The organism is Tsukamurella tyrosinosolvens, assembly GCF_900104775.1.
Classification (GTDB): Bacteria; Actinomycetota; Actinomycetes; order Mycobacteriales; family Mycobacteriaceae; genus Tsukamurella; species Tsukamurella tyrosinosolvens.
Genome location: NZ_FNSA01000003.1, coordinates 4,422,692 through 4,535,715, shown reverse-complemented (window position 1 = coordinate 4,535,715; position 113,024 = coordinate 4,422,692). Strand labels below are relative to the sequence as shown.

General features: G+C 72.3%; 102 protein-coding genes and 2 riboswitches (2 of these 104 running past the window's edge). Of the genes, 56 read left to right on the top strand and 46 right to left on the bottom strand.

The window, feature by feature from the left end:
- On the top strand, positions 1–83 hold the 3' end of the coding sequence (locus tag BLW32_RS24520; RefSeq protein ID WP_068522946.1) for an ABC transporter ATP-binding protein. 745 nt of this gene lie to the left of the window's left edge; the window shows 83 of its 828 coding nt (coding positions 746–828); its start codon lies beyond the left edge, outside the window; its stop codon occupies positions 81–83.
- Positions 84–179: 96 nt separating this feature from the next.
- Positions 180–2,048 (top strand): multicopper oxidase family protein, encoded by a 1,869-nt coding sequence (locus BLW32_RS24515; RefSeq protein ID WP_068741380.1) that lies wholly within the window; start codon positions 180–182, stop codon positions 2,046–2,048.
- 24 nt (positions 2,049–2,072) lie between these two features.
- Here the strand turns inward: BLW32_RS24515 and BLW32_RS24510 are convergent, their stop codons facing one another.
- Genes BLW32_RS24510 through BLW32_RS24500 form a run of 3 tightly spaced genes read right to left on the bottom strand, consistent with a single transcriptional unit; the run spans position 2,073 to position 6,730 of the window.
- Positions 2,073–4,406: a serine/threonine-protein kinase gene (locus tag BLW32_RS24510; protein ID WP_068522944.1), complete on the bottom strand. Its 2,334-nt coding sequence runs from the start codon at positions 4,404–4,406 to the stop codon at positions 2,073–2,075.
- A 6-nt stretch (positions 4,407–4,412) separates the two neighbouring features.
- The gene (locus BLW32_RS24505) at positions 4,413–5,393 is read right to left on the bottom strand and encodes a glutamate ABC transporter substrate-binding protein (RefSeq protein WP_068741381.1); all 981 of its coding nucleotides are present in this window, start codon (positions 5,391–5,393) and stop codon (positions 4,413–4,415) included.
- Positions 5,393–6,730, bottom strand: a complete 1,338-nt coding sequence (locus BLW32_RS24500; protein WP_068741382.1) for a GlnX family signal transduction membrane protein — start codon at positions 6,728–6,730, stop codon at positions 5,393–5,395. The genes BLW32_RS24505 and BLW32_RS24500 overlap by 1 nt, the downstream gene beginning before the upstream one ends.
- Before the next feature lie 152 nt (positions 6,731–6,882).
- Between BLW32_RS24500 and BLW32_RS24495 the strand changes: the two genes are divergently transcribed.
- Positions 6,883–7,353, top strand: coding sequence for an NUDIX hydrolase (locus BLW32_RS24495; RefSeq protein WP_068523302.1), 471 nt, complete (start codon positions 6,883–6,885; stop codon positions 7,351–7,353).
- A 128-nt stretch (positions 7,354–7,481) separates the two neighbouring features.
- Here BLW32_RS24495 and thiE read toward each other — a convergent pair whose 3' ends face one another.
- Positions 7,482–8,153 (bottom strand): thiamine phosphate synthase, encoded by a 672-nt coding sequence (thiE, locus tag BLW32_RS24490; protein WP_068522941.1) that lies wholly within the window; start codon positions 8,151–8,153, stop codon positions 7,482–7,484.
- 33 nt (positions 8,154–8,186) lie between these two features.
- A riboswitch (TPP riboswitch) is annotated at positions 8,187–8,298 on the top strand.
- On the opposite strand from thiE, the gene thiO reads away from it, so the two are divergent.
- The 5 genes from thiO to BLW32_RS24465 all read left to right on the top strand — a co-directional run bounded on the left by thiO (position 8,294) and on the right by BLW32_RS24465 (position 13,075).
- The gene (gene thiO / locus BLW32_RS24485; RefSeq protein ID WP_068741383.1) at positions 8,294–9,331 is read left to right on the top strand and encodes a glycine oxidase ThiO; all 1,038 of its coding nucleotides are present in this window, start codon (positions 8,294–8,296) and stop codon (positions 9,329–9,331) included. Its footprint overlaps the riboswitch before it by 5 nt.
- Positions 9,322–9,519 carry a sulfur carrier protein ThiS gene (thiS, locus tag BLW32_RS24480; protein ID WP_068522939.1) on the top strand — a complete coding sequence of 66 codons (198 nt, stop codon included), beginning with the start codon at positions 9,322–9,324 and terminating at the stop codon, positions 9,517–9,519. The genes thiO and thiS overlap by 10 nt, the downstream gene beginning before the upstream one ends.
- Positions 9,512–10,312, top strand: a complete 801-nt coding sequence (locus tag BLW32_RS24475; protein ID WP_068741384.1) for a thiazole synthase — start codon at positions 9,512–9,514, stop codon at positions 10,310–10,312. The genes thiS and BLW32_RS24475 overlap by 8 nt, the downstream gene beginning before the upstream one ends.
- A complete protein-coding gene (locus tag BLW32_RS24470) occupies positions 10,299–11,714 on the top strand; it encodes an ABC1 kinase family protein (protein ID WP_068741385.1) in 1,416 nt (471 codons plus the stop codon). Before BLW32_RS24475 ends, BLW32_RS24470 begins: the two co-directional genes overlap by 14 nt.
- A gap of 11 nt (positions 11,715–11,725) precedes the next feature.
- A complete protein-coding gene (locus BLW32_RS24465) occupies positions 11,726–13,075 on the top strand; it encodes a TetR/AcrR family transcriptional regulator (RefSeq protein WP_074850826.1) in 1,350 nt (449 codons plus the stop codon).
- A 4-nt stretch (positions 13,076–13,079) separates the two neighbouring features.
- On the opposite strand, the gene BLW32_RS24460 is transcribed toward BLW32_RS24465, so the two are convergent.
- The 4 genes from BLW32_RS24460 to BLW32_RS24445 form a co-directional block, all read right to left on the bottom strand.
- Positions 13,080–14,429, bottom strand: coding sequence for an MFS transporter (locus BLW32_RS24460; protein ID WP_231857372.1), 1,350 nt, complete (start codon positions 14,427–14,429; stop codon positions 13,080–13,082).
- A gap of 177 nt (positions 14,430–14,606) precedes the next feature.
- Positions 14,607–15,452 carry a LuxR C-terminal-related transcriptional regulator gene (locus BLW32_RS24455; RefSeq protein WP_068741387.1) on the bottom strand — a complete coding sequence of 282 codons (846 nt, stop codon included), beginning with the start codon at positions 15,450–15,452 and terminating at the stop codon, positions 14,607–14,609.
- 82 nt (positions 15,453–15,534) lie between these two features.
- A complete protein-coding gene (locus BLW32_RS24450) occupies positions 15,535–16,440 on the bottom strand; it encodes a serine hydrolase (RefSeq protein ID WP_068741388.1) in 906 nt (301 codons plus the stop codon).
- Positions 16,418–17,935 (bottom strand): serine/threonine-protein kinase, encoded by a 1,518-nt coding sequence (locus tag BLW32_RS24445; protein WP_068741389.1) that lies wholly within the window; start codon positions 17,933–17,935, stop codon positions 16,418–16,420. Before BLW32_RS24445 ends, BLW32_RS24450 begins: the two co-directional genes overlap by 23 nt.
- 92 nt (positions 17,936–18,027) lie before the next feature.
- On the opposite strand from BLW32_RS24445, the gene BLW32_RS24440 reads away from it, so the two are divergent.
- The 3 genes from BLW32_RS24440 (at position 18,028) to BLW32_RS24430 (ending at position 21,010) form a co-directional block, all read left to right on the top strand.
- Positions 18,028–18,966 (top strand): ABC transporter ATP-binding protein, encoded by a 939-nt coding sequence (locus tag BLW32_RS24440; RefSeq protein ID WP_068522932.1) that lies wholly within the window; start codon positions 18,028–18,030, stop codon positions 18,964–18,966.
- Entirely contained in the window at positions 18,963–19,721 is a 759-nt protein-coding gene (locus BLW32_RS24435; protein WP_068741390.1) for an ABC transporter permease, read from the top strand. Before BLW32_RS24440 ends, BLW32_RS24435 begins: the two co-directional genes overlap by 4 nt.
- A 107-nt stretch (positions 19,722–19,828) precedes the next feature.
- Positions 19,829–21,010: an AbrB family transcriptional regulator gene (locus BLW32_RS24430; RefSeq protein ID WP_225535621.1), complete on the top strand. Its 1,182-nt coding sequence runs from the start codon at positions 19,829–19,831 to the stop codon at positions 21,008–21,010.
- Here BLW32_RS24430 and thiD (BLW32_RS24425) read toward each other — a convergent pair.
- Complete coding sequence (gene thiD, locus BLW32_RS24425; RefSeq protein ID WP_068741391.1) at positions 20,976–21,818, bottom strand: bifunctional hydroxymethylpyrimidine kinase/phosphomethylpyrimidine kinase; 843 nt, start codon at positions 21,816–21,818, stop codon at positions 20,976–20,978. The two genes, BLW32_RS24430 and thiD (BLW32_RS24425), sit on opposite strands and share 35 nt — an antisense overlap.
- 130 nt (positions 21,819–21,948) lie before the next feature.
- On the opposite strand from thiD (BLW32_RS24425), the gene BLW32_RS24420 reads away from it, so the two are divergent.
- Positions 21,949–22,413 (top strand): HNH endonuclease, encoded by a 465-nt coding sequence (locus BLW32_RS24420; RefSeq protein ID WP_068522928.1) that lies wholly within the window; start codon positions 21,949–21,951, stop codon positions 22,411–22,413.
- 66 nt (positions 22,414–22,479) lie between these two features.
- Here the strand turns inward: BLW32_RS24420 and thiD (BLW32_RS24415) are convergent, their stop codons facing one another.
- The 4 genes from thiD (BLW32_RS24415) to BLW32_RS24400 form a co-directional block, all read right to left on the bottom strand.
- On the bottom strand, positions 22,480–23,373 hold the full coding sequence (gene thiD, locus BLW32_RS24415; protein WP_068741392.1) for a bifunctional hydroxymethylpyrimidine kinase/phosphomethylpyrimidine kinase: 894 nt from the start codon (positions 23,371–23,373) through the stop codon (positions 22,480–22,482).
- On the bottom strand, positions 23,370–25,052 hold the full coding sequence (thiC, locus tag BLW32_RS24410; RefSeq protein ID WP_068741393.1) for a phosphomethylpyrimidine synthase ThiC: 1,683 nt from the start codon (positions 25,050–25,052) through the stop codon (positions 23,370–23,372). The genes thiD (BLW32_RS24415) and thiC overlap by 4 nt, the downstream gene beginning before the upstream one ends.
- Positions 25,048–25,160, bottom strand: a riboswitch (TPP riboswitch). It overlaps the preceding gene by 5 nt.
- A 31-nt stretch (positions 25,161–25,191) precedes the next feature.
- Positions 25,192–26,322: an ABC transporter permease gene (locus BLW32_RS24405; protein WP_068741394.1), complete on the bottom strand. Its 1,131-nt coding sequence runs from the start codon at positions 26,320–26,322 to the stop codon at positions 25,192–25,194.
- Positions 26,319–27,158: an ABC transporter ATP-binding protein gene (locus tag BLW32_RS24400; RefSeq protein ID WP_068741395.1), complete on the bottom strand. Its 840-nt coding sequence runs from the start codon at positions 27,156–27,158 to the stop codon at positions 26,319–26,321. Before BLW32_RS24400 ends, BLW32_RS24405 begins: the two co-directional genes overlap by 4 nt.
- A 132-nt stretch (positions 27,159–27,290) precedes the next feature.
- Here BLW32_RS24400 and BLW32_RS24395 point away from each other — a divergent pair, with 132 nt between their 5' ends.
- Positions 27,291–27,632 carry a GNAT family N-acetyltransferase gene (locus BLW32_RS24395; protein WP_068741652.1) on the top strand — a complete coding sequence of 114 codons (342 nt, stop codon included), beginning with the start codon at positions 27,291–27,293 and terminating at the stop codon, positions 27,630–27,632.
- Here BLW32_RS24395 and BLW32_RS24390 read toward each other — a convergent pair.
- From BLW32_RS24390 to BLW32_RS24380, 3 genes are read right to left on the bottom strand one after another with little or no spacing between them, the layout of a single operon-like run.
- Positions 27,629–27,934 (bottom strand): DUF1990 family protein, encoded by a 306-nt coding sequence (locus BLW32_RS24390; RefSeq protein WP_068741396.1) that lies wholly within the window; start codon positions 27,932–27,934, stop codon positions 27,629–27,631. The two genes, BLW32_RS24395 and BLW32_RS24390, sit on opposite strands and share 4 nt — an antisense overlap.
- Entirely contained in the window at positions 27,931–28,821 is an 891-nt protein-coding gene (locus BLW32_RS24385) for a GNAT family N-acetyltransferase (protein WP_068741397.1), read from the bottom strand. The genes BLW32_RS24390 and BLW32_RS24385 overlap by 4 nt, the downstream gene beginning before the upstream one ends.
- A 1-nt stretch (position 28,822) precedes the next feature.
- Positions 28,823–29,413, bottom strand: coding sequence for a peptide deformylase (locus tag BLW32_RS24380; RefSeq protein WP_068522922.1), 591 nt, complete (start codon positions 29,411–29,413; stop codon positions 28,823–28,825).
- A gap of 170 nt (positions 29,414–29,583) precedes the next feature.
- Between BLW32_RS24380 and napA the strand changes: the two genes are divergently transcribed.
- The 11 genes from napA (at position 29,584) to BLW32_RS24325 (ending at position 39,229) form a co-directional block, all read left to right on the top strand.
- Positions 29,584–29,910, top strand: coding sequence for a nucleoid-associated protein NapA (gene napA / locus BLW32_RS24375; RefSeq protein ID WP_068522921.1), 327 nt, complete (start codon positions 29,584–29,586; stop codon positions 29,908–29,910).
- Between the two features lie 19 nt (positions 29,911–29,929).
- Positions 29,930–30,397, top strand: coding sequence for a LytR C-terminal domain-containing protein (locus BLW32_RS24370; protein ID WP_068741398.1), 468 nt, complete (start codon positions 29,930–29,932; stop codon positions 30,395–30,397).
- A 118-nt stretch (positions 30,398–30,515) separates the two neighbouring features.
- Complete coding sequence (gene sodC, locus BLW32_RS24365) at positions 30,516–31,250, top strand: superoxide dismutase[Cu-Zn] (RefSeq protein WP_068522919.1); 735 nt, start codon at positions 30,516–30,518, stop codon at positions 31,248–31,250.
- Positions 31,251–31,252: 2 nt separating this feature from the next.
- A complete protein-coding gene (locus BLW32_RS24360; RefSeq protein WP_068741653.1) occupies positions 31,253–32,389 on the top strand; it encodes a glutamate--cysteine ligase in 1,137 nt (378 codons plus the stop codon).
- 73 nt (positions 32,390–32,462) lie between these two features.
- Positions 32,463–33,530 (top strand): FecCD family ABC transporter permease, encoded by a 1,068-nt coding sequence (locus BLW32_RS24355; RefSeq protein ID WP_068522917.1) that lies wholly within the window; start codon positions 32,463–32,465, stop codon positions 33,528–33,530.
- Positions 33,527–34,276, top strand: a complete 750-nt coding sequence (locus BLW32_RS24350) for an ABC transporter ATP-binding protein (protein WP_068522916.1) — start codon at positions 33,527–33,529, stop codon at positions 34,274–34,276. Before BLW32_RS24355 ends, BLW32_RS24350 begins: the two co-directional genes overlap by 4 nt.
- 28 nt (positions 34,277–34,304) lie before the next feature.
- Complete coding sequence (locus tag BLW32_RS24345) at positions 34,305–35,306, top strand: ABC transporter substrate-binding protein (RefSeq protein WP_068741399.1); 1,002 nt, start codon at positions 34,305–34,307, stop codon at positions 35,304–35,306.
- Positions 35,303–36,109 carry a Rossmann-like domain-containing protein gene (locus tag BLW32_RS24340; protein ID WP_068741400.1) on the top strand — a complete coding sequence of 269 codons (807 nt, stop codon included), beginning with the start codon at positions 35,303–35,305 and terminating at the stop codon, positions 36,107–36,109. The genes BLW32_RS24345 and BLW32_RS24340 overlap by 4 nt, the downstream gene beginning before the upstream one ends.
- A 20-nt stretch (positions 36,110–36,129) precedes the next feature.
- Positions 36,130–37,311: an MFS transporter gene (locus BLW32_RS24335; protein WP_231857360.1), complete on the top strand. Its 1,182-nt coding sequence runs from the start codon at positions 36,130–36,132 to the stop codon at positions 37,309–37,311.
- Positions 37,308–38,228: a GHMP family kinase ATP-binding protein gene (locus tag BLW32_RS24330; RefSeq protein ID WP_068522913.1), complete on the top strand. Its 921-nt coding sequence runs from the start codon at positions 37,308–37,310 to the stop codon at positions 38,226–38,228. The genes BLW32_RS24335 and BLW32_RS24330 overlap by 4 nt, the downstream gene beginning before the upstream one ends.
- Positions 38,225–39,229, top strand: a complete 1,005-nt coding sequence (locus BLW32_RS24325; RefSeq protein ID WP_068741403.1) for a pyridoxal-phosphate dependent enzyme — start codon at positions 38,225–38,227, stop codon at positions 39,227–39,229. Before BLW32_RS24330 ends, BLW32_RS24325 begins: the two co-directional genes overlap by 4 nt.
- Before the next feature lie 19 nt (positions 39,230–39,248).
- On the opposite strand, the gene mnhG is transcribed toward BLW32_RS24325, so the two are convergent.
- Genes mnhG through BLW32_RS24295 form a run of 6 tightly spaced genes read right to left on the bottom strand, consistent with a single transcriptional unit; the run spans position 39,249 to position 45,740 of the window.
- Positions 39,249–39,581 (bottom strand): monovalent cation/H(+) antiporter subunit G, encoded by a 333-nt coding sequence (gene mnhG / locus BLW32_RS24320; protein WP_068522911.1) that lies wholly within the window; start codon positions 39,579–39,581, stop codon positions 39,249–39,251.
- Positions 39,578–39,901 (bottom strand): monovalent cation/H+ antiporter complex subunit F, encoded by a 324-nt coding sequence (locus BLW32_RS24315; RefSeq protein WP_068522910.1) that lies wholly within the window; start codon positions 39,899–39,901, stop codon positions 39,578–39,580. The genes mnhG and BLW32_RS24315 overlap by 4 nt, the downstream gene beginning before the upstream one ends.
- Positions 39,898–40,596: a Na+/H+ antiporter subunit E gene (locus tag BLW32_RS24310; protein ID WP_068741404.1), complete on the bottom strand. Its 699-nt coding sequence runs from the start codon at positions 40,594–40,596 to the stop codon at positions 39,898–39,900. Before BLW32_RS24310 ends, BLW32_RS24315 begins: the two co-directional genes overlap by 4 nt.
- Complete coding sequence (locus BLW32_RS24305) at positions 40,589–42,259, bottom strand: Na+/H+ antiporter subunit D (protein WP_068741405.1); 1,671 nt, start codon at positions 42,257–42,259, stop codon at positions 40,589–40,591. The genes BLW32_RS24310 and BLW32_RS24305 overlap by 8 nt, the downstream gene beginning before the upstream one ends.
- Entirely contained in the window at positions 42,256–42,846 is a 591-nt protein-coding gene (locus BLW32_RS24300; protein ID WP_068522907.1) for a Na(+)/H(+) antiporter subunit C, read from the bottom strand. Before BLW32_RS24300 ends, BLW32_RS24305 begins: the two co-directional genes overlap by 4 nt.
- Positions 42,843–45,740 (bottom strand): Na+/H+ antiporter subunit A, encoded by a 2,898-nt coding sequence (locus BLW32_RS24295; protein ID WP_068741654.1) that lies wholly within the window; start codon positions 45,738–45,740, stop codon positions 42,843–42,845. Before BLW32_RS24295 ends, BLW32_RS24300 begins: the two co-directional genes overlap by 4 nt.
- Before the next feature lie 70 nt (positions 45,741–45,810).
- Between BLW32_RS24295 and BLW32_RS24290 the strand changes: the two genes are divergently transcribed.
- Together BLW32_RS24290 and BLW32_RS24285 are read left to right on the top strand one after the other, a co-directional pair.
- Positions 45,811–46,269 carry a hypothetical protein gene (locus tag BLW32_RS24290; protein ID WP_083379603.1) on the top strand — a complete coding sequence of 153 codons (459 nt, stop codon included), beginning with the start codon at positions 45,811–45,813 and terminating at the stop codon, positions 46,267–46,269.
- A 173-nt stretch (positions 46,270–46,442) separates the two neighbouring features.
- Positions 46,443–47,306 (top strand): type IV toxin-antitoxin system AbiEi family antitoxin domain-containing protein, encoded by an 864-nt coding sequence (locus BLW32_RS24285; RefSeq protein ID WP_068741407.1) that lies wholly within the window; start codon positions 46,443–46,445, stop codon positions 47,304–47,306.
- Between the two features lie 71 nt (positions 47,307–47,377).
- Here the strand turns inward: BLW32_RS24285 and BLW32_RS24280 are convergent, their stop codons facing one another.
- From BLW32_RS24280 to BLW32_RS24255, 6 genes are read right to left on the bottom strand one after another with little or no spacing between them, the layout of a single operon-like run.
- Positions 47,378–49,627 (bottom strand): AAA family ATPase, encoded by a 2,250-nt coding sequence (locus tag BLW32_RS24280; protein WP_068741655.1) that lies wholly within the window; start codon positions 49,625–49,627, stop codon positions 47,378–47,380.
- A 49-nt stretch (positions 49,628–49,676) separates the two neighbouring features.
- Positions 49,677–50,531 (bottom strand): CDP-alcohol phosphatidyltransferase family protein, encoded by an 855-nt coding sequence (locus BLW32_RS24275; RefSeq protein ID WP_068523298.1) that lies wholly within the window; start codon positions 50,529–50,531, stop codon positions 49,677–49,679.
- A gap of 38 nt (positions 50,532–50,569) precedes the next feature.
- Positions 50,570–51,292, bottom strand: coding sequence for a phosphatidylserine decarboxylase (locus BLW32_RS24270; protein WP_068522903.1), 723 nt, complete (start codon positions 51,290–51,292; stop codon positions 50,570–50,572).
- Between the two features lie 58 nt (positions 51,293–51,350).
- Positions 51,351–51,656 (bottom strand): GlsB/YeaQ/YmgE family stress response membrane protein, encoded by a 306-nt coding sequence (locus BLW32_RS24265; RefSeq protein WP_082791358.1) that lies wholly within the window; start codon positions 51,654–51,656, stop codon positions 51,351–51,353.
- Between the two features lie 13 nt (positions 51,657–51,669).
- Positions 51,670–52,875, bottom strand: coding sequence for a molybdopterin molybdotransferase MoeA (moeA, locus tag BLW32_RS24260; RefSeq protein WP_068741408.1), 1,206 nt, complete (start codon positions 52,873–52,875; stop codon positions 51,670–51,672).
- Positions 52,872–54,245, bottom strand: a complete 1,374-nt coding sequence (locus tag BLW32_RS24255) for a M20/M25/M40 family metallo-hydrolase (RefSeq protein ID WP_068741409.1) — start codon at positions 54,243–54,245, stop codon at positions 52,872–52,874. The genes moeA and BLW32_RS24255 overlap by 4 nt, the downstream gene beginning before the upstream one ends.
- A gap of 77 nt (positions 54,246–54,322) precedes the next feature.
- Here BLW32_RS24255 and BLW32_RS24250 point away from each other — a divergent pair, with 77 nt between their 5' ends.
- Together BLW32_RS24250 and BLW32_RS24245 are read left to right on the top strand one after the other, a co-directional pair.
- A complete protein-coding gene (locus tag BLW32_RS24250; protein WP_139286308.1) occupies positions 54,323–55,486 on the top strand; it encodes a DUF7373 family lipoprotein in 1,164 nt (387 codons plus the stop codon).
- Between the two features lie 7 nt (positions 55,487–55,493).
- Entirely contained in the window at positions 55,494–56,678 is a 1,185-nt protein-coding gene (locus tag BLW32_RS24245; protein ID WP_139286307.1) for a DUF7373 family lipoprotein, read from the top strand.
- A 61-nt stretch (positions 56,679–56,739) separates the two neighbouring features.
- Here the strand turns inward: BLW32_RS24245 and BLW32_RS24240 are convergent, their stop codons facing one another.
- Positions 56,740–57,201 (bottom strand): SRPBCC family protein, encoded by a 462-nt coding sequence (locus BLW32_RS24240; protein WP_068522898.1) that lies wholly within the window; start codon positions 57,199–57,201, stop codon positions 56,740–56,742.
- A gap of 253 nt (positions 57,202–57,454) precedes the next feature.
- Between BLW32_RS24240 and groL the strand changes: the two genes are divergently transcribed.
- On the top strand, positions 57,455–59,077 hold the full coding sequence (gene groL, locus BLW32_RS24235) for a chaperonin GroEL (protein ID WP_068522897.1): 1,623 nt from the start codon (positions 57,455–57,457) through the stop codon (positions 59,075–59,077).
- A 149-nt stretch (positions 59,078–59,226) separates the two neighbouring features.
- Here the strand turns inward: groL and BLW32_RS24230 are convergent, their stop codons facing one another.
- A complete protein-coding gene (locus BLW32_RS24230) occupies positions 59,227–60,048 on the bottom strand; it encodes a helix-turn-helix transcriptional regulator (RefSeq protein ID WP_082791359.1) in 822 nt (273 codons plus the stop codon).
- A 102-nt stretch (positions 60,049–60,150) separates the two neighbouring features.
- Between BLW32_RS24230 and BLW32_RS24225 the strand changes: the two genes are divergently transcribed.
- The 3 genes from BLW32_RS24225 (at position 60,151) to BLW32_RS24215 (ending at position 63,456) form a co-directional block, all read left to right on the top strand.
- Positions 60,151–60,888 carry an SDR family oxidoreductase gene (locus BLW32_RS24225; RefSeq protein WP_068522895.1) on the top strand — a complete coding sequence of 246 codons (738 nt, stop codon included), beginning with the start codon at positions 60,151–60,153 and terminating at the stop codon, positions 60,886–60,888.
- A 74-nt stretch (positions 60,889–60,962) separates the two neighbouring features.
- On the top strand, positions 60,963–62,888 hold the full coding sequence (gene htpG / locus BLW32_RS24220; RefSeq protein WP_074850824.1) for a molecular chaperone HtpG: 1,926 nt from the start codon (positions 60,963–60,965) through the stop codon (positions 62,886–62,888).
- A 55-nt stretch (positions 62,889–62,943) separates the two neighbouring features.
- Positions 62,944–63,456, top strand: a complete 513-nt coding sequence (locus tag BLW32_RS24215; RefSeq protein ID WP_068741412.1) for a mycothiol transferase — start codon at positions 62,944–62,946, stop codon at positions 63,454–63,456.
- On the opposite strand, the gene BLW32_RS24210 is transcribed toward BLW32_RS24215, so the two are convergent.
- On the bottom strand, positions 63,434–64,657 hold the full coding sequence (locus BLW32_RS24210; RefSeq protein WP_068741413.1) for a PucR family transcriptional regulator: 1,224 nt from the start codon (positions 64,655–64,657) through the stop codon (positions 63,434–63,436). The two genes, BLW32_RS24215 and BLW32_RS24210, sit on opposite strands and share 23 nt — an antisense overlap.
- A gap of 126 nt (positions 64,658–64,783) precedes the next feature.
- Here BLW32_RS24210 and BLW32_RS24205 point away from each other — a divergent pair, with 126 nt between their 5' ends.
- Together BLW32_RS24205 and BLW32_RS24200 are read left to right on the top strand one after the other, a co-directional pair.
- Positions 64,784–66,205 (top strand): aldehyde dehydrogenase family protein, encoded by a 1,422-nt coding sequence (locus tag BLW32_RS24205; RefSeq protein ID WP_068741414.1) that lies wholly within the window; start codon positions 64,784–64,786, stop codon positions 66,203–66,205.
- A 44-nt stretch (positions 66,206–66,249) separates the two neighbouring features.
- On the top strand, positions 66,250–68,205 hold the full coding sequence (locus BLW32_RS24200) for a GMC family oxidoreductase N-terminal domain-containing protein (RefSeq protein WP_068741415.1): 1,956 nt from the start codon (positions 66,250–66,252) through the stop codon (positions 68,203–68,205).
- 89 nt (positions 68,206–68,294) lie between these two features.
- Here the strand turns inward: BLW32_RS24200 and BLW32_RS24195 are convergent, their stop codons facing one another.
- Together BLW32_RS24195 and BLW32_RS24190 are read right to left on the bottom strand one after the other, a co-directional pair.
- Positions 68,295–69,221, bottom strand: a complete 927-nt coding sequence (locus BLW32_RS24195; RefSeq protein WP_068741416.1) for an LLM class F420-dependent oxidoreductase — start codon at positions 69,219–69,221, stop codon at positions 68,295–68,297.
- A gap of 17 nt (positions 69,222–69,238) precedes the next feature.
- The gene (locus BLW32_RS24190; RefSeq protein WP_068741417.1) at positions 69,239–70,522 is read right to left on the bottom strand and encodes a hypothetical protein; all 1,284 of its coding nucleotides are present in this window, start codon (positions 70,520–70,522) and stop codon (positions 69,239–69,241) included.
- A 122-nt stretch (positions 70,523–70,644) separates the two neighbouring features.
- On the opposite strand from BLW32_RS24190, the gene BLW32_RS24185 reads away from it, so the two are divergent.
- A complete protein-coding gene (locus BLW32_RS24185) occupies positions 70,645–71,631 on the top strand; it encodes a Fe2+-enterobactin ABC transporter substrate-binding protein (RefSeq protein WP_068522888.1) in 987 nt (328 codons plus the stop codon).
- Between the two features lie 73 nt (positions 71,632–71,704).
- Here the strand turns inward: BLW32_RS24185 and BLW32_RS24180 are convergent, their stop codons facing one another.
- The 3 genes from BLW32_RS24180 to BLW32_RS24170 are packed head-to-tail and all read right to left on the bottom strand — an operon-like array spanning position 71,705 to position 80,724.
- Entirely contained in the window at positions 71,705–80,263 is an 8,559-nt protein-coding gene (locus BLW32_RS24180; RefSeq protein ID WP_068741418.1) for a non-ribosomal peptide synthetase, read from the bottom strand.
- A gap of 27 nt (positions 80,264–80,290) precedes the next feature.
- Positions 80,291–80,491 (bottom strand): MbtH family protein, encoded by a 201-nt coding sequence (locus tag BLW32_RS24175; RefSeq protein ID WP_068741419.1) that lies wholly within the window; start codon positions 80,489–80,491, stop codon positions 80,291–80,293.
- Entirely contained in the window at positions 80,488–80,724 is a 237-nt protein-coding gene (locus tag BLW32_RS24170) for a phosphopantetheine-binding protein (protein WP_068522885.1), read from the bottom strand. The genes BLW32_RS24175 and BLW32_RS24170 overlap by 4 nt, the downstream gene beginning before the upstream one ends.
- Positions 80,725–80,880: 156 nt before the next feature.
- Between BLW32_RS24170 and BLW32_RS24165 the strand changes: the two genes are divergently transcribed.
- On the top strand, positions 80,881–81,777 hold the full coding sequence (locus tag BLW32_RS24165; RefSeq protein WP_068522884.1) for a siderophore-interacting protein: 897 nt from the start codon (positions 80,881–80,883) through the stop codon (positions 81,775–81,777).
- A gap of 46 nt (positions 81,778–81,823) precedes the next feature.
- On the opposite strand, the gene BLW32_RS24160 is transcribed toward BLW32_RS24165, so the two are convergent.
- On the bottom strand, positions 81,824–82,855 hold the full coding sequence (locus tag BLW32_RS24160) for an iron-siderophore ABC transporter substrate-binding protein (protein WP_068741420.1): 1,032 nt from the start codon (positions 82,853–82,855) through the stop codon (positions 81,824–81,826).
- Between the two features lie 117 nt (positions 82,856–82,972).
- On the opposite strand from BLW32_RS24160, the gene BLW32_RS24155 reads away from it, so the two are divergent.
- The 8 genes from BLW32_RS24155 to BLW32_RS24120 are packed head-to-tail and all read left to right on the top strand — an operon-like array spanning position 82,973 to position 92,792.
- Positions 82,973–84,274, top strand: coding sequence for a lysine N(6)-hydroxylase/L-ornithine N(5)-oxygenase family protein (locus tag BLW32_RS24155; RefSeq protein WP_068522882.1), 1,302 nt, complete (start codon positions 82,973–82,975; stop codon positions 84,272–84,274).
- A complete protein-coding gene (locus tag BLW32_RS24150; protein WP_068741657.1) occupies positions 84,274–85,209 on the top strand; it encodes a methionyl-tRNA formyltransferase in 936 nt (311 codons plus the stop codon). The genes BLW32_RS24155 and BLW32_RS24150 overlap by 1 nt, the downstream gene beginning before the upstream one ends.
- 16 nt (positions 85,210–85,225) lie before the next feature.
- On the top strand, positions 85,226–85,975 hold the full coding sequence (locus tag BLW32_RS24145) for an SDR family oxidoreductase (protein ID WP_068741421.1): 750 nt from the start codon (positions 85,226–85,228) through the stop codon (positions 85,973–85,975).
- Positions 85,972–87,600: a (2,3-dihydroxybenzoyl)adenylate synthase gene (locus BLW32_RS24140; protein ID WP_068741422.1), complete on the top strand. Its 1,629-nt coding sequence runs from the start codon at positions 85,972–85,974 to the stop codon at positions 87,598–87,600. Before BLW32_RS24145 ends, BLW32_RS24140 begins: the two co-directional genes overlap by 4 nt.
- Positions 87,597–88,220, top strand: coding sequence for an isochorismatase family protein (locus BLW32_RS24135; RefSeq protein ID WP_068741423.1), 624 nt, complete (start codon positions 87,597–87,599; stop codon positions 88,218–88,220). The genes BLW32_RS24140 and BLW32_RS24135 overlap by 4 nt, the downstream gene beginning before the upstream one ends.
- Entirely contained in the window at positions 88,217–89,305 is a 1,089-nt protein-coding gene (locus BLW32_RS24130; RefSeq protein WP_068626468.1) for an isochorismate synthase, read from the top strand. Before BLW32_RS24135 ends, BLW32_RS24130 begins: the two co-directional genes overlap by 4 nt.
- A gap of 2 nt (positions 89,306–89,307) precedes the next feature.
- Positions 89,308–91,017 carry an ABC transporter transmembrane domain-containing protein gene (locus tag BLW32_RS24125; protein ID WP_068741424.1) on the top strand — a complete coding sequence of 570 codons (1,710 nt, stop codon included), beginning with the start codon at positions 89,308–89,310 and terminating at the stop codon, positions 91,015–91,017.
- Positions 91,014–92,792: an ABC transporter ATP-binding protein gene (locus BLW32_RS24120; RefSeq protein ID WP_068741425.1), complete on the top strand. Its 1,779-nt coding sequence runs from the start codon at positions 91,014–91,016 to the stop codon at positions 92,790–92,792. Before BLW32_RS24125 ends, BLW32_RS24120 begins: the two co-directional genes overlap by 4 nt.
- Positions 92,793–92,840: 48 nt before the next feature.
- Here BLW32_RS24120 and BLW32_RS24115 read toward each other — a convergent pair whose 3' ends face one another.
- A complete protein-coding gene (locus tag BLW32_RS24115; RefSeq protein ID WP_068522875.1) occupies positions 92,841–93,491 on the bottom strand; it encodes a TetR/AcrR family transcriptional regulator in 651 nt (216 codons plus the stop codon).
- A gap of 87 nt (positions 93,492–93,578) precedes the next feature.
- Between BLW32_RS24115 and ppk2 the strand changes: the two genes are divergently transcribed.
- The 3 genes from ppk2 to BLW32_RS24100 all read left to right on the top strand — a co-directional run bounded on the left by ppk2 (position 93,579) and on the right by BLW32_RS24100 (position 96,284).
- Positions 93,579–94,517 (top strand): polyphosphate kinase 2, encoded by a 939-nt coding sequence (gene ppk2, locus BLW32_RS24110; RefSeq protein ID WP_068522874.1) that lies wholly within the window; start codon positions 93,579–93,581, stop codon positions 94,515–94,517.
- A gap of 73 nt (positions 94,518–94,590) precedes the next feature.
- The gene (locus BLW32_RS24105; protein ID WP_068522873.1) at positions 94,591–95,457 is read left to right on the top strand and encodes a hypothetical protein; all 867 of its coding nucleotides are present in this window, start codon (positions 94,591–94,593) and stop codon (positions 95,455–95,457) included.
- Positions 95,454–96,284 (top strand): alpha/beta fold hydrolase, encoded by an 831-nt coding sequence (locus tag BLW32_RS24100; RefSeq protein ID WP_068741426.1) that lies wholly within the window; start codon positions 95,454–95,456, stop codon positions 96,282–96,284. Before BLW32_RS24105 ends, BLW32_RS24100 begins: the two co-directional genes overlap by 4 nt.
- A 233-nt stretch (positions 96,285–96,517) precedes the next feature.
- Here the strand turns inward: BLW32_RS24100 and BLW32_RS24095 are convergent, their stop codons facing one another.
- Together BLW32_RS24095 and BLW32_RS24090 are read right to left on the bottom strand one after the other, a co-directional pair.
- Positions 96,518–97,210, bottom strand: a complete 693-nt coding sequence (locus BLW32_RS24095) for a L,D-transpeptidase family protein (protein ID WP_231857361.1) — start codon at positions 97,208–97,210, stop codon at positions 96,518–96,520.
- 28 nt (positions 97,211–97,238) lie between these two features.
- Positions 97,239–98,078 (bottom strand): helix-turn-helix transcriptional regulator, encoded by an 840-nt coding sequence (locus BLW32_RS24090; protein WP_068741427.1) that lies wholly within the window; start codon positions 98,076–98,078, stop codon positions 97,239–97,241.
- A 123-nt stretch (positions 98,079–98,201) separates the two neighbouring features.
- Between BLW32_RS24090 and BLW32_RS24085 the strand changes: the two genes are divergently transcribed.
- Entirely contained in the window at positions 98,202–99,596 is a 1,395-nt protein-coding gene (locus BLW32_RS24085) for an MFS transporter (RefSeq protein WP_139286306.1), read from the top strand.
- A 58-nt stretch (positions 99,597–99,654) separates the two neighbouring features.
- Positions 99,655–100,092: a DoxX family protein gene (locus tag BLW32_RS24080; protein ID WP_139286305.1), complete on the top strand. Its 438-nt coding sequence runs from the start codon at positions 99,655–99,657 to the stop codon at positions 100,090–100,092.
- On the opposite strand, the gene BLW32_RS24075 is transcribed toward BLW32_RS24080, so the two are convergent.
- Entirely contained in the window at positions 100,080–100,382 is a 303-nt protein-coding gene (locus BLW32_RS24075; protein ID WP_068741430.1) for a thiamine-binding protein, read from the bottom strand. The two genes, BLW32_RS24080 and BLW32_RS24075, sit on opposite strands and share 13 nt — an antisense overlap.
- A gap of 8 nt (positions 100,383–100,390) precedes the next feature.
- Positions 100,391–102,475, bottom strand: coding sequence for a prolyl oligopeptidase family serine peptidase (locus tag BLW32_RS24070; protein ID WP_074850820.1), 2,085 nt, complete (start codon positions 102,473–102,475; stop codon positions 100,391–100,393).
- Here BLW32_RS24070 and lpdA point away from each other — a divergent pair.
- Together lpdA and thpD are read left to right on the top strand one after the other, a co-directional pair.
- Positions 102,464–103,846 carry a dihydrolipoyl dehydrogenase gene (gene lpdA, locus BLW32_RS24065; RefSeq protein WP_068522865.1) on the top strand — a complete coding sequence of 461 codons (1,383 nt, stop codon included), beginning with the start codon at positions 102,464–102,466 and terminating at the stop codon, positions 103,844–103,846. The two genes, BLW32_RS24070 and lpdA, sit on opposite strands and share 12 nt — an antisense overlap.
- A 213-nt stretch (positions 103,847–104,059) precedes the next feature.
- On the top strand, positions 104,060–104,932 hold the full coding sequence (gene thpD, locus BLW32_RS24060) for an ectoine hydroxylase (protein ID WP_068522864.1): 873 nt from the start codon (positions 104,060–104,062) through the stop codon (positions 104,930–104,932).
- 80 nt (positions 104,933–105,012) lie between these two features.
- On the opposite strand, the gene BLW32_RS24055 is transcribed toward thpD, so the two are convergent.
- From BLW32_RS24055 to ramB, 3 genes are read right to left on the bottom strand one after another with little or no spacing between them, the layout of a single operon-like run.
- Positions 105,013–105,366, bottom strand: coding sequence for a VOC family protein (locus BLW32_RS24055; RefSeq protein ID WP_068522863.1), 354 nt, complete (start codon positions 105,364–105,366; stop codon positions 105,013–105,015).
- A gap of 2 nt (positions 105,367–105,368) precedes the next feature.
- Positions 105,369–105,893, bottom strand: a complete 525-nt coding sequence (locus BLW32_RS24050; protein ID WP_068522862.1) for a carboxymuconolactone decarboxylase family protein — start codon at positions 105,891–105,893, stop codon at positions 105,369–105,371.
- Positions 105,894–105,921: 28 nt separating this feature from the next.
- On the bottom strand, positions 105,922–107,322 hold the full coding sequence (gene ramB, locus BLW32_RS24045) for an acetate metabolism transcriptional regulator RamB (RefSeq protein WP_068522861.1): 1,401 nt from the start codon (positions 107,320–107,322) through the stop codon (positions 105,922–105,924).
- A 402-nt stretch (positions 107,323–107,724) separates the two neighbouring features.
- Here ramB and aceA point away from each other — a divergent pair, with 402 nt between their 5' ends.
- The 4 genes from aceA (at position 107,725) to BLW32_RS24025 (ending at position 111,961) form a co-directional block, all read left to right on the top strand.
- Positions 107,725–109,017, top strand: coding sequence for an isocitrate lyase (gene aceA, locus BLW32_RS24040; RefSeq protein WP_068522860.1), 1,293 nt, complete (start codon positions 107,725–107,727; stop codon positions 109,015–109,017).
- Between the two features lie 157 nt (positions 109,018–109,174).
- The gene (locus BLW32_RS24035; protein WP_068522859.1) at positions 109,175–110,044 is read left to right on the top strand and encodes a 3-hydroxybutyryl-CoA dehydrogenase; all 870 of its coding nucleotides are present in this window, start codon (positions 109,175–109,177) and stop codon (positions 110,042–110,044) included.
- A 78-nt stretch (positions 110,045–110,122) separates the two neighbouring features.
- Positions 110,123–111,082 (top strand): NAD(P)/FAD-dependent oxidoreductase, encoded by a 960-nt coding sequence (locus BLW32_RS24030; protein ID WP_082791362.1) that lies wholly within the window; start codon positions 110,123–110,125, stop codon positions 111,080–111,082.
- Positions 111,083–111,208: 126 nt separating this feature from the next.
- Entirely contained in the window at positions 111,209–111,961 is a 753-nt protein-coding gene (locus BLW32_RS24025; protein ID WP_068741432.1) for a class I SAM-dependent methyltransferase, read from the top strand.
- Between the two features lie 13 nt (positions 111,962–111,974).
- Here the strand turns inward: BLW32_RS24025 and BLW32_RS24020 are convergent, their stop codons facing one another.
- Positions 111,975–112,859 carry a LysR family transcriptional regulator gene (locus BLW32_RS24020; protein ID WP_068741433.1) on the bottom strand — a complete coding sequence of 295 codons (885 nt, stop codon included), beginning with the start codon at positions 112,857–112,859 and terminating at the stop codon, positions 111,975–111,977.
- Between the two features lie 123 nt (positions 112,860–112,982).
- Between BLW32_RS24020 and BLW32_RS24015 the strand changes: the two genes are divergently transcribed.
- Positions 112,983–113,024, top strand: partial view of an SDR family oxidoreductase gene (locus BLW32_RS24015; protein WP_068626462.1) — the start only. Its footprint extends 708 nt past the window's final position; 42 of the gene's 750 nt are visible here — the first part of the coding sequence; the start codon lies at positions 112,983–112,985; its stop codon lies beyond the right edge, outside the window.

Genomic DNA, 113,024 nt, shown 5'->3' with positions numbered 1-113,024 from the left:
ATTCCACAGTGATCGACGACCCGGTCGCGCCCGGCCGGCCGTGCATCATCCCGATCGGCGCCCGCCGCACCGGTGGGGCGTGAGGGCGCCGCCGCACCGATCGACGAGCTTGCGATCGCAAGCATCTCCCGTCTAGTCTTCGCGTGATCGAGGTCCGATTCGACGCGTGAGGACGGTGCATGGGGTCCACGAGCTTCTCCCGGCGGACCGCACTGCGCGCCGCGATGATCGCCGCACTCGGCGCCGGCACGGCGCGGACCGCGGGGTCCGCCGGGGCCGACCCGATCACCATTCCGCTGCCACCCTTCCCCGGCGGCCTGGGGCCGATCCCGCAGCCGCCGTCGAACTCGCCGCTGGTCACGTCATCGCCACCGCTGCGGCCCTACGTCGACGATCTGTGGGTGCCTCCCGCCCACCGGTCGGGCGCCGAGCTGACCGCGCGCGCCGTGCGGCACCGCTACCACGCGGATCTGCCGCCGACCCGCGCGTTCGGCTACGGCGATCACATCCTGGGGCCGACGATCACCGCCCACTCCGGCGAGGAGCTCGCCCTCTCCTTCGGCAACCGGCTCGGCGAGCACCCGCTCGCGGAGTACGTCGACGAGTCGATGATGGCGACCACCGGCGCGGACCGGACGGATCCCCGCACCACCGTGCACCTGCACGGCGCTCCGACCGCGCCCGCATCGGACGGCTTCCCGACGATCTGCTGGCGCCGGAACGGTATGCAGCACAACCGGTACGGGAACCGCCAGGAGGCCGCGACCCTCTGGTACCACGACCACGCCGTCGGCATCACCCGACTCAACGTGCAGGCCGGCCTCGCGGGCGTGTACCTGGTGCGCGACGCCCACGACACGGGTGAGGCGGACAACCCGCTGGGCCTGCCGGCGGGCGAGCGGGAACTGCCGCTGGTACTGCAGGACCGCACGTTCAAGACCGACGGCTCCCTGGAGGCGCGGCAGTTCAACTTCCTTCCGCACGACATGAACCAGGCGGGCCAGCTCGGCGACGTGGCGGTGGTGAACGGCGTCGCCTGGCCGCGGCACCGAGTGGCGCGCGGGCTGTACCGGCTGCGCGTCGTGCTCGGCGCGAACAGTCGCGTGTTCCGGCTGCAGTTCTCGAACTCGATGCGATTCTGGGTGATCGGTGGCGATCAGGGCCTGCTCGACGCGCCGCAGGCGGTGCGGTCGATCACGATGTCGCCGGGCGAGCGCGCCGATCTCCTCGTCGACTTCGGCTCCGCCGACGGCGGCGCGGTGGACCTCATGAACACCGCCGAGAACTCGATCGGCAACGCGCTGTTCATGGTGCCCACGCTGCGCAGGATCATGCGCTTCCACCTGTCCGGGCCCCGCGAGCGCGCGCGAGTCCCAGAAACGCTGCGCGGCGGTCCCCGGCGGCCGCCCCGCCTGCCCGCGCCGGTGCGGCCGGCTCGGCGCCGTACCGTGACCCTCGGCTGGGACCTCGCCACGGCGACCTCGTCGATCGTGCCGCTGCGCGCGCTCATGCTCATCAACAATCTCGACTTCATGTCCGACGACGTCGACGTCGCGCGGGCCGGCACCGTGGAGCGCTGGGACATCGTGAACAGCCTTCCCATCGAGCACCCGATCCACCTGCACCTGGCCGTGTTCCGCGTCATCGAGCGGCACCGTCTCGACTCCGCGCGGTACTTCCTCAGCGCGCCGCCCCCGGCGCACGTGGGCACCCGGTGGTCGCCGGCACCGTCGCGCGACATGCTGAGCCGACGGACCGGCCCCGAGCCGTGGGAGCTGGGCTGGAAGGACACCGTCCTCTGTCCGGAGGACAGCGTCACCAGCATCCTGGTGTACTGGCCGACGGTGGAGCAGTTGGGGTTCGACCCCGACGCGCCGATCCCCGTCCCGCACGACGCCGAGGTCGCCGGCGCCCACCACGGCGCCGCCGCGCACAGCGGACACGGTGGTGGTGCGCGACCCGAGGTGCGCGGTTACGTATGGCACTGCCACAACCTCGACCACGAGGATCACGACATGATGCAGCGGATCCGGTTGCAGCACCACTGATCCCGGCTCTCGTGGCGGGCGGCCTCAGAAGAGCGTGCGGGGGCGGATCGCGTTCGCCAGGTCCACCAGCGCGTGCCGCTGCCGCTTGCGTTCGGCGAGCGCGGCGATGTCGCGCAACGACTTCTCCGTCGCCTTGCGCAGGCCCCGCTCGGTGAGTGCGTGATCGAGCAGCGTGCGGGTGCCGTCGAGGCGCCCGTGCTGGTTGCGGTGCTGCACCCAGCCGAGCGCCACCCCGAGCACCAGGGCGCGCAGTTGCAGCCGCCGGAACTCGGATTTGGGCAGGGTGCGCACGCGCCGCGCCGCCTCGTGCAACTGCGCCTCCGTGACGTCCGCCAGATCGCGGCCGTGCACCAGCGCGACCACGGACGAGCACAGCGCGTTGTGGTAGTGCCGGCTCGTCGACGGCACCTGGTCGAGGATCTCCACGGTGCCCACGACGTCGCCGGCCGCGCGGCGCATCCGGGCGGCGCCGAACGCCGCGGAGATGATGCCGCGGTCGGTGCGCCACACGTTCTCGTACCGGCACCGCGCCCGGTCCAGCCATCCGTCGGGATCGGATTCGCCGGAGACGTAGCAGAACTCGGCGGCGACGGCGGCGGCCAGCTTCGGTGCGGCCTCGCCGGGCGCCTGGTCGGTCACCGTCTCGAAGTAGTCGTAGGCGGCGGCGTAGTCGCCCTGCATGAGGGCCGTCTCCGCGCGGTACCAGGTGACCTGCCAGCGGTGCGGCTCGCGGGAAGCCAGCGAATCGAGCAGCGTCGTGGCCGCATCCACCTCGCCCAGCTCCAGGTGCGCGCGGGCCTCCGCGAGATCGATCTCGACCGTGCCCGCCATCGCCTCGCGCAGCTCGGCGAGCGAGTCGAGGATCTGGGTGGGGTCGCTGCGCATCGTCAGCGCGAGGACGCCCGCTGCGGGGTCGGACGGGTTGGCGATCGGGATCGGCAGCGCCGCCAGCACTTCCGGTGCACGCAGCCGGTCGTCGTGCACCTCGGGGTCGGGGTCCACGGCCCGCAGCATCAGCTCGACGCCGAAGGTGGAACGCTGCGGCGTGAAGACCACCGACAGCCCGGGGCGGGGCTCGCCGGACTTGGTGGACAAGCATTCCCGGAGTACGCCGAGCAACTGGTCGGTGAGCTCCGCGGCCGAGCCGAAGCGCTCGTCCGGGTCCTCCGCCGTGGCCTTCACCAGCAGCCGGTACAGCGAGTTGTACTTCGCGAGGGTGTCGTCGTCGGTGGGGGAGGGTAGACCGTCGACGTACCGGCCCCCTTCCATCGGCACGTTCGCGACCAGGACCGCGAGCGTGCGGCCCACCGTGTACACGTCCGAGGCCACCGACGGCCCGGTCTTCGCGATCTCCGGAGCCTGGAATCCCGGTGTGCCGTAGATGTACCCGTAGCCGCCGAGCGGGGCGACGGCGCCCAGGTCGATGAGCTTGACGTCCTCCTCGCTGATCATGATGTTGTCGGGCTTGAGGTCGTTGTACGCCAGCCCCAGGCTGTGCAGGTAGCCGAGGGCGGGGAGCACCTCGAGGATGTAGGCGATCGCCTGCTCGACCTCCACCTTGGCGCCCGCGTCGCCCGCCGCGGCGGCCTCGGTCAGGATGTCCTTGACCGTCTTGCCCGGCACGTACTCCATGACGATGTAGCCGATCTGAGTGCCGTCCGGATCGGGGTGCTCGACGAAGTTGTAGATCTTGACGATCGACGGGTGCGTCATCTCGGCCAGGAACCGTCGTTCCGAGACCGCGACGGCCTGCGCCTGGGCGTCGCCCGAGTTGAGCAGGCCCTTGAGCACGACGGGCCGGTCGACCACGTTGAGGTCGGTGGCCAGGTAGATCCAGCCCATGCCGCCGTGCGCGATCGCGCCCTTGATCTCGTACTGGTCGGCGACTATGTCGCCGGGTTTGAGCGCGGGCTCGAAGGAGAACCGGGCGCCGCAGTGCGGGCACGAGCCGATGAGCTGGCCGGGCTCGCCGTCGTGCGCGCGGCCGACGGGCTTGCGGCAGTTCCAGCAGTACCGCTTGCCCTCCGCGATGATCGGGTTGGTGCGGATCGCCTCCGACGGGTCGACCTCGGTGATCCGCGGGATCTCGACGAGGCCGCCGCCGACGCGGCGCCGCGCCGCGACACGGGTGGTGCTCGCGGTGCGAACGGGGCCGTTGCCGAACCGCGGCGTGGCCTCGGTCGCCACCGCCGGGGCGGGCGGCGGCACCGTCGTCACCTGGGTCCCGACCGGCGGGGGCTCGGTGTCGTCGAACAGGTCGACCATCGGCGAACCGACGGTGCCCTGCTCCTCGTCGTCGTCCTCGAAGGCGACCACCTGGGCCTGTGTGTGCTCGGATTCGTCGACGTCGTCAGTCATCGTGCATCACCCCTCGTACCTCGCCGCCGGCGCCGACCAGACCTGGCCGAGCGACGGTGCGAACCACTGGTTGTACAGGCGCATCCACGTCCCGTCGAAGGCCATCCGTAGAAGCACCCCATTGATGAAACGCACGAGGTCGGTCCGGTTCTTCCCGACGCCGACCGCGTAGTACTCGAGCCCCATCGACGGCCCGGTGATGGTGAGGTTCGGATCCTGGTCCTCGAGCCCGGCGAGGATGGCGTCGTCGGTGGAGATCGCGTCGACCTGCGACTGCTGCAGCATCACCAGGCAGTCGGACCACGAGTCCGAGGCCACGACGGTGGCGCTCGGCACCAGTCGCCGCACGCGGTCGAGCGACGTGGTGCCGCGGACCTCGCACACCCGCCGACTGGAGAGGTCGCCGACGGTGTTGATCGGCGCGCCCCGCGGCGCGAGGATGCGCTGCTGCGCGATGAAGTAGGTGGCCGAGAAGGCCACCGACTTCGCCCGGTCGCAGGTCGCCGACATGGTCTTGACGACGACGTCGACGGTGCCCTCCTCCAGGGCCTTCTGGCGGTCCGCGGTGGAGAGGATCCGGAAGTGGATGCGGTCGGGGTCGCCGAAGATCGCGGCGGCGATCTGGTGGGCGATGTCGGCGTCGAAGCCCTTGATCTCGCCCGTGATGGGGTCGCGGAACGAGAGCAGGTTGGAGCCGATGTCGATGCCCACCACCAGGCGGCCGCGGTCCTGGATGTCGGCCATCGTCGTGCCCGGCACCATCTGCCCAGGCGCCGGCAGGCCCGACGGGGACGGCGTGGTCGTGCACATCGACACCTCGGGCGGGATCGGGGCGTCGGTGGGGACCACGGCGCCCGAGCCGGGGACCGGCTGCACGACCGCGGTGACCGCGTCGCCGGGTGCCTCGGGTGCGGAGACCACGCAGCCCGTCGACGCCAGCGCGACGGTCAGCGCGAGGGCGATTCCACTGAGTGTGCGGCGGCGCATCATCGGTACTCCCTGACCCGGGGGTAGAAGCCCGCAGCGACCCCGGCGGCGGCGAGCACGCAGAGGATGAACGCGCCCGGGCCGGAGAAGGCGATCGCGAAGCGGGCGGTGTTGACGTTGTCGCGGTAGAGCGTGCGCGCCCGGTCGATCGCCGCGGTGAGGTGCCCGTCGAGCGAGCGGTAGGCGACCGCCGCGGAGCCGGGGTCGGTGCCGATGGCGACGCGCGTCGCGCCGAGGTAGTCGCCGGTCGCCTCGCGCGCGGCGATCTGCTGGTGCGCGGTGACCCAGCGCTGCGCGTCGGCGCGCGCCGCCTCGACCGCGGCCGCGATCTGCGGATCGGAGTCGCCGACCGACTTCAAGTCCTCCTCCGCGGCCTGCAGGGTCTCGGCGAAGGCCGACGCCGGAACGCCGCGCCCGGCGCCGCGCTGCACGAGGCCCATCGTCTCCATGGAGCGGGCCTTCTGCGTGAGGGTGCGGGCCTGGGAGAGCGCGTCGACCGCCGCCGTGCCGCGCTGTTCGGCGCGGAGCGAATACGTCGACGACGTCAGGCCCGCGACCACCACCCAGGTCATCGCGATGGCGAGCGCGGCGGCCGCCACGACGAGGCCGCGGTTGACCCGTCGCTGCGTGCGCCGCGCGAGGTACTGATGGGTGAGCAGGACCGAGGCGAGCGCGATGCCCAGCACGCCGTAGATCGCCCACGGCGGCGAGGCGAACTGGTCGTGCGTCCGGCGCAGGTTCTCCGTCTCCTCGCGGTAGAAGCTCTCCGCCGCGGGGAGCAGGGTGTCCTGCATGAGGGTGGACGCGGTCGCGAGGTAGGCGGCCGCGACCGAGTTGTCGAGCCGGTTGTTCGTGCGCGCGGTCTCGACCAGTCCCGTGTACACGGGCAGGTTCATCGCGAGGGTGTCGAGGTTGTCGTGGGCGCGGCCGTCGTCGGCGGGCAGGCTCGTCGCGGAGGTGATGAGCGCCTTCCCCGCGGTGGCGAGGGCGATGCTGTAGCTGCTCTGGATCTCGTCCGACGGGAGGCCGCCCGCGACGAAGGCGGCGTTGGCGGACTCGTTGGCCGCCGAGAGGGAGCTGTAGAGCACCTGCGCCGCGTGTGCTCGGGGCTCGTAGTCGGCGAGGTTCTGCTGGAGCACCTCCGTGCGGGAGAGCTGCGCCGCGGACGTGAACCAGCCGGCGAACAGACACATCGTGATGAGCACGAGGGCCATCGAGACCAGCTTGCCGGGGCTCGAGGTGAAGAACTCCCGCAGCTCGGCGAAAACCGAGGATTCCGGGAAGGATCGGAGGCGCAGGGACGACAGCTGCCGATTCTTCGACGCCTGGGCTGTCACCGTCTGCTCCTTCCCTCAGTTGCACCCTTCGGCCGGGGTCGGGCCACTGCGGACTTCGTGCCTCCGACCCTATCGCGCGGGGCCCTCCCGCAGACGAGATGACGCGCAGAGTCGTCGCCCCGAGTGGCCCTCGTTCGGCTACGGTGGGTGTCGTGTTGGGTGACGGGAACGGCTGGGTCCGCGACCCGGACGGTTCCCGGTTCTGGGGCCGGTTCGGCGCCGCGGGTCTGTTGGCTCTGTCGCCGGACGAGAGCCGGGTGTTACTCCAGCACCGCGCGTGGTGGAGCCACCAGGGCGGCACCTGGGCGCTGCCCGGTGGGGCGCGGGACTCGCACGAGTCCGCCGCCGACGCCGCGCTCCGCGAGGCCTTCGAGGAGACGGGCCTCCCGCCCACCTCGCTCGAGGTGCTCTCCGAGGTGGTCACCGCCCGCTCGCAGGTCGGCTGGACCTACACGACGGTGCTCGCCCGCCTCGTCGAGCCGCGAGATCTCGTGCCCAACGAGGAGTCCACGGCGCTGGAGTGGGTCGCGCTCGGCTCAGTCACCGACCGCAAGCTGCACCCCGCGTTCGCCGCAGCCTGGCCGGATCTCCAGGTCCAGGTCCGTGCCCTCGCGGACGACTAGCTCGGCCGCTCGGTCTCCCGCTCCGCTCCCCGCGCTCCCTAGCGGGGCGGCCACCTCCCCATGTCCATGGACACGGGGAATGCACGACACGCGAGGGTGCTGAACGTCCCGCTAGGGAGGGCCACGGCTCAGCCGGCGGTGAGGGCGGCCGTGAGGGCGCGGGCGGCGGCTTCGGGGTCGTCGGCGGCGGTGATGGCGCGGACCACCACGATGGCGTCGGCACCCGCGGCCGTCACCTCGGGCACGCGGGGCAGGTCGATGCCGCCGATCGCGAACCACTTCCGCGCGGGCGCGGCCGCGGCGGTCTCGCGGACGAGCGGCAGGCCCGGGGCGGTGCGGCCCGGCTTCGTCGGCGTCGGCCAGCACGGGCCGGTACAGAAGTAGTCGACGCCCTCCTCCGCTGCGGCCGCGCGCGCCTGGGCACCGTCGTGCGTGGACCGGCCGATCACCACGTCCGGCCCGACGATCTGCCGGGCCACCGGCACGGGTAGGTCGTCCTGCCCGAGGTGCAGCACGTCCGCCCGGGCCGCGAATGCGACGTCGGCGCGGTCGTTCACCGCGACCAGCGCGCCGTGGTCGTGTGCGATCTCCCGCAGCTGCGCGACGATGTCGATCTCCTGCGCCGCCTCGAGCGCCCCGAACTCGCGCTCGCCCGCCGACCCCTTGTCCCGCAGCTGCACGATGTCGACGCCGCCGCGCAGCGCCGCGGCGACGAACTCGGCCAGGTCGCCACGCTCGCGGCGGGCGTCGGTGCACAGGTACAGGGAGGCGGAGGCGAGGCGCTCGCGGGGGGAGATCATGGCCCCAGCGTAGGCCCGGCGGAGTAGGCTGGACGACGTACACACGGGAGCTCCCGCCGCGGGGCTGAGAGTGGGGCACGTCGCGCCCCTGACCGTCAGACCTGATCCGGGTAATGCCGGCGAAGGAAGGATCTGTTCGCGTGAAGAAGACTGTGACCGTTGTGGGCGGGGGCACCGTCGGCCTCACCGTCGCCTGGACCCTGGCGCGGCACGGGAGCACCGTCACCGTCGTCGATCCCCAGCCGGGGTCGGGGGCCTCCTGGGTGGCCGGGGGCATGATCGCCCCGTACTCCGAGGCGTGGCCCGGCGAGGAGGGGCTGTTCCGGCTCGGCGTCGAATCCCTGGGCCTGTGGGAGGGTTTCGCGCGCGACCTCCAGCCCTTCGCCGACGGTCCGCTGGTCACGTCGCGCGGCGCCGTGCACCTCGCCGTCGACGACGGGGACGCCGCCGACCTGGAGACCATCGCCACGGCCGTCGGCGACCCCGCGCTGTTCGGGCCGCTGCGCCCGTCGGCCGCGGCGCGCGCGGTTCCCGGTGCGGCGCCGCGGATCCGGGCCGCCGCGACGGCGCCGGAGGAGATCTCCGTCGACAACCGCCTCGTACACCGGGCACTCCGCGCTGCGTGCACGACCGAGGGCGTGACCTTCCGGGCCGAGTCGGTGGACGGCGCCGCCGCCCTCGACGACCTGCCCGGCGACGCCGTGATCGTCTGCGCCGGATCCGATTCCGCCGCGCTCGCCCCCGAGCTCGGGGTGCGGCCCGTGAAGGGCGAGGTGGTGCGGCTGCGGCGCGGACCGACGTGCCTGCCACCCCCGGAAGTGACGGTGCGCGCCCGGGTCCGCGGCCGGCAGGTGTACGTCGTCCCCCGGGCGGACGGCGTGGTCGTGGGCGCCACGCAGTACGAGAACGACCACGATCTCGGCGTGCGCATCGGGCCCGTGGTGGAGCTGCTGGACGACGCCTTCACCGTGCTGCCCTTCCTCCGCGAATACGAGTTCGTGGAGGTCACCGCTGGCCTGCGGCCCACGACGGCGGGCAACGTGCCCGTGATCGCGCCGCTCGGCGGCCGCGTCTTCGCGGCGACGGGGCACGGCCGCAACGGGCTGCTCCTCGCACCCGTGACGGGGCTGCGGGCGGCGGATATGGTTCTGAAGCAGGAGGTGCAGGCATGGAGCTGACGGTGAACGGCGACGACCGGCAGGTGCTCGACGGGACGTCGGCGCACACGCTGCTCGACCAACTGGGGCTGCCGGACAAGGGCGTGGCGATCGCGGTGAACGGCGCGGTGCACCCGCGGTCACGGTGGGACGAGGCGTTGCCCGCGTACGCCGACGTCGAGGTGCTGACGGCGGTCCAGGGTGGCTGATCGCGATCCGCTGGTCATCGCGGGGCGGGAGTTCGGCTCGCGGCTCATCACGGGCACCGGCGGTAGCGCCAACCTCGAGCACCTGCGGGCCGCGCTCGTGGCGTCCGGCACCGAGCTGACCACCGTCTCGCTGCGCCGCACGAGCCTGGCGGAGGGCGGCGGCGTCCTCGGGACCATTCGGGAGTTGGGCATCATGCCGCTGCCCAACACCGCCGGCTGCCTGGGCGCCGCGGAGGCGGTGCTCACGGCGCAGCTCGCCCGCGAAGCGCTGCACACGGATTGGGTCAAGCTCGAGGTGATCGGCGACGAGCGGACCCTGCTGCCCGACGCGGTGGCCCTCGTGGAGGCTGCGGAGGAACTGGTGGCCGACGGCTTCACCGTGCTGCCGTACACGAACGACGACCCGATCCTCGCCCGGCGCCTCGCCGACGTGGGCTGCGCCGCGGTCATGCCCGCGGGCTCCCCGATCGGTACCGGCCTCGGGATCCTCAACCCGCACAACATCGAGATGATCGTGGCCCAGAGCCCCGTGCCGGTGATCCTGGACGCCGGGATCGGGACCGCGAGCGACGCGGCGCTCGCGATGGAACTCGGTTGCGACGCCGTGCTTCTCGCCTCTGCCGTGACCCGCGCCGCCGACCCGGAGGCGATGGCCACCGCGATGCGGCTCGCCGTCGAGGCAGGCAGGCTCGCCCGCGGGGCGGGCCGGATCCCGCAGCGCCGCTGGGCGGTTCCCTCCTCCCCGATGGACGGCCGCATGGCCGGCGCGACGGGCTCCCGTGGCCGGGCGTGATCCGGCCCGACAGCCGGACGGGGCGTCGGCGGCACCGTCGGGACGGATCCGCCGCAGCGCGCAGATCGGCGGCGTCGCGGTGCGGCACGCCGCCCGGACCGCGGGCACCCTGGCCGCCTCGCGGTTCCGCGACGAGCAGGCCGACCGCGACGCCCGGGACGCGACGATCCTCGCCCTCGCCGACGATCTGGTGACGGTGCTCGGCGGCATGCGGGGCGCCGCGATGAAACTCGGTCAGCTGCTGGCGGTCATCGACATCGGCATCACGGAGCCGTCGGCGCGGGAGGCCTTCGCGGACCGGCTCAAGCCGCTGTTCCAGGCGGCCCCGCGGTGGACCGACGCCGCCATGATGAAGGTCCTGGACCAGGAACTGGGGGACCGGCGCGGGCGGATCGCCCGGCTCGAGGGCCCGATCGCCTCCGCGTCGATCGGGCAGGTCTACCGCGGAGTCCTGGACGACGGCCGGGACGTGGCCGTGAAGATCCAGTACCCGCGGGTCGACGCGATGGTCCGGGCGGACCTGAAGAACATGCGGTTGCTGCTCAAGGTGTTGGGCAGGTACATCCCGGCGTCGAACGCCGCAGCGCTGTCCGAGGAGATCGCGCGGCAGGTGCTCGCCGAACTGGATTTCGCGGCCGAGCTCCGACACCACCGGTACTTCGCCGACCTCTTCGCGGGCCATCCGGGCATCGCGGTGCCGCAGCCCGTGGACGAGCTGTGCAGCGACCGGGTCCTGGTGACCGAGTTCCTCGTCGGCGAACCCTTCGCGGCGGCCGCGGCACTGGACCAGGACAGGCGTAATCGGATCGGCGAGGCGGTCTACCGCTTCTACTGCGGGGAGATGTACCGCACCGGGCGGTTCTGCGCGGACCCGCACCCGGGCAACGTGCTCGTGCTGCCGGACGGTCGAGCCGGATTCGTGGACTTCGGGATGACGGTGCACCTGACCGACGAGGAGCACGCCTTCGAGCGGGACCTGTTCACCTCGCTGCTCCGCGGCGACACCGCGCGGGTGCACACCCTCGCCGTGCAGGCGGGATTCATCGGCCGGCCGGACCTCATGGACGCCGGCGACCTCGCCGAGTACATCGACCACGTCGTCGGATGGCACTTGCACGACGGCGAGGTGACCATCACGCCCGAGACCGCGCGGGACGCCGTGATCGCGGCGACGCTCCCCGCCGGAGGCTTCTTCGACAAGTTCGAGGGCCAGATGCTGCAGGCCGAGCACGCCCTCGGCCGCCGCACTGACATGTCGACGGTGGCGCTGCTCGGCGAACTCCGCGCGACGGGGCCGTGGCGGGCGATCGCCTGCGAGGTCCTGGGACTGGACGGCCCGGCGACACCGATGGGCGTTGCCATCGCAGAGTGGCGCGACCTGCGCGGAACGGATGCGGGATAGAATCTTCAACCATGTCGGTATCGGAGTCGGGCGTCGAGGAGGCCCCCAGGCCTCGTCGCGGCCGTCCGCCGTCCGTGGGGCTCGCCGAGCGTCGCCGCGAGCAGCTGACGGACGCCGCCTTCACCGTCTTCGCGGAGCAGGGTTACGAGCAGGCCTCGGTCGCCGACATCGCCAAGCGCGCGGGAATGGGGCAGGGCACGCTGTACCGCTACGTCGAGGGCAAGCGCGAGCTGCTCGACCTCGTCTTCGACCGCTGCGTCGACGAGTTGATGACCGCCATCGCGCCGGACCGCGTGGTCGAGGTGTCCGCGGGCGGAGACCTCGAGGCCACCGAGCGGATGGTCGAAGACGTCGCCGCGCGGCTGTTCGACCTCGTCGACTCGCGGCCCGACATCCTCAAGGTGGTCATGGTGCAGTCCGGCACCGTCGACGAGGAGCTCCGCTTCCGGATCCAGGGCCTGTACCAGACTTTCGATGGGATGATGGGCCGCGCGCTCGGCCACGCCCGCGAGCGCGGATGGATCGTGACCCGCACCGAGGACCCGGAGGCAGAGACCGTCCAACTGGGCCGGCTCCTCCCCGCGCTCGGTGTGCCCGGCCTCGTCATGGCGCTGACCGGCGCCGACAGCGCCGAGCGGCGGCAGGCCTACGTGCGATCCGCCGTCCGGATGTCGGCCAGCGGCATCCTGGCCGACGATGCCCGGTCGACGTTGCCGGTTCTGGCACCGTCGGGCGAGGGCGATTCCGCGCCGGAGGCCCCGCAGGACACGGTCGCCGGCCGCTCCGCCGAACTGCTCGACGCCGCGATCGCCGAGTTCGTGGAGAAGGGCTACGCGGCGGTCGGGGTCCGCGAGATCACCGAACGCGCCGGCGTCAGTCACGGGACTTTCTACAACTATTTCGACAGCAAGCGGCACATGCTCACGGTGCTGGTCGAGCGGAGCCGGGAGGGTGTCCTGGGCCGGCTCGACGCCGTCGTGGCGGATCCGCCCGCGGGCACGGTGGAGGCCCTCCAGGCCGCGGTGTTCGAGCTGAATCGCGATGTGCTCCAGGATGTCGCGGCGCGCCTGGACGAGTTCCGCTTCCTCGCGCTCGAGGTGCCCGGCGTGGACGTCGAGGCCTTCGACACCTACCTGGCGCTGTACCGCGAGGCGACGTCGCGGTTCGTGGCGATCCTCAGTGGCGCGTCCGCGGCGGGCCTGGTGCACGAGAGTCTCGACGTCGGCGACATCGCGGAGGTCTGGCTGGGTTACATGCTCGGCGCCGCCGCGGCCATGGTCAGCGATGTCGACGTGACGAGCCCCGCCGAGAGCGCTCGCGTGGTCACGAATCTGCTTCTCGGCGGCGCCCGTACGGAGTGAGCGGCTAGACGGTGGCGAGGTCCTCGCCGGGCTGCGCGTCGTCGCGGTCCGCGCTCGCGGTCTCGACGATGTCGTGGTCCTTGGTCTCGACCATCAGGTAGCAGCACAGCACGCTCACCCCGGACAGCCCGGCCAGCATGAAGCCGACCCACAGCTGGTTGCCGTCGGCGACCCACTTCGCCGCGATCAGCGGCGGGATCGCGCCGCCGAGGATGCCGGCGAGGTTGTAGCCCAGGCCGGCGCCGGTGTAGCGGTAGCGCTCGTGGAACATCTCGGGCAGCGCGGCGCCGGCGGGGCCGTAGGCGATGCCGAAGATGATCAGCGTGCCGATCAGGCCGACGGCGTACATCGGCAGGCTCTTGGTGTCCAGGATCGGGAACAGCACGAGCGACCACACCACGGCGAGGGCGCACGAGGTCATGATGACCTTGCGGCGGCCGATCTTGTCGGAGTAGACGGCCGACGCGGCGATCGCGAGGCCGAAGAAGACGGCGCCGGCCATGCCCATCGCCAGCACCGTGGTGCGCGGGAAGCCGAGGTTCTTGGTCGCGTAGTTCGTGAGGAACGCGGTGCCCATGTAGAACAGCGAGAACAGCGAGGCCAGCGCCCCGGCGGCGATGAGGATCTCCTTCCACTGGAAGCGGATCGCATCCAGGAAGGGCAGCTTGGTGCGGTTGATCTCGCTCATCGCGCGCTTGCGGACCTCGGTGAAGACGGGGGTCTCCTCGACGGTCAGTCGCACCCACAGGCCGACGAGCACGAGCAGGGCCGACATCAGGAAGGGGATGCGCCAGCCGATGGTCATGAAGGCGCTCTCGGCGTTCTTCGTATCGCCGGCGGTCAGCGTGAACAGCAGGAACGTGCCGCTGGAGAGGAAGAACGCGAACGACGGGCCCAGCTGCGGGAACATCGCGTACAGGCCGCGCTTGCCCTTCGGTGCGTACTCGGCGGTGAGCAGCGTGGCGCCGGCCCACTCGCCGCCCACGGCGAAGCCCTGAAGGAAGCGCATCACCACGAGCAGCACCGGCGCGAGCGTGCCGATGCCGTTCGGGAACAGCCCGAAGACGCCGGTCTCGCTGCCGGGGAGCAGGCCGATCATCACCGTCGCTGCGCCCATGATCAGCAGCGTCCACACCAGGGTGCGCTTGCGGCCGATCCGATCGCCGAAGTGGCCGAACAGGATCGCGCCCACCGGGCGGGCGAAGAACGCCACCGCGAAGGTCGCGAACGAGGCCAGCGTCGCGACGCCGGGGCTCATGTTCGAGAAGAAGATGGTGGGGAACACCAGGGCGGCGGCGGTGCCGTAGATGAAGAAGTCGTAGAACTCGATCGTGGTTCCGATCGAGCTCGCCATCGCCACCCGGCGGAGCCGGGCTTTCGGGACGACGGGGAGGTCGGGTGCGCTCACAGGGGCTCCTCGGGGTCGGTGGACCCCACGAACGGTAGTGATGGCGGTCACATCGGCGGTACCCCCGAAAGGGGGTAGTCGGTCCGACGGTGCGCGGTCGCCCGTCCGGCGGTGCTCCCGGCGCTACGGCAGGAGGCCGAGGCTCCGGGCGCGGGTGACCGCCTCGAACCGGGTGCGGGTCCCCAGCTTCTGCCCGGCGCTGCGCAGGTAGGCTTTGACGGTCTCGGCGCTGATCGAGAGGCGTTGTGCCACCTCGGCGTTCGTGCAGCCGAGCGCCACGTGGGCGAGCGCGTCCAGCTCGCGCGCGGTGAGCGGGCGCTCGGGGCGGGCGGCATCGTCGGCCGGGCGGCCGAGGTCGGTGATGCGGCCGCACGCCGATTCCAGGCGCGAGCGGACGGCACCGTCGGTGATCTCCCCGGCGAGCGCGCGGAGCTCGGAGAAGACCTCGCGCAGGAGCTCCCGGTCGACGCCGCCGAGGGCGGACCGTTCCGCCGCAGCGGCCTCGGCGAACTGCATCCGCCGCGCGACCTCGTCGCGCACGCGCAGCTCGTAGGCGAGGTCGCGGACGGTGTGCGCGACGGCGCCGAGGATGGTGTCGCCGAACGTGGACTGCCGGCGGTCGGCGGCGTAGAAGACCGCGCGCACGATGCCGTTCACCGCGAGCGGTACCGCGACCATGGAACGCAGCCCCTCGGCCTGCACGTGCGCCTGGTAGTGCTGGGTGATGCCGGCGGTGCCGTAGTCGGCCACGGCGGTGGGGCGCCCGGTGCGCAGGACGTGCCCGCCCAAGCCCGCGCCGCGCGCGACCGGAAGGCCGTTGAGGGCCGGGGTGCGCAGGCCGACGCCGCCGTCCAGGATCACGTGGTCGTCATCGACCAGGCCGACGAAGGCCACGGGAAGTTCTGTGCGCGTACGAATGGTTCGGAGGGCGGACCTGGTCGCGTCGGCGTCGATCGTGCTGGCGGTCATCGGTCTCTCCGGGCGGTCGCAGCGGGTGATTCATCATCGCATGACCGGTTCGTCCGTGTGACGGGAACCACAGCCGGACGGGTCAGCAGGGCGCCGCCGGCAGGGCCCCGAGCTGCGCGCGGAGCGTCTCCGCGAGGCGGGTGAGGGCCGCCCTGCCCGACGCGAACCCGCCGTCCGCGGGGCGCGCGGAGAGCATCACGCCGGTGTAGCCGCGGGCGGTCTGCACGACGGCGAGCTGCCGCACGACGTAGGCCCCGTCGGTGCCGGGGCCCCAGCCGCCCTTGACGCCGACCGACTGCGCGCCGCGCAGGCCGAACGCGCCCCACTGCTGGTTCGCGTCGACCTCGCGCATGAGCGCGGCGGTCGACCGGCCCGAGGACGAGCAGGGGAGCCGGGCCGCGAAGGTGGCGGCGGGCCCGTCGTTCCACAGGGTCTGGCCGAACGCGGAGTACTCGGGGCGCACCTTGGCGGCCTGCACCACGGTCTCGGTGTCGCCGCCCGCCCGCAGCACCTGCTGTACCGCGAGGCCCGCCTTCGCGGGCGCGCCGAGGGACGACCAGATCGCCTCGGCCGCCTCGTTGTCGGAGCTGGTGATCGCGGCGCGCATGTCGGCCGTGACCGCGGATTCCGGCGTCCCCGCGCGCTCGAGCGCGGCCATGACCAGCGGCACCTTGGACGTCGACCAGGCGGGGAATCCCGTCACGGTCCCCGCGGACACCACGCGCCCGCCGCCCGCGACGGCGACGCTCGCCCGCCCGGGGATCGCGGCCACCGCGCGGTCCAGCGCCGCTCGGAGCGGGTCGGCGGGGCCGGCCGAGGCGCGGGCCGACGGTGAGCCGGTGGACGAGCCGGCGACCGCGGTCGCCGGGCTCTGCGCGGGCGCCGAGGACGAGGGCGCGGCCGACCCCGCGTCGCCGATGGTGCAGGCGGTGGCGCTCAGCGCTGCGGCGAGGACCGCGGCCGCCCTAGTAGAGGTAGACGATCGCATTGTTCCCTCCCCGGCAGGTCACGATGTTCGTCGTGCCGATGCACGACATGGCGATCGCGCCGAGGTCCGGGGCGCGCGGGCTGACCGCGGACACGGGCCCGGACTGCGGTGCGGTGTGGGCCGCGCGGTAGGCAGCGGCGATCGCCGTGGCGAACTCGCAGGAGGTGTACGGCTCGCCGGGCACGCCGCTGCCCCGGTCGGCGGCGACGGTGCCGAAGACCTGGCCGGTGTCACCCGGGCACACCTCGGTGTTGGCCGGCTGGGCGGCTTTGGTCACCGTCGGGGTGGTCGACGGTGCGGCACTCGTGGCGGTGGCCGCGGACGCGGGCGGCGCGGTGGTCGTGGTCGCCGCTACGGGAGCCGACGATCCACCGCCGAGGAGGAGCACGACGGCGGCGGCGACCGCGGCGACGAGCAGGACCGCGACGAGCGCGAGCACGGGGACCAGCGTTCGATTGCGCGGCGGCGGGGCGGCCGCGCCGACACCGGCGATGGGCGGGTAGGCGGCGGGCGGCGCGTAGCTCGGGGTGACGTACTGCGGCCCGCCGCTGGACGAGGGCGCGCCGTGCGGGTACGAGATCTGCGTGGGCAGCGGCGCGGAGGGAGGCCCCGCCGGGCCCGGCGCCGACGGCACCGTCGTCGTGGTGCCCCAGCTCTGCGGCGTGCCGCGGAGGGCGGCGGTGGCTGCCCGGGCGAGCGAGCCGCAGGTCGCGTAGCGCTCCTCCGGGCGCTTCGCCATGCCCTTGGCGATCACGGCGTCGAGCGCGGCGGGGACGGGCGCGACCGCCGATGCTCGCGGCGGCGCCGAGAGCAGGTGGTGGCGCATCATCTCGGAGATCGAGTTCGCGGCGAACGGGGGCCGGCCGGCGAGCAGCTCGTAGAGGACGCAGGCCAGCGAGTAGACGTCGCCCGCGGGGGTGGCGCCGCCACCGTCGAAGCGCTCCGGCGCGGCGTACGCCTGCGAGCCGACGAACAGTCCGGCGGAGGTGAGCCGGTCCGCGGCACCGTCCACGACGAGGCCGAAGTCGAGCAGGTAGGCGAAGCCCGACGGGGTCACCTGGATGTTGGCGGGCTTGACGTCGCGGTGCACGAGGCCCTGCAGGTGCGCGGAATCGAGGGCGGAGGCGACCTGGGCGACGAGGTCGACGGCCCGCTCGGGCGGCAGCGGGCCGGCGGCGACGAGCTCGGCGAGATTGTTGCCGTCGACGAGCCGCATGTCGAGGTACAGGGTGCCGTCGATCTCGCCGTAGTCGTGGATCGGGATGACGTGCGGGTCCGAGAGCCGGGCCGCGGTCTGCGATTCGTGCGTGAAGCGCCCGCGGAATCCGGGATCCTGCGCGACGCCGGCGTGCAGCAGCTTGAGCGCGACGTCGCGGCCCTTCACCGTGTCGTGGGCGAGGTAGACCTCGCCCATGCCCCCGCGGCCCAGCAGCCGCACCAATCGGTACGGGCCGAAGATCGTTCCCGCCCGGTCGTTCACCGAGTCCCCGTTCATCGCCAGCCCCCTCCGCCGAGTCCGGTCGGGGCCGAGTCTATGGCGGGAAGCGGGTCACGGCGGCGCGGCCGAAGAATTGTTAGCGTGAATCCATGATCGAAGTCGCGGGCTTGACCAAGACCTACGGGGCCGTCCAGGCGGTGAACGACCTGTCCTTCGCGGTGCGGCCCGGTCGCGTCACCGGCTTCCTGGGGCCGAACGGAGCGGGCAAGTCCACGACGATGCGGTGCATCCTCGGACTGGACCGTCCCACCGCCGGCCGCGCGACGATCGGAGGCAGCGACTACCGCGCCATCGACCGGCCGATGACGAAGGTGGGCGCGCTGCTCGACGCGAAGTGGGTGCACCCCAATCGGACTGCGCGCGACCATCTGCGCTGGCTCGCGGTGGCGAGCGGCATCCCCGTCGGGCGCGCCGACGAGTGCCTGGCGGCCGTGGGGCTGTCGGACGCGGCGCGGAAGAAGGCGGGCGGATTCTCCCTCGGCATGGCGCAGCGCCTCGGCATCGCGGGTGCGCTGCTGGGCGACCCGGGCGTGCTGCTCTTCGACGAGCCGGTCAACGGGCTCGACCCCGAGGGCATCGTCTGGGTGCGCACCTTCATGAAATCGCTCGCCGCGCAGGGCCGCACGGTCTTCGTCTCCAGCCACCTGCTGGCCGAGATGGCGCTCACCGCGGACGACGTGGTGATCGTCGGCCGCGGCCACCTGGTGTGGAACGGCACCATGGCCGACTTCATCGAGCAGAACTCCGAGCGCACCGTGCGCGTGCGCAGCCCGCGCGACAGGGAGCTCGCCAAGGCCCTCACCTCGCGCGGGCTGGCGGTGGATGCGGCGGCGGAGGCCGCTCCGGGCGGGGGCGGTCGCACCGTGCTGACCGTCCGGGGCGCCACGAGCGACGCGGTCGGCGAGATCGCCGCCGCCGAAGGGCTGCCGCTCGCCGAGCTGGCCCCGCAGAGCAGTTCGCTGGAACAGGTGTTCATGCGCCTCACGGGCGGAGCGGTGGAGTACCGCGGAACGGGAGGCATCGGATGATCGTGCGCGCTGTCCAGGCCGAATTCGTCAAGCTCGCGACGGTCCGCGCCACCAAGTGGTTGTTGATCGGATCGTCGGCGGCGGCGCTGGCGATCACCGTGATCGTGGCGCTGGTGATCCGCAACGTCGGGGAGACCGTGGACGACATCGGAGTGGTGGCCCTCGCGCCGCTCTCGGGCTTCGCCGCCCTCCCCGGTATCGCGATCACCTTCGCCGGCGTCATCGGCGTGCTGTCGGTGACCACCGAGGTCCGCTACAGCACGCTGCGGGCCACCTTCCTCGCCGTGCCCAACCGGTGGATCGCCCTGCTGGCCAAGACCTTCGTGGTGGCCGTGGTGTGCGCCGTGACCTACGCGGTGGCGATGGTCGTGGCGGTGCTGCTCTTCGGAGTGATCGTGGACGGCTCGCCGGGCGAGGTGCTGCGCTCGGGCGCGGCCTCGTTCCTCGCCTTCCCCGTCGGGACGGCCTTCGCGGCGGTCCTGGGCGTGGCGGTGGGCTGCGCGCTGCGCAACGGTGCCGGCGCCATCACCCTGCTCCTGGGCTACCTGTTCGTGGTCGACAACGTGATCACGACGATCCCGCAGACCCGCGAGGCGGGGCCCTACCTGCCGCTGTCGAACCTGCAGAACTTCATGGGCGTCCTCTTCGACGACACCTTCCCGTGGGGCGCGCCGGTGTCCTTCGTCTACCTCCTCGTCGTGATCGGCGCGCTGTGGGCCGGGGGCGTCGCACTCGTCGCGCGGCGTGACGCGTGACTCACTCGTCGCGCTCATCGATGCAGGTCACACCGCGGATGTAAGCATCGCGTGAACGTTCGTCGACGCCCCTTTCCGGCGATCGTTCGCAGTGCTACATAGGAAGGGTGACCGTCGAGAGCGCCGCCCCGCCGACCGCCCCGGACGCGCCCGTGCGGGACCCCGCGCCGGGGCTCGTGCGGCGCACCGTCGGGCGACGGGGTGTGCGGTACCTCGCGGTCCTCGTCGGGGCCTGGCTGCTGGCCGAGGCGTTGGGGCTGTTCGGGGTCCCCGCGCCCGCGCTCCTCGCGGCGCTCGTGCTGGGTGCGGTGCTCCGCATGGCGATCGGACGGGAGGTCACCGTCCCCGCCGAGGTGAGCAGGTGGACGCAGGCGTTCATCGGCGTCATGCTGGGCGGCTACCTGAATCTGGAGGCGATGCGGGCCGTCGGTCCCGTGCTCGCGCCCTTCCTCGCGATCTCCGTGCTGACCGTGCTGCTCTCGCTCGTCACCGCGTGGGCGCTGAGCCGGTGGGCCTCGGGACTCGACCAGCGCACGGCGACGCTCGGCCTCATGGCCGGAGGCTCCTCGGCGGTGGTCACCCTCTGCGACGAGCTCGGAGCGCGCAAGGACGTCGTCGGCGTGATGCAGTACTCGCGCGTGCTGCTGGTGAGCCTCACCGCCCCGTTCGTCATGGTGGGCCTGGCCGGCGGCGCCACGGCGTCGTCGCAGTCCTGGCTGCTCGACCTGCAGATCGTGGGCCGCGGGGACCAGGTGGCGGGCCTGTCCACCGCTTTCGTCTTCGCGATGGCGGGCATGTGGCTCGGCCGCAGGCTCCACCTGCCGGGCGGCGGGCTGATCGGGCCGATGTTGCTGGCCGCGGTGATCGGCGGCGCCGAGCTCACCCGCGGCTTCGCGCCGCAGGGCGCGTTCAAGGAGCTGTTGCTCATCGTCGTCGGGCTGGAGGTGGGGCTGATGTTCGACCGCCGCCTGCTGCGCCGGCTGGCGCACCTGCTGCCCGCTATCGCGGCCGGCATCGTCGTGCTGTGCGGACTGGTCGCGCTCCTCGCCGCCGCCGCGGCGTACCTGACCGGCGTGCCGCTCTCCGATGCCTACCTCGCCACCACCCCCGGCGGGATCAACGCCGTCGTCGCCAGCGCCGCCGGCAGCGCGGAGGCCGACATGGCGCTCATCGCGACCGTCCAGAGCCTGCGGCTCATCATCGTCGTGCTGGCGTTGCCGCTGGTGGTGGCCGCGATGAACCGCTGGTCGGGGCTCAGGGCTGCTCGCGGAGCCGCCACGACGCATTGACGGGGCCGTGGCCCGCGCCGACGGGGTACGCGGCCGCGAGGGACCGGGTGACCCACTCCTTGCCGAAGGCTACGGCGTCGGGGACGTCGAAGCCGTGCGCCATCGCGCACACCGTCGCCGCGCCGAGCGTGTCGCCCGCGCCGTGATCGTGCCGGGTGTCCAGGCGCGGCGCCTCGAACTCGAGGAACTCGGCACCGTCGTACAGCACGTCCGTGCTGGTGGACGCCGTGCGCAGATGGCCGCCCTTGACCAGCGCCCAGCGCGGGCCGAGGGCGTGCAGCGCGCGTGCGGCGTCGCGCTGCGTCGGCTCGTCGACGACGTCGATGCCGGTGATGAGGCGCACCTCGTCGAGGTTGGGGGTGACCAGGTGCGCGAGCGGGAACAGGCGGCGCAGCAGGGTCTCCAGTGCCTCCGGGGTGAGCAGGGGGTCGCCGTGCTGCGAGGCGCAGACGGGGTCGACGAGGAACGGGATGCGCGCGCCGATCCCGAGTTCCTCGGCGGTGTCGGCGATCGCGTCGATGATCCCCGCGGTCGCCAGCATGCCGGTCTTGGCGGCCCCGATTCCGATGTCCTGCACCACCGCGCGGATCTGGCCCGCGACGGTCTCGGGCGGGATCGGGTGGAAACCGGTGACGCCGAGGCTGTTCTGCACCGTGACCGCCGTGACGGCGCTCGTGCCGTGCACGCCGGCGAGCGCGAAGGTCCGCAGGTCCGATTGGAGCCCCGCGGCACCGCCGGAATCGGACCCCGCGATCGTCATCACCCGTACCGGGGTCTCGCCGTTCGCGGGCAGGGGGAGGAACTGCATGGGCCGAGGATACCGCCGCGAACGGCCAGGTCGGCGGGTGCGTCCGGCGGGAAAAGGCGTTGCGGCCGCAATCCGCGACTCCTATCGTCGACCTGCTCGCCACGCTCGGACGACCGGAAGGAGGTGCGGGATGAGCACGTTCGTCTCCGCGCCGCCGGTGCGGGTGTTCAACGCTGACTACAGCCCGCTCGACGCGGTGCACTGGCAGGACGCCGTCGGCATGATGCTCCGCGAGGTGGCCCTCGTCCTGGAGCCGCACGACCCGCCGCGGGTGCTGCGCTCCCCGAGCACCGTGATCGAGGTGCCGAAGTCGATGCTGCTCGTGCGGTACGCCGCGGTGCCGTACCGCCGCACCGCGGATCACGCGAGCCGGTCCGAGATCCTGCGCCGCGACGATTCCACCTGCCAGTACGCGGGCTGCGGCGCGCGGGCCACGACGATCGACCACGTCTTCCCGCGCTCCCGCGGCGGCGGCAACACGTGGACGAACCTCGTCGCGTGCTGCGCGGAGTGCAACCACCGCAAGGCGGATCGCACGCCCGCAGAGGCGGGCATGCGCCTCGTGCGCGAGCCCTTCCGCCCGGCGGCGGTCTGACCCCCGCCCCGATTGAACACCGTTTCTGTTCACTCCGACCCGCGGTTTCCCTGTCGTGAACGGTGTTCAATCGGGGGTGGCGACCGCCCAGAGGGGGTTGACGGGGCCGTGGCCGGCGCCGAGGGGGTAGGCCCAGCGCAGGCCCTCGGTGACCCACGCCTTGCCGAACTCGACGGCGGCGGGCACCGTCGCGCCATGGGCGAGGGCCGCGGTGGTCGCCGCGGCCAGGGTGTCACCGGCGCCGTGGTCGTGCCCCGTCGGGACGCGCGGCGCGGTGAACTCGACGGACTCGGCGCCGTCGGTGAGCAGGTCGGGGCTCTCGGGCGAATCGCGCAGGTGACCGCCCTTCACCAGCGCCCACTGCGCGCCGAGCGTCAACAGGGCGTCGGCCGCCGCGGCCTGCGTGGCGGCGTCCACCACCTCGATCCCCGTGATCAGCCGGACCTCGTCCAGGTTGGGGGTGACCAGCGTGGCGCGGGGGAGGAGAACGGTGCGCAGCGCGTCGAGCGCCTCGGTCGCGAGCAGCGGATCGCCGTGCATCGACGCGGCCACCGGGTCGACGACGAGCGGCACCGGACGGCCGTTGCCGATGCCCTCGGCGTCCGCGGCGGCGGCCACGGACTCGATGATCGCCGTGGACGCCAGCATCCCGGTCTTCGCGGCCTCGACGCCGATGTCCCCGGCGACGGAACGGATCTGGGCCCCGACGATCGCGGGGTCGACGCCTCGGAAGTCCTGCACGCCCACGCTGTTCTGCACCGTGACGGCGGTGATCGCGACGCAGGCGTGCAGGCCGAGCACGGCGAAGGTGCGCATGTCGGCCTGGATGCCCGCGCCGCCACCGGAATCCGAGCCGGCGATGGTCAGGACGCGGCGGGGCGCCGTGCCCTGCGGGGCGGTCGGCAGGCGCGACGGTGCGCCGACCGCCACCGTCGCCCGCCCGGTGACGCCGCCCGTCATGCCCGGGACGGCTCCAGCGGGATGTACACGCGCCCACCGGCGTCGGCGAACTCCTGCGACTTCGCCGCCATGTCGGCCGCCAGCTTGGCGTCGATGTCCTCCTGCGTCACGAGGTTGTGCTCCTCGGCGTAGGCGCGCACGTCGGCGCTGATCCGCATCGAGCAGAACTTCGGGCCGCACATGGAGCAGAAGTGCGCGGTCTTGGCCGGCTCGGCGGGCAGCGTCTCGTCGTGGAACTCGCGCGCGGTGTCCGGATCCAACGAGAGGTTGAACTGGTCCACCCAGCGGAACTCGAAGCGCGCCTTCGACAGTTCGTCGTCGCGGGACTGCGCGCCGGGATGTCCCTTGGCGAGATCGGCGGCGTGCGCCGCGATCTTGTACGTGATGACGCCGGTCTTCACGTCGTCGCGGTTGGGCAGGCCGAGGTGCTCCTTCGGCGTCACGTAGCAGAGCATCGCCGTGCCCGCCTGGGCGATGATCGCAGCGCCGATCGCGGAGGTGATGTGGTCGTACGCCGGCGCGATGTCGGTGGCGAGCGGGCCGAGCGTGTAGAACGGCGCCTCCTCGCACAGCTCCTCCTCGAGCCGCACGTTCTCCACGATCTTGTGCATCGGGACGTGGCCCGGGCCCTCGATCATCACCTGCACGCCATAGGACTTCGCGATCTTCGTCAGCTCGCCCAGGGTGCGGAGCTCGGCGAACTGGGCCTCGTCGTTGGCGTCCGCGATGGAGCCGGGGCGGAGGCCGTCGCCGAGGGAGAAGGTCACGTCGTACTCGCGGAGGATCTCGCACAGCTCGCGGAAGTGCGTGTACAGGAAGGACTCCTCGTGGTGCGCGAGGCACCACGCCGCCATGATCGAGCCGCCGCGGCTGACGATGCCGGTGACCCGGTTCGCGGCGAGCGGCACGTAGCGCAGCAGCACGCCGGCGTGCACGGTCATGTAGTCGACGCCCTGCTCGCACTGCTCGATCACGGTGTCCCGGAAGATCTCCCAGGTCAGCTTGGTCGGGTCGCCCTTGACCTTCTCCAGCGCCTGGTAGATCGGGACGGTGCCCACGGGGACCGGCGCGTTGCGCATGATCCACTCGCGGGTCTCGTGGATGTCCTTGCCGGTCGAGAGGTCCATGATGGTGTCGCCGCCCCAGCGCGTGGCCCAGACCATCTTCTCGACCTCCTCGGCGATGGAGCTCGTGACCGCCGAGTTGCCGATGTTCGCGTTGATCTTCACGGCGAAGGCCTTGCCGATGATGGCGGGCTCCAGCTCGGGGTGCTTGCGATTGGCGGGGATCACCGCGCGGCCGGCGGCGACCTCCTCGCGGACCTTCTCCGGATCGAAGCCCTCCCGGGCGGCGACGAAGCGCATCTCATCGGTGATGATTCCCGCACGGGCCCAGGCGAGTTGGGTGCTCGCGCCGTCGACGGCGGCGGGCTTGTTCCAGGCGTCGCGGGTCTTGGGCAGGCCCTCGGCGAGGTCGTGCAGCTGGTCCTCGGCGACGTACTGCGTGTACGGGCCGGAGGTGTCGTAGACGTCGTGGTGATCGCCGTTGGTGAGGGCGATGCGCCGGAACGGGACGTGCAGGTCACCGTCGGTGCCGGGCACGGTGAGGTACTGCTTCTGCGAGCCCTCGATCGGGCCGACGGTGACGGTGGAGACGGGGGTGGATGACGAAACAGGCATGCGGGACTCCTCTTCCCTACGCCGGCATTACCCGGACAGGTTCGTACGGTCGACGCCCGCGATAGACGTCCTCTCAGCTCACTGCGGTGAGCTCCCGTGTGGTGTGCGTTACCGAGGGTAGCGCAATCCCCGAGGAGTCTCAGGCGATCCGCACGCCCCGGGGCAGGTTCGCAGCGGGAACCCGCAGGCGGCGGGCCGCGAACGCGAGCCCGATCCCACCGAGCGCCAGGTTCGCCAGCAGGCCCCAGTACCAGGTGTGGCCTACCGCGGAGACGTCCTCGTCGTAGTAGTAGTCGACGTAGTACTCGGACGAGCGGCTCGGAGAATCGGACGCGCAGCGGCGCTCCCGCGGCGCTCCCTCTCCGGCCCGGAATATCGCCGCGCCGTCGGCGAGAGCGCCGAGGCCGGTCTCATCGGGGCGCGGTGCTTCGTCGGAGGTGTCCCCTGCGGACGATGCGTACGGGGTTCGATCGCGCCCGGGGTCCGATGCGCTGGCGGCGTCGGCGAAGACGACGGCGGGATTGGGGGCGATGATCCACCAGATCCTATTGGTGTGTGCAATCTCCCGTGTCGATCTGTATTCGCGGCACGTCGATTGGCCGGTGGTTCGGTCGTAGTCCCAGTCCGTCGTGGTGTAAGCGACGCGCTCCGTCGTGGTGGGGACGAGAGCCGCAGCCACGACGGGAAGGCCGATCAGCAGGAAGAGCATCGTGAGCTGAGTGACGGCCGCCGACCCGATCGGCCGTGAGAAGAACGCAGACATTCCTAGCCCGATTCCGCAGTAGGCCAGGAAGAGCAGAGCGACCACAGCGATGCCCAGCACTGACCGGCTGGCCGGATACGGCGCCTCGATGATCGCCCACACGAGATACGGCGCGGACACGACGAGGAGAGCGCACGAGGCGACCCATGCGCCGAGGAGCTTTCCCGTGGCGAGTTGCAGGCCGCTGGCGGGTGTCGCCTGGACGACGGCCAGCGTGGCGTCCTTGCGGTCGCCGTTGATCGACGTCGCCGTCATCGTCGGAGCGATGACCAGGCCGAGGAAGCCGACGAAGCCCAGGACGAAGAAGTAGAGATTCGGGCCCCACTCGTCGCCCGGGGTGCCGTGATTGCCCTGTGCGCTGAACCACCGGGACCCGAAGACCACGAGGCTCACGAACGCGAAGAACACGCCCAACAGGACGCGCCAGCGGGTGGCACGGGTGCGTTGGCGAAGTTCCAACCCGGTGAGCACGCCGACGGTGCGCCACCATCCGGTGAAGCCGTTCATGTGCGATCAGCCTCCAGTGCGAAGTACGAGTCCTCGAGGGCATTGGTGGCGCGGGCGAACTCGACGACCCCGGCACCGTCGGCGATCCGCTGCGCGAGGTGTGCGGCGGCGTCGGCCTCGGAGTCGAAGGTGAGATACGTTCCCCCGCTCGGTGGCTCGCCGAGCAGTCGGATCCGCCACCGGGTCACGGCGGATTCCGGTGGTGCCTCGGTGCGGCCGCGGGCCATCATGACGACGTCGTCCACCATCTCTCCGAGCTCCGAGAGGATGTGCGAGGAGACGAGCACGGCGACGCCGCTGTCGGCGAGGGCGCGGAGCGAGTCGCGCAGCTCGAACCGGGACCGCGGGTCCATGCCGGAGGCCGGTTCGTCGAGCAGGAGGATCGGCGGGTGGTGGACCATCGCGCGGGCGAAGCCGAGCCGTTGCTTCTGCCCGCGGGAGAGCACCTGCGCCGGCCGGTCCGCGAACTCCGTCAGGTGCACGCGTGCCAGCAGGTCCGTCGCGCGGGTGCGGGCCTCGCCCGACGGGATGCCGTACAGCTTCGCGAAGGTGGTGAGGATCTCGGTGGGGGTCAGCGAATCCCACGTGCCGAAGACGTCGGGCATCCATCCGACGCGGGAGCGCAGCGCCTCGGGGGCGACGGGCGCACCGTCGAGCTCGATGGTGCCGGACGACGGCCGGAGCAGGCCCGCGAGCATGAGCAGCAGGGTCGTCTTGCCCGCACCGTTCGGACCGACCAGGCCGACGATGCGGCCGGGCGGCAGCGTGAGGGTCGCGTCGGCGACCGCGACGTGCTGTCTGAAGGTGCGCGTGAGTCCGCGGGCGACCAGCGTCATGGCCTCACAGTAGCGGCGTTTCGATATTCACGATCGAGAAATGTGACAGATGTGAAAACACCCGTCGCGAGTGCGCCGACTTGTCGGGGTTCCAGCGTACGGTGGAGTGATCCGCATCACATGGAGGTGTTCATGGCTGACAAGGTCGAGGTTCCCCCGCCCACGCTGGAACTGGGGGAGCCGTTGCGTCTCTTCGACAATCCGGTGCGCGACCGGTACGAACTCTGGTCGGGCGACGAGCTCATCGGGGTGGAGGGGTACGAGGTCACCGAGCACGGTGACGTGATCCTCCTGCACACGGTGGTCATGGAGAAGTTCGGCAAGCAGGGCTTCGCGCGCGCCCTCGTCTCGGGGGTCCTGGACGACCTGCGCTCCCGCGGCCGGAGGGTGATCCCGGTGTGCACCTACGTGCGCTCGTTCCTCGCGCGGTTCCCGCAGTACCAGGACGTCGTCGACTCGGCGGCGCACACCTAGTAGCCGGGCAGCGCGCGGTACGAGAAGCCGACCCGGTCGCGGGCGTCCGTCACCTCGACGACCTCGACGGGCTCCCGGATCGTGATCCCGGCGACCCGTGCTGTCACCGTCAGCCGCTGACCGGGTTCGGCGGGGCCGTCGGTCGACACGGCGAAACCGCTCCGTGTCTTCACCGCCCACCGCAGCACGTCGTGCGCGGCGCGGGCGAAGTCGTCGTCGCCGTGACCGATCACCGCGGTGACCTGCGCACGACGGTGGTCGTCCGGGCTCGGGCCCCACGCCGGCTCGGCGGGCGCCGTCATCGCGCCTCGGCCCAGTAGTGGTAGCCGTGATGGTGCGTGAAGCCGGTCGCGCGGTAGAGGTCCCGCGCGACGGCGTTCTCGAGGGTGACCTCGAGGAAGACGCGCGGCGCGCCCGCGTCCGCCGCCCGCGCGCGCAGCGCGCCGAGCAGCCGAGTCGCGAGCCCCCGTCGGCGCTGCTCGGGCGCGACGGCCATCGAGCCGATCCCGCCCCACGTCGTCCCGGCCGCGTCGGTGGTGAGGGCGAGCCGTCCGGCCGCGGCGGGCGCACCGTCGGCCCCGGCGATCGACGCGAACAGCGCGACCCCGTCGACCGAGGTCACGAGCGGTGCGGCGGTCCCGGTGAGGGAGAGCCACGCGGCGTCGGGCGCATCGGCGAACCGGACCTGCGGATCCGCTCCGCCGGCGGTGGCCGGCGCGGTGAGCACCTCGGTCGGCTGCACCACGGGCGCGAGGCCGGACGCCCCCGGCAGGACGCGATCGGAGAGCGTCAGGCGCAGCGGCAGGTCACGGGCGGCGTACCAGGCGCGCACCCCGTCGAGCCGGTCGAGCGCGGCATCCGGGTGCAGCGGCGCGGCGGCGTTCGCGCGGTGTCCGGGCAGGCCCGGGGCGGCGCGGCACAGCCACCCGTCGATCCACTCCCGCTCGACCGACCACCACGACCTGGCCCGGGCGAGGTCGAGCGACCGGATCTCGCTCGCCCGGACGGGGCGGGGCGGCACCGTCTTCGCCCGGACGATCTCGGCGCGGGGGATCGCGTGCTCGGCGCCGTCGCGATCGGCGCGGACGATCAGCGGGTCACCGTCGGACAGCAGGGTGCCGAGGACGTCCGAGGCCTGCCCGGACGGCAGCAGCCGCCGGATCACCACCCGGTCGCCGGGCGCGGGCACGTCAGTGGCCGAAGGGGTCTTCGACGGTGCCCGGCACCCAGGTCAGGCCCGGCACGTTCCAGCCCTGCTTCTTGATGAACTTCTTCGCCTGCCGGGCGTACCGGCCGGTGAGGACGTCGGTGTAGAGGAAGCCGTCGAGGTGGCCGGTCTCGTGCTGCAGCATCCGGGCGAAGAAGCCGGTGCCCTCGATCTCGACCGTGTCGCCGTTGCGGTCGGTGCCGACGACCTTCGCCCAGTCGGCGCGGCCCGTCGGGAAGGACTCGCCGGGGACGGAGAGGCAGCCCTCCCAGTCGTCGTCGGGGTCCGGCATCGTCTCGGGGATCTCCGACGTGGTGAGGACGGGGTTGATCACCTCGCCGCGGCGGCGCTCGCGGGTCTCCTCGTCGGGGCAGTCGTAGACGAACAGCCGCAGGTCGCGGCCCACCTGGTTGCCGGCGAGGCCGACGCCGTTGGCGACGTCCATGGTCTCGTACATGTCGTCGAGCAGCGCCACGATCTCGGCCGACGGCTTGCCGTCCGCGTCCAGCTCGACGGGCCTCGTGGGGGAGTGCAGCACCGGGTCGCCGACGATGACGATGGGGAGAACGGACATGGCTACACGGTAGTCGGGGGTGGTGCGGGTCGCACCGGCGCACCGGGCGTGGTGGGCCCCGGCGGCGCGGGAGCTGTGCGACACGCGCCCGTAGCCCCCTGGCGCCGCCGCCCGTCGTGGTTAGATTGACGCGAACTACAGAAGTGTCATTTCGAATGCGAGGGGAACGCATGGAGGGCGCCGGTGCGGCCGCGCAGAAGACGGTCCGAACTGACGCGCAGCCCGTCGACGAGCGCGGCGAGGACGGCCTGACCAGGCGCGAGCACGACATCCTGGCCTTCGAGCGCCAGTGGTGGAAGTACGCCGGGGCCAAGGAGGACGCGATCAAGGAGCTCTTCGGGCTCTCCGCGACCCGGTACTACCAGGTGCTCAACGCCCTGGTCGACACGCCCGAGGCGCTGGCCGCCGACCCCATGCTCGTCAAGCGCCTGCGGCGCGTCCGGGCCAGCCGGCAGAAGGCCCGCGCCGCCCGCAAGCTCGGCTTCGAGATCACGTGATCCGATACAGTCGGGTGTCGTGAGCACTCAGAACACCCGCGCCGTCCCGATCCGGACCATCATCATGATCCTGATCTCGGCTGCGATCATCCTCGCAGCTGTCGGGGTCCATGGGCTCGTGACCCGCGACGACGATCCCCAGGCCGCGCTCAACGCGCAGGAGGCCAAGATCAAGGCCGCCGCGACCGAGACGGCGCAGCCCGCCGCCGACAAGCCGCCGGTGTGCCTGATCTCCGTCGCCAGGGCGCCGGTCGCCGACGCGCGGGACAAGCTCACGAAGGCCGGATACACCGTGCAGGGTGAGGCCGCTGCCGCCTGGCCGAACCGGCCCGCCGCGCCGCGCGCCACCACCGTCTACTTCGAGGACGGCGGCGAGGACGCCGCCAAGACGGTCTCCACGGCGCTCCCCGGCTCCGCGACCGCCGCGCGGCCCGCGGGGCTCGAGGTGTGCGAGGGCGCGCTGGCCGTCGCCGTCGTCAAAAAGTAGCCGGCGACGGGCGGAGCGGGGACCTGTCCCTCGCCGCGAGAGCGGCCCCGATATGATTTCGGGCAACACCAGCCCCAGGGCGGCCCGGCCCCGGTAGCCGTCGCATAAGGAGTCATCGATGACGAAGCGTCAGTTCCTCGCCCCGATCGCGATCCTTCCGGTGGCGGCTATCGCCCTGGCCGGCTGTACGACGAACGAGAAGCCCTCGGACACGCCCGGAACGAACCCCGCGGTCGTCACCGGCGCGACGGTGCCCGGTCAGGGCCCGGTCCGGAGCCTGGACCCGAACGCCGCCCACGGCGAGGAGAAGCCGGGCGAGAGCGCACCGTCGGCCGGTGCCGCGGAGGCCTCGCTCGTCAAGCCCGACGGCAGCAGCGCCGGCAAGGCCACCTTCTCCGAGAAGGACGGCGTCGTGGTGATCGACGTCCGCGTGACCGGCCTGCCCGCGGGCTTCCACGGCATGCACATCCACGAGGTGGGCAAGTGCGAGCCGAACTCGGTCGCCAAGAACGGCGCCCCGGGATCGGCCACCAACTTCGGCTCCGCGGGCGGCCACTGGCAGAAGCCCGGCGCCTCCGGCCACCCCATGACGGGCGACCTGGTCTCGGTCTACGTCAACGCCAACGGCACGGGCCAGACCGTCACCAGCACCGGCGCCTTCACCCTCGCCGACATCAAGAAGAACACCGACGGCAACGCGCTCATGATCCACGCGGGCCCCGACAACTTCGGCAACATCCCGTCGGCGCGCTACACCAATGTCGTTCCGGGCCAGCCCGTGCCCGACGAGACCACCCTCAACACCGGCGACGCCGGCGGCCGCATCGCGTGCGGCGTGATCAAGGTCGGTTAGCCATCGAGACCGTCGCCTTCGAGGCGTCGCCGCGGCCGACGATCGGCGTCGAGTGGGAATTCGCTCTCGTCGACCGGGAGACCGCGGACCTGGTCAGTAGGGCCGGGGAATTGTTCGACGGGATCCGTGCGGCGCACCCGGACATCGCGCCGCAGGTGCATTCCGAAATGCTGCGCAACACCGTCGAGGTGGTGACCGGCGTCTGCGAGAACACCGCGGAGGCGATGGCCGACCTGGCCCGCATCATCGCGGCGGTGCGGGAGACGTCCGACCCGATGGGCGTCGACCTGTTCGGCGCGGGCACCCACCCGTTCGCGCAGTGGAACGCGCAGCAGCTCACCGACAATCCGCGCTACGACGAGCTGATCGCCCGCACCCAGTGGTGGGGCCGGCAGATGCTCATCTGGGGCGTGCACGTGCACGTCGGCGTGAACCACCGCGACAAGGTGCTGCCGATCATCTCGGCGCTGCTCAACCACTACCCACACCTCCTGGCGCTGTCGGCGAGCTCCCCCATGTGGGGCGGCCACGACACCGGCTACGCCAGCACCCGCGCCATGATGTTCCAGCAGCTGCCCACCGCGGGTCTGCCCTTCCAGTTCGAGCGGTGGAGCGAGTTCGAGCGCTTCGTGCACGATCAGAAGACCACCGGGATCATCGACCACCTCAACGAGATCCGCTGGGACATCCGCCCCGCGTGCCACCTCGGGACCATCGAGGTGCGGATCTGCGACGGCATGTCGTCGTTCGCGGAGCTCGAGGCGGTCGTCGCCCTCATCCACTGCCTCGTCGTGTGGTTGGACGCACGGCTGGACGCGGGGGAGACCCTGCCGACGTTGCCGCCGTGGCACGTCCAGGAGAACAAGTGGCGCGCCGCGCGGTACGGCCTCGACGCGATCATCATCCAGGACGCGGACAACAACGAGCGCCTGGTCACGGAAGACCTCGAGGACCTGCTCGAGCAGCTCGCGCCCATCGCCGAGCGCCTCGGCTGCTCCCGTGAGCTGGCGGCCGTGGCGGACATCGCGCGCCGCGGCGCCTCCTATCAGCGGCAGCGTGCCGTCGCGGGCGGTGTCTGCAACGTGGACACCTATCGCGACGTGGTGCGGTCGGTGACGAGCGAGCTCGTGCTGCCGTAGCCGCTCTCCGGCGGTGTGACGCATAGACGCATGCGTCTTTGTTAACGAAAATGATTGTCGTTAACTTTGTCGCGTGCCCTCCACCCCGCTCGGCCGCCGCGCCGGCGCCTCGCCGCTCCTCCTCGCCGGAGCCCTCACTGCGGCCCTCGTCCTGTCGATGGCCGTCGCGGTGTCGCAGGGCGCGGCGACGGTGCCGCTCGACGACGTCCGCCGCCTGCTCTGGGCCGCGCTGACCGGCGGTGCCCTCGCCCGCGAGGACGCCTCGACCTACTCGATCCTCTGGGACCTGCGCGTGCCGCGCGTCCTGCTCGCCGCCCTCGTCGGCGCCGGCCTCGCGATCGCCGGCGTCGCCTGCCAGGCGCTCGTGCGCAATCCGCTCGCCGATCCCTTCATCCTCGGGATCTCCAGCGGTGCCTCCGTGGGCGCGAGCTTCGTCGTCACCACCGGGCTGGTCGCGGGCCTCGGTATCGCCGGCACCGCCGGGGCCGCCTTCGCGACGGCGGTGCTCGCCTCGCTCCTCGTCTACCTGCTCAGCCGCACGTCCGACGGTGCCCTCAGCCCCGTCCGGCTGGTGCTCACGGGGGTGGTGCTCGCCTTCGCCTTCCAGGGCCTCGCCGGCGCGATCGTCTTCTTCGACCCCGTCGGCGACGCCGCGCGGTCCGTGATGTTCTGGCTGCTGGGCGGGCTCGGGGGAGCGCAGTGGTCCGTGCTCCCGCTCGTCGCGGCGACGGTGGCGGTCTGCGCCGCGATCACCGGGCGCCTCGCGGGCGTGCTCGACGTCCTGGCCCAGGGCGACGAGGCCGCCGCCGCCCTCGGCCTCGATCCGCACCGCGCCCGGCGGATGCTGTTCGTCGTCATCGTGGTCATGACCTCGGTCCTCGTCGCGGTCGCGGGCACCGTCGGCTTCGTCGGCCTCGTGGTCCCGCACGCCGTCCGGATGATCGTCGGCCCGGCCCACCGGGCGGTGCTCCTGCTCGCCCCGCTCGTCGGCGCGCTGCTGCTGGTGTGGGTGGACCTGCTGAGCCGGTTGGTGGTGGCGCCGCGCGAGCTGCCGCTGGGCATCGTCACCGCGCTCGTCGGCGTCCCCGTCTTCGTCGTCCTCCTCCGGCGCCGCGGCGGGCTCCTGGGCGGCGCGGCATGAGGATCGAACTGGATCGGATCACCGTCGACCTGGGCGCAAGCCGGGTGCTCCACGACGTCTCCCTCGACATCGCCGCGGGCGCGCACGTCGGGCTGATCGGGCCCAACGGCAGCGGCAAGTCGACCCTGCTGCGCTGCCTGTACCGCGCGATCACCCCGGCCTCCGGCTCCGTGCGGATCGGGGGCACGGAGCTCGGCGCGCTGCGCCGCCGCGACGGCGCCCGCCGCGTCGCCGCGGTCACCCAGAGCGAGACCGGCCACCTCGGCTTCACGGCGGGTGAGACCGTCATGCTCGGCCGGTTCGCGCACGGCGACGCCGGCAGCGCCGTCGCGGCGCGGGCCTGCGAAGCCGCGCTCGCCGCGGTCGGCGCCACCCACCTGCGGCACCGCAGCGTGCTGGGGCTGTCCGGCGGCGAGCGGCAACGCATCCTCATCGCGCGCGCCCTCGCGCAGGACACGCCCGTCCTCCTGCTCGACGAGCCGCTCAACCACCTCGACGTCCGGCACCAGCTGGACCTGCTGCGCCTCCTGCGGGCGACCACCAAGACGACCGTCACCGCCATCCACGACATCGACCTCGCCGCGCAGAGCTGCGACCGCCTCGTGCTCCTCGACGGCGGGCGCGTCGCCGCCACCGGTACCCCGGCCGAGGTCCTCACGGCCGACCGGATCGCCGAGGTCTACGGCGTGCGGCCGGTGGTCGCCGCGGGGTCGTCCGGCCCGCCGCGCATCCGCTTCGAACTGTAGAACCCCGACCGATCGAAAGGATCGACCGATGCAACCCCGTTCCCTGCTCGCCGCGGCCGTCGCGGCGAGCACGCTGCTCACCGGCACCGCCTGCGGCGCGCGCCCCGCCGAACCCACGACGGACCTCGTCGACGTGACCAACTGCGGTGTGCGGCAGCAGTACCGGTCGCCGACCGCTGCGGTGCCCTACGACGTCTCGGCGATCGAGAAGATGTTCGCGCTCGGGCTCACCGACCGCATCAAGGGCATCGTCCTGCCGAAGACGGTGCACGGCGTGATCGCGAAGTCCCCGTACCGCGATGAGTACGCCAAGGTCCCGATCCTCAGCGACGGCGTCCTCACCCAGGAGCCGCTCGTGGCCGCCAAGGCGGACTGGGTGTTCGCGGGCTGGCAGGCGGGGTTCAGCCCCGCCCGAGGCGTCACCCCGGAGTCTCTCGGAAAGCTGCGGATCGACAGCTACATGCAGGAGGAGACCTGCTACAACTACGGTGACAAGCCCGCCGCGCGGGCGGCGAACCCGTTGGCCGACACGTACACCGACCTCACCAACCTCGGCGCGATCTTCCGCGTGCCGGACCGCGCGGCGAAGCTGGTCGACGACCTGCGGGCCCGCGAGCGCGCGCTGCAGGAACGCGCCGACCGGAAGAGCGTGAAACCGTCGGTGTTCGTCTACGACTCGGGGACGGCGGAGCCCTACACCGCGGGCCGCCGCGCCGCCGCCGACCAGGTGGTCTCCCTGGCCGGTGGGCGCTCCGTGACGCACGACGTGGACGGCCGCTGGACCTCGGTCGGCTGGGAGTCGGTGGTGCAGGCCCAGCCGGAGGTGATCGTCATCGTCGACTACGACAAGCAGCCCGCGCAGCAGAAGATCGACTACCTGCGACAGTCGTCGCCGATCAAGGACTCGCCCGCGGTGCGGGAGAACCGCATCCGGGTGGTGGACTACGCCGAGCTGGTCGCCGGCCCGCGCAACCTCGACGCCGCCGCGGCGCTCGCGGACTACCTGGAGCAGAGTGGGGCGGCCCGATGACCGCACCCGGCTCCGCACCCGAATCCGTCGCCGACGTCCTGGATCTCGCGCGCGAGGTCGCGGACGACGCGGTCGCTCGCAGTGTCTTCTTCGTCGCGCACGGGACCCGCCTCGCCGGCAGCGACCAGCGGTACCGCAACCGCTACGTCCTCGTCCGCGTCGGAGACTCCTTCGGCGCCTGCGCCTTCGAGGAGGGCGAGCTCGACCCGGACGTCGCGGACCTGTCCGGCGAGCCCCTGGCCGCACTGCTCGACCACGCCGCGCAGCCCCTGCGGATCGCCGCCGCCGACGCCGCGCTCGGCGCCGCGGCGCCGCACCGGGACGACCCGCGCGCCGAGCTCCGGACGCTGCCCACCGGCACCCCCGACGTCCGGGCCGTCGCCCGTGACGCCGCGGTCGCCGAGCTGCTCGCCGTCGCCCCCGGGACGCGCGTCGCGCTGATCGGCGTGGTGAATCCCCTGGTGGCCGCCATCCGCGAGCGCGGAGCGGAACCGCTGCTCGCGGACCGGAACCTGGAGCGGACCCACTGGGGCGACCCCGTCGCGGACGACCACCGCGCGGTGCTCGCCGGGGCCGACGCGGTGCTCGCGACCGGGATGACCCTGGGCAACGGCAGCTTCGACGAGATCCTGGCGGCCTGTCGGGAGCGGGACGTGCCGCTCGCGGTGTACGCGCAGAGCGGCGCCGCCGTCGCCCGCGCGTTCCTCGGTGCGGGTCTCACCGCCCTCTCGGCCGAGCACTTCCCCTTCTCGCAGTTCTCCGCGGACGCCTCGCCGATGTACCTGTACCGGAGTGCCCCGTGAGTGCGGCCGCGGATCGGCCGTTGCCCGATCGGGTACTCGTCCGCGCGATCTGGCCGATGCTCGCCGCCGCCGCACTGGGGCTCGTGCCGTTCACCGTGATGGCGAACTTCCTCGTCGCCATCGCCGCCGACGCGCACGCGGGCGTCGACCTGATCGGCGGCCTGCGGGGCCTCGGCGGGGTCGCGGCCCTGCTGGTCGGCGTCGCGGCCGCGCCCCTGCTCGACCGGCTCTCGCGCTCGTCGGTGGCGGCGCTCGCGCTGCTCGTCCTCGCGCTGGGCTGCGGGCTCGCGCTCCAGGGCAGCACCGTCGCCTGGATCGCCTTCTGCCTGCTGATCGGTGCCGGCACGGCCGTCCTCAACCCGGCGGTGTCCGCGATGGCCGCCGACCGGTTCGATTCCCCGGCGGCCTCCGCCCGGGCCGCGACCCTGGTCTCGTCGACCATGACGCTGACCGCGGTCCTCGCCGCGCCGGTGCTCGCGCTGCCCGCCGTGCTGTGGGGGTGGCGCGCCGACATGGCCGCCACGGCAGTGGTGCTGCTCGTGGTCGCGGTCCTGGTGGCGCGGCGCCGCGACCCCCGCGGCGGGCAGACGTCGGTGAGCTACCTCCAGGCCTTCCGCACCGTCCGGTCGATCCCCGGCGGCCTGGACACCCTGGCCGTCTCGCTCCTGCGCACCCTCGCCTTCATGGGGTCTCTGGCGTACATCGCCGCCGCCTTCGGTGAGCGCTTCGGGATCGGGACGGGCTGGTTCTCCCTCGTGTGGGCCACCTCCGGCCTCGCCTTCTTCCTCGGGAACTTCCTGGGCGGCAGGGTGATGCAGGACCGCGGGGCGGACCGCCTGCTCGGCACGGTACTCGCCGCGATCCTCGTCGCCGCCGTCGCGATGGTCGCCCTCTACACCGCGCCCCACGTCGCCGTCGCATGGCCGATGGTCGCCCTGGTCTCGGCCTCGCACGCCGTCATCGCCGCCGCGGTGACCACCACCCTCGTGCGGGGCGCGGGGCCGGTGCGGGGCACCGTCCTCTCGCTCAACGGGGCCGCGCAGAGCGTCGGCGTCTTCGCGGGCGCCTCCCTCGCCGGCGGCGCCCTCGCGCTCGGCGGCTGGACGGGCGTCGGCCTCGTCCTGGGCGGCGCCACGGCGCTGGCCGCCGTCTTCGCCCGGCGCGCGCTGCGCGGCGCCCGCACCGCGGAGGCCGTCGGATGAGCATCCCGCGCACCGGTTCCCGCGGACGTGGCGTGGGCCGGAGCACGGGCCACCACGGCGAGCTCCTGCAGGGCCGGTTCCGCTGCCGCGTCCAGGGCGAGTGCCCGGGGCTCGTGACGGTGCCGATCGGCACCGTCGGATCCGTGGCGGTCTTCGCCCCGGACGCCTCCGGCGCCGTGCGGGCACGGACCACCGTCGGCGAACGCGACCTGGACAAGGCGCGCAGGGCGGCCGAGGCCACGCTGGCCCACTTGCGGGAGCACGACGCGCTCCGATGTACCGGCGGCGAGCTCCGCATCGCGCGGACGACGGCCGTCGGACTGGGACTGGGGTCCTCGACCGCCGACGTCCTCGCGGCGGTCCGCGCCGTCGCCGACTGCGCGGACGTGGAGCTCGACGCCGACACCGTCGCGCGGCTCGCCGTCGCCGCGGAGGGGGCCTCCGACCCGCTGTGGGCGGACCGGCCGATCCTGTTCGCGCACCGGCACGGTCACGTCATCGAGGACCTCGGGGCCGCGCTGCCCCCGATGCTGCTGGTGCGGTGCGTGCTCGGCGGCCCCGTCGACACCCTGACGCTGCGGACGGCCGGCGACGGCGACGTGGGGGAGTACGAGGACCTGCGCGCCCGCCTGCGTCGGGCGGTCGCCGCCGGGGACGCCGCCGCCGTGGCCGCCGTCGCGACCCGCAGCGCGCTGCTCAACCAGACCCGCCACTACAAGCCCGGCCTCGAGCGCTTGATCGCCGCCGCCGAGCGCGGCGACGCGCTCGGCGTCCAGGTGGCGCACTCCGGGAACGTCGCCGGCCTGCTCTTCGAGCGCGAGCACCCGCGGGAGCGCCTGCGGCGCACCTGCACCCGCGTGCGCGCCGTGGGCTTCCGCGTGGACGACGCCCCGATCGCGATCGGCGGTGCCGCGTGAGGATCCACGGCCACATCGCCGAGGCGCTGAGCCGTCCGGCCCTCCTCCGCGGCGCGCACGACCGGTACCTCCTGCGGTTCGAGTCGATGAAGGTCGCCTCCGCGCGAGCCGCGCTGCGCGCCGCCCTCGACGCGGGCCGGGTCCGGCCGGGCGGCACTGTCATCGACTCCTCGTCGGGCATCTACGCGTACGCGCTCGCGCTGGCCTGCCACGAGGCCGGCGTGCGGTGCCGCATCGTCGGATCGACCACGATCGACGAGGGCCTGCGCGTCCAATTGCTCGCCCTGGGAGTCGAACTCGAGCAGATGCCGCCGTCGGCCTCGCTCAAGCTCGACCAGGACCGCCGCGTCCGTCGCATCACCGAACTCCTCGCGCAGGACCCGTCGCTGCACTGGATGCGGCAGTACCACGACCCGGTGCACTACCTCGGCTACCGGGACATCGCCCGCGCAGCGGCGGCCCAGCTCGCCGCGGAGGGCGTCGCCTCCGTGCGGCTCGTCGCGCCCGTCGGCTCGGGCGTGTCCAGTGGCGCGCTGCGGCTCGGCCTCGAAGAGGCGGGGCTGGCCGTGCAGCTCGTCGGGGTGCAGCCCTTCGGCAGTGTCACCTTCGGCGCCGAGCACGTGGAGGACCCCGCCATGCTCATCGCCGGCATCGGCTCGTCGATCCCGTTCGACAACGTGCGGCACGGGCTCTACGACGTGATCCACTGGGTGTCCTTCGAGGTGGCCCGCGCCGGCACCCACCGGCTGCTCCGCGAACACGCCCTCTTCGCCGGGCTCTCCTCCGGCGCCGGGCACGTCGTCGCGGGGTACGAGCAGGGCCACGGCGACCCGGTCGACGCCACCGTGCAGGTGCTCCCGGACACCGGGCACCGCTACCTGCGCGCCCTGGCCGAGCACACCGAACCGGCGGAACCGGTGCGGCCGCGACTCGTGGACGACCCGTCCGGCATCGCGCTGCCGTGGTCGCGGATGCGCTGGTCGGGGCGCGACCGGGCGTGACCCGGGGGACCGGCGGCCGTCAGTCGCGGCTGCCGGTCTCCATCTGGTCCGGATCGATGGTGCTGTCGCGCAGCCGCTGCTCCTGGTAGGCGACCCGGCCCACGCGATGCGCGACCGCGGGCGCGGTGATCATGGTGAACAGCCCGGCCAACACCAGCATCCAGACGTCGACCGAATCGGTCATCCGCACGATCGCGCCGGCGAGCAGCAGCAGCATGCCGAGGGTCTGCGGCTTCGTCGCCGCGTGCATGCGGGTCAGCGTGTCCGGGAACCGGATGATGCCGATCGCGGCGGTCACCGCGAAGACGGCGCCCGTGAGGAACAGGATCGAGGAGACGACGTCGACGATCATCGCAGGCCCCCGTTCCGCGGCGCGATGTCCGGCGTCTCGTCGGGCGGCGACGGCGCGGTCCCCGCATCGTCGGGCACGCGGAACCGCACCACGGAGACCGAGCCGACGAAGCCGATCAGCGAGAGCGCCACGATGCCGGGGATGACCGACGAGTTGCGGCTGTACGCCGCCCACACCGCGAGCCCGCCGACGGCGATCGCGACGAGCGCGTCCACCGCGACGACGCGGTCGAGCGTGTTCGGGCCGCGCAGCAGCCGGTAGGCGGTGAGGAAGGCGGCGGCCATGAGGATCACGCCGGTGATCACGAAGACGACGGTCACGGCTTCTCCTCTCCCTCGGTGGTCTGCGCCTTGCGGTAGGCGATCTCCGGCGCCGCCATGCGGCGCGCATCGCCCGCCAGGCCGCGGGCGCCGGGCGTGACGTGGTGGAAATCGTCGTCGTCGATGCCGTGCATCGGGCTGGCGTGCCACTCGTTGTCGCGCTCGAAGGCGTTGATGAAGAGCCGCTCGAGGCGGGCGGTGCTGCGGTAGAACTGCCGCACCGCCTTCTCGCTGCTCACGTCGACGACGTGCACGTACAGCAGGCGCCGCTTGGTGTCGATCTCCAGCACCATCGTGCCCGGGATCAGGTTCATCATGTCGACCAGCAGCGTGAGCACCAGGTCGGACTTGATCGAGACCTTCGCCCGCAACACGGCGCTCAGCGGCATCGACCCGGGCCGGATCGCGAGCCAGGCCACCTCGATCGAGGACCGGAACATCTCCACGAGGAAGACGCCGATCAGCTTGAGCAGCGAGCCCAGGTGCACGCGGCCCTCGACGGGCACGGGCGGCAGGGGGAGCAGCAGCAGGATCGCGAGGCCCACGAGGAGGCCGCCCGCGATGTTGCCCCAGGTCACGCTGCCCCACAGCATGACCCACACCGCGTCGAGCCACAGCAGCTGCGCGACCTTGACCCCGACGGCGCGGCCGTCGCGCAGGTCGGGCAGGATCCGCGTCACGAGTCGCCTAGCCATGCGCGCCTCCCTGCGGTCCGACGGTGACGGGCGCACCGTCGGGCGTCTTGAGCTTCTCCAGAGCCTCCGGGCCGAGCACGGCCTCGATGTAGTCCTCCCGGCCGATGAGCTGGGTGGCGGCGCGGTCGGTGACGTCGAACATCGGGCCGGCGAAGATCGCGAGGATCAGGCCCACGGCGAGGAGGCCCGCGGTGGGCGCGACCATGCTCATCGGCATGCGGCCCGGGTCCTCGCGGTCGGCGAACTCGATGACGTCGGCGTCGTCGAGCAGCGCCTCCGGGTGCGCGACGGCCAGCTGCCCTTCGGGGGCATCGGAGCGGGGGCGCCAGAAGGCCTTCGTCCACACGCGGATCACCGCGTACAGGGTCAGCAGGCTGGTGATCACGCTGCCCGCGACCAGCACCCACGCCAGCACCGAGCCCTCGCGCACACCCGCCTCGATGAGGCCGACCTTGCCGACGAAGCCCGAGAACGGCGGGATGCCGCCGAGGTTCAGCGCCGGCAGGAAGAACAGGATCGCGAGCACCGGGCTGGCCGCGGCGAGGCCGCCGAGGCGGCGTAGCGAGGCCGCGCCCGCCTGGCGTTCGATGAGGCCCACCACGAGGAACAGCGTCGTCTGCACGAGGATGTGGTGCACCACGTAGTAGATCGTCGAGCTCAGGCCCAACGGCGTCGACAGCGCGATGCCGAAGATCATGTAGCCGATGTGGCTGACGAGCGTGAACGACAGCAGCCGCTTGATGTCGGTCTGCGCGATCGCGCCGAGGATGCCCACGATCATCGTGAGCAGGCCGGCGATCATGAGGACGTCGTCGAGCGCGCCGCCCGGGAACATGAGCGTGTGCGCGCGGATGATCGCGTACACGCCGACCTTGGTCAGCAAGCCGGCGAAGACCGCGGTGACCGGCGCGGGTGCCGTCGGGTACGAGTCCGGCAGCCAGGTCGACAGCGGGAACACCGCCGCCTTGATCCCGAACGCCACGAGCAGAACCGCGAACAGCGTGGTCGTGGTGCCCGACGGCAGGTCCTGCAGCTTGATCGCCATGTCCGCGAGGTTCAGCGTGCCCGTCGCGAAGTAGGCGTAGGCGATGCCCAGCAGGAAGATCACCGAGGAGACCATCGAGACCATGACGTACGAGACGCCGGCCCGGATGCGGTCGGCGCTGCCGCCCACCGTCAGGAGCACGAAGGATGCGGCGAGCAGCATCTCGAAGGAGACGAACAGGTTGAACAGGTCGCCCGCGAGGAAGGCGTTGCACACGCCCGCCGCGAGGATCAGGTAGGTGGGGTAGAAGATCGAGACGGGCTGGTGCTCGTCGCCGTCGCGGATACCCTGGCCCACCGAGTACACGAGGACGCCCAGCAGCACGATCGCCGAGACCAGCACCATGAGCGCGGCGAGCTGGTCCGCGACGAGGGTGATGCCGAGCGGCCCGCCCCCGCCGTCCCGGTCGCCCCAGCCGCCCACGTGCAGCGCGACGGTGCCGTGCCGGTCCGTGTAGTAGAGCATCAGCGCCGCGACGGCGACGATCGCGATGAGGGAGACCAGCGAGATCAGCCGCTGCAGCCGCGGGTGCCGGCCCATCACCATGGTGATGGCGGCCGCGACGATCGGCAGCACCGTCGGCAACGGGATGAGGGCGAGCATCGTCGATTCGGTCATCGCCCGCCCCCCTTCTCGTCCTGCTCGCCCGGCGGGAGCTGCTTCTCCCGCGGCACGCTGGGCAGCGGCAGCGCCCCGGTGTCGACGACGTCGACGCGGGCCTGCTTGAGCTCCTCGGGGGAGAGCAGTTCGCCGTCGGGGCCGTAGGCGTCGCCCAGGGCCGACGGTGCGCCCGTGATCGGGTCGTCCGAGGCGTCGTAGTCCGGATCGTCGGCCGCGACGTCGACGTCGCGCTCGAGGACCTTCGTGTCCTCGGGGTCGTCGTCGACCTCGTCGTCGGTGTTGATCGTGAAGGAGCGGTAGGCCAGCGCGAGGATGAACGCCGCCATGCCCATCGTGATGACGATGGCGGTGAGGATCATCGCCTGCGCCAACGGATCCGCCTCCGTGAGCCGCCCCTCCGAGAAGTACCCGACGATGGGCGGGTTGCCGGGCGGGGAGGACAGCGCGAGCAGGAGCAGGTTGACCGCGTTGCCGAACAGGATGATGCCCATCAGCATGCGGGTGAGGCTGCGGTCCAGGAGCAGGTACACGCCGGTGGCGACCATGACGGCGATCGCGGCGAAGAGACCGATGTCGACGATCATCGCGCGCCACCCCCCGACTGGACGGGCAGGGGCGAGGTCATGTCGGCGGGGGATCCCTCCAGGTCGAGTCGTGCTCCCAGGCTGCGCAGGACGTCGAGCACCAGGCCCACGACGATGAGGTACACGCCGGCGTCGAAGATCAGCGCAGTCACCACCTTGACGTCACCGAAGACCGGCAGGGTGAACTCGAAGGCGACCGACGACATGGCCGGCGCGCCCGCGAGCAGCGAGACGATGGTGCCGCCCGCCGCGAGGAGCAGGCCCGTGCCGAGGATCCGGCCGGCGTCGAGCGGGAGGGCCTCGCCGATCTCGTACCGGCCGCCCGCCAAGTAGCGCAGCACCAGCGCGAGGCCGGCGGTCAGGCCGCCCGCGAAGCCGCCGCCCGGCGCGTTGTGGCCGGCGAAGAAGAAGTAGACCGAGACCACCATGATCGTGGGGAACGCCATGCGCGAGGTGATCTCCAGGACCAGCGAGCGGTGCCGCGGATCGCGGAGCGCGCTGCCCCGCAGCCAGGTGGTGCCGGGCGCCGCGGCGGCCGCGGCGGCGGCCTCCGCGCTCACCCGCGGCGCCGAGCCGAAGCGGCGGTTGCGGAAGACCAGCGAGGCGACGCCCGTCGCCGCGACCAGCAGCACCGAGATCTCGCCGAAGGTGTCCCACGCGCGGATGTCGACCAGGATCACGTTCACCGTGTTGTGGCCGTAGCCGAACTTGTAGGCCTGCTCGGGCAGCCGGTCCGCGACGGGCGCGGCGACCCGTGCCGCGCGCGCCGCGATCGCCACCACGACGACCATCGCCGCCACCGCGATGCCGAGCAGCGCACGGGCCACCCGCGACGGGCGGCTGCCGGTGATCGGCGCCTCGGCGGGCAGCTTGCGGAGCACCAGCACGAAGACCACCAGGGTCAGCGTCTCGACGAGGAACTGCGTGAGGGCCAGGTCGGGGGCGCCGTAGATCGCGAAGATCACGCCCGTGCCGTAGCCGGTGGCGCCGACGACGAGCACCGTCGCCAGGCGGTTCCGCAGCAGGACGGCGGTGAGCGCGGCCGCACACATCAGCAGCGAGATCGCCAGGAACAGCGGCGAGGCCTCGACCCGCAGGTCGGGCCGCGCGCGGGTGCCGAACGCGAGGACCAGCAGCGGCAGCAGCACCAGCGTCAGCAGGATCGTGCCCTGGGTGAGCGGCAGCGAACCGCGCTGCGTGCTCTGCGTCATGCGCAGCGACAGCACGTCGGCGCCGCGCAGGGTGGCGTCGTAGAGCCGGTCCGCGTTGCCGAGCAGCACGCTGTTGCGCTGGCGCAGCCGCGAGAAGGGGCTGTGCGGCTGCACGATGACGATGCCCGTCGCGATGATGAGCGTGGTCAGCAGGAGCGGCAGCGTGAACCCGTGCCACAGCGCGAGGTGGTACGGGTCCTCGGCGGGCGGGAACGAGGTGTCGGGGTACTCGGCGAGCACGTGATCGATCCAGGGCGAGAAGATCCCGTCGATCAGGCTGAGCACGGCGAGCAGCGCGGGGCCGGCCAGGAAGAGCGGGCTGATCGCGTGCATGTTCTCGACGGCGCTCGTCGGCTTCGCCTGGCCTTTGCGGCCGAACGCGCCCCACAGGAAGCGGATGCTGTAGGCCACCGTCAGCGCGGAGCCGGCGCACATGCCCACCAGCAGGATCACGGGGAGCGGCGACGGCAGCGAGGCGTGCAGCATCGTCTCGAGCGCGGCCTCCTTGCCGACGAAGCCGTACAGCGGCGGGATGCCGGCCATCGACGCCGCGGCCAGCGCCGCGATCACGGCCAGCACCTTCTGCCGGTCGCCGAGGCGGGCCAGGCGCCGGATGTCGCGCGTACCGGTGGCGTGGTCGATGATGCCGACCACCATGAACAGCGTCGCCTTGAAGAGGGCGTGCGCGGTGAGCATCGTCATGCCCGCGAGCGCCACGTTCCGCTCGCCCGTGCCGACCAGCACCATGAGCATGCCGAGCTGGCTGACGGTGCCGAAGGCCAGGATCAGCTTGAGGTCGAACTCCCGCAGCGCGCGCCAGCCGGCCAGGATCATCGTGAGGATGCCGAGGCCCAGCACGATCACCCGCCACGAGGTGAGGTGCGCGAAGGCGGGCGCGAGCAGTGCGACGAGGAAGACGCCGGCCTTCACCATCGCCGCGGCGTGCAGGTAGCCGGAGACGGGCGTCGGCGCGGCCATGGCGCCGGGGAGCCAGAAGTGGAAGGGCACGATCGCGGACTTGCTGATCGCGCCGACGAGGATGAGCACGACGCCCACCTCGACGCCGATGGAGATCGTCGACGGGTCGCCCACCGCCCGGGAGATGACCTCGGAGAACAGGTAGGTGCCGTAGTGCTCGCCCAGCTCGATGATGCCGACCAGCATCGCGAGGCCGCCGAGGGTGGTGACGAGCAGCGCCTGCGTGGCGGCACGACGGCTGGTGGCGCGCTCGGCGTAATAGCCGACGAGCAGGAAGCTCAGCACCGAGGTGAGCTCCCAGAAGACGTACATGACCAGCATGTTGTCGCTGACCACGAGGCCGAACATGACGGCCATGAAGGCGACCAGCTCGGCCGCGAAGGTGGGCAGCTTGCGGGTGTTCGAGACGCCGGTGAAGTAGCCGGCGCAGTACACCAGGATGACCGCGCCGATGCCCAGCACGAGGACGGACATGACCGCGGCGAGCGGCGTGAGCCGCAGGTCGACGTTCATGTTCAGCGCCGGAACCCACTGCAGGGACTCGGTGCGGTCGGGTTCGCCGGAGACGGGCCAGACGGTGATGATCCAGACCAGCGCCGCGGCGGGGGCCAGGGCGAGCGAAAGGAATCCGCGCGCGCCGAAGCGGCCGACCACGATCGGTGCGGCTAAGGTCGCCAGTGACAAACAGACAAGGATGACAAGCAAGGGCACTCCGTCCTTTGTGAGCGGGGTGTCGTTCTTTTCGAATTCTACCGGTAGGGATGTCGGGAGCTGCATGGACCAGTTGACGGATCGTCCGACGACTTCGACGGGGCGCGGTTCGCGCCTCGCGCGCGGGGTGCTCAGCGCCCTCGCGGCGGGGGCGCTGCTCCTCGGCGCGGCGGGTTGCGGCGACGAGGCCAAGGACACCCCGGCGGCCACCGTCACCCTGCCCGCGTCCTTCCCGAAGGCCGACGTGCCCATCGTCGACGGCAATCTCATCGACGCGGGGGAGCGGCAGCAGGGAGGCGTCACCGTCTACAACGCGACGGTGCAGGCGGGCGACGGCGGCTTCGACGCGGCGAAGAAGAAACTCACCGACGCCGGCTACATCGCGCTCGGCGCCGGCGCCGGCGCTCCCGACAACGCCACCCAGTCCGCGCAGTTCTCCGGCAAGGGCTACGTCGTCACCGTGAGCTCCGTCCAGGCCGGCGCCGTCCCGAACGCCGTCTTCTACTCGGTCAGCAAGGTCTAGCGCCTTCACAAACCCGCTCGAAACTCGATCGCGGCGAAGTATTTTCGTCCTGACCTCGCTGAACGACGGTTTCGGACGATACTCCTCCACAGATGTGGGTACCTAACGTGTTCTGTCCACAGGGAGGCTTCGGGGCGGACGGATCAGGGCGGGACCACCGGCACGATCGGCCCATGAGCAGTCACGACCGGATCGCCGCGCTCGCCGCGGTCAATGGCGGCGTCGTCTCCCGCAGGCAGCTGGTCAGGGCGGGCGTGGACGCCGCGGACGTGGACGAACTCCGACGGCGCACGGCGCTCGGGGTGATCCGCCGCGGCTGGTACGAGACCCCCGGTGCGGACGCGGCAGTGGTCGCAGCGGTGCGGGCCGGCGCGACCGTCGCGTGCGTCTCGGCGCTCAAACATCGGCCGGGGGTCTGGATCCCGCCGCACCAGAATCGGCTCCACACCCGATGGTCCCGCTATCGGGGCAGACCGAGGTTCGATCATCAGTGCCGCGCCCACCGCACGCTGGCGACACCGATCACCGCGGTCGACGCCTTGCCCGAGGCGCTGATCTGCGCGGCCAACTGCCTCGACCCGGACATGTTCGTCGCCGTCGCGGATTCCGTGCTCCGGCTGACCCCGACCGTCGACCTCGCCGACATCCGGCAGTGGTTCGACGGCGCACCGGTTCGGACGCTTCGACTGCTCGACCACCTGGATCCGGCGGCCGAGTCGGGCACGGAATCGGTCGTGCGGTATCGGCTGCGCCGCGCGCACATCGGGGTGCGGACCCAGGTCGTGATACCCGGCGTGGGCAGGGTGGACCTGCTTGTCGGAGACAGGCTCATCATCGAGTGCGACAGCGACGGTCATCACAACGGAGCGCGGCGGAAGGCGGACTGCAGGCGCGACCGCACCTCGACGGTCGGCAATTACCGCGTGCTCCGGATCGACTACGACGAGGTGATGGACGATCAGGAATGGGCGGCGTTCCTCCAGGAAGTCCTCGCCCTGGTTCGCAAGGGACGACATCGTGGCACTACCGACTTCTGAAACCGGGCTCGATTTCGGTCGCGATCGGAATGCTTCGCCCAGGCCGCTCAGGAACGCGGTTCCGGAACGGTCTACGTCGCCCGACGGTCCGCGTACGCCTGCAGGTCCGCGACCTGCGCGGGGTCCAGCGACGGGCGGACCGCCTGCCGCGCGGCCTCCACGTCCGCCGCGCTGACCGTCGCCGCGTCCAGGTCGCGCCGCATCGCGGTGAGCGCGGCCTCGCGCAGCAGGGCGCTGCAGTCGGCGGCGGAGTAGCCGTCCAGCTGCTCGGCCAGCGCCGGCAGGTCCACGTCGTCGGCCAGCGGGATCGACCGCGAGCTGGTCTTCAGGATCTCCGCGCGGGCCTCGGCGTCCGGCGGCGGCACGAAGATCAGCCGCTCCAACCGGCCGGGTCGCAGCAGCGCGGGATCCACGAGGTCGGGGCGGTTCGTCGCGCCCAGGACGACCACGTCGCGCAGGGGCTCGGCGCCGTCGAGCTCGGTGAGCAGCGCGGCGACGACCTTGTCGCCGACGCCCGAGTCCGACGACTGGCCGCGCCGCGGCGCGAGCGCGTCGACCTCGTCGAGGAAGATCAGCGACGGTGCGCTGCCCCGCGCCCGCGCGAACAGATCGCGGACGGCCTTCTCCGACTCGCCGACCCACTTGTTCATCAGCTCCGCGCCCTTGACCGCGTGCACCGACAGCTGCCCCGACGCCGCGAGCGCGCGGACCACGAAGGTCTTGCCGCAGCCGGGCGGGCCGTAGAGCAGCACGCCCCGCGGCGGCTCCACGCCGAGCCGCGCGAACGTGTCCGGGTGGCGCAGCGGCCACAGCACGGTCTCGGTGAGGGCCTGCTTGGTCTCGACCATGTCGCCGACGTCGTCGAGCGTGATCGACCCGACCGAGACCTCCTCCGTCGCCGACCGCGACACCGGCCGGATCACGCCGAGCGCCCCGAGCAGGTCGGGCTGGGTGATGGCGATCCGCTCGTCGGTACCGACCACCCGCGCCGCGGCACGCAGCGCACCCTCCCGGCACAGGGCCGCCAGGTCGGCGGCCACGAAGCCGGGCGCCCGCAGCGCGACCTCGTGCAGGTCCAGGTCGACGGTAGGTGCGTCGCGCAGCAGCAGGTCGAGCAGCTGCTCGCGCTGCTTCGCGTCCGGGAGGTCGACGGTCACCGTCCGCTCCGCCAGGTCGGGCTCGCGCAGCCGCGAGTCGAGTTCGCCCGGCGCCGAGGTGGTCGCGAGCAGGGCGACGCGGGGCGTCGCGACGGCCCGCCGCAGCTCGTCGAGGATCATCGTCGAGACGGGCTCGCGGGTCGCGGGCAGCAGCGCCTCGACGTCGCGGACCAGCAGGGCGGCGCCGGAACCCGTCTGGTCCGTGTCGCCGGCGCCGCCGGCGGCCGCCTCCCGCACGCGGGTGACCGCGCTCCGCACCCGCTCCAGCCGCGCCTGCGGTTCGAGCGCGCCGGTCAGCGCACCGTCGAGTTCGACGAGCGGCCGCGGCGACACGACGGACCGCGCCACCGTGGCCTTGCCGCCGCCCGTGGGGCCGGTGATGAGCACGCCGAGGCGGGCGGGCGCGCCCAGCTTCTCCAGCAGCTCGGGCTCGTCGAGCGCGAGGGACAGCCACTCGGTGAGGCGGCGGACCGCGCCGTCGGCGCCGACCAGGTCGGCGACGGGCCGCACCGCCGGCGTCTCGACGTCGGGCACCTCCTCGGTGAACGTCGGGACCTCGGCGACGCCGGACGACGCGGCGGCCGGAGCGGCGGGCACGGCGGCTCCGTCGTCGTCCGCCCACAGCACCGCGGAGTTCGGCTGCACGGAGACCGGCCCCGGCGACGGGTCGACCGCGACCACCGTGAGCAGCTCGTTCGTCCACGTGATCCCGACGAGGCGCGACAGTTGCTGCACCGCGTCCGCGGTCGACGTCCCGGGCCCGAGGTCGCGGGGGAGGAGCGAGACGCTGTCGCCGGGCATCATCACCTTCCCGAGCAGCGCCTGCCGCAGGGCGGCACCGTCGAGCGCGTTGCGGGTCAGCGCGCTGCCGCGCAGCAGCACCCGCTTCGCGCCGTAGACGGTGGCGGGCGTGATCACGACGGTCGCGTCCTCGCGGAGGCCGCAGTTGGTGATGGTCAGCTCGTCGAGGAGGGCGACCCCCGGAGCGGAACCCGCGGGCGCCGCGGCGACGACCGCGGCCGTGCGCCGTGCGCCGAGCAGCTCGATCCCGTCCCACTCGCGCAGGCCGAGCGCCGCGAGGGCCTCGGGATGGATCCGGACGATGCCCCGTCGCGCCTCGAGGGCAGAGGTCTGCAGGCGGACGGTGAGCGAGAGGTTCGACACCCGCTCCACACTAGTTCGCCCCGCCGCGCGGCGACGGGTTCAGCGGCCCTCAGTCCTCGCGGGTCGGGCGGCGCAGGCCCAGGCGGGCGGCGGTCCGCCGGCCACCCCGGCCGGCCGTCGCGGCGCGGCGGTGCGGCCGCACCGGGCGGCGCTGCTCGCGGCGCATCGCGCGACGTTCCGCGGGCTTGCGGTCCCAGGCCTCGGGCCGGGCGGTGACCCACCGCTTGGACCGCCACGCGAACGGGATGTGCAGCAGGTAGAGCGCGATCACCAGCAGCAGCGCGATGTACGGGTAGGTGAGGATCAGCGCCGCCAGGCCCGCGACCGCGACGAGCACGCCGGCGGCCTTCGCGGGCTGCACCGTCATGGTCTTGAAGCTGGACGTGGGGATCCGGGAGACGGTCAGCGCGGCGACGAACAGCGTCCACGCCGCGACCATCGGGGTGCTGACCCACCAGCCGTCGCCCCACTCCTGCTGCGCGGCCAGCGGGGCCAGGACCAGCAGCGCGCCGGCGGGCGCGGGCACGCCGACGAAGAAGTCCTTGGTGTACGCCGGCGCGGTCGGGTCGGCGGCGAGAGTGTTGAACCGGGCCAGCCGCAGCACCATCGCGACGACGTACAGCAGCGCGACGATCCACCCGGCGGGCGAGCCGGGGAAGCACACGAAGTACAGGATCAGCGCGGGGGTGACGCCGAAGTTGATGGCGTCCGCCAGGGAGTCCAGCTCGGCGCCGATCCGGGTGGAGGCGCCCAGGAGCCGCGCGACGCGGCCGTCGAGGCCGTCGAGGATCGCGGCGATGACGACCAGCATGATCGCCAGGTCGACCTTGCCGTCCGCCGCGAACCGCACGCCCGTCAGGCCCGCGCAGAGCGCGGCCACCGTCAGCATCGACGGCAGGATCATGACGCCGACGGGGCGGTGCGGCGCGGTGGACGAGTCGGTCACGGCAGGCGCGCGATCACGGTCTCGGCGGCCACCGCGCGCTGGCCGCTGTAGACGGTCAGCTCGGTGCCGGCGGGGAAGTACGTGTCGACGCGGGAACCGAACCGGATGATGCCGTAGGTCTCGCCCAGCTCGAGGGTGTCGCCGGGCGCGCAGTCGGTGCGGATCCGCCGCGCCACGAGGCCGGCGATCTGGACGACGCCGACGGGCCCGTGCTCGGTGGCGAGGCGCACCGAGTTCCGCTCGTTCCGGTCGCTGGCCTCGGGGAGGTCGGCGGGGAGGAACTTGCCGTCGGTGTGCACCACGGAGTCGACGACGCCGGCGAGCGGCGCGCGCTGGACGTGCGCGTCGAACACCGACAGGAAGATCGACACCCGGGGCAGCGGCGCGTCGCCGAGGCCCAGCTCGCGCGGCGGGACGTGCTCGTCGACGAGCGTCACCTCGCCGTCGGCCGGTGCCACCGCGACGCCCTCGGCGGTGGGCGTCACGCGGGCGGGATGCCGGAAGAAGCCGGCGCACGCGGCCGCGGTGATCAGGGCGGGAACCCGGATCCAGCTCTTGCGGTAGCCCACCGCGGCGACCCCGAGGGATCCCGCGATGAACGGGGTCCCCGCGGGGTGCAGCGGCGGGACGGTGTGCCGGATGAGCTCGGTGATGTGCTCGATGCCGGAGGTGTGCTCGGTCAGATGCCCGTCGACCGGCGTGCGTGGGCGGCGCGCCACCTGACGTCCTCTCTGTTCGCGTTCATGTCGGGGGACATTCTGTCACCCGACGGTGCGATCACTTGCGCCCGGTGACCAGCTTCACTGCTCCGATCACCACGCACGCGCCGACGAGTGCGGTGACGAAGGTGAGGAACCAGCCGAACGCGCCGGTCTGCACGTCGAACAGGCGCAGCACGTAGCCGCCCAGCCAGCCGCCGATGACGCCGGCCAGGACGTTCTTGATGATGCCCATGTCCTTGTCGGTGCCCATGATCTTGCTGGCGATCCAGCCGGCGATGCCGCCGATGATGATCCAGGCGAACCAGCCGGGGCTGAAGTTGGCCGATGCGAGCATGACGGTGTCTGCGTTCTGCGCGACCATGAATGTCTCCTCGTTAGTCGTTCAGGAGAATCAGTTCCACCGGGGTCCCCGCGGCCAGATGCTCGACCTCGGCGGGGACGTCCAGCAGGCAATCCGCCTGTGAAAGCCATCGTAGGTAGTGCGAACCCGGCCCGCCGAGAACCGAGACCGAATCGGTACCGTCGGCGTTCCTCGTCAGGAGTCCCCGCAGGTACTGGCGTTTTGCCGGGATCGAGTCCACGGGCTCGGCGAGCCGCGCGACGCGTCGGGGGCGGTCGGGCAGGCCCATCGCCGCGCGCAGGGCGGGCCGCAGGAAGACCTCGAAGGAGACCAACGCGCTCACCGGGTTGCCGGGGAAGGTCACGAACGGGACCTGCACTCCCCCCAGGTCGACGGTGCCGCAGCCCTGCGGCATGCCGGGCTGCATCGCGACCTTGACGAAGTCGACGCCCCGCGACGCGAGCGCGTCCTTGACCACCTCGAAGGCCCCGGCGCTGACGCCGCCGCTGGTGACGACCAGGTCGACGCCGCCCGCGGAGATCCGCTCGGCGAGCCGGGCGAGGAAGGCATCGGCGTCGTCCGCCACGAACCGCACGACCTCCGCGGTGGCGCCGGCCTCACGGATGGCGCTCGCCAGCATGGGTGCGTTGGACTCGTAGATCTGCCCGGGCCGCAGCGGCGTGCCCGGTTCCACCAGCTCGGAGCCGGTGGACAGGACGGCGACGTGCGGCGGCGCGAGCACGGGCACCGTCGTGAGGCCGAGGGCGGCCGCGAAACCGACGACGGCGGGCCCGACGGTCTCGCCACCGCGCAGCGCGACGTCGCCGGCCCCGATGTCGCTACCCGCAGCGCGGAAGAACCGGCCCGGCTCGGGCGCCTCGTCGATGCGGACCCGCTCGATGCCGCCGTCGGTCCGCTCGACGGGGACGATGGCGTCGGCACCGTCGGGCACGGGGGCGCCGGTCATTATGCGGCACGCGGCCCCGACGGGGAGCGCGGGCACATCGGTGCGGCCGGCGGGCACGTCGAAGGCGACGGGCAGCACCTCGCCCGCGACGGCGTCGGCGGCGCGGACTGCGTACCCGTCCATCGCGGAGTTCGTGAACGGCGGCAGTGAGAGCGGCGCGGGCACGTCGCGGGCGAGGACCCGGCCGAGGGCGTCCGCGACCGGCACGTCGACGGTCCGTGGCGCGGGAACCAGCGCGGCGACCGCGGCCCGGTGCTCGTCGACGGGCCTCACGCGCCGGCCAGCCGGGTGAGCAGCAGCGCCTCGGCCAACGCGGTGCGGCGCAGCTCGGCGGGGTCGACGGACTCGTTCGGAGCGTGGATGCGGCACTGCGGCTCCTCGACGCCGAGCAGCGCGATCTCGGCCTGCGGCGCGGCTTTGCGCAGCTGCGTGCACAGCGGGATCGAGCCGCCCTGGCCGCTGAAGGCGACCTCGGCACCGTCGTACGCCTCGACGAGGGCCTCCTGCAGCACCCGGTAGGCGGGGCCGGTGGTCTCGGCGGCGAAGGGCTCGCCCACGGACTCGACGGTGGCGTCCACGTGCGCGCCCCACGGGGCGTGGTGGGTCAGGTGCGCGACGAGGAGCTCGCCGGCGTGGCGCGGATCGGTGCCCGGCGGCACCCGCAGGTTCAGCAGGGCCGCGGCGCGGGGCTGGATGGCCGCGGCGGCGGTGGCCGTCGCGGGGGCGTCGATTCCGATGACGGTGACCGCGGGCCGCGCCCACAGCTGGTCGGCGATGGCACCGGAGCCGAGGATCGCGGCATCGTCGTAGATCGCGGCGTCGGCGGCGAACTGCGCCGCGTCGTAGGGCTCCCCGGCCCAGCGCGCGGAGCTGTCGAGCCCGTCGATCGTGGTGTTGCCGAAGCCGTCCCGCAGCGTCGCGAGCAGCGCGATGAGGGCGGCGATCGCGTCGGGGGCGGCTCCGCCGAAGGCGCCGGAGTGCAGGTCGGAGGTGCCGGTGCTGAGCTCGACCCGCACGCTCGCGACGCCGCGCAGCGAGGTGGTCAGCGTCGGCCGGCCGACGGCGACGTTGCCGGTGTCGCCGATGACGATGAGGTCGGCCTGCGCCAGCTCGGGGCGCTCGGCGACGAGGTCCTCGAGACCCGCGCCGCCGCCCTCCTCGGAGCCCTCGATGATGATCCGCACGCCCACGGGGAAGGTGCCGTCGTCGCCGCGGACGGCCCGCAGCGCGGTCAGGTGCGCGACCAGGTTGCCCTTGCAGTCGGCGGCCCCGCGGCCGTACCAGCGGTCCGCGCCGTCGGGGCCGGGGCGCGTGGTGAGGGTGAACGGGTCGGATTCCCAGGCGTCGCGCGGGCCGGGCGGCTGCACGTCGTGGTGGCTGTAGAGCAGCACCGTCGGGGCGCCCTCGGGCGCGGGCGCGTGCCCGACGATCGCGATCGACCCGTCGGACGTGGTGACCTGCTCGACGCTGCCGATGCCGGCCTCGGTGAGGGCCTTCGCCACCCACGCCGCCGACGCCGCGTTCGGCTCGGCCCCGAACTCGGGGGAGTCGTGCACGGACGGGTGCGCGACCAGCTCCGCCAGGTCCGACCTGGCCCTGTCCATCAGCTTCTCGACGGTGTCCCGCAGGTTGCGCTCGGTCATCGGCTCACCTTAGCGCGGCTTAAGTACGCGGCAGGCCGGTCGTGGTTCACTTGTGTGAACTCTTGGAGGAGGAATCCATGCTGCGTAGGTCGCTGTGCGCACTGGGGGCAGCGCTGCTGCTCGGGGGCTGTTCGACGACGGTGCCCGGTTCGCCCGTCGCCGACCCGTCGGGAGTGCCCAAGCCGGACACGGGGTCGTACGCGACAGCGCCGCGCCAACTCGCCGCCATGACGGAGAAGATGTACATCGCGGCGGAGGCGTTCCGCATGGTCGAGATCATCCCGATGGCGACTGAGGTCGACCCCGCACTTCGGTACGGCGGGCGTCCGTCGGTGGGACGGATCGGGACGACTGTGAAGTCGGCGTTCGGGGACGGCGTGGGCGTCGCCGTGGCCGATATGGAGGTCGGTGCCTACATCTCGGCGGACGATAAGGCGCCGGGCTCCGACGCGAAGACGTCGAGGAGTCTGGTCACCGGGGTGTTCCGGTTCAAGGATGAGGCCTCAGCGCGCGCGGCGGTGACGAACCCGGCGGTCCTCGCGCCTGACAAGGGATTCGCGTCCGACACGCAGACGCCGAAGAAGCCGGAGACGATCCCGGGCTACTCGGAGGCGACTGCGTACTCGAAGACGATCGGGGACTCGAGCTCCCGGGCCGGGCTCCTCGCGAGCGGGCGATATGTGATCGCCGCGTGGACCAACAGCTCCGTCGACCTGATCAAGAAGTACTTCGACCTGCAGGTCAAGTCTCTCGTCGGCTTCGTGCCGACGCCGGCCGACAAGTTCTCGACGCTCACTCGCAAGGACGAGGACCTGCTCCGGTACACCCTCGTGGAGCAGTCGCCGACGGTGTACGAGACCACGTTCTCGCCGCGGGGCTACGCCCGGTTCGCCTCGGACACGACGGGTGCGACGGGAGATTTCGACGCCACGGGGGTCGACCGGATCGCGAACGCCGGCAACGTCGTCTACCGGGCGCGCGATGCCGCAGGTGCATCGCAGCTCGCCGTCAAGTTCATCGCTGAGAACACGCGCTTCTACCCCGGAGGCGAGTCCTCCACGGTGCGGGGCGTTCCGGGCGGCCGATGCCGCGCGTTCCCGCAGTACACGGGCTCGAAGGACAAACGGACGTACTGCGTCGTGCCGGTGGGGCGGTACCTCGCGGAGGTCAGCGACATGCAGGAGGCGAGGGCGAAGCAAGCCATCGGCGCCTCGTATCTGATTCTGCAGCAGGCGAAGTGAGGTGGCTATGAAGAAGTCTCTGGCGGTGCTCGCCGCATCGGCAATGCTCCTGGCGGGGTGCTCGTCGACGGTGGCGGGAACCCCCGTCCCCGATCCGTCCGGTGTGCCGAAGCCGGAGACCGGCTCGTTCGCGACCACGTCCCGGACCATCGGCTCGACGACGCAGGCCGACGGGGAGGCGCTCGAGGGATACCGGATGGCGGAGACCGTGCCGTTCATCCACGAGATCGATGCGGCGATGCATTTCCGCGGCAGCGTGCGCGCGACGTCCCGGTCGGCCATCCAGGGGATGGTCAAGGGAGTCTTCGGTCAAGCGGCGGGAGATGTGCTCGGCGCCAAGGCCGAGGTCGCGACTTCGGTGGGCGCCAGTGACACGCAGCAGGGCACCAAGTACGACTCGAAGAAGAAGGAACGCGGCGAGACCGTCGTCCTGGTCCGCATGGCGAGCCCGGCGGACGCTTCGTCCGCCGTCGGCCAGGCGCTGCGGGCCCGCGAGAAGGACTCCTCCGGCGACGATCTGCCGGCGAAGGTGGAGACCAGGGTTCCCGGCTACGACGCAGCCATCGCGTACACGCAGACGTACGGCGCCTCCGTCGGCACCGCGACGGTGGCCTTCCTCGCGTACAAGCAGTACGTGATCGGTGCCTTCGGTGACCTCTCCGTGGACCAGCTGCGCACCTTCTTCGACCGGCAGACCAAGGCACTCGACGGCTTCCAGCCGACGCCGCTCGACAAGGTGAGCACCCTGCAGCTCGACCCCGAGGGCGTCGCGAAGCTGACCCTCGCACCGTCGAAGGGCGACGGCGGCTACGCGCTCCCCGCGAGGTCCGCGGTACTGCGGCAGACCGACGTGTCCCGGTCGGTGAAGACCTTCGCCGACGCGGGCGTCGACGTCGTCGGAACCGGCGGCAGCACCGTCTACCGGGCGAAGGACGCGACGGGCGCGCAGCACGTCGTGGACGAGTTCACCGACGAGAACCGGAAGACCTTCACGAAGGTCGAGGAGGAGAAGGTCAAGGGCGTGCCCGGCGGGCGCTGCCTGACCTTCCCCACCTACGAGGGGGCGACCTCGAAGATGACCTGGTGCTCGGTCGCCGTGGGGCGGTACGTGGCGGAGTTCAATTCGTCCCAGCGGCAGCAGGCGCTCCAGGGGATCGGCGCGGCCTACCTGGTCCTGAAGAACGCCACCTAGGCGTCATGACGACGAAGGGGCGCACCCGGCCGGGTGCGCCCCTTCGTGGGTCTCGGGGAGGCTACTTCGCCTCGGACTCGGTCTTGATGTGCGAGAGGGTCTGCTTCATGCCGACCAGGAGGCCGCGCTCGAAGTCCTCGTTGCCGCCGAGGAGCGCGGCGATCAGTCCGCTGCTCAGCGCGGTGGTCTTGCCGTCCTTGGCCTCGCGGCGCTCGACGACGGTCGTCTTGTCGCCGTCGGGCACCAGGGTGAAGCTCCAGGTGGTGTGGTTCTCGGCCACGCGGAACGCGACGCGCTCGTTGGCCGTGAACTCGGTGACCTGGGTGTTGGTGGGCCAGACCTTCCAGCCCTGCCGGTTGATGTTCAGCATGCGGGTGCCCACCTTGATCGGGCCGCCGAACACGAACACCTTCTTGCACTGCGGGCTGCGACGGCCCATCGCCTCGAGGTCGGACACGACCGACCAGACCTTCTCCACGGGCGCGTCGATCACGACGCTCGACTCCAGAACGGGGGTTGCCATGACCGGATCCTACCCAGGAGTAGGAAGGGTCCGTCCAGCCCACGGCGAACGACCTTGCACTCGACCCTGCCGAGTGCTAGAAACGACTTAGCACTCGGATTACGTGAGTGCTAGGTCGAAGAGGTGAGACCGGGCCCTGTGCGCAACCCGCGCAGGTGACACGCCGGGTCGTCCGTCGCGGGCATCGAATCGACCTAGAAGACGTGTCCAAAGTAGGGCCGAACCGGCCCCTATCTGGAGGAATCACTTCGCAATGGCCAAGATCATCGCGTTCGACGAAGAGGCCCGCCGCGGTCTCGAGCGGGGCCTGAACGCCCTCGCCGACGCCGTCAAGGTGACGCTCGGCCCCAAGGGCCGCAACGTCGTGCTGGAGAAGAAGTGGGGCGCCCCCACGATCACCAACGACGGTGTTTCCATCGCCAAGGAGATCGAGCTCGAGGATCCCTACGAGAAGATCGGCGCCGAGCTCGTCAAGGAGGTCGCCAAGAAGACCGACGACGTCGCGGGCGACGGCACCACCACCGCCACCGTTCTGGCCCAGGCGCTCGTGCGCGAGGGCCTGCGCAACGTGGCCGCGGGCGCGAACCCGCTGGGCCTCAAGCGGGGCATCGAGAAGGCCGTCGAGGCCGTCTCCGAGCACCTGCTGAAGGCCGCCAAGGAGGTCGAGACCAAGGAGCAGATCGCTGCTACCGCGGGCATCTCGGCCGGCGACCCCGCCATCGGTGAGCTCATCGCCGAGGCCATGGACAAGGTCGGCAAGGAAGGCGTCATCACCGTCGAGGAGAGCAACACCTTCGGCCTCCAGCTGGAGCTCACCGAGGGCATGCGCTTCGACAAGGGCTTCATCTCGGGCTACTTCGCCACCGACGCCGAGCGTCAGGAGGCCGTGCTCGAGGACGCCTACGTGCTGCTCGTCGCCGGCAAGATCTCGACCGTCAAGGACCTGCTGCCGCTGCTGGAGAAGGTCATCCAGTCGGGCAAGCCGCTCGCGATCATCGCCGAGGACGTCGAGGGCGAGGCCCTGTCGACGCTCATCGTCAACAAGATCCGCGGCACCTTCAAGTCGGTCGCCATCAAGGCCCCCGGCTTCGGCGATCGTCGCAAGGCGATGCTGCAGGACATGGCGATCCTCACCGGTGGCCAGGTCATCTCCGAGGAGATCGGCCTGTCGCTCGACACCGCCGGCCTCGAGGTCCTGGGCCAGGCGCGCCAGGTCGTCGTAACCAAGGACGAGACCACCATCGTCGACGGTGCCGGCTCCAAGGAGCAGATCGAGGGCCGCGTCTCGCAGATCCGTGCCGAGATCGAGAACAGCGACTCGGACTACGACCGCGAGAAGCTGCAGGAGCGCCTCGCGAAGCTGGCCGGCGGCGTCGCCGTCATCAAGGCCGGTGCCGCGACCGAGGTCGAGCTCAAGGAGCGCAAGCACCGCATCGAGGACGCCGTGCGCAACGCCAAGGCCGCCGTCGAGGAGGGCATCGTCGCCGGTGGTGGCGCTGCTCTCGCGCAGTCGGGCTCCGTCTTCGACAGCCTCGCGCTCGAGGGTGACGAGGCGACCGGCGCGAACATCGTCAAGGTCGCGCTCGACGCCCCCGTCAAGCAGATCGCCGTCAACGCCGGCCTCGAGCCCGGCGTCGTCGCCGAGAAGGTCCGCAACTCGCCCGCCGGCACCGGCCTCAACGCCGCTACCGGCGTCTACGAGGACCTGCTCGCCGCTGGCATCAACGACCCGGTTAAGGTCACCCGCTCGGCGCTGCAGAACGCAGCCTCGATCGCGGCGCTGTTCCTCACCACCGAGGCCGTCGTCGCCGACAAGCCGGAGAAGGCCGGTGCCCCGGTCGATCCGACCGGCGGCATGGGCGGCATGGACTTCTAAGTCCTGCCACTCGGCTAAGGATTCGGGCCCGGCATCGTCTCGACGATGGTGCCGGGCCCTTCCTGTTTCCGAAAGTCGAGTCTTACGAGCCACCGCGGCGATATTCGGCGGCCGCGCCCGCAGAACTCGAGTTTCGGAAGGCACCGGGGCTATGACGAGCGGGCGACGTGGGCGACGAGCTCCGCCAGGGTTCGCTCCGACGCCGTGCCCTCCAGTGCCTGGTAGGCGACGACCAGCTGCCCCGGCGCCGCCGCCACCTCCAAGGTCGACCACTCCAGCTCGACCACACCCAGCTCCGGGTGCGCGATCACCTTGCTGCCGTTCGTCTTCGCCTGCACTTCGCCGACACCCCACAGCCGAGCGAAGTGCTCGCTCCGCACCGAGAGTTCGCCCACCAGTGCCATCAGCCGCGGGTTCGAGGGATTCGGGCCCGACAGCGCCCGGAGATTGCCGACCGACTCCCGCGCGACCGTGTCGTAGTCGAGGAAGACCTCCCGCGACCGCGGGTCGAGGAACAGCGACCGCACCATGTTGTCGCCCACGCGGAGGCCGATGCCGCGGTGCAGCTCCTCACCTGCCGCGTTGGTGCCGATGAGGTCGAGCAGCGAGTTGGTCACGATTGTCGGGTTCGGCCACGAGTCGAGCAGGCGGCGCACGACGCCGGACATCTCGTCGACCACCTCGCCGCCCCGGCCGTCGGGGAGCTCCGCCAGCTGCGCGAGGTGGGCGGCGCCGTCGGCGTCGAGCTGCAGTACCTCGGCGAGCGCGGCGACCACCGCGGGCGACGGCCTGCGGTCCCTGCCCCGTTCGAGACGCACGAGGTACTCGACGCTGATCCCTGCCTGCGCCGCTACCTCTTCCCGTCGCAGGCCCGGCGTGCGGCGCACGCCCATGGTGCGCAGCCCCAGTGTCGCGGGATCGACGCGTTCGCGCCGTGCGCGCAGAAACTCGCCGAGCAGATTCCCGTCCACCCGCCCCACGCTACCCATCAGCCCAGGTCCAGCCAGGTAGCGCGGCTACCCCGCAGTGGCACGGCCTGTCGCGCTCGGTTCGGGCCGGGCAGCGTCGTGGGCATGACCTCCTTGACTGATCGCACAGCCCTCATCACCGGCGCCGGAAGCGGCATCGGCGCGGCCACCGCCACTGCTCTCGCGGCAGCGGGCGCGCGGACGGCACTCGTCGGCAGACGCGCCGACCGCCTCACCGAAGTGGCCGCTGCGACGGGAGCCGGCCACGCCGCCGCCGACGTGACGGATCGCGCGGCGCTCACCGCCGCCGTGGCCGGGCTCCGCGACCGGGTCGGACGGTTCGACCTCGTGGTCGCGAACGCGGGCGCCATGCTGCCCGCGGCGTTCGACACCGCCGACCCGGACGACTGGGACGAGATGGTCGCGACGAACATCAGCGGCCTGCTCACCACCGCCAGGGCGACGATCGACGACCTCGCCGCTGCTGCCGAGACCGGGCCTGCCGACCTGGTCCTGATCGGCTCCATCGGCGCGCACATGGTCCTGCCCGGATACTCGGTCTACAACGCGACGAAGGCGGCTGTCGCGCACCTGACGAACCATCTCCGGGCGGAGTTCGGCCCCCGCGGCGTCCGCGTCCGCCTCATCGAGCCGGGCATGGTCGAGTCCGAGCTCGCCGCGGGCGTCACGGATCCGGACGCCGCCGCGGCACTGCGGCAGTACGCCGTCGAGAACCCGCCCATTCCGGCCTCCGCGATCGGCGACGCAGTGGCCTGGACTGCGGCGCTGCCTGTGGGGGTGAACGTCGCCTCGATGATCGTGCTCCCGACGGTGCAGGGGTGAGGCCGCGCGGAGTCGCACTCCGGCGGTTGGCAGAATTGATGGGAGTACCCGCCCGGCGATGAGGAGAACAGAGCGTGACCGCGGAGACCCTGCAGTTCCAGGCCGAGACCGATCAGCTGCTGTCGCTGATGATCCACTCCGTGTACTCGGAGAAGGACGTCTTCCTGCGCGAGCTGATCTCCAACGCTTCGGACGCGCTCGACAAGCTGCGGCTCGAGGCGTACCAGGACAAGGACCTCGACGCCGACGCCTCCGACCTGCACATCGAGCTGCGCACCGACCCCGAGGCCCGGACGCTGACGATCGCCGACAACGGCATCGGCATGAGCCGCGCGGACGTCGTCGACCTCATCGGCACGCTCGCCAAGTCCGGCACCGGCGAGCTCCGGCGCAAGCTGGAGGCCGCGAAGCAGGCCAAGGAGCAGGGCGCCTCCGCGGAGCTCATCGGCCAGTTCGGCATCGGCTTCTACTCGGCGTTCATGGTCGCCGACCGCGTGACCCTGGTGACCCGCAAGGCCGGCGAGGACACCGCCACCCGCTGGGAGTCCGAGGGCCACGGCACGTACACCGTCACCGACCTCACCGGCGACGACGTCCCCGCGCAGCACGGCACCACGATCACGTTGCACCTCCGCGCCGCCGACGGCGACGAGAGCCTGCACGACTACACCTCCGAGCACGTCCTGCGCTCGGTCGTGCGCCGCTACAGCGACTTCATCGCCTTCCCGATCCGCCTGGCCCCCACCCCGGCCGCCGAGGCCGACGACACCGAGTCCGACGGGGCCGAGGCCACGGAGCCGGAGACCCTCAACTCCATGCAGGCGCTGTGGGCGCGCCCGAAGGAGGAGGTCTCCGACGAGGAGTACGCCGACTTCTACCGCCACGTCAGCCACGCCTTCGACGAGCCCCTGGAGACCATCTCGGTCCGCGCGGAGGGCACCTTCGAGTACCAGGCGCTGCTGTTCATCCCGACCATGCCGCCGTTCGACATGTTCTACCGCAACACCAAGTCGGGCCCGGCGCTGTACGTCAAGCGCGTCTTCATCATGGATCACTGCGAGGCCCTGCTCCCGCCGTACCTGCGCTTCGTCGCAGGCGTCGTGGACGCGCAGGACCTGTCGCTCAACGTCTCCCGCGAGATCCTGCAGAACGATCGGCACCTGGTCATGATCCGCAAGCGCCTGGTCAAGCGGGTCCTGCAGACCGTCACCGCGCTCCGCGAGAACGAGCGGGAGAAGTACGACACGTTCTGGTCGGCGTTCGGCGCGGTCTTCAAGGAGGGCCTGCTCGACGACCATGACAACCGCGAGACCCTGCTCAAGGCATCGTCGTTCGAGTCCACCTTCAGCGAGACCGGCACCACCGGCCTCGCCGACTACGTCGCCCGCATGCCCGAGGGACAGGACGTGATCTACTACGCGGCCGGCGATTCCCGCGCCCGCCTGGAGGCCTCGCCGCACCTGGAGGCCTTCGCCGCCAAGGGCTTCGAGGTCCTGCTCCTCACCGATCAGGTCGACGAGCTGTGGACCACGGGTGCCGAGTTCGACGGTAAGCGGTTCGTCTCCGTCGCCAAGGGGGAGGCCGACCTCGGCGAGGACGCGCCGGAGGCCGAAGGCTTCGAGCAGCTGACGGAATGGCTGGCGAAGACCCTCGACGACGACGTCGCGGGCGTACGCCTCACCTCGCGCCTCACCACGTCGGCCGCGTGCCTGGTCGGCGGCGAATTCGACCTCACGCCGCAACTGGAGCAGATGTACCGAGCCAGCGGCCAGGAGGTACCCCGCACCCGCCGCACCCTCGAGCTGAACCCCGAGAACGACCTGGTGAAGTCGCTCCGCGACCGCGTCGCCGCCGCGGACGCGCCGGCCGAGGACGCGGAACTCACGGACGCCGCCGAGATCCTCTACGGCACGGCGCTTCTCGCGGAGGGCGGGTCCGTCGCCGACCCCGCCGCCTTCGCCGCGGTCCTCGCGCGTCAGCTCGGCCGCAGCCTCGGTTGACCCGGTCCGGCGCGAGACGACACCCCGCCGGGCCGGGGCGCGTACCGTCGGAACCATGGACTCAGCCGCTGCACGGGACCTGCTCACCGACTCGTTCGCCCGGATCCTCGAGCACGCGGAGGGCGTGACCGAGGGCCTCGACCCGGGGATCGCGAACCGGCGGATCGTGCCGGACGCCAACACGATCGCGTGGCTGGTGTGGCACAGCGCGCGGGTGATCGACGCGCAGCTGGCGCCGATCGCGGGCGTGGAGGAGGTCTGGACCGCGAACGACTGGTACGGCCGGTTCGCGCTCGACCTCCCGCCGGAGTCCACCGGATACGGCCACACCCGGGCCGACGCGGCCAAGGTGCACGGCAGTGACGCGCTGCTCATCGGCTACTTCCGCGACGTCGACGCGATGGCGAGCCGCTACCTCGCCACGATCACGCCGGACGAGCTCTCCCGCGTGATCGACACGGCGTGGGACCCGCCGGTCACCGTCGCGGTGCGGCTGGTGAGCATCGTCGACGACTGCGCCCAGCACCTCGGCGCCGCCGCCTACCTCAAGGGCGCGCTGCAGGACTGACGCCGAAAGCGCGCACCGAGTGCAGTGCCAGCTCGACGTACACGCGCCGCTCGTCGATCGGGTGCCCGAGCACCTGTTCGACCTGCCGGATCCGGTACCGCACGGTGTTGGGGTGCAGCACGAGTGCAGCGCCGGCGGCGCGGGCGTCGCACCCCGCGCTCAGGTAGGCGAGCGCTGTCTCGCGCAGCCGCGCCGCGGCCGCGGTGTCGTCCGCCAGCGCGCCGAGCTCGCGCTCCACCAGCGTCGACGGCCCGTCCGGTCCGGCGATGCCGTGCGCCAGGCAGGCGATTTCGACGTCCCGGTAGGCGACGAACGGGCGGCCCGTCCGCCGCGCGACCATCAGTGCGGCCGCCGACTCCTCGTGGCTGCGCCGGAAGCCGTCGATCCCGGGATGCGCGGTACCGAGGGCGCAGCGCACCGTCGGGGGGAGGTCGAGCCCGTCGGGCACGGACGATCCCGTGCTCCAGCAGCGCAGTGACCGGGCCCCGATCCGCTGGGCCAGGCGGTGCTCGCCGTGCACCGCGCGGTGCACGGCCGCGGCGGCGCGCTCGAGGAGCCGCTGCACGTCGGCGTCGGCGACGGCCTCGTCGACCCACAGCGTGTAGGCGGTGTGCGCGGGCACGACCGGGTAGTTCAGGGCGGCGGTCGCCTCCGCGGGGTCCACGTCCTGCCCGGCCAGCACCGCGTCGACGGTGGCCGCCTGCCGCGCCAGGGCGCCGCGCTGCCACTGCTCGCGCTCGGCGACGAACGTGCCGATCATCTGCTCGATGGAGGCGTCGAGCCACTGCGTGGTGCGCGGCCAGAAATGCAGTAGTACCTCCGAGCGCACCTCCGCGTCGGGGATCTCCACCGCCGCGGTCGTGGTGAACAGCCGCCACGCCGCACTCTGTCCCACACGGTAGACGGCCAGCAGGACGCGGAGTTCGAGGCCGCGCCGCGCCATCGTCCGCGCGAGGTCGTGCGTCTCCTCGCCGGGCCGGATGGTGATGGTCTCGCGCGTCGCGTTGCCGAGCACGCCGCGCCAGTGCGCGCGGGTGCTCGCGTCCAGCTCGGTGCGCAACAGCGGCTCGTCCATCTCCGGGAGGGCCGCGACGATCGCGTCGTCCACCTCGCCGACCATCGCGTCGAGGGCCTGCTCGTTCTCGGCCGCCCGCGCGAACTCCGCCAGCCACTCGCGGGCCGGTGGCGTCAGCCGCGCCATGACGCCCTGTTTTGTTCCAGCGGACAAACGCCTGCGCGAACGTTGCTCATGACGCCAAGAATATGACGGCCATCACAGTCGATGCTTGGAAGCGACGAACAACACAGCCGACCGCAGGAGCCCGCGATGATCGACCGCACCAGCCACTACATCGACGGCCAGTGGCGCCCGTCCACCGGAACCGAGTCCATCGACGTCATCGACGCGACGACCGAGGACGTCATCGGCCGGGTCGCCGCCGGCACCGCGGAGGACGCGGACGCCGCGGTGGCCGCCGCCCGCGCCGCGTTCGACGGCTGGTCGCGCACCCCGCTCGAGGAGCGGATCGGCTTCCTCACCCGCGCCGCGCAGGCGCTGCAGGCCCGGCAGACGGGGATCGCGACCCTGGTCAGCCAGGAAGTGGGCATGCCCTTCGCCTACAGCAACGTGGTCCAGGCCGGCCTGCCGGTGCAGTCCCTGGTGTCCATCGCCGAGGTCGCGAGCACCTTCGCCTTCGAGGAGACCGTCTACAACTCGCTCGTCGTCCGCGAGCCGATCGGCGTCGTCGTCGCGATCACGCCGTGGAACTACCCGCTGCACCAGGTGGTCGCGAAGGTCGCGCCCGCGCTGGCGGCGGGCTGCACGGTCGTGCTCAAGCCGAGCGAGGTCGCGCCGCTCACCGCGTTCGTGCTCGCCGAGGTCTTCCACGAGCTGGGCCTGCCGAAGGGCGTCCTCAACGTGGTCACCGGCACGGGCCAGTCCGTCGGCGAGGCGCTCGTCGGGCACGACGAGGTCGACATGGTCTCGCTCACCGGCTCCACGGTCGCCGGCCGCCGCATCGGCGCGGTCGCCGCGCAGAGCATCAAGAAGGTGGCGCTCGAGCTCGGCGGCAAGTCCCCGCTCGTCGTCCTCGACGACGCCGACCTCGTCGAGGCCGTGTCCGCGGGCCTCAACGGCTGCTTCCTCAACTCCGGGCAGACCTGCATCGCGCTGACCCGCATGCTCGTCCCGCGCGCCGCGATGCCGCAGGTCGAGGCCATCGCGGCGGCCGGCGTCGAGCAGATCCGCGTCGGCGGGCCCTTCGAGCCCGAGACCGTGCTCGGCCCGCTGGTCTCCGCGCAGCAGCGGGACCGGGTCGTCGGGTACATCGAGAAGGGCATCGCCGACGGTGCGCGCCTGGTCGCGGGCGGCCCGACGCCGCCGGACGGCCTGGACCGCGGCTACTTCGTGCGGCCGACGGTCTTCACCGACGTCTCCGAGGACATGGCGATCGTGCGCGAGGAGATCTTCGGCCCGGTCCTGGTGATCCAGGCCTACGACGACGAGGAGGACGCGATCCGCCTCGCCAACGACACCCCGTTCGGCCTCAACGCCGCCGTGTTCTCCGCGGACCGCGACCGCGCTATCGCCGTCGGCCGCCGCATCCGGGCGGGCCAGGTCCAGATCAACGACGGCGCCTTCAACATCCACGCCCCGTTCGGGGGCTACAAGCAGTCGGGCAACGGCCGGGAGTTCGGCGCGTGGGGCCTCGACGACTACCTCGAGACCAAGTCGATGCAGCTCCCCTGAGCGCATCACCCACGACCCCACACACTTCCGAGAGGACCACCGCCATGAGCTTCACCTTCGACGCGCGCCGCCGCGCCACCCTCACCGCCGTCGTCGACACCTTCGTCGCCTCCGTGCCCCGCGATGACGACCCCACCGGCTTCTGGGCCGTCAAGGGCAGCGACCTGCAGGTCGACGCCGCCGTGGAGGACTACCTCCTGGGACATCTCCCCGAGGAGCAGCTGGAGGGCCTCGGCCAGCTCCTCGACACCGCCGCCCTCGTGGGCATGAAGAACCAGCCGCAGGCCGTCCGCGAGGCCATCCTCGCGAACCTCGCCGGGATCACTCCCGAGTCGGGCCTCGCGGTCGCGAGCCTGCGCCAGCTCTCCACGATGATCGCGTACGGCCTCATGGACGATCAGGGCCGCAACCCGTTGTGGGCGGGGATGGGCTACCCCGGACCGGTGTCCGCGCCGCCCGCCACGCCCAAGACCATCACGGCGATCACCCCGACTGCGGGCGAGGCCCTCACCGCCGACGTCGTGATCGTCGGCAGCGGCAGCGGCGGCGGCGTGTCCGCCGCCGTGCTGGCGCAGGCCGGCAAGAACGTGATCGTGGTCGAGGGCGGCAGCTACCGCAACGAGTCCGACTTCGTGCAGAACGAGCTGTTCGCCTACCAGACCCTCTTCCTGCGCGGCGGCTTCTTCCCCTCCTCCGACGGCATGGTCATGCTCGCGGCCGGCGGCACCGTCGGCGGCGGCAGCACCGTGAACTGGTCCAACTCGCTGAAGACGCCCGAGACCGTCCGCAAGGAGTGGGCGGGCGCGGGACTCGACGACGCCCTCGGGCCCGAGTTCGACGAGCACCTCAACGCGGTCTTCGCCCGCATGGGCTGCAACGAGGACGTCGCCCTGCAGAACGGTCCGCACGAACGACTCTCCGACGGTGCCGCCGGCCTCGGCTACTCCTACCGCAAGGTCGACCTCAACGTGAACCCCGACCGGTTCGACCCGGTCCGCAGCGCCTACAGCGGCATGGGCGATCAGACCGGCGCCAAGAACGGCACGATGCGCACGTTCCTGCAGGACGCCTCCGACGCGGGTGCGCGGCTGCTGCCGAACACCCGGGTGCAGCGGATCACCACGGCGGACGGCGCCGCGACCGGTGTCGAGGCGACGTACACCGACCCGGCGACGGGCCAGCAGACCGCCGTCCGGATCGACGCGCCCACGGTCGTCGTCTCCGCCGGCAGCCTGGAATCGCCCGCCCTGCTGCTCCGTTCGGGCATCGGCGGGCCGGCCGTGGGAACCACGCTGCGGCTGCATCCCGCCACGCTGGTGAGCGGCGTCTACGACGAGCCGCAGGACCCCTGGTACGGCCCCGCGATGGCCGGCGTGATGAACGAGTTCGCCGACGCCGAAGCGGGCTACGGTTTCCTCATCGAGAGCGTGCAGCACCTGCCGGGGCTCTTCAACAGCGTCGTCCCGTGGCTCGGAGGCGCCGCGCACAAGGAGCTGACGGCGCAGTACCGCAACCGCGCCGACTGGGTGGTGCTGGTCAAGGACCGCGGCGTCGGCTCGGTGACGATCGACGAGGACGGCGAGGCCGTGCACGCCTACCCGTTCGACGACGAGCTGGACCGCAAGCACTTCCGCGAGGGCATCACCGCCTCGATCCGGATGCAGGAGGCCGCCGGCGCGCGGCGGATCTACGTGGCCGGCCAGCGCTTCGCGCCGTGGACCCGCGGCGACGACCTGGACGCCTTCATCGCGCAGGTGAACGAGATCCCGATCGGACCCGGCGGCACCCCGGTGTTCAGCGCGCACCAGATGTGCAGCGCCCCGCTCGGCGCGGATCCCGCGACCTCCGTGGCGAATCCGTCGGGCGAGCTGCACGACACCCGCGGCGTGTGGATCGCGGACGCCAGCGGCATGCCCACCTGCTCCGGCGTGAACCCGATGATCACCACGATGGCGCTGGCGCGGCGCACCGCGACCAACCTCCTGGCCGCCGGCGCCTGACCTGCGTACAGAAACCGGCCCTCAGCTCGTCCTCGACGGAAATACTTCCGCGCGACCGAGCTGAGGGCCGGTTTGTGGTGTCTCGGCGGCTACAGGTCGGCGACCTGCGGCAGCACCTCGGCGCCGATCCACTCGACGTGATCGAGGTCGCTCTGGTCGAGCACCTGCAGGTACACGCGCGACGCGCCCGCCTCGGCGAAGGTGCCCAGCTTGTCGACGATCTCACCGGCGGAGCCGGTGAGGCCGTTCTCCCGCAGCTCGGGCAGCTCGCGGCCGATGGTCGCGGCCCGCCGCGCGACGGTCGCCTCGTCGTGGCCGCCGCACACGACCTGGGCGGCCGACTTGACGATCGACTGCGGATCGCGGCCCGCGGCGACGGCGGCGGCGTCGACGCGCGCCCACACCGCCGCGGCCTCGGTGACCGGGACGAAGGGCGTGTTGTACTCGTCGGCGAACCGCGCGGCCAGGGCGGCGCTGCGCTTCTTACCGGCCCCGCCGAGCACGATCGGCACGTGCTTCTGCGCCGGCTTGGGCAGCGCGGGGGAGTCGACCAGCGAGAAGTGCTCGCCGCGGAAGGTGTAGGGGCCCTGCGACTCCCACAAGCCCGTGACGATCTCGAGCGTCTCCTCGAAGCGGTCGAACCGCTCCTTCACGTCGGGGAAGGGGATCGCGTACGCCGCGTGCTCCTCCTCGAACCAGCCCGCGCCGAGCCCCAGCTCCACGCGCCCGCCCGACATCTCGTCGACCTGCGCCACCGAGATGGCCAGCGGCCCGGGGAACCGGAAGGTCGCGGAGGTGACCAGCGTGCCGAGGCGGATGGTCGAGGTCTCGCGGCCGATCGCGCCGAGGGTGATCCACGAGTCGGTGGGGCCGGGCGCCCCGTCGACGTTCATCGCGACGTAGTGGTCCGACCGGAAGAAGGCCCCGAACCCGGCGGCCTCCGCGGTCCGCGCGACGGCGAGCTGGTCGGCGTAGGTGGCGCCCTGCTGGGGTTCGACGAAGATGCGTAGCTCCATGGAAGACCACTGTGCCATCACAGCCGGGGCCGTGTCCGATCGAAGGGGGCCTGCACGAGCCGGATGTCGCTGTGGCGCTCGAGGGCGCGCCGCTCGTACCGGGCGTCGAGCCGGTGTCCGTCGACGGTGCCGGCGACCCGCAGGCCGTCGGGCACCGTCGTGACGCGCAGCTCGACGGGGGCCGCGCCCGCGCCCCGCCGCACGGTGAAGCGGTCGCCGTCGGCCCGCAGGCCCCAGGCGGTGACGGCGCCGTCGGGGGTCTGGGTGACGAGGCTGTCCTGCGCGGAGCCCTTGGCTGGGCGGTCGGCGGTGCCGCGGAGCGTGATCGCGATCGACGTCCACGCGGGGCCGGCGGCGCCGACGGCGAGGGCCGGCGCGCCGTCGACGGTCAGCGCCGTGGCGCGCCAGACCCCGTCGCGCGGATCCCGCGGCGTGTTCATGGTGTCGACCCGCGCCAGGTTCCCGGCGACGGTGGCGGCGATGAGGACCGCCGCGAGGACGGCCGCCACGACGGTCCCCGTGCGGCGCGCGGTCGACGCCCCGGCGGGCAGGACGGCGCGCAGCAGCGCCCGGCGGTGCGGGAACACCAGGACCAGGGCGATCACCAGGAGCTCGGCGGCGAGCAGCTTGACCGGTACGTCGTAGAACAGGTTGAGCAGCACGATCTGCGTCAGCGCGACGACGGACAGGAGTGCGCCGGCGAGGCGGGTGCGGGGCACGATCAGCAGGAGTCCCGCGGTGAGTTCGATGGCGCCGGTGATGACCGTGTAGGGCGTGGACGCGGCCATGTAGCCCCAGAGCAGCGAGAAGGGTTCGGTGTCGCCGACCGCCTGCAGCTGGTAGGCGGGGAGGTTCATGTGGCCCATCTGTGCGGGGATCACCTTGGCCAGCCCGTAGAGCAGCATGGCGACCGCCAGGACGCCGCAGGCGATTCCACGCAGTACCCGGGTGGCGCGGTCCACGCCGGCCGCACCACGGTCGCCGGCCCGGACGGCGAGCGCGCCCCACGCGAGGCCCCCGGCGACGCCGAGGACGAGCGCGCCCGCATGGAACTGCCATGCCCACGCCAGGTCGCTGCCGGTCGCCACGTCGACGGGCGCCGGATCGGTGCCCGTGACCAGCGCCCCGACGGCGCCGACGGCCCGCCATGCGGGCGTGAACAGCGCCGCGGCCGAGAACGCGGCGAAGATCTGGGACAGCAGCACCGCAGCTGTGAACAGGACGAGGACGAGGCCGGAGACGGCGAGCGCGACGGTGCGCGCGACCGTGCGGGCGGGAGTGGGGGTGTCTGCTCGGGTCATGGCACCACCGTATCGAGTGGCTTTGGTTACCCTAACCTCACGGGGGTCGGGGTGGATACCTCGGACGTCGCGTCATGTGCTTTGATAAGCCTGTCCTAAATAATCCGAGAAAGGGCTTCTTCATGGCCAAGCACGTGCGATACCTCGTCGCCATCCTGTGCGCCGTCGGGCTGGTCGCCGGGTGTGGGGGCGGCTCGACCGACTCCGGCACCGAGGCTTCCGCGACGCGCACCGTCAGCACGGTGAAGGGCGACGTGACCATCCCGGTCAAGCCGAAGCGCGTCGTGCTGCTGAACTACAACCTCGCGGGCTACCTGTACGACCTCGGCCTGCCCGTGACCGCCATGGTCACCGAGTACACCGACCGCGACCCGGCGAAGGCCCAGCCCTTCGACGCGTGGAAGGACGACTTCACCAAGGCCGGTACCAAGTTCATGCACTGGCCGGCCGGCGGTTACGACCTCGAGGCGATCGCCGCGGAGAAGCCCGACCTCATCGTCGGCGGCGGCCTCGGCTTCCCGTTCAAGCAGACCAACGACGCCTACGACCGGCTCAAGGCCATCGCGCCGACCCTCGTCGTCGACAACAAGGCGGAGAGCTGGAACCAGCAGTTCGAGTTCCTGGCCAAGGCCTTCGACCAGCCGCAGGTGTACCAGGACGCCGTGAAGAAGTACGACGAGCGCATCGCGCAGGTCAAGGCCGGCATCACGCCGCCCCCCGGCCCCGTGGCCTTCCTCTCGATGACCGCGCAGGGTAAGGCCTACGGCCTGATCGAGAACCGCGGCGTCCCCGCGGAGTTCGCCAAGGTGGGTATCGAGGCCGCACCGATCTTCGCGAGCGGCAAGTTCAAGCCGTACACCGCGGGCGGCGACTCGTACGAGATCACCCCGGAGCAGCTGCCCAGCACGGTGACGCAGCCGTCGGTGTTCATCGTGGGCTTCAGCGGCCAGACCTTCGACGCGAATTCGCTGCGCTCGCAGCCGGTCTACGCCTCGCTCCCGGCCTTCACCGCGAACCGGGCATTTGACCTGCCCTACTGGGTGCAGCGCCCCGACTTCGACAAGGCCATCGCCACGCTCGACGTCGTCGAGAAGATGTTCAAGAAGTAGCCCGCTCCACACCGCGACAGCCGCGGCCGGATCACTCCGGCCGCGGCTGTTTCGCGTTCCAGTCCCTGGGGATTCAGTCCGGGACGACCTGCACGACGGCCTCCTGTGTCACCGTCGCCACGAGCTCGCCGTCGGCGTAGAAGTGCCCGGTCGTCAGTCCCCGCCCGCCGCGCGCGACGGGGGAGTCCACGACCAGGAGGTGGAACGCGTCGAACCGGGTGTGCCGGTGGAACCACAGCGACTGGTTCAGCGTCGCCGCCCCCACCCGGTCGTAGCCCCAGGACAGGCCGTGCCGGGCGATGATCGGGTCCTGCACCGTCAGGTCCGAGGCCCAGGCCAGCGCGGCGTCGTGCAGCACCTGATCGCCGGGCAGCGCGCCGTCGGCGCGCATCCACACCAGGCCCCGGCTCTCCGCGTCCTCGGTGCCCCGCTTGTCCCACACCGGGTCCGACGCGAACCGCATGTCGATGGGGTGGGAGGCGTCCACGAGGGTGCGCAACGCCGATTCGTGCCCGGCGAAGCGCTCCGCCATCGTCGGGAGGGCCGACGGCTCACCGGCCTCCGGCGCGGGATCGGCGTGCTCCAGCGGGTTCGGGGCGTCCGCCTGGTAAGCGAGCGTCATGACCGCGAGGATCCGTCCGTCCTGTTCGACGGTGACCTGCCGGTTCGCCGCACCCCGGCCGTCCCGCAGCCGTGTCACCCGATAGGTGAGATCCTCCGTGACCGTGCCGAGTTCGATGAAATGGGTGTGCGCGGCGTGCAGCGGCAGGCAACCGGTGCCCGAGAGCGTCGCGCCCGAGGCCACGATCGCCTGCGCCAGGATCTGGCCGCCGAACGTGTGCACGCCGACCTTCGCCGGGTGCCGCCCGGTGTAGACGTCCGCCGCCTCGGTCCCGTCCAGCCGCAGGACGTCGAGGAACTGCTCGAAGTCGCTGCCCGACGGTGCGTCCGGCGCCGCGGAGGCGACCGCGCGCGCCGCTATCCCGGCGATGGAGCGCCCCTCCAGGACGTCGCGCGCGCTGAGCTCGAAGCCGCGCCGCCGGGCCCGGGAGACCACCTGCAGGGAGATGAGCGAGTCGCCGCCCAGCTCAGTGAAGTCATCGGCGAGGCGCACGCCGTCGCCGAGCAGCTCGCGGGCGACGTCCAGCAGGACCTCCTCGGCCGCGGTCGCGGGAGCGCGGTCGTCGCCCGCATCGGTGCGGGCGGCGGGGACGGGCAGCGCGTCCCGGTCCAGCTTCCCGGTGGGGCCCAGGGGGAGCCGGTCCAGCACGACGTACGCCGCGGGCACCATGTGCGCCGGCAGCTCCGCGCCGAGGGCGGTCCGGATCGCGTCCGGATCGGGCTGCGCGCCGTCGTTGCGCACGAGGTAGCCGACGAGCCGGTCGTCGCGCACCAGCACGGCCGCGGCGCGCACGCCGGGCTGCCGCGCGAGCGCGGTCTCGATCTCGCCGAGCTCGATCCGCAGGCCCCGGATCTTCACCTGGTGGTCGGCGCGGCCGTGGAACGAGAGGGTGCCGTCCTCTCGCCATGCCACGAGGTCGCCCGTGCGATACATCCGGGAACCGGGTTCCCCGAAGGGATTCGCCACGAACGTCGCCGCCGTGAGATCGGGCCGGTGCAGGTAGCCCTGCGCCAGCGAGTCGCCCGCGAGGTACAGCTCGCCGAGGACGCCCGTGCCCACCGGGTTGAGGCCCTCGTCGAGCACGTAGCAGGGCAGATTCGGATCGGGCCGGCCGATCGGCAGCGGCCCCGGGTCGTCGGGCTCGTACCGCCAGGTGACGGCGTTGATCGTCGCCTCCGTCGGTCCGTAGCAGTTGAACAGGGCGCGCCGGCCCCGTCCCCAGTGGTCCGCGAGCTCCGGGTCGAGGCGCTCGGCGCCCACCATGAAGATCACGGACGGGTCCACCTCGGCGTGGTCGGGCATCGCCGCGAGGAAGGAGGGCAGCAGGTTGATCACCGAGACCCGTTGCCGCTCGATGTAGTCCAGCAGCTCGTCGCCCGGCACGCGGACGGCGTCCGGCGCGATCACGGACGTGGCGCCCGCCATCAGCGGACCCAGCACCTGGAGCACCGAGATGTCGAAGCTGGGCGACCCCGTCTGCAGTACCCGCTCGTCGGGGCGGAAGCCGAGCACCTCGACCACGAAGGCCATGAGGTCGGGGAGGCCGCGGTGGCTCACCGCGACGCCCTTGGGGCGCCCGGTCGTGCCCGACGTGTAGATGACGTAGGCCAGTGCGTCCGGCGTGAGGCCCGCCCGGGCGTGCGCGGGGTCGGTCGCGTCGCCCGCGGTGTCCCACGGGTCCACGGCGTGGACGGGAACCTCGTCGGGGGCGGCGGTGGTGGCCGCCTCCGGCACGTCGCCACAGGTCAGCACGGCCGACGGTGCCGCGTCCTCCAGGAGGAACTGCAGGCGCGCCGCGGGGTACGAGGGATCGAGCGGCAGGTACACCGCGCCCGCCTTGAGGACGCCGAAGACCGCGACGTACCAGGGCAGCCCGCGCTCGGCGAAGACCGCGACCACGTCCTGCTGCCGCACGCCGTCGGCGTGCAGCCGGCGGGCGAGGCGGTTCGCGGCCTCGTCGAGCTCCCGGTAGGTCAGCTGCCGGTCCTCGCAGACGACGGCGGGGTGATCAGGCGTCGCGGCGACGTGGGTGCCGAACTCCTGGAGCAGCGGCCCGTACGCGCCGCGGAGCGGCACGTCGCCCAGCTCGAGCATCGCCGCCCGCTCGTCGGCGGGCAGGGTGCCGATCGCGCCGACCGGGGTGTCGGGCGCCTCCACGACGGCGCGCAGCACCTGGGTGAGCCAGCGGCCGTAGGCCCGGACGGTCCCCTCGGAGAGCACGTCCGTGCGGTAGCCCAGGCCCAGCGTGAGCCGCTCGCCGGGCAGGACGACCACGGTGAGCGGGTAGTGCGTGGCGTCGGTGATGTCCACGCCCGTGAGGTCCAGCCCCGGCTCGACCGGCTGCACGCTCCGGTCGGAGAGCGGGAAGTTCTCCGTGACGACCATCGTGTCGAAGAGCTCGCCGAGGCCGGCCGCGCGGGTGATCTCCACCAGTCCGAGGTGATGGTGGTCCGAGAGTGCCAGTCCGCGGCGGTGCACGTCCGCGAGGACCTCGCCCACGGGCTGCTCGGGCGTCGCCCGCACGCGGATCGCGATGGACTCGCCGAGCTGCCCGACCATCGTGCCCACGTCGGGCACTTCCACCGGGCGGCCGGAGACGGGGCAGCCGAAGACCACGTCGCGGCGCCCGGTGAGGCGGCCCAGCAGCAGGCCCCACGCGGTGTGCAGGACGCCGGTCAGCGTGACGCCGCGGGCCCGTGCCAGCTCGGCGAGGCCGCGCGTCAGGTCGTCGTCGAGCTCCACCAGGATGCGCTCGGGTGCGGCATCGGCGGCGCCGGAACCCGTGGGCGCCAGCAGCGTCGGGGCCTCCAGGCCCTGCAACTCCTCGGCCCACGCCGCGCGGGCGGCGGGGACGTCCCGGTCGGCGCGCCAGCGGTAGTAGCCGTCGAGCGGAGCGGGGACGGGCGCCGCGGGGCCGCCGCCCAGTTCGGCGTAGATCGCGAGCAGCGTGCGGCCGGCGATCGGCATGGACCAGCCGTCGAGCAGCGAGTGGTGGTTGGTCAGGGCGAGGCGGTACCTGTCGGAGCCGGTGCGGCACAGCAGGAACCGGATGAGCGGCGCCGTCGACGGGTCGAACCGGCGCGCCTGCTCTGCCGCGGCGATCTCGGCGAACGCCGCCGCCGGATCCGGGCGGTCGCTCACATCGACGAAGGTGACATCGGGGCGCACCGTCTCCGGGACCACCTGCACCACGTCGGACGAGGTGGTGTAACCGAGCCGCGTGCGCAGCGCGGGTACGCGCCGCAGCAGCTCCGCGGCCGCGGCGGCCATCCGGTCCGGATCCACGGGGCCGTCCAGGTAGGTCGCGGCCTGCACCGTGTAGACGTCGGGCTCGCCGTCGGCGAGCAGCTGGGACTGGTACGCGAGGCCGACCTGCAGCGCGGTGGCCGGCAGGACGTCGGCGATCGGCCCGTCCCGCTCCAGCAGGTCGATGTCGGCCTGGTCCAGCGTCACGAGCGGCAGGTCCGACGGGGTCAGGCCGCCACCGTCGGGCCCGATCCGCTCGGCGTGCGCGGCCAGCGCGGCCAGGGCCTCGGCCCAGCACGCCTGCAGCTCTGCGACCGTCGCCGCGTCGAGCACGCCGCCCGCAGCGGTCCACTCGACGGTGAGTCCGTCGGCGCCGTCGAAGCAGTTGATCGCGAGCACCTGTTCGAGCGCCTTCGCGGCGGGGTCGAGCACGGCGAAGGGCGTGTCGCCGGGGAGCCGCCAGCCGTCGTCGGGCGCGGCGAACCGGCCCAGGTAGTTGAAGACCACGTCCGGCGCCGCGCCCAGCGGCTCGGCCCCCGGGTCGAGGTGCCGGAGCACGCCGTACCCGATGCCGCGGCCGGGGACTCCGCGACGGGCCTCCTTGACGGCGCGGACGAGCCGCCCGGCCGCGTCGCCTCCGGCGAGGGCGTCGTCGAGGTCCGCGTCGCTCAGCGGGACGGGCAGGCGGACGGGGTGTTCCACGGTGAACCAGCCGACGGTCCGCGCGAGATCGGCGGACGGCAGCACCTGCTCGCGGCCGTGTCCCTCGACGGTGACCGTGGCGGCCCGCTGCGGGGCGAGGCCGGCGCGGCGGCGGCGCAGGCGCAGCGCCAGGGCGAGGGCGGCGAGGAGGGTCTCCTCCGCGTTCGCGCGGTAGGCGTGGGCGAGTCCGTCGGTGACGGCCGAGGCGACGGGGGCGGCGGTGCGGGTGCGCGTGGTCGTGGCGGTGCCGACCCGGTCGACGGCGGGGTCGAGCAGCCGCCCGCCGAGGCGCTCGGCGTCGGCGAGCGCGGCCCGCCAGTGGCCGAGTTCGCCTCGGTACGTGCCATTCTCGCCCTGCTCGGCGAGGGCGAGGGCGTGCGCGCGCCAGGGCGTCGCCTCGGCGCGCAGCGCGGGCGCGCGGCCCGCGGCGGCGTCCCGGTGCGCCTGCGGCAGGTCCTGCAGGAGCACGCGCCAGGAGACTCCGTCGACGGCGAGGTGGTGGATCACCAGGACCAGCCGGTCCGGGGCGCCGTCGCCGCGCACGATCCTCCCGCGGAGCACGGCGCCGGCGGCGGGGTCGAGCTCGGCGGCCAGGTCGGCAGCCACGTCCTCGACGGTGCCCGCGCCCTCGCCGACCTCGAGCGGCGGGGCGGTCTCGTCGACGGTGAGCGTCGCGGCGCCCGAGAGGCGCAGCCGCAGCGCGGGATGCGCGGCGACGACCGACTGCAGCGCGGCCCGCACGGTCGCGGCCGTGGCGCCGGCGGGCAGCTCGGGGGCGATCCACTGCGCGTAGCCCGCGATGTCCCGCCGATCCGCGGTGAGATCGAGCAGCGCGGCGACGATCGGCGGCGCGGGGAACTCACCCTCGGCCGGAACGACGGGGCCCGCGTCCAGCGTCCCGGTCTCGGTGGCTCCGGCGGCGAGGGTCGCGAAGCTGCTGCCGGAGAGGAAGTCCCGAGGGCGCACGTCGAGGCCGGCGGCCCGGAGCTCGCTACACACGGTGATCGCGCTGATGCTGTCGCCGCCCAGGCCGAAGAAGTCGTCGTCGACGCTCACCTCGGGGACGTCGAAGGCGGCCGCGACCACCGCGCAGAGCAGCCGCTCGCGGTCGGTCCGCGGCGCGCGGCCGCCCGCCTGCACCGCCGGCGCGGGCAGGGCGGCGCGGTCGAGCTTGCCGTTGATCGTCACCGGCAGCTCGTCCAGCACGACCACCGCCGACGGCACCATGTGCTCCGGCACGGCGTCGCCGAGCGCGGCGCGGACCCCGTCGGCGGTCACGGCGCCGGTCACGTAGCCCACCAGGCGATCCCGGCCGGCGTCCGTGCGGACGACCGCGGCGGCGCTGGTCACGCCGGCGACGGCGGCCAGGGCGGTCTCGACCTCGGCGAGCTCGATCCGGTAGCCGCGGATCTTCACCTGGCCGTCGCCGCGGCCGAGGTACTCGTAGCCGCCGCGGTCGGCGTCGCCGACCCACCGCACGCGGTCGCCGGTGCGGTACATGCGGGAGCCGGGCTCGCCGAACGGGTCCGCGACGAACCGCTCCGCGGTCGCGGCGGGCAGGTCGAGGTAGCCGCGGGCCAGGTGCGGCCCGGCGAGGTACAGCTCGCCGACCTCGCCGTCCCGGACCGGTTGCAGCGCACCGTCGAGCGCGTAGGCGGCGGTCCCGGGCACGGCCCGCCCGATGACGGGCGTCTCGCCCGCCAGGACGGCGGCGGTGGCGTCGACGGCGGCCTCGGTGGGGCCGTAGACGTTGACCGCGGGTACCCCGGTGGCCGCGATCCGGCGCCACAGCGCGGGACCGGTGGCCTCGCCGCCCAGGATCAGGAGCGACGGGCGATGCTCGCCGTCGAGTAGGCCCCCGTCGATGAGCGGCGCCGCCATCGACGGGGTGGTGTCCACGACGTCGATGCGGTCGGCGCGGTACGCGGACAGCAGCGCGTCGGCGTCCCGCGCGGTCTCCGTCGAGTACACGTGCAGCGCATGGCCGCTCAGCAGCCAGAGCAGCTGGTCGAGGGAGGCGTCGAACGAGAAGGAGTAGGTGTGCGCGCAGCGCAGCCGACGATCCGGCTCCCCGGCGACGGCGAGATCCACCAGCGTCGCGCGGTGGTGCCGCAGCAGGCTGGTGAGACCGCCCGCGCGGGCCGCGACGCCCTTCGGGCGGCCCGTGGAGCCCGACGTGTGGATGACGTAGGCGAGGTGGTCCGGGTGCCGCGGCGCGGCGAGCTCCGACTCGCTGAGCGGATCGCCGGAGAACGCCTCGAGTCGGGCGCGGACGTTCGGAGCGTCGAGCATGATCGACGGGACCCTTTCGGGCACAGCGGATGAGCCATCGGTCAGCAGCAGCACCGGGCGCGAGTCCGCGACCAGCTCGGTGTGCCGGGCGGCGGGGTGCCCGGGGTCCAGGTACTGGTACGCGGCGCCCGCGTCGAGGACCGCGAGGATCGCGACGACGAGGTCGACGCCGCGCGGCAGCGCCAGGGCCACCACGTCGTCGGCGCCGGCGCCCTCGGCGCGGAGCAACCGGGCGGTGCGGTGCACCCGCGCGGCGAGCTCGCCGAAGGTGAGTCGCTCGGCGCCGTGGACCAGGGCGAGCGCCTCGGGATCGCGGCGGGCCTGGGCGTCGAGGGCGGCGGGCACGTCCTGCGGGGCGTGCGCGGATTCCGGTGTGCGGGAGCGGTCGATCAGGGCGGTGCGCAGGTCCTCCGGGAGCAGCTCCACCTGGCCCAGCGCGGGCGCGTCGGGCGAGGACAGTGCGGTGATCAGTGCGGTCACCGCGTCGAGCCGGCCCTGCACCTGCTCCTGCGTCGCCGAGCGGGCGTCCACCTCGAAGCCCAGCAGCAGCCCGCCCGACGACGTGGGGATCACGCTGAGCCCGTAGTCCTCCGGCGGGCCGCCGGCGACGTTGCGCATCGTGCCCTCGGAGCCCCCGAAGTCGAGGGTGAGGTCGAAGGCCTTGAGGTTGATGCCGCGCCCGTGCAGCAGCGCGCCGACGTTCGGCGCGCCCAGGTCGCGCGGGAGGTCCTCGCCGCGGTAGCGCTGGTGGGCGCGCATGCGCCGCATGGTCTCCGCGACCCGGGCACTCAGGTCCGCGAGCCGGTCGTCGGCGCGCACGGGTAGGCGCAGCGGCAGCACGTTCACGGCCATCGCCGGGGTGCGCAGCGCGACGCCGCCGCTGCGGCACATGAGCGGCATGGCGAAGACCACGTCGGACTCGCCCAGCGTGCGGTGCAGGAAGGCGGCGTAGCAGGCGATGAGGGCCTCGCCCCAGGTGGTGCCGGACTCGTCGGCGACCCGGCGCAGGGCGTCGAAGACCTCGGCCGGAAGCTCGGTCCGCGCGGTGCGGACCTCGCCCGCGGGGCCGTCGACGCCGGGGCGTTCCGGCAGTTCGGGCAAGGGCGTCAGTTCGTCGCGCCAGTAGGCGCGGTCCGCCTCGTGGCGCTCGCTCGCGCGGTACTCCTGATCGGCGGCGACGAAATCGGCGAACGAGCCGAACGGCGACTTCGGCGGCTCGGCGCCGGTGCGGAGGGCCGTGTAGTGCGCGGCGACACGGCGCGAGAGCATCGCGGCCGAGTAGCCGTCGAAGACCAGGTGGTGCCCCAGCTGCGTGTACCAGACCTCGGTGTCCGAGAGGCGGAGCACGCGGAAGGCGAACAGGTCGCGGTCGGTCATCCCCGCGCACGTCGCCGCGAGCCGGGCGCGCTCGGCGGCGACGGCCGCCTCCGCTGCTGCCCGCGGGTCCGGCTCGTCCCGCAGGTCGACGACGTCCGGCGCCGGGGCGGCACCGTCGTCGATCCACTGTCGCGGGCCGTCCGGGGTCTCGGCCACCCGCAGCCGCAGGCTGCCCGCCTCGGCGACGGTGCGGGCGATCGCCGTGCGCAGGGCGTCGATGTCGACGACGGCGTCGCCGACGATCTCGAGCACGTCGCCCACCACGTAGTACGGCGAATCCGGTTCCAGCCGTTGCGCGTTCCAGATCCCGTGCTGCGCCGCGGTCAGCGGGAGCAGGTCCGGTGCGTCGGTGCCGGCCGGAGCCGGGGAGGGGGCGGCCTCTGCGAGGGTCACGTCGGGGGCTCCTGGGCGGTGATTCGGCTAACGGGGAAGGTCGGCGCGCTGCGGGCGGAGGTCCGTCCACGTGGCCTCGATGTGGCTCCGGCAGTCCTCGCGCGCGGCGGGACCGAATTCGACGGTCCAGCCCGCGGGGACCTCCGCGAAGCGGGGCCACAGCGAGCGCTGATCGAGCGCGTTGCGCAGCACGAGGAAGCCGGCGTCCGGCTCGTCGAACGGGTTCATCCGCCGACCACGAGCCGCTGCCAGTGGGCGAGCTCCGGCTGCTCCGCGAGGTCGGGGAACTCGAGCTCGGCGGCGCCCGCGTCGCGCCAGCGCTGGATCAGCGTCATGACCCGCACCGAGTCCAGGCCCAGGTCGAAGAGGTTGTCGTCGTCCGCGATCGACTGCGCGGGGACCTGCAGCAGTTCGGCGACGTCGGCGCGGACGCGGTCCGCGGTCAGCGGGGAGGTGGACATATCGGAAACCGTCTCCTTGGGGTAATCTGCGGTGCGGTCAGGTAGGTAAGCCTACACTTGCTGATGAGGCGTCCCGCCTGCCGGACCATGCCGCCGTCCCGTTCGCCGCGGTGCGTGCTCGATCCGCGCCGCGGCCCGACCCGCCCGGAGTGACCCATGAAGTGGAACGATTTCGTCCTGACCCTCACCGCGACCTCGCAGGTCGCGGACAACCTGCTGCGCCTCGAGTTCGAGGTGGGCGGCGGCACCGCCGGGGGCTACGTGCCCATCGCGCCGGGGGACGAGTCCATCGCCTTCTACTTCTCGCCGGACGGCACCGAGCTGAGCGCCCGCCCGTCCGACGATCCGGGCGCGCTGGGCGGCTGGGAGATCGCGGATCCCGAGCGCAGCCTCGGCCACCGGAACTACTCGGTGCGCGCGTACGACCCCGCCACCCGGCGCATGCTCGTCGACGTGGCCGAGCACGGCCACGGGCCGGCGATCGACTGGTTCCGCGCCGCCCGCCCGGGCTGGCGACTCCTCGCCGCCGGGCCCCGCTCCTGGTACGACCCCGCGGCGGACGCCTCGCGGCACGTGCTCGCGGGCGACCTCGCCGCGCTGCCCGCGCTCGCCCGGATCCTCGAGGAGACCCCGGCCGGTGTGGACGTCACCGTCATCGCCGAGGTCCTCGACCGCACCGAGATCGCCTATCTCCCCGATCGTCCCGGAACCGAGATCATCGAGCTGATCGGCACCGGGAACGGCGCCGCGCCGAGCCGCCTGCCGGAGGCGCTGCGCGCCGTCGACCTGCCGACCGACGGCTACCTCTGGTTGGCCGGGGAGGCGGCCGACACCCGCGCCGCCAAGAAGCACGTGCGCGGCCTCGGGTGGGCGCGCGACCGCGCCGACGTCGTCGGCTACTGGCGCCACGACGCCGAGGCGTGGACCAAGCGCTTCGAGGCGGCGGGGGAGGAGCGGCTGCGCGCCGTGTTCGCCGAGGCCCTCGCCGCGGGCAAGTCCCGGGACGAGGCCACCGACCTCTACGAGCAGGCCCTCGAGGCCGCGGGGCTGTAGCGCGGTGGCGCCGCCGGACGGAGCCGCCCGGCGGCGCGGCGCGGGATCAGCCCGCGTTCTTCGCGGCGGCCGACAGGGTCGGCACGTAGCGCTCCAGCAGCCACGGCACGTCGAGGACGTTGGGCGAGCTGACGGCGTAGACGAGCGGCGGATCCGTGAGCGGGACGTAGGCCTTGCGCTGCACGGCCGTCAGGCTCGCGAACGACGGATTGGTCTCGGTCGCCTCGCGCTTCGCGGCGTCGAGGTACCACGAGGTGAGCACGTCGGGGTTGTACTTGGGCACGTTCTCCCAGCTCACCGGCGCCGCGAACTTGCCGGGCGGAGTGGCCTCGCGCAGCGCCGCCAGCTCGGGCAGCACGGTGAAGCCGAATCCCTGCAGCAGCTGCACCCGCGGGTCGGTGTCGAAGTAGAAATTGAGGCTCTCGGGCGTGGTGCCGCTGGCCGCCGCGACCGTCTTCCCGGCGAACTCCGGGTGCGCGGCCCTGACGTCCGCGATCCGCTTGTCGGTGTCCGTGATCAGGGTCTTCGCTTCGGCCTCGCGACCGAGGGCCTTGCCGACGAGCGTGGTCTGGTCCTGCCACGAGGTCTGCCAGTTGCGGCCCGGCTGGGCGACGGTCGGCGCGATCTTGGTCAGCTGCGCGTACTGGTCCGCGGTGAGGCCGGACTGCACCGCGAGGATCACGTCGGGCTTGAGCGCCGCGATCTGCTCCAGCGGCAGCGACTGGCTCGACTCGGGCAGCAGCACCGGCTTGGCGTCGCCGAGCTTCTCCTGCACCCACGGCATGATTCCGCCGCCGTCCTTACCGAGCTCCGACTTCATGTCGCGCATGCCCACCGGCGTCACGCCGAGGGCGATCGCGGCCTCGGTGCTGCCCCAACCGAGGGTGACCACGCGCTCCGGCCGGGCCTTGATCTCGGTGGTGCCGAGCGCCGAGGCGATCGACACGGGGAAGCCCGCGTCGTGCTGTGCGTGCTCGTCGTTCGACGAACCCGAGCCGCAGGCCGCAGTGCCCATGAGCAGGGCGGATGCGGCGGCGATGGTCACGATCGATCGGGTGATGCGGGGTATCCGGAACACGGCGTCTCCTTCTTCACGAGGTGCCTGTGTCACTGGACACAGGCATTGCCTCGACTGGCGAAACTTCTCTAGTTTCAGGTATGCCTATCCTATCTAGGTCGTCGACGAGGGAGATACATGGGACAGCAGCACGCGATCGCCGATGTGGTCGGGATCGGGGCCGGGCCGTCGAATCTGGGGCTCGCCGCGGCCCTCGATGAGCGGAACCGGACGGGCCTGCCGCCGCTGTCGATGACGATCCTCGAACGCAAGCCCACCTTCGCCTGGCACCCCGGCATGCTCCTCGACGGGGCGACGATGCAGATCGCCTTCCTCAAGGACCTGGTGACGCTCCGCAACCCGCGCAGCCCGTTCACCTTCCTGAGCTACCTGGAGGCCCGCGGCCGGCTCGTCGACTTCATCAACCACCAGACGTTCTTCCCGACCCGGGTCGAGTTCACCGACTACCTCTCGTGGGTGGCGGAGAGCGTCGACGCCCGGATCGACTACGGCACCACTGTGACCGCCGTCGAACGGATCGACGGTGCCGTCGACGGCGCGCGCTGGCTCGTCCGGTACACCGGGCCCGACGGTGACGGCGCCCTGCGCGCGCGGTCCGTCGTCGTGGCGACCGGACTGCGCGAGCGGCTGCCCGAGTGGGCCGCCGCCGGGCCGCGCCTGTTCCACAACCACCGGTTGCTCGAGCACCTCGCCGCCGCCGACCTGGACCCCGCGGCCCCGCACCGCTTCCTCGTGGTGGGCGGCGGGCAGAGCGCCGCCGAGGTCGCCCAGCACCTGCACCGCAGCTACCCGAACGCGGTGGTGGAGAGCGTCTTCAACTCCTACGGTTTCCAGCCCGCCGACGACAGCCCGTACGCCAACCGGGTCTTCGACCCCCAGGCCGTCGACGACTTCTACGACGCGCCCGGCGAGGTGCGCGCGGAGCTCATGGCCCGGCACGCCACCACCAACTACGGCTGTGTCGACCTGGAGCTGATCAACGAGCTGTACGCCGTCGAGTACCAGGAGAAGGTCTCCGGCCACCGCCGGCTGCTCATGCGTCCCGCCACCGTCGTCACCTCGGCGGTCGCGTCCGACACCGGCGTGCGGGTCACGCTGCGCGACCGCATCGCCGGCGAGACGAGCGGCGAGGACTACTCCGCCGTCGTGTGCGCCACCGGATTCCGCTCCATCGGCGTCACCGACGTGCTCGCCGGCTGGGACGTCGCGCCGGAGCGCCTGCAGGTCGGCCGCGACTACGTCCTCGCCGTCGACGGCGAGCCGCTGGAGGGCCTCTACGTCCAGGGCGCCACCGAATCCACCCATGGCCTCGGTTCGACGCTGCTGTCGAACGTCGCCGTCCGCACCGGCGAGATCCTCGACGGGATCGTCGCCGACACCAGCCTGACCAGCGGCCTCGCGGCCGCGAAGGGAGCATGATGCGCGTCGTCACCTTCGGTTTCCAGACCTGGGGCCACCGCACACTGTCGGCCGTCCTCGATGCGGGCCACGAGGTCGCGCTCGCCGTGACCCACCCCGTCTCGAACAACCCGTACGAGATGATGTGGAACGACTCCGTCGAGGAACTCGCCACCGAACGCGGCGTGCCCGTGCACCTCGCGAAGAAGCCCGACGAGGCCCTCTTCGAGGCGGTCTCGGCCGCGGAGCCGGACATCATCGTCGCCAACAACTGGCGCACCTGGCTGCCGACGTCGATCTACTCGATGCCGCGCCTGGGCACCCTCAACATCCACGACTCGCTGCTCCCGCGCTACGCCGGCTTCTCGCCGCTGATCTGGGCGCTCATCAACGGCGAGACGCACGTGGGTGTCACCGCGCACCTGATGGACGAGGGCCTCGACACCGGGCCGATCATCGCCCAGGAGTCCGTCGCCGTCGGCCCCGCCGACCGCACCGTCGACCTGTTCCACCGCACCGTCGACCTGATCGGCCCGCTCGTCGCCCGGTCGCTCGGCGAGCTGGAAGCCGGGACGGCGCAGCCGATCCCGCAGGATCCCGCCGCCGCGACGTACTTCCACAAGCGCTCCGACGCCGACAGCGCCATCGACTGGTCGTGGCCCGCCGACGCGATCGAGCGCCTCATCCGCGCCCAGTCCGATCCGTACCCCAACGCCCACACCGTCTTCCGTGGCGAGCGGCTCGCGATCACCCGAGCCTCCGTCTCCACCAAGCGGTACGGGGGCACGCCCGGCCGCGTCTGCGTTCCCGACGGCGACGGCATCGCCGTGGTCGCGGGGCAGGACGCGTGGCGCGGCGGGAACCCCGCCCTCATCGTCGAGACGGTGCGCACCGCCGACGGCGCCGAGCACCCCGCCGCCAAGATCCTCGGCGACTCCGGCGCCTATCTCGGCTGATCCGGGGAAGCGAGACATGCACGCATTCATCACCGGCGCCGCCTCCGGGATCGGCGCCGCGACCGCCCTGCGGCTCGCGCGGCGCGGCCCCGTCGCCCTCGCCGACCGCGACGCCGACGGGCTCGTCGCGACCGCGCGGGCGGTCACCGAGGCGGGCGGCACCGCCACCTCGCACGTCCTCGACGTGACCGACGCGGCCGCCGTCGCCGCCGCGCTCGACGCCGCCGAGAAGGCCGGCGGCCCCGTCGACGCCCTCGCGCACTGCGCGGGCATCCTCGTCGCCGGACCGCTCCTCGACGCCGCCGCCGAGGACTGGGCCGCCGCTCTGGCCGTGAACCTCACGGGCACGGTGAACGTGCTCACCGCGGCCGCCCGCCGCATGGCGGAGCGCGGCGCCGGCACCGCCGTGGTCGTGGGCTCCAACGCCGGGAACGGCCCGCGCGTCGGCCTCGGCGCCTACGGGGCGTCGAAGGCCGCGGCGCACAGCGCGACCCTGACGCTCGCGCTCGAACTCGCGGGCAGCGGCGTGCGGATCAACGTGGTCGCCCCCGGCTCCACCGCCACCCCCATGCAGACCGCCTTCGGCGGCGCCGCCGCCGCGGAGGCCGCGATCGCCGGCGACCTCGCCCGGCACCGGCTGGGCATCCCGCTGGGGCGGATCGCCGACGCCGACGACATCGCCGGCGCGATCGACTACCTGCTCTCGCCCGATGCGCGGCACGTGACCGCGCAGGTACTCACCGTCGACGGAGGCGCCACCGTATGACCACCACGCAGACCCGCTACTTCCCGGAGGAGTTCGCCGCGCGCTACCGCGCGGCGGGCTACTGGACCGGCGAGACCTTCGCCGGCTTCCTGCCCGAGGCCGCGGAGCGCTTCGGCGACGCCGAGGCCCTCGTCGCGCAGGACCTCGCCGGCGACCCGGTGCGGCTGAGCTACCGCGAGCTGGACACGGCGGCGGCAGTGACCGCCGTGGGGCTGCGCGCCCGGGGGATCGCCGAGGGTGATCGGGTGGTGCTGCAGCTTCCGAACACCGCCGAGTTCGTCACGGTGCTGTTCGGGCTGTTCCGGATCGGGGCCGTCCCCGTCTTCGCGCTGCCCGCGCACCGGCGCAGCGAGCTCGTCCACTTCGTGCGCACGTCGGGCGCGAAGGCCCTGATCACCGCGGCGACGATCAATCGCTTCGACCACCGAGCGCTGGCCGCCGAGGTCGCCGCGGAGACCGGCGTCGACGTCCTCGTCGCCGACGACGCGCCGTTCGGTGACGGCACGGGCGGCCCGCCGGCCACCGTCGACCCCGAAGGGCTGGCGTTCCTGCAGCTCTCCGGCGGCACCACCGGCGTGCCCAAGCTGATCCCGCGCACCCACGCCGACTACCTGTACTCCGTGCGCGAGTCCGCGAAGATCTGCGGCCTCGGGCCCAGCACTCGCTTCCTGGTGGTGCTGCCCGTGGCGCACAACTTCCCCATGAGCAGCCCCGGCATCCTCGGCGTCCTCTGGGCCGGCGGCACCGTCGTGCTCGGGACGGACCCGGCACCGTCGAAGGCCTTCCCCCTGATCGAGGCGGAGAAGGTGACCATGACCTCGCTGGTGCCGCCGCTCGCGATGCTCTGGCTGCAGGCCGCGCCCGCCGCGACCGCGGACCTGGCGAGCCTCGACGTCCTGCAGGTGGGTGGCGCCAAGTTCCCGCCCGAGGCCGCGCGGCGCGTGACCCCCGAGCTCGGCTGCCGCCTCCAGCAGGTCTTCGGCATGGCCGAGGGGCTGGTCAACTACACCCGCGACGACGACCCCGAGGACATCGTCCTGGGCACCCAGGGCCGCGCCATCTCGCCCGACGACGAGGTGCGCGTCCTCGACGACGACGGCGCGCCCGTCGCCGCGGGGGAGCCCGGCCACCTGCACACCCGCGGGCCGTACACGATCCGCGGCTACCTGGGCGGAGTCGACGCCGAGTCCTTCGACGCCGAGGGCTTCTACCGCACCGGCGACATCGTGCGCCGGCTGCCGAGCGGTCACCTCGTGGTCGAGGGCCGCGCCAAGGACCAGATCAACCGCGGCGGCGAGAAGATCGCCGCCGAGGAGGTGGAGAACCACCTGCTCGCCCACCCGCTCGTCATCGACGCGGCCGTCGTGGCCGTCGCCGACGAGTTCCTGGGGGAGCGCACCTGCGCCGTCGTCCTCACGGGGGACGAGCGGCCGACCGTGCCCGAGCTGAAGAAGTTCGTCCGCGCCCGCGGCGTGGCCGAGTACAAGGTGCCCGACCGGGTGGAGTTCGTCGCCGAGTTCCCCACGACGGGCGTCGGCAAGATCAGTCGCCGCGAACTGCGGCGCGCGCTGGCGGACCGTCTCCGGCATCAGGACGAGGCGCGGAAGAACGAGGAGAAGTTGTGAGCCTGCCCAAAACGGTCGTCTACGACCTGCCCGAGATCGAGTGCGCCGACACCGTCGACTGGACCGTGGAACCGGCGCGCGCCGTCCTGCTGATCCACGACATGCAGGAGCACTTCGTCGGCCCGTTCGAGCGCGACGCCGAGCCGCTGCGCACCGTCGTGCCGAACATCGTGACGCTGCGCGCCGCGGCCCGCGCCGCCGGCGTGCCCGTCGTCTACACGGCGCAGCCCGGCGACCAGGACCCCGAGGAGCGCGCGCTGCTCACCGATTTCTGGGGCCCCGGCCTCAAGACCGCGAACCAGGACATCATCGCCGAGCTGACCCCGGCCGACGACGACGTCCTGCTCACCAAGTGGCGCTACAGCGCCTTCGCCAAGTCGGACCTCGCCGAGCGGATGCGGGCCTGGGGCCGCGATCAGCTCGTCATCGCCGGCATCTACGCCCACATCGGGATCATGACCACCGCGCTCGACGCCTTCATGCGCGACGTCCAGCCCTACGTGGTCCGCGACGCCGTCGCCGACTTCTCCGCACAGGATCACGCCAACGCGCTCACCTATGTGGCGGGCCGATGCGGCAGAGTGGAGACTACCGACAAGGTTCTGGAGGCACTGCGATGACGGCGAGCACGAGCGGGGAGAGCGACCATCCGCACTTCCTGCTGACCGCGGCCGGGCAGCGCCTCGCCGCCCGCGGCACCGCGGCCACCTTCGTCGATCCGCACGCCGCGGCCGCCGCGCTGCGCGCCGGCACCGCCCCCGCCGTCGTGGGCGCGCTGCCCTTCGACCTGGCCGATCCCGCCGCGCTGACGGTGCCGGAGCACTTCGGCGACGTCCCCGCGTCCGCCGGAGGTGCCGCCGCCGAGCTGCCCACGTTGACGCAGACCGCCCAGCACCCCGCGCCGGCCGAGCACGTCGACCGGGTTCGCCGCGCGATCGCGCTCATCGACGACTCCGACCTGCAGAAGGTCGTGCTCGCGCGCGCCGTCGACTTCGAGGCGGACGCCCCGCTCGATCCGCTCGCCGTGGCCGCGGCCCTGGAGCAGCGCGACCTCGAGGGCAATGCCTTCGCCGTCGACCTCGCCGCCGCCGGCGACGCCCACCGCGGCCGCTGGCTCGTGGGTTCGAGCCCCGAGATCCTCGTCGGGCGGATGGGCAACACCGTCTTCTGCCACCCCTTCGCCGGGACCGCGACCTCGCCCGAGGGGCTGCTGGACTCGGAGAAGGACCGCGAGGAGCACGCGTACGTCGTCGACGAGATCGCCTCCGCGCTCGCGCCGCTGTGCGCGGAGCTGGACGTGCCCGCCGCACCGTCGGTGACCCGGGCCGGGCCCGTCTGGCACCTCGGCACCAAGATCGAGGGCCGCCTCGCCGACCCCGCGACCAGCGCCCTCGACCTCGCGCTCGCGCTGCACCCCACCCCCGCCGTGTGCGGCTTCCCGCGGCGCACCGCGGCCCGTGCCATCGCCGACATCGAGGGCGAGCGGGGCTTCTACGCCGGCGCGGTCGGCTGGACCGCCGCGAACGGCGACGGGCACTGGCGGGTCAGCATCCGGTGCGCCGAGCTCGACGGTGCGCGGCTGCGCGCCTACGCGGGCGGCGGCATCGTCGGCGCGTCGGATCCGCAGGCCGAACTGGCCGAGACCCGCAACAAGCTGCGCACCGTGCTGGGCCCCTTCCGGCTCACCGAGACCGCGCGGAGCTGAGGGTGGCGGACTGGACCGGCAGCCGGCTGCCGGTGTTCTTCGAGGCGCCCGAACAGCAGCCCGACCACCGGCCGATCGCGGTCGACGCCGACACGACGCCGCGACAGCTGGTGCTGCGGACGATGCTCGGCGACCGGTCGCGGACGCTGCCCGCGGGTCTGCTCATCGTCGGCCATCAGGTCGGCGAGGCGCTCGTCCCCGTCGTGATGGGCCTCGCGATCGATCGGGCCGTCCGGACCGGCGACTGGTCCGCCACGCTCCGCTGGGTGCTCGTGCTCGCGGTCCTGTTCGCCTTCCTCTCCTTCAGCTTCCGGTTCGGCTCGCGCATCGGCTTCCTCGGGATGAACACCGTGCAGCACCGGCTGCGCACCCAGGTGACCGACCGCATCCTCGATCCGCGGGGCCTCGGCGGCGGGCACCCGCCCGGGGTGCTGCTGTCCATCGCCACGTCCGACGTGCAGCGGCTCGCGATGTCGGTCGCGCTCGGGCTCTACCCCGTCGGCGAGCTCGCGGCCATCGTGTTCTGCGGCGTCGTGCTGCTGTCCATCTCCTGGCAGCTGGGCCTGCTCGTGCTGCTCGGCGCACCCGCGATGCTGTGGTGCCTGGACAAGGCCGGCGGCGCGCTGCGTGCCCGCAGCGAGGCCGAGCAGCGCGCCGCGGGCGAGGCCGCGGGCGCCGCTGCCGACCTCGTCGCCGGGTTCCGCGTGGTCAAGGGCATGCACGCCGAGGCCGAGGCGGACCGTCGCTACCGGTCCGCGAGCGCCCGCGCCCTCTCCGCCGTCATCCGGGCCCGCCGCTCCGAGGGCGCGTACGTGGGCGCGATGGAGGCCGTCGCCGCGGTCTTCGTGGTGCTCGTGGGCGTGCTCGCCGGGATCCAGACCGTGCGCGGTGACCTCACCGTCGGGCAGCTCATCACCGTCGTGGGCCTCACCCAGGTGGTGATGGCGCCGCTGCAGGCCATGGGCACCAACGTCGGCAAGTTCTGGGTCGCGGGCAACGCCTCCGCGAAGCGCGTACTCATGGTGCTGCAGGCGCCCTTCGCCCGCGACGAGGGCACCCTGCACGCGCACGACGGGGACGAGGTCCCCGTGCGCCTCACCGGCGTCCCCGCGGGGGAGGGCGTCGTCGACCTGGAGTTCCCGCCCACCGGGGTCACCGCCGTCGTGTGCGACGCCGAGACCACCGCGGCCGCGACCGCGCTGCTCGCGCGCACCGGCGCGCCGCGACCGGGCGCGTCGGTCACCGTCGGCGGCACCGACCTCTACACGCTCACCCAGCCCGCCGCGCTGCGGACCGTGCGCGTCGCGCCGCACGCGACGACGCTCTTCGAGGGCACCGTCGAGGAGAACGTGGCCGCAGGCGGCGCGCCCGACCGGGTGGCCGCGGCCCTGCTCGCCGCCGCGTGCGACGACGTCCTCGAGGTCCTGCCCGACGGGCTGCGGACGTCCGTCGGCGAGGCCGGCCGACTGCTCTCCGGCGGCCAGCGGCAACGCGTCGCGCTGGCCCGCGCCCTCGCCACCGACACCCGTACCCTCGTGCTCGTCGACCCCACCAGCGCGGTCGACTCCGTCACCGAGGCCGCGATCGCCGACCGGCTGGGCGCCGCCCGCGCCGGCCTCGCGACCGTCGTCTTCACGGCATCCCCGACGCTGATCGCCGCGGCCGACACCGTGCTCACCGTGAGCCCCACCGGAGCGGAGGTGCGCGCATGAGCGCCCCCACCACGACCGCCGTCGCCGGTGCCCTACCCGTCGCCGACGGTGCCGAGACCTTCCGCTTCGCCCGCGGCCTCCTCGCCGGGAAGCGCGGCGCGCTCGCGCTCGTCTTCGTGGTCCTGCTCGTCGGCGCCGCGCTCGGGCTCGCCGTGCCGTGGGGCTTCGGCGCCATGGTCGACGTGGCCCTCGACGGCCACGGCTACCCCGACGTGCTGCGGATCGGCGGGCTCATGGCCGTCGCGGCGATCGCCTCCGCGGCCTTCACCGGCATCGGCATCGTCCTGTCCGCGCGGCTCTTCGAGACGGCGCTCGCCCGGCTGCGCGAGTCGATGGTCGGGGCCGCCCTGCGGCTGTCCCAGGCCCGCGTCGAGGACGCCGGGTCCGGCGACCTCGTCTCCCGCGCCACCGACGACGTCGGCGCGGTCAGCCAGGCCATCTCGCGCGGCGTCCCCGCACTGGCCCGCTCCGGTTTCTCCGTGGCGGTGACCGTCGCCGGCTTCGCCGCGCTCGACTGGCGCTTCCTCCTCGTGGTGCTCGTCGTGCTGCCCGTCTACGTGCTCGGCGCCCGCATGTACGTGCGGACCGCGCCGCCGGTGTACCGGTCCGAGCGGGCCGCCATGGCGGAGCGCGCGCACCACATGCTCGGTTCCATCCGCGGCCTGCCCACCGTGCACGCCTACGACCTCATGGACCGCGCCAGCCTGCGGGTCGGCGACGGCTCCTGGCGGGTGGTGCGGTGGAGCATGCGCGCCCGGATCGTGCAGAATCGGCTCTTCGGCCGGGTCAACCTCGCCGAGTTCGTCGGCATGGCCACGATCGTCGTGCTCGGCGTCGCCCTCGTCGACGGGGACGTCGTCACCGTCGGCGCCGTCACCACCGCGATGCTGTTGTTCCTGCGCCTGTTCGGGCCGATCGGCGCGCTGCTCATGGTGATGGACGACATCCAGTCCGCGGGCGCCTCGCTCGCGCGGATCGTCGGCGTGATCGGGCTCGGCGAGGCCGAGGCGGCGGGCCCGGCACCGTCGGGCGAGGTGGACGTGAGCGACGGCCCGCCCCGGGTCGAGGTCGACGGGGTCGCGTTCGGTTACGGCGGCGGCCGCCGCGTGCTCGACGGGGTGACCGTGCGGCTGGAGCCGGGGGAGACGGTGGCCGTGGTCGGCACGTCCGGCGCGGGCAAGACCACCCTCGCCGCGCTCATCGCGGGTGTGCACGTGCCCGCCGCGGGCACGATCCGGATCGGCGGCACGGACCTGGAGACCCTCCCGGATTCCGCTGCGCCGGTGCTGCTCACGCAGGACGTGCACGTCTTCGCGGGCACCCTCGCCGAGGACCTGCGGATGGCGGCGCCGTCGGCGTCCGACGCGGATCTGCACGCCGCGCTGGAGCGGGTGGGCGCCGCGGAGTGGGTGGCGCTGCTCGACGACGGGCTGCAGACCGTGGTGGGGGCCGGCGGCCACGCCCTGACGCCGCAGCGGGAGCAGCAGCTCGCGCTGGCCCGCCTCGTGCTGCTGGATCCTCCCGTGGCGATCCTCGACGAGGCCACCGCCGACGCGGACAGCGCCGATGCCGACGCGCTCGAGGAGGCCGCGCAGGCCGCGCTCGCGGGGCGCACCGCCCTCGTCGTGGCGCACCGGCTCAGCCAGGCCGCCCGGGCCGACCGGGTCCTGGTGATGGAGCGCGGCGCCGTCGTCGAACAGGGCACGCACGACGAGCTGCGCCACGCGGGCGGACGGTACGCCCAGCTGTGGGCCGCGTGGAGCCGGCACCGGTGAGGTGGCCGCGGGCCGTCGGGTGACGGCGGTCCGCCGTGCGGCGGTCCGTCAGGCGCCGAGGAAGGCGCGGTAGACGGCGGAGCCGTAGAACTTCCCGATCCGCTCGGAGTCGCCGCGCCACTGCGGCCCGGCGTCGTCGGGGCGGCCGGCGAGCATGGACCGGACGGCGGCCTCGCACGCGGAGACGAACAGCTCCATGAGCATGGGCAGCTTCTCGTCGAGGTCCTGCATGTCCCACCAGCGGATGAGGGCGGGCCGGATCCACTCCTCGGCCTGCTTCGCCAGCGTCGCGCGGGCGCCGCGGACGCGGTGCACGACCTCGGGATCGGTGACGCCGGAGAACAGCAGCTGCCAGGTGTCGGCCCGCTCGTTCACCGCGGCCAGCAGGCCGCGCATGCCGATGATGAACGCGGTCTCCGGGTCCTCGCCGTGGGCGTTGTGGAGCGAGGTAAGGACGTAGGTCATCATCGTCTCGGTCTCGCGGTCGAGCAGCTCGGTGATGAGCGCGACGCGGTCCGGGAAGCACGAGTAGATGACGGGGCGCGTGACCTGGAGGCGGTCGGCGACGGTGCCGATGGTGACGGCGGCGAGCCCGTCGCGCGCGGCGATCTCCAGCGCGGCGTCGAGGACCTGGGGGCGGCGACGCTCGGGCCCGAGGTGTTCGGCGCGCCGGCGTCCGCGGTTGGCGGTGGTGGGCATTCCGCACAGTTTACCGATCACAGCGCACCCCGCGTTCACGCGACGTTCACCCGCCGGTCCGTGCCTGCCCGTAACCTTCCGCCCGTGATGGATCTCGACCTGCCCGTGGGCATCGACTTGAGCGCGGTCAGCGGCCGCGAGGCGCTGCAGAAGATCGTCGACCTGCGGGCGACCGAGGGCTTCTCCGTGAACGACGACGATGACGACGATCCGGTGCTGCTCACCCCCGAGCGGCACGTCGTCGACACGTGGCGCGAGGGCTACCCGTACTCGGAGCGCCTCGCCCGGTCCGAGTACGAGCGGGACAAGCGCCTGCTGCAGATCGAGCTGCTCAAGCTGCAGCGCTGGGTCAAGGACACCGGGCAGCGGCTGGTCATCGTCTTCGAGGGCCGCGACGCCGCCGGCAAGGGCGGCACCATCAAGCGCTTCATGGAGCACCTCAACCCGCGTGGCGCGCGCGTGGTGGCGCTGGTCAAGCCCACCGAGCGCGAGGCCGGCGAGTGGTACTTCCAGCGCTACATCGACCACTTCCCGACCAAGGGCGAGATCGTCCTGTTCGACCGCTCCTGGTACAACCGCGGCGGCGTCGAGCGGGTCATGGGCTTCTGTACCGACGAGCAGCACGAGCGCTGGACGCACCAGGTGCCGCTGTTCGAGAAGATGCTGGTCGAGGACGGCATCGATGTGACCAAGTTCTGGTTCTCGGTGACCCAGCTCGAGCAGCGGACCCGCTTCGCGATCCGTCAGATCGACCCCGTGCGGCAGTGGAAGCTCTCGCCGATGGACCTCGCCTCGCTGGACAAGTGGGACGGGTACACCGCGGCGAAGGAGGAGGTGTTCGCCGCGACGGACACCGACTACGCGCCGTGGACCGTCGTGAAGAGCAACGACAAGAAACGCGCCCGCCTCAACGCGATGCGCTACATCCTCGACAAGTTCGACTACGACAACAAGGACATGGACGTCCTGGCCGCCGGGCCGGACCCGCTCATCGTCGGCCGGGGCCGCGACCTCATCAGCGACTGACGGTGCGCGGAGCGCACCGCGCGCGGACCGGAGCGGACCTGGCCGCGCGGCACCGTCGAGTACCGTTGTCGCCGTGCGTTCTCTGACGGCCTTCCTCCTCGTTCTCGTGGCGATCGCGGCCACGTTCGTGGCGGTCCCCGCCGCCTGGGCGAAGAACACGGTGCTCGACCGCGCCGAGTTCATGACGCTCATGGAGCCACTGGGCCGCGACCCCGCGGTGCAGGACGCGATGGCGCAGGAGATCTCCCAGCAGGTGCAGCGGCTGCTCACCGAGCAGGGCGACGCCCGTCCGCCGCTCGACGCGATCACGCCCTACGTCTCGACCTACGTGCACGGCCCGCAGTTCCCGGGCGCCTTCACCGAGGCCGTGGGCCAGGTCCACACCTGGCTGCTGGTGCGGCCCACTGCGGAGCAGCGGCTGCGCGGCGCCACCACCGCGGAGATCGACCTCGCGCCGATGATCCGCGACGTCGCGGCTGCGAACAACGTGAAGGTGACCGTGCCGGAGCGGGTCACCATCGACCTGTCCGGGACCGGCGCGAACCGGGACCTGTTCCGGGCCGGACGGTACGCGTCCATCGCGGACACCATCCGGTCGGCGGCGTGGATCGCGCCGCTCACGGCGCTCGCCGCGGCCCTGCTCGCGCTGCTGGCAGCGCATCGCCGCGGCTTCATGATGTTCTATCTGGGGCTCGGCGTCGCCGTCGCCGCGGGCGTGACCTGGATGCTGTGCGTGGCGGCCCCGTCGTACGTGTCGAGCCGCAGCGGGACCGGCGGGCTGAGCCCCGTGGTGGACGCCGCGCTCGACCAGGTCACGAAGAGCCTGACGCCGTGGATCATGACCGAGGCCGCGGTCGGCGGCGCGCTCGCGCTGCTGGGGCTGATCTTCGGCGGGCTCGGTGCGGTGGCCGCGCGGCGGGCGGAACGGCGCGCCTGGTGACGTCGACGGCGCGGCCCACCGTCGCGACGCTCACGTACAAGGACGGCACCACCAATCCCGTCCGGATCTTCCGCGGGCCCGATCCGGCCGCGCCCGTGCTGATGATCTGGCCCGGCGTGAACGTGCCCGCCGGCTATTTCGACGACTTCGGACGCGGGCTCATCGACGCGGGCTTCAACGCCGTCGTCGCCGAGCTGCGCGGACAGGGCGATTCGCGGCCCCGCGGCGCGGCGGGCACGCACGGCTTCCAGGACGTGGTGGTCGAGGACTACCCCGCCGTCTCCGCCCTGGCGCGGCAGAAGTTCCCCGGTGCGCCGCGGATCCTGCTGGGGCACAGCCTCGGCGGGCTGATGGGCGTCATGTACGCCGCGCGCGCCCGCCGGAACCTGGCCGGGGTGATCCTCGTCGCCTGCGGCACCGGCTATTACAAACTCGACGGCCTGTCCGGGACCGCGCGGCGGATCGGGACGTCCGTCGCCGCACGCGCCGCCGCCCGACGGGGCCACTGGTCCGGGCCCGACGGCCTCGGCGAGGTGCCCGCCGGGATCGTGGCCGATTTCGACCACCTGGTGCAGACCGGCGACTTCAACGTCGCCGGCGCGGACGTGGACTACGAGGCGCGGCTGGCGGGGACGCGGACGCCCGTACTCACCGTCGCCATCGCGGGCGACGAGCTGGTGTCGGATCGGCAGTCGCGGTTCGTGGGGGAGAAGTTCCCGTCGTCCGTGCACCGGCGGATCGCGGATCCGCTGGGGCACAACCAGTGGATCCTCTCGCCCGGTGCCGTGATCCCCGCGCTGTCCGGGTGGATCGCCCAGCGGGTGTAGCCGTGGGTTGGGGCACCGTCGGGAATCCTGCGGTGGGCGCTTGCGCAGGGAAGCCATGCGTGCCGCGCATACCGCGATGAACTACTGCTCAGCGGCATGTTCGACGTTCTTTGTGATGCGCTCCGCGCATAGCCTGCGTACCGCGCGAGCGTGATCCCAGCGGCGGGAACATCTTTCGAAGCGTTCTGCGATCGCTGTGGCGGTTTTCGTCGCAGAACGCTTCGAAAGGTGTGCTAGCCGGTGAGGCCGGTGACGAGGACCGGGTTGTGCGCGGGCGCCAGCCATTTCAGGAGCGTGATCATGCCGTCGCGGCTGATCGCGACGCAGCCGAGCGTCGGCTTGCCGTCGGTGACGTGGAGGAACATCGCGCCGCCCTTGCCCGGCGTGTGGCTCGGGTTGTTGTCGAAGTGCACGGCGTAGTCGTAGACGGGGCCGATGTCGTAGAGGTTCTCGCTCTCGGGGCCCGGGCTGGCGGCCTGGACGACCATGCGGTCGTAGGTGGGGGAGTTGACGTTCCCGTCCCACCAGTGCTGATTCGTCACCTTGGTGTACGGCAGCGTGGTGCCGGGGTTGTCCTGCCGGCCGAACGCGAGGTCGAGTGTGAAGACGCCGAACGGGGTGCGGGGCACGCCGTCCTTGCCCTCGCCGATGCCCTGCTGGCCGACCTTGCCCGGGACGGGCCCGTAGACCTTCGTCCAGCCCTGCGCGAGCAGTGCCCACGCCGAGACCTGGACGTCGGTGGAGGAGAACGACGGTGCCGCCACCGTGATCACCTCGCGGGCCGTCGGCGCGGCTGCGACCGCGGCGTCGAGGAGGGCCTTGTCGGCGTCCGCGGCGGCGGCGTGCGGGACGGTCACCGACGTGGCGACCGCGGCGGCGGGCAGCGCAGCCAGTCCCATCAGCACCTGGCGCCTCTTGAGCAACATGCGTCACAGTATCGCACGAGCTGGGGTTTCACGTGAAGCTGACGCCGCCGCGACGGACCACCTCGTCGAACTGCTCCTGAGCGTCGTCGTCGAGGGGCAGGTAGACGGTGAGGAACGCACCGTCGAAACGGTCGAGGAGGTAGCGGGCGCTGCTGAACCGGATCCACCCGACCGGTGGGCAGCGGAACCGGTGCTCGGACGGTGCGTGGCCGACCTCCTGTGATTCCCACGCACCGGCGATGACGGGGCTGCTGCCGGTGATCTCGGCGATGAATCGCTCCCACTCGGGTTCGCCGACATGCCGGCCGTACGCGTGGCGGACCTGGGTGACCATCGCCGCGAGGTAGTCGGGGTCGGCCACGGGGTGCCGGGTGTCGGCGGCGCGGCCCATCTTGTAGAGCGCGTTCCGGTCCAGCCCGGTGTTGCCGTCGATCCCGCGGAACAGGAGGCGGAAGCCCGCGCTCGCCGCGATCAGGTCGTACCGTTCGCTGAAGACGGCGGCGGGGGTCGTGCCGAACCGGTCGAGGACCCGGCGGGTGACGGGGTCGATCGCGGCGGCAGGAGGGGCGTCCGGAGGCCGGGCGGCGGGCACGCCGGCGACGCGGTAGAGGTAGTCGTGCTCCTCGCCCGTGAGGCGGAAGAGCCGGGCGAGCGCATCGAGGACCTGCGTCGACACCGAGATCGGCCGTCCCTGCTCGAGCCATGTGTACCAGGTGAGGCCCACGCCGCCGAGCGCCGCGACCTCTTCCCGGCGCAGTCCCGGGACTCGGCGGGGGCCGGTCCGGGGGAGGCCGACGTCCTCCGGCGTCAGCGCGTCGCGCCGGGCGCGCAGGAACGCGCCCAGCTCGCTGCTCCGTTCCCCACTCACCCCGACAGCATTCCCCGGATCTCCGCGATTGTCATGGCGCTCGTGGCCGAGTGGGTGGTGGCGGTGGTACCAGGATGATCCGCCTCCTGGTGCGGTTCCGGCTCGGTGCGAAGAGTGGTGACCGTGAATCGCACCGTCGCCCACGAGTCCGTCACCGCCCTGCCGTCGTCACGCGGAGGTACGGCCAAGCTCCTTGCCCTGCTGGGCTTCTCCACGATGCCGATGATCGACGCGACCATCGTCAACGTCGCCGCGCCGTCCATCGCGCGCGATCTCCCCGCGACCCCGACACAGCTGCAGTTCGTCGTGGGCGGCTACCTGCTCGCATACGGATCACTCATCATCACGGGGTCGCGCTTGGGCGCCCGTCACGGCCACGTCCGCGCGCTGCGTGCCGCGACGGTGGGCTTCGTCCTCGCCTCGATCGCCTGCGGCCTGGCCCCGAACGCGGCCGTCCTCATCGCCGCGCGGGTGGTGCAGGGCGTGACCGCGGCGGCGATCATGCCGCAGGTCATGAGCCTGATCCAGCGGACCTACGCCGGCCCCGCGCTGGCGCGCGCCCTGTCGATGTTCAGCCTCACCACCGCCGGAGGATTCATCCTCGGCCAGGTCGGCGGAGGGCTGCTCGTTTCGCTCGACGTCGCCGGTCTCGGCTGGCGGCTCGTGTTCCTGGTGAACCTGCCGATCGGGGCCGTGCTGCTGCTGGCGCTGCGTCGGTACTTCGCCGCGGACGAGGGTGATCCGGGGACGCGCATGGACGTCGGGGGTGTCGTGACCGGCGCCGTGGCGCTGCTGCTGCTCATCGCGCCGCTGACCCTGGGACGCAGCTACGACTGGGCGCCCTGGGTGATCGGACTGCTCGTCCTCGCGGTGCCCGCGCTCGCCACCTTCGTCTGGGTCGAGCGCGGAGTGGCCCGACGCGGTGGAAACCCCCTCGTCTCAGGGGACCTGGTGCGCTCGAGGGGATTCTCGGCCGCCGTGGCGGTGGTACTGCTGGTGTTCGCGAACTACGCCGGATTCCTCTTCGCCACCACCCTGTTCCTTCAAGCCGACCACGGCTACGGCCCGCTCGCGTCGGGGCTGTGGTTCCTGTGGTTCACTCCCGGCTTCGTCGCGGTCACCGTCGGGTGGAAGCGACTGCCGCCGCGGCTGCTGGGGCCGCTCGTCGCCCTCGGGGCGGTCGTGATCGTCGTCGGCGACCTCCTGCTGTGGCGGGCGGCGCAATCCCCCTCGGTCGGTGCCGGTTTCGCCCTCGCGCTTCTCGTCCTCGGGGCAGGGACCGGTGCGATGTTCGGCCCGATCCTCACACACGCGTTACGGTCCGTCGCACCCGAGCGGGCGCCGGAGGCGAGCGGTGTGGTCACCACGATGTTCCAGGTCGGCAGTGCGATCGGGGTGGCCGCGGTCGGATCCGTCTACTTCGCAGGCGGTCTGACCGCGGCCGCGCTGTGGTCGGCGGGGCTCGCCGGTGTTGCGGTTGTACTCGTGGTCATGACCCAGGTCCGGAGCAGGCCGTAGACGGTCCACCCGGCCGCGTCGGCTGCGACGGGGCCTCGGCTTCCGTACCTTCGGGGGCGTGGATACGACGAGGGATCTCTGGCTGCTGGTGGCGCGGGCGAGCGTCGGGGTGATGTTCTTCCTCAGCGGGTGGGGGAAGGTCGCGAACCCGAAGCGCTTCGCGGCGGACTTCGCCGCGTGGGGGATCCCGGAACCCGACCTCGCGTCGACCGTGACGGCGTGGGCGGAACTGGTCCTGGGCGCGCTCCTCGTGCTGGGGCTGCTCACCCGGTTCGCGGCCGCGGGCCTCGCCGTCACGATGCTCGGCGCGATCTACTACTCGGTGTGGCCCGCGGCGGTCGAGGCGTCGACCACGATCCCCGGCTTCCTGAGTCAGTTCTTCTACAGCCCCGAGTGGTTGCTGCTCCTGGTGCTCCTCGCCCTCGCGGGCGCCGGCCCGGGCCGGTTCGCCCTCGACGAGCCGTTCGGCATCGAGGCCCGGCTTCAGCGCAGGTGACGCTCCACCCGCTCGACCTTGGCGGTGAGCTGGCCGGTGTGGCCTGGGCGGATGTCGCACTTGACGACGAGGGAGACGCGCGGGGCGCTCTCGGCGAGGCGGTCGACGCACGCCTTGATCACGCCCATCACCTCGTCCCACTCGCCCTCGATGGTGGTGAACATCGCCGTGGTCTCATTGGGCAGGCCGGAGGCGCGGACGATGGCGACCGCTTCCGCGACGGCGGCGGCGACACCGCCGTCGGCGCTCTGGTCGCCGCCCATGGGGCTGATCGAGAATGCTGCGAGCATGATTCCTCCTAGGTCGGGTCGACGGTGGTCGACGGTGCCAGTTCCCGCCATAGGAACTCGTACGCGAGGGCGGACTTGAAGGCGGCCTGCTTGTTGTCGGCCGCGCCGCCGTGGCCGCCCTCGATGTTCTCGTAGTAGTCCACCTCGATGCCGCGCTCGCGCAGCGCCGCGACGAACTTGCGGGCGTGGCCGGGGTGCACGCGGTCGTCGCGGGTCGACGTGGTGACCAGGAGGGCGGGCAGGTCCGCATCCGCGGCTGGCAGGTTCTGGTAGGGCGAGTACTCGCTGATGTAGGCCCACTGTGCGGGATCGTCGGGGTCGCCGTACTCGGCCATCCACGATGCCCCGGCGAGAAGCTGGTGATAGCGCCGCATGTCGAGCAGCGGAACCTGACAGACGATGGCGCCGAACAGCTCCGGGTACCGCGTGTACATCACGCCCATGAGCAGACCGCCGTTCGAGCCGCCCTGGGCGCCCAGCTGCTCGCGCGTGGTGATGCCGCGGGCCACGAGATCCCGCGCCACCGTGGCGAAGTCCTCGTACGCGCGCAGCCGGTTCTCCTTCAACGCGGCTGTGTGCCAGTCGGGGCCGTACTCGCCGCCGCCGCGGATGTTCGCCAGCACGTAGACGCCGCCGCGCTCGATCCACGACGTCCCGGACACCGCCGTGTAGTCCGGCGTGAGGGAGACCTCGAAGCCGCCGTAGCCGTAGAGCAGTGTCGGCTGCGGCCCGTCCGCGGGCTTGCGCACGACGAAGTAGGGGATCTGCGTGCCGTCGTCGCTCGTGGCGAAGAACTGCTCGGCCGTGACGCCCGTGGCGTCGTAGAAGGCGGGGGCGGACTTCAGCGGCTCGACCGAGCCGCCGGCCGTGCCGTGCAGCAGCGTCGGCGGCAGCGTGAAACCGCTGGCGGTGGCGAAGATCTCGTCGCCCTCGCGGGGATCGGTGTAGTAGACGCCGATCTCGGCCAGCTCCGGGAAGCCGCGCGTCTCCCGCGTCTCCCACGTGCCGGGCTCGAGGGTGTGCAGCTCCGAGCGCACGTCCCGCATCGTCGACAACAGGAGGTAGGACTTGGTCCACGAGTACCCCGCGAGCGCCGTGTGCGCGTCGGGGGTGAAGACGGTGCTGTAGTCGCGTGAGCCCGCCCGGTAGGCGTCGAAGTCGAAGGCCACCAACGCGCCCGGGGGCACCGTCCCGGTGGGCAGCTCCCACGCGGACTTCGGGCGCACCAGCAGGCGCGACTCGTGCACGTCCGCGTCGGAATCCGTCGGGACGTCGATCCGCTCCAGTGCCAGCGTGTCCGGGGCGAGAAGATAGATCTCGCTGTTGTAGAAGTCGATTGCGCGCGAGACGAAATGCCGCTCGTAGCCAGGGGTGTCGTCGTAACCGGCGCCGATGGAGACGTCCGAGTGGTGGCCCTCGTAGACGAGGTCCGCGTGGCCGAGCGGGGTGTCGCGGCGCCAGCGCTTCACGAGCCGCGGGTACCCGGAATCGGTGAGGGAGCCGGGCCCGAAGTCGGTGCCCACGTACACGGTGTCCTTGTCGATCCACGAGATCCGGCTCTTGGCCTCCGGGAGGGAGAAGCCGTCGTCGACGAACTCCCGGCGCGAGATGGAGAACTCCCGCACGACCGTCGCGTCCGCGCCGCCGCGGGAGAGGGAGACGAGCGCGCGGTCGTACCGCGCACCGTCGGGCGACTCCGCGCGGAGGACGGCGGCCCCGCCCCACACCCAGTTCTCGCCCTCGGCCTCGCGGAGGGCGTCGACGTCGATGACGACGTCCCACTCGGGGCTGTCGGTGCGAAACGACTCGAGGGTGGTGCGGCGCCAGAGGCCGTACGGGTGGTCGGCGTCGCGCCAGAAGTTCCACAGGTACTCGCCGCGGCGCACCGGGTAGGGGATGCGCTGGTCGGTGTCGAGGATGGCGAGGACGCCCGCCTCGAGCTCGTCGAACCTCGGTCCGGTCAGGCGCGCGGTGCTCGCGGCGTTGCGTTCGCGCGCCCAATCCAGGGCAGTGGCGGATTCCACTTCTTCGAGCCATGCGTACTGGTCCATGGACTCCACACTAGGGCTAGGCTGAAAGCCGTGGCTGATCACTTTGACACTGTTGTACTCGGCGCCGGCCCAGGAGGCTACGTCGCCGCTATTCGCGCCGCCCAACTCGGGCAGAAGGTCGCGGTCATCGAGGAGAAGTACTGGGGCGGTGTGTGCCTGAACGTGGGCTGCATCCCGTCGAAGGCCCTCCTGAAGAACGCCGAGCTGGCGCACACCTTCACGCACAAGGCGCAGCTGTTCGGCATCTCCGGCGACGTCTCGTTCGACTTCGGGGCGGCGTTCGACCGCAGCCGCAAGGTGTCGGAGGGGATCGTCAAGGGCGTTCACTTCCTGATGAAGAAGAACAAGATCACCGAGATCAACGGCTACGGCACCTTCGTAGACGCCAAGACCATCCAGGTCGGCGACCAGACGGTGACGGGCGACAACATCATCATCGACACCGGTTCGACGGTGCGCCTCCTCCCGGGCGTCACGCTGTCCGACAACGTGGTCACCTACGAGGAGCAGATCCTCACCCGCGACCTGCCCCAGTCGATCGCCATCGTCGGCGCCGGCGCCATCGGCATGGAGTTCGCGTACGTCCTGAAGAACTACGGCGTGGACGTCACCATCATCGAGTTCCTGGACCGCGCCCTGCCCAACGAGGACGCCGACGTCTCCAAGGAGATCGCCAAGCAGTACAAGAAGCTGGGCGTGAACATCCTGACCTCCACCAAGGTCGAGTCCGTCGACGACCAGGGCTCGCAGGTCGTCGTGAAGTACACCGGCCCGAAGGGCGCCGGGGAGATCACGGTCTCCAAGGTCCTCATGTCGATCGGCTTCGCGCCCCGCGTCGAGGGCTTCGGCCTGGAGAAGACGGGCGTCGCCCTCACCGAGCGCGGCGCCATCGCCATCGACGACTACATGCGCACCAACGTGCCCGGCGTGTACGCCATCGGCGACGTCACCGCGAAGCTCCAGCTGGCGCACGTCGCCGAGGCACAGGGCGTCGTGGCGGCGGAGACCATCGCCGGCGCGGAGACCCAGACGCTGGGCGACTACCGCATGATGCCGCGCGCCACCTTCTGCCAGCCGCAGGTCGCCTCGTTCGGCCTCACCGAGCAGCAGGCCAAGGACGAGGGCTACGACGTCAAGACCGCGACCTTCCCGTTCTCGGCGAACGGCAAGGCCCAGGGCCTCGGCGACGCCGTCGGCTTCGTCAAGCTGGTCTCCGACGCCAAGTACGGCGAGCTGCTCGGCGGCCACCTCATCGGTCCCGACGTCTCCGAGCTGCTGCCCGAGCTGACCCTCGCGCAGAAGTGGGACCTCACCGTCAACGAGCTGGCCCGCAACGTGCACACGCACCCGACGCTGTCGGAGGGCCTGCAGGAGTCGATCCACGGCCTCGCGGGGCACATGATCAACCTCTAGGCATCGCGCTTCCCGGCGGCCCGGCACCGATCCACGGTGCCGGGCCGCCGTGCGCTTCCAGCGGGTTGGACACTCGTGCCGGACCCTGGCAGGGTCGGGATCGCGGCGTGGCGTGGCCACGGCGCCGGGTCGAGAAAGGGCATCGGTCACCGTCTTCACGTCCGCGCCGCGAGGCACGCAGTGGAAAGCGCACTGCCCGGACGGAAGGAATCGATGAACAACGCAGCGACGCTCACCGACCACTACCCGACGCGCGTCGACCATAGCGAGATCCACGACCGACACGACCCCGTCGTCTGGCCCGGACGATCAGGCCCCTGGCCCGACGGTGCCGTCGACGACTTCGCCGCCCGCGGTTTCCGCAGCGTGGAGGGCGTGCTCGGCGCCGGCGACATCCGCGACGTCCGCGCCGAGATCGACGCGGTGACCACGCGGCTCGGCACCGACGAGCGGGTGATCCGCGAGACCTCCGACGGCAGCGTGCGGTCGGTCTTCGCGGTGCACGAGCTCAGCGAGAAGATCGCGTCGATCATCGCGCGCGAGGAGATCGCGGGCGTGGCCCGACAGCTGCTCGGCGACGACGTCTACGTGCACCAGAGCCGCGTCAACCTCAAGCCCGGTTTCGCCGGCGGACCCTTCTACTGGCACAGCGACTTCGAGACCTGGCACGCCGAGGACGGCATGCCCACGCCGCGCGCGGTGAGCGTCTCGCTGGCGCTCACGCCGAACACGCCCTTCAACGGCTCGCTGATGATCATGCCCGGCTCGCACCGCCGGTTCGTCTCCTGCGTGGGGCGCACGCCCGGCGAGTACCACCGCGAATCGCTCAAGTCCTACCGGCCGCCGTTCGGCACGCCGGAGGAGCGGGACATCGCCGCGATGGCCGATGAGTACGGGATCGAGCAGGTCACCGGCGGTGCAGGAAGCGCGTTGTACTTCGACTGCAACTGCCTGCACGCCTCGGCGGGGAACATCTCGCCGTACCCGCGGTCGAACCTGTTCGTCGTGTTCAACGCCGTCTCCAACGGGCTGCAGGAGCCCTTCGCCGCAGACGCCCGTCGCCCGGAGTACCTGGCGACGCGCTAGCGGTTCACGAATTCGAGTTCTGCGGCGTCACGTGTGCTCCTGAGCACCTGTGGTGCCGCAGAACTCGACATCGTGAGCGGTCAGTGCGGGTGGCCGACGACGTTGACGACGGTGCTGTCGGGGGCGCGGACGAAGAACCGGCGCGGGCCCCACTCCTCGCTGGTGAGCGGGTGGACGATCTCGTAGCCGGAGCGCTGCGCCTCCGCGTAGGCCGCCTCGACGTCGTCGGTCATCACGGACAGGTCCGAGTCGATCTCCGCGGTCCGGTCGCCGGTCACGAGCTGCACGCTGGCGCGGTGGTCGGGGGAGGAGAAGCGGGCGACCCACCCGAGGTTGAACTCCTCGTCGTCGAGGCCGAGGAAGTCCGCGTAGAAGCCGCGCGCGGTGGCGATGTCGTCGACGGTGATGTTGGGGATCACCTTGTGTACCCGCACGATCAGGGCTTCTCCGGTTGGATGCCGAGCACGTCGATGGCGGTGGCGAGGCCGTCGTAGTTGGTCGCAAGCATGACGATCTCCACCAGCTTGCGTTCGTCGTAGAACGCGGCGAGACGGGCCCAGGACTCGTCGGTGACCGCCTTGTCCTCGACCAGCTCGGTGACCACGGCGAGCAGCGCTGCGCTGCGCTCGTCCCAGCCCGAGCCGTCGAAGATGCGCTCGAACTGCGTCTCCGTGAGCCCCGCCTGCGCGCCGATGCGGCGGTGATGGCCCAGCTCGTAGGCGCTCTCCCGCAGGAAGGCGACGCGGACGATGACCGTCTCCGACTCCGAGCGCTTGAGGGCGCCGAAGGGCATCAGCATGCCGGAGTAGCCGAGCCAGCCGACGAACAGCCGCTTGGTGCGGCCGAGCGTGGAGAACAGGTGCATGTCGTCGGCGCGAATGGCCTTCGCGCCGATCTTGGCGATGGCGTAGTTGATCGGGCCGAGCTGGCGGAGTCCGCCGGGAGTCACGCGCGGTGTCATGACCCGACGCTACCGTTCGGTGGGCGCCTCAACGCACGAGGTAGGGCGAGATCGTGGAGCGGTGCTCGTCGATATCCAAGGCCTTGCCGATGGCCGGGAAGGCGCGCTGGGGACAGCCCGCGCGCTCGCAGACGCGGCAGCCGGCGCCGATGGGGGTGGCGTTGGCGTCGGAGAGATCGAGACCGCGGGCGTAGACCAGGCGGTGCGCGTGCCGCAGTTCGCAGCCGATGCCGATGGCGAAGGTCTTGCCGGGCTGGCCGTACCGGGCGGCCCGCCGCTCGACGGTGCGCGCGACCCACAGGTAGTTGCGGCCGTCAGGCATCTCGACGATCTGCGTGATGATCTTCCCCGGCCACGCGAACGTCTCGTAGACGTTCCACAGCGGGCAGGTGCCGCCGGAGGCGGAGAAGTGGAAGCCGGTGGAGCTCTGCCGCTTGCTCATGTTGCCCGCGCGGTCGACGCGGACGAAGGAGAGCGGCACGCCGCGCAGGTTGGGGCGCTGCAGTGTGGACATCCGGTGCGCGATGGTCTCGTAGCTCACTGAGAAGAACGCGGAGAGCCGCTCGATGTCGTACTCGAACTCCTCGGCGGCGCCGTGGAACTGCGTGTAAGGCAGCACGACGGCCGCGGCGTAGTAGTTGGCGAGCCCGAGGCGGGCGAGCCGCCCCGCCTCCTCCGAGCCGAACCCGGCACCGTCGACCAGGGCGTCGATCTCCCGGCCGCACTCGAGGTAGGCGAGCTCGGCGGCCATCTTGAAGACCTGCTGCCCGCCGGAGAGGTGGCGGTTGATCTCCAGCACGCGGGTGCGGGGGTCGTAGCGGTGCAGCACCGTCTCCCCGAGGTCGACGCGGCGGCGGATGGAGACGTTGTGCACGGCCTCGAGGCGGGTCACGATCTCGGTGCGGACGTCGGCGTTGTGCATGCGCATCCGCGCGGTGAGCTCCTCGGCGGCGACGTCGAGCTCGTGGAAGTAGTTCTGCCGCTGGTAGAAGAAGTCGCGCACTTCCTCGTGCGGGTTGGGGATGGCGCCGCGGGCGCCGGGGTCGTTGCGGCCGTCGGTGACCTGGGCCAGCTGATCGGCGGCGCCGAGGTAGCGGCGGTGCAGCGCGACCATGGCGCGGGCGAAGCCGGGGTGATCGCGCGCCAGCTCGGACAGCTCGTCGGTGCTGGTGGGCGCGTCGACGTCCATCGTGACCTCGCGCAGCTCCGCGATCAGTCGCGTCTGGTCCTGCGAGTTGAAGAAGGAGGTGTCGACGCCGAAGACGTCGGTGATCTTCAGCAGGACGGGCACGCTGAGCGGCCGCACGTCGTGCTCGATCTGGTTCAGGTACGACGGCGAGATCTCGAGCGCCTCCGCCAGCGACGCCTGCGACAGCCCGCGCTCCTTGCGCAGGCCACGGAGCCGTGCCCCCACGAAGGTCTTGGACATGGAGCGAAGTTTAGTCCCGGACGCCCAGCTACCGCCCGGTTCCGGAGGTTCGGGCGAACCTTTGCAGTGAGGTGTGTCACACCGGGGAGCCCGCGTCGCGCAACGGGGCGGCGGCGGACCGTCGGGAACGGGCGACGGGGCCCGGAACCCCGGGCCCGCAAACTCCCAGTACGGGCGTACTTTTTCCGGCGAGGTTCGCTGCGGACCTTCGCAGGATTAGCAGGATCGCTGTGATTTCATGGCTTGCTTTGGCATACTCGACCGCCTTGGCCTGCGGCTTTAGGTGTGGCACAGTAGGCGAAGGCGCAACGCCGGGACTGCGAATCGGGTTAGCGATAACCCTCGCTCAGCCTCCCGGTGGCCGATCAGATCCACATCGACGCAGAGAAGAACGGGGAGCCAATGAGCACCGTCGGACAGCCGCGGACCGCCGCCGAGATCCAGCAGGATTGGGACACCAACCCGCGTTGGAAGGGCATCACGCGCGAGTACACCGCCGAGCAGGTCGCCGAGCTGCAGGGCAGCGTCGTCGAGGAGAACACCCTCGCTCGCCGCGGCGCGGAGATCCTGTGGGACGGCGTCACCAAGGGTGACGGCTCCTACATCAACGCCCTGGGTGCCCTCACCGGCAACATGGCCGTGCAGCAGGTGCGCGCCGGCCTCAAGGCGATCTACCTCTCCGGCTGGCAGGTCGCCGGTGACGCGAACCTCTCGGGCCACACCTACCCCGACCAGTCGCTGTACCCGGCCAACTCGGTGCCGTCGGTCGTGCGTCGCATCAACAACGCCATGCTCCGCGCCGACGAGATCGCCCGCGTCGAGGGTGACAAGTCCGTCGACAACTGGGTCGTGCCGATCGTGGCCGACGGCGAGGCCGGCTTCGGTGGCGCCCTGAACGTCTACGAGCTGCAGAAGGCCATGATCGCCGCGGGTGCCGCCGGTACCCACTGGGAGGATCAGCTCGCCTCGGAGAAGAAGTGCGGCCACCTCGGTGGCAAGGTGCTCATCCCCACCCAGCAGCACATCCGCACCCTGACCTCGGCCCGCCTGGCCGCCGACGTGGCGAACACGCCCACCGTCGTCATCGCGCGCACCGATGCCGAGGCCGCCACCCTGATCACCTCGGACGTCGACGATCGCGACAAGCCGTTCGTGACCGGTGAGCGCACCGCCGAGGGCTTCTACAACATCAAGAACGGCATCGAGCCCTGCATCGCCCGCGCCAAGGCCTACGCGCCGTACGCGGACATGATCTGGATGGAGACCGGCGTTCCGGACCTCGAGGTCGCCAAGAAGTTCGCCGAGGGCGTCAAGTCCGAGTTCCCGGACCAGCTGCTCTCCTACAACTGCTCGCCGTCCTTCAACTGGAAGCAGGCGCTGGACGACGCGACCATCGCCAAGTTCCAGAAGGAGCTCGGCGCGATGGGCTTCACCTTCCAGTTCATCACGCTGGCCGGCTTCCACGCCCTCAACCACTCGATGTTCGACCTGGCCTACGGCTACGCCCGCGAGGGCATGACGGCGTACGTCGACCTGCAGGAGCGCGAGTTCGCGTCGGAGGCCCGTGGCTACACCGCCACCAAGCACCAGCGCGAGGTCGGCGCCGGCTACTTCGACCGCATCGCCACCACCGTCGACCCCAACACCTCGACGGCCGCCCTGAAGGGCTCCACCGAGGAGGGCCAGTTCCACTAGGAACTGGCAGGCCCGCCTCTCCGGGAATCTAGCCGATCGCAGGCGGTCCGTGACTTTCGTCGCGGGCCGCCTGCGGCGTATGTGGGTACGTTCTGGGCGTACCCCTGCAGAGTTACCTCCGTCTCACCTCTAGTCGTTGTTACGTTAGGAAGTTCTTATGAGCGAAGCAGTTTCGCGGGTCGGCGTCGTCGGCGCGGGTCAGATGGGCGGCGGCATCGCCGAGGTGTCCGCCCGCGCGGGTGCCGACGTGCTGGTCTGGGAGGCCACCGAGGAGCTCGCGGCCGGCGGCCGCGCCCGCATCCTCAAGTCGCTGGACCGCGCCGTGTCCAGCGGCAAGATCACCGAGCGCGAGCGCGACCAGGCCGCCGAGCGGCTGACGTTCACCACCGACCTCGCCGACTTCGCGGACCGCCAGCTGGTGGTCGAGGCGATCGTCGAGAACGAGGCCGTCAAGGCGGAGGTCTTCGGCAAGCTCGACGAGGTCGTCACCGACCCCGACGCCGTGCTCGCGTCCAACACCAGCTCGCTGCCGATCCAGCGCATCGCCACCGCCACGAAGAACCCCGGCCGCGTGCTGGGCCTGCACTTCTTCAACCCGGTGCCCGTGCTGCCGCTGGTCGAGGTGATCAGCTCGCTGTCGACGTCGGAGGCCGCGGCCGCTCGCGCCGAGCAGTTCGCGTCCGAGGTGCTGGGCAAGCAGGTCGTGCGCGCGACGGACCGCTCCGGGTTCATCGTCAACGCGCTGCTCGTGCCGTACCTGCTCTCGGCGATCCGCATGTACGAGTCGGGCTTCGCGACCGCCGAGGACATCGACAAGGGCATGATGCTCGGCTGCGCGCACCCGATGGGCCCGCTCAAGCTGGCCGACCTCGTCGGCCTGGACACGGTCAAGTTCATCGCCGACGCGATGTACGCCGAGTACAAGGAGCCCACCTACGCCGCGCCGCCGCTGCTGCTGCGCCTGGTGGAGGCCGGTTACGTCGGCAAGAAGTCGGGCCGCGGAATCTACGAGTACCCCGCCAAGTAGGGTTCGCCCGCAGCGAAACAATTGCTGAACCGGCAAGGAAACTTGCCGGTTCAGCTGTTTCTGGAGCACGGTGGATCCATGAACGAAACGCAGATCCTGGACACCGTCATCGTCGGCGGCGGGGCCGCCGGGCTCACCGCCGCGCAGGTCCTCGGCCGGGCGCGACGGGCGGTCACCGTCGTCGACGCGGGCGCGCCCCGCAACGCCCCCGCCGAGCACATGCACGGCTACCTCGGCCACGACGGGCTGAACCCCGCCGAGCTGCTCGCCATCGGCCGCCGCGAGGCGCAGGCCTACGGCGTGCGGATCCTCGACGGCGCGGCGACCGCGGTGCGCCGCTCCGGCGACCTCGTCGAGGTGACCGTCGGCGACGAGGTGCTGCGCGCCCGCACCCTGCTGGTCGCGACCGGCCTCACCGACGTGCTGCCCGACGTCCCCGGCGTCGCCGAGCGCTTCGGCCGCGACGCCATCCACTGCCCCTTCTGCCACGGCTACGAGGTGCGCGACTGGCCGCTGGCGGTGCTCGGCGGCGACAACGCCGCCATGTCCGTGCACCAGGCGCTGATGATCCCACAGTGGTCGCGCGACCTGGTGTTCTTCACCAACGGCCTCGAGATCGACGACGCCGATCGGGCGTCGATCGAGGCGCGCGGCACCCGCATCGTCGACGGTGCGGTGGCGGGGCTCGTCGTCGACGGGGACGCGCTGCGGGCCGTCCGCCTCGCCGACGGCACCGAGATCGAGCGCGAGGCCGTCTTCGTCGGTCCGCGGTTCGTGCCGCAGGACGAGCTGCTGCTGCAGCTCGGCGCCGAGCGCGGCGACGCCGGCCCCTTCCCGACGGTCCCCGTCGACCCGATGGGTGCGGTCGCCGGGCAGCCGGGAGTGTGGGCGGCGGGCAACGTCGTGAACCCGATGGCGCAGGTCATCGTCGCGGCCGGGGCCGGGTCCGTCGCGGCCATGGCGATCAGCGCGCACCTGCTCCAGCGCGACATCGCGGCGGACATGGACGCAGCGACCCTCGACCGCCGACCGGCGTGACTTAGCAGCGTTAGATGCAGACGTTTCCCCAGGAAGCGGCATGGGCTAACGCTGTTAAGTCGGGAGGGGCCGGGAGACGGTCCGCGATCCGACCCGGCCCGGAGGGCGGCGCGCTAGCGTGGCCGCATGACCAGCGCACTCGACCGGGTGGAGGCCCTGCTCGACCCGGGCCGGCTCGGCCGCGAGCCCGACCGCAGCCACGGCTACCTCGACGTCCTCGCGCCCGACAGCGCGAGGCCGACGGGGCTGAGCAACGCGCTCATGCACAACCCGGCGCTGGCCGCGGTGTACGAGAAGGCGTGGCGGCCCGCGTTCACCCGCCTGTTCAGCCTCGGTGGCAGCGGCACGCTCAGCCGCACCGACGTCCTGCTCGACGAGCTCACGGGCCGCGGCGACCAGAAGCTGCTCGACGTCGCCTGCGGCCCCGGCCTCTACACGAAGCCGCTGGCCCGCAAGCTCAGCGGCGAGGGCGTGGTCGTCGGCCTCGACGTCTCCGAGGCCATGCTGCAGCGCGCCGTCCGCGACAACGCCGACGACCGCGTCGCCTACGTCCGTGGCAGCGCGCTCGACGTGCCCTTCCCCGACGACACCTTCGACACCGTGGTCTGCCTCGCCGCGCTGTACCTGATCCCGGCGCCGCGGCTCGCGGTCCGCGAGATCTGCCGCGTCGCGAAGCCCGGCGGCCGCGTCGCGCTGTTCACCTCGCTGCAGACGCCGCTCACGTCGGTCCTCGGGTCGTCGACCGCGGAGCGGGTCTCCGGCTTCCGCTGGTTCGGCAAGGACGAGATCACCGGCTGGCTGCGCGAGTACGGCCTCGTCGACGTGCAGCAGACCGTCAGCGGGCAGGGGCAGTTCGTCACCGCCCGCAAGCCCGGCTGACCCGGCCCGACGGTCACGCCGGCGGATAGGCGGCGAGCAGCTCCGCGCGGAGCGGGTCCGTCGTGTGCGGCAGCCACAGCGCCTGGACGGGGACCTGCGGCGCGTCGTCGAGGTCCAGGACCACGACCCGCCCGCCGGACCGCGGCCCCGCCGGATCTGTGACGAAGGCCGCCGCGTGCGGCGAGGTCAGCACCGCCGTCGCGGGCGGCGTGCCCTGCACGCGGTTCACTAGCAGGTCCGGTTCGAAGCCCGCGCGTCGGCACTGCGCGACGAGGAAGTCCGTGTAGAACGACGCGTGCGGCGGTGCCCACACCACGATGGGCGAGCCCGCGAGGTCCGCCAGCGCGAGCGACGTCCGGCCCGCCAGCTCGTGATCGCGGTGCAGCGCGACCCGCATCCGGTGGTAGGTGAGCGTGACCCCGGCCAGCCGGTCCGGGAGGGCGACGCCCCGGCGCAGCACCAGGTCGACGGTGCCCTGCTCCAGCTCGTCGGTCATCGCCGACGGGAACAGCTCGCGGACGGTGATCGACGGCGACTCCGGCCGGTCGATGAGCGGTTCGAGCAGCTCGTAGGCCTCGTCGGCGGTGACCGCGGGGCTGCGGCCCACCACGAACACCCTCGGCCGCTCCGCACCCGCCGCGCGGGCGCGGGCCGCGAGGAGGCGGGCGCCGGACAGGACGGACGGCGCTCCGTCGTACAGGGACCGGGCGGCGGCGGTGGGGGCGAGGCGGCGCCCGGACCGCGTGAACAGCGGCGTGCCGAGTTCCCGCTCGAGCTGACGCAGCGCCGCCGAGAGGGCCTGCTGGCTCAGGTGCAGGCGGGCGGCCGCGGCGGCGAGGGACGGCTCCTCCATCGCGGCGACGAACTGCTCGAGCCGGCGGAGATCAGGGGTGGTCACCCCACCAGCATTCCACAAGTAACAGTGGTGAATCCTTCGGAAAGATTCGATTGTCGCTTGTGTGTTTGCTGCGTACGTTGGGTATTGCAAAGGGTATCCCCATTCGACGAAGGAGAGACATCCATGACGAAGCTCGCAGGGAAGACCGCGGTCGTCGCCGGTGGC

What these genes read in the sequence shown, in the direction of transcription:
- BLW32_RS24515 (WP_068741380.1), top strand. Translation starts at nt 180, where the DNA reads ATGGGGTCCACGAGCTTCTCCCGGCGGACCGCACTGCGCGCCGCGATG.
- BLW32_RS24510 (WP_068522944.1), bottom strand. Translation starts at nt 4,406, where the DNA reads ATGACTGACGACGTCGACGAATCCGAGCACACACAGGCCCAGGTGGTC.
- BLW32_RS24505 (WP_068741381.1), bottom strand. Translation starts at nt 5,393, where the DNA reads ATGCGCCGCCGCACACTCAGTGGAATCGCCCTCGCGCTGACCGTCGCG.
- thiE (WP_068522941.1), bottom strand. Translation starts at nt 8,153, where the DNA reads ATGATCTCCCCCCGCGAGCGCCTCGCCTCCGCCTCCCTGTACCTGTGC.
- thiS (WP_068522939.1), top strand. Translation starts at nt 9,322, where the DNA reads ATGGAGCTGACGGTGAACGGCGACGACCGGCAGGTGCTCGACGGGACG.
- BLW32_RS24465 (WP_074850826.1), top strand. Translation starts at nt 11,726, where the DNA reads ATGTCGGTATCGGAGTCGGGCGTCGAGGAGGCCCCCAGGCCTCGTCGC.
- BLW32_RS24460 (WP_231857372.1), bottom strand. Translation starts at nt 14,429, where the DNA reads ATGGCGAGCTCGATCGGAACCACGATCGAGTTCTACGACTTCTTCATC.
- BLW32_RS24455 (WP_068741387.1), bottom strand. Translation starts at nt 15,452, where the DNA reads ATGACCGCCAGCACGATCGACGCCGACGCGACCAGGTCCGCCCTCCGA.
- BLW32_RS24450 (WP_068741388.1), bottom strand. Translation starts at nt 16,440, where the DNA reads ATGCGATCGTCTACCTCTACTAGGGCGGCCGCGGTCCTCGCCGCAGCG.
- BLW32_RS24445 (WP_068741389.1), bottom strand. Translation starts at nt 17,935, where the DNA reads ATGAACGGGGACTCGGTGAACGACCGGGCGGGAACGATCTTCGGCCCG.
- BLW32_RS24440 (WP_068522932.1), top strand. Translation starts at nt 18,028, where the DNA reads ATGATCGAAGTCGCGGGCTTGACCAAGACCTACGGGGCCGTCCAGGCG.
- BLW32_RS24435 (WP_068741390.1), top strand. Translation starts at nt 18,963, where the DNA reads ATGATCGTGCGCGCTGTCCAGGCCGAATTCGTCAAGCTCGCGACGGTC.
- thiD (WP_068741391.1), bottom strand. Translation starts at nt 21,818, where the DNA reads ATGCAGTTCCTCCCCCTGCCCGCGAACGGCGAGACCCCGGTACGGGTG.
- BLW32_RS24420 (WP_068522928.1), top strand. Translation starts at nt 21,949, where the DNA reads ATGAGCACGTTCGTCTCCGCGCCGCCGGTGCGGGTGTTCAACGCTGAC.
- thiD (WP_068741392.1), bottom strand. Translation starts at nt 23,373, where the DNA reads ATGACGGGCGGCGTCACCGGGCGGGCGACGGTGGCGGTCGGCGCACCG.
- thiC (WP_068741393.1), bottom strand. Translation starts at nt 25,052, where the DNA reads ATGCCTGTTTCGTCATCCACCCCCGTCTCCACCGTCACCGTCGGCCCG.
- BLW32_RS24405 (WP_068741394.1), bottom strand. Translation starts at nt 26,322, where the DNA reads ATGAACGGCTTCACCGGATGGTGGCGCACCGTCGGCGTGCTCACCGGG.
- BLW32_RS24400 (WP_068741395.1), bottom strand. Translation starts at nt 27,158, where the DNA reads ATGACGCTGGTCGCCCGCGGACTCACGCGCACCTTCAGACAGCACGTC.
- BLW32_RS24395 (WP_068741652.1), top strand. Translation starts at nt 27,291, where the DNA reads ATGGCTGACAAGGTCGAGGTTCCCCCGCCCACGCTGGAACTGGGGGAG.
- BLW32_RS24390 (WP_068741396.1), bottom strand. Translation starts at nt 27,934, where the DNA reads ATGACGGCGCCCGCCGAGCCGGCGTGGGGCCCGAGCCCGGACGACCAC.
- BLW32_RS24380 (WP_068522922.1), bottom strand. Translation starts at nt 29,413, where the DNA reads ATGTCCGTTCTCCCCATCGTCATCGTCGGCGACCCGGTGCTGCACTCC.
- napA (WP_068522921.1), top strand. Translation starts at nt 29,584, where the DNA reads ATGGAGGGCGCCGGTGCGGCCGCGCAGAAGACGGTCCGAACTGACGCG.
- sodC (WP_068522919.1), top strand. Translation starts at nt 30,516, where the DNA reads ATGACGAAGCGTCAGTTCCTCGCCCCGATCGCGATCCTTCCGGTGGCG.
- BLW32_RS24350 (WP_068522916.1), top strand. Translation starts at nt 33,527, where the DNA reads ATGAGGATCGAACTGGATCGGATCACCGTCGACCTGGGCGCAAGCCGG.
- BLW32_RS24345 (WP_068741399.1), top strand. Translation starts at nt 34,305, where the DNA reads ATGCAACCCCGTTCCCTGCTCGCCGCGGCCGTCGCGGCGAGCACGCTG.
- BLW32_RS24340 (WP_068741400.1), top strand. Translation starts at nt 35,303, where the DNA reads ATGACCGCACCCGGCTCCGCACCCGAATCCGTCGCCGACGTCCTGGAT.
- BLW32_RS24330 (WP_068522913.1), top strand. Translation starts at nt 37,308, where the DNA reads ATGAGCATCCCGCGCACCGGTTCCCGCGGACGTGGCGTGGGCCGGAGC.
- mnhG (WP_068522911.1), bottom strand. Translation starts at nt 39,581, where the DNA reads ATGATCGTCGACGTCGTCTCCTCGATCCTGTTCCTCACGGGCGCCGTC.
- BLW32_RS24310 (WP_068741404.1), bottom strand. Translation starts at nt 40,596, where the DNA reads ATGGCTAGGCGACTCGTGACGCGGATCCTGCCCGACCTGCGCGACGGC.
- BLW32_RS24305 (WP_068741405.1), bottom strand. Translation starts at nt 42,259, where the DNA reads ATGACCGAATCGACGATGCTCGCCCTCATCCCGTTGCCGACGGTGCTG.
- BLW32_RS24300 (WP_068522907.1), bottom strand. Translation starts at nt 42,846, where the DNA reads ATGATCGTCGACATCGGTCTCTTCGCCGCGATCGCCGTCATGGTCGCC.
- BLW32_RS24290 (WP_083379603.1), top strand. Translation starts at nt 45,811, where the DNA reads ATGGACCAGTTGACGGATCGTCCGACGACTTCGACGGGGCGCGGTTCG.
- BLW32_RS24285 (WP_068741407.1), top strand. Translation starts at nt 46,443, where the DNA reads ATGAGCAGTCACGACCGGATCGCCGCGCTCGCCGCGGTCAATGGCGGC.
- BLW32_RS24275 (WP_068523298.1), bottom strand. Translation starts at nt 50,531, where the DNA reads ATGATCCTGCCGTCGATGCTGACGGTGGCCGCGCTCTGCGCGGGCCTG.
- BLW32_RS24265 (WP_082791358.1), bottom strand. Translation starts at nt 51,656, where the DNA reads ATGGTCGCGCAGAACGCAGACACCGTCATGCTCGCATCGGCCAACTTC.
- BLW32_RS24255 (WP_068741409.1), bottom strand. Translation starts at nt 54,245, where the DNA reads ATGACCGAGCGCAACCTGCGGGACACCGTCGAGAAGCTGATGGACAGG.
- BLW32_RS24250 (WP_139286308.1), top strand. Translation starts at nt 54,323, where the DNA reads ATGCTGCGTAGGTCGCTGTGCGCACTGGGGGCAGCGCTGCTGCTCGGG.
- BLW32_RS24245 (WP_139286307.1), top strand. Translation starts at nt 55,494, where the DNA reads ATGAAGAAGTCTCTGGCGGTGCTCGCCGCATCGGCAATGCTCCTGGCG.
- BLW32_RS24240 (WP_068522898.1), bottom strand. Translation starts at nt 57,201, where the DNA reads ATGGCAACCCCCGTTCTGGAGTCGAGCGTCGTGATCGACGCGCCCGTG.
- groL (WP_068522897.1), top strand. Translation starts at nt 57,455, where the DNA reads ATGGCCAAGATCATCGCGTTCGACGAAGAGGCCCGCCGCGGTCTCGAG.
- BLW32_RS24225 (WP_068522895.1), top strand. Translation starts at nt 60,151, where the DNA reads ATGACCTCCTTGACTGATCGCACAGCCCTCATCACCGGCGCCGGAAGC.
- BLW32_RS24215 (WP_068741412.1), top strand. Translation starts at nt 62,944, where the DNA reads ATGGACTCAGCCGCTGCACGGGACCTGCTCACCGACTCGTTCGCCCGG.
- BLW32_RS24210 (WP_068741413.1), bottom strand. Translation starts at nt 64,657, where the DNA reads ATGGCGCGGCTGACGCCACCGGCCCGCGAGTGGCTGGCGGAGTTCGCG.
- BLW32_RS24205 (WP_068741414.1), top strand. Translation starts at nt 64,784, where the DNA reads ATGATCGACCGCACCAGCCACTACATCGACGGCCAGTGGCGCCCGTCC.
- BLW32_RS24200 (WP_068741415.1), top strand. Translation starts at nt 66,250, where the DNA reads ATGAGCTTCACCTTCGACGCGCGCCGCCGCGCCACCCTCACCGCCGTC.
- BLW32_RS24195 (WP_068741416.1), bottom strand. Translation starts at nt 69,221, where the DNA reads ATGGAGCTACGCATCTTCGTCGAACCCCAGCAGGGCGCCACCTACGCC.
- BLW32_RS24190 (WP_068741417.1), bottom strand. Translation starts at nt 70,522, where the DNA reads ATGACCCGAGCAGACACCCCCACTCCCGCCCGCACGGTCGCGCGCACC.
- BLW32_RS24185 (WP_068522888.1), top strand. Translation starts at nt 70,645, where the DNA reads ATGGCCAAGCACGTGCGATACCTCGTCGCCATCCTGTGCGCCGTCGGG.
- BLW32_RS24175 (WP_068741419.1), bottom strand. Translation starts at nt 80,491, where the DNA reads ATGAACCCGTTCGACGAGCCGGACGCCGGCTTCCTCGTGCTGCGCAAC.
- BLW32_RS24170 (WP_068522885.1), bottom strand. Translation starts at nt 80,724, where the DNA reads ATGTCCACCTCCCCGCTGACCGCGGACCGCGTCCGCGCCGACGTCGCC.
- BLW32_RS24165 (WP_068522884.1), top strand. Translation starts at nt 80,881, where the DNA reads ATGAAGTGGAACGATTTCGTCCTGACCCTCACCGCGACCTCGCAGGTC.
- BLW32_RS24155 (WP_068522882.1), top strand. Translation starts at nt 82,973, where the DNA reads ATGGGACAGCAGCACGCGATCGCCGATGTGGTCGGGATCGGGGCCGGG.
- BLW32_RS24150 (WP_068741657.1), top strand. Translation starts at nt 84,274, where the DNA reads ATGCGCGTCGTCACCTTCGGTTTCCAGACCTGGGGCCACCGCACACTG.
- BLW32_RS24145 (WP_068741421.1), top strand. Translation starts at nt 85,226, where the DNA reads ATGCACGCATTCATCACCGGCGCCGCCTCCGGGATCGGCGCCGCGACC.
- BLW32_RS24140 (WP_068741422.1), top strand. Translation starts at nt 85,972, where the DNA reads ATGACCACCACGCAGACCCGCTACTTCCCGGAGGAGTTCGCCGCGCGC.
- BLW32_RS24130 (WP_068626468.1), top strand. Translation starts at nt 88,217, where the DNA reads ATGACGGCGAGCACGAGCGGGGAGAGCGACCATCCGCACTTCCTGCTG.
- BLW32_RS24120 (WP_068741425.1), top strand. Translation starts at nt 91,014, where the DNA reads ATGAGCGCCCCCACCACGACCGCCGTCGCCGGTGCCCTACCCGTCGCC.
- BLW32_RS24115 (WP_068522875.1), bottom strand. Translation starts at nt 93,491, where the DNA reads ATGCCCACCACCGCCAACCGCGGACGCCGGCGCGCCGAACACCTCGGG.
- ppk2 (WP_068522874.1), top strand. Translation starts at nt 93,579, where the DNA reads ATGGATCTCGACCTGCCCGTGGGCATCGACTTGAGCGCGGTCAGCGGC.
- BLW32_RS24095 (WP_231857361.1), bottom strand. Translation starts at nt 97,210, where the DNA reads ATGTTGCTCAAGAGGCGCCAGGTGCTGATGGGACTGGCTGCGCTGCCC.
- BLW32_RS24075 (WP_068741430.1), bottom strand. Translation starts at nt 100,382, where the DNA reads ATGCTCGCAGCATTCTCGATCAGCCCCATGGGCGGCGACCAGAGCGCC.
- thpD (WP_068522864.1), top strand. Translation starts at nt 104,060, where the DNA reads ATGAACAACGCAGCGACGCTCACCGACCACTACCCGACGCGCGTCGAC.
- BLW32_RS24050 (WP_068522862.1), bottom strand. Translation starts at nt 105,893, where the DNA reads ATGACACCGCGCGTGACTCCCGGCGGACTCCGCCAGCTCGGCCCGATC.
- ramB (WP_068522861.1), bottom strand. Translation starts at nt 107,322, where the DNA reads ATGTCCAAGACCTTCGTGGGGGCACGGCTCCGTGGCCTGCGCAAGGAG.
- aceA (WP_068522860.1), top strand. Translation starts at nt 107,725, where the DNA reads ATGAGCACCGTCGGACAGCCGCGGACCGCCGCCGAGATCCAGCAGGAT.
- BLW32_RS24035 (WP_068522859.1), top strand. Translation starts at nt 109,175, where the DNA reads ATGAGCGAAGCAGTTTCGCGGGTCGGCGTCGTCGGCGCGGGTCAGATG.
- BLW32_RS24030 (WP_082791362.1), top strand. Translation starts at nt 110,123, where the DNA reads ATGAACGAAACGCAGATCCTGGACACCGTCATCGTCGGCGGCGGGGCC.
- BLW32_RS24025 (WP_068741432.1), top strand. Translation starts at nt 111,209, where the DNA reads ATGACCAGCGCACTCGACCGGGTGGAGGCCCTGCTCGACCCGGGCCGG.